Annotated in this window: 117 protein-coding genes, 1 riboswitch and 2 other annotated features (1 of these 120 running past the window's edge); of the genes, 46 read left to right on the top strand and 71 right to left on the bottom strand. The window is 39.0% G+C overall.

Translation table 11 applies throughout. The features are described from left to right. Positions 1–1,995, top strand: partial view of an MMPL family transporter gene (locus AC5WOE_RS15810; protein WP_496052980.1) — the 3' portion only. The gene continues 1,137 nt to the left of window position 1, outside the view; the window shows 1,995 of its 3,132 coding nt (coding positions 1,138–3,132); its start codon lies off the left edge, out of view; its stop codon occupies positions 1,993–1,995. 63 nt (positions 1,996–2,058) lie between these two features. On the opposite strand, the gene AC5WOE_RS15805 is transcribed toward AC5WOE_RS15810, so the two are convergent. Beyond that, positions 2,059–2,697, bottom strand: a complete 639-nt coding sequence (locus AC5WOE_RS15805; RefSeq protein WP_496049314.1) for a GNAT family N-acetyltransferase — start codon at positions 2,695–2,697, stop codon at positions 2,059–2,061. Between the two features lie 329 nt (positions 2,698–3,026). Between AC5WOE_RS15805 and AC5WOE_RS15800 the strand changes: the two genes are divergently transcribed. The 3 genes from AC5WOE_RS15800 to sdhB are packed head-to-tail and all read left to right on the top strand — an operon-like array spanning position 3,027 to position 6,227. Next, positions 3,027–3,683, top strand: a complete 657-nt coding sequence (locus AC5WOE_RS15800; RefSeq protein WP_496049315.1) for a succinate dehydrogenase cytochrome b558 subunit — start codon at positions 3,027–3,029, stop codon at positions 3,681–3,683. A 16-nt stretch (positions 3,684–3,699) separates the two neighbouring features. Next, a complete protein-coding gene (gene sdhA, locus AC5WOE_RS15795) occupies positions 3,700–5,457 on the top strand; it encodes a succinate dehydrogenase flavoprotein subunit (RefSeq protein WP_496049316.1) in 1,758 nt (585 codons plus the stop codon). Beyond that, positions 5,454–6,227: a succinate dehydrogenase iron-sulfur subunit gene (gene sdhB, locus AC5WOE_RS15790; RefSeq protein ID WP_496049317.1), complete on the top strand. Its 774-nt coding sequence runs from the start codon at positions 5,454–5,456 to the stop codon at positions 6,225–6,227. Before sdhA ends, sdhB begins: the two co-directional genes overlap by 4 nt. 92 nt (positions 6,228–6,319) lie before the next feature. Here sdhB and AC5WOE_RS15785 read toward each other — a convergent pair whose 3' ends face one another. Next, entirely contained in the window at positions 6,320–7,093 is a 774-nt protein-coding gene (locus AC5WOE_RS15785) for an HAD family hydrolase (protein ID WP_496049318.1), read from the bottom strand. Between the two features lie 206 nt (positions 7,094–7,299). After that, positions 7,300–8,070: a hypothetical protein gene (locus tag AC5WOE_RS15780; RefSeq protein WP_496052979.1), complete on the bottom strand. Its 771-nt coding sequence runs from the start codon at positions 8,068–8,070 to the stop codon at positions 7,300–7,302. Between the two features lie 306 nt (positions 8,071–8,376). Here AC5WOE_RS15780 and AC5WOE_RS15775 point away from each other — a divergent pair, with 306 nt between their 5' ends. The 5 genes from AC5WOE_RS15775 to AC5WOE_RS15755 all read left to right on the top strand — a co-directional run bounded on the left by AC5WOE_RS15775 (position 8,377) and on the right by AC5WOE_RS15755 (position 10,956). Further along, positions 8,377–8,685, top strand: coding sequence for a hypothetical protein (locus AC5WOE_RS15775; protein WP_496049320.1), 309 nt, complete (start codon positions 8,377–8,379; stop codon positions 8,683–8,685). A gap of 80 nt (positions 8,686–8,765) precedes the next feature. Further along, positions 8,766–9,323 (top strand): hypothetical protein, encoded by a 558-nt coding sequence (locus tag AC5WOE_RS15770; protein WP_496049321.1) that lies wholly within the window; start codon positions 8,766–8,768, stop codon positions 9,321–9,323. Positions 9,324–9,535: 212 nt separating this feature from the next. Beyond that, positions 9,536–9,844, top strand: a complete 309-nt coding sequence (locus AC5WOE_RS15765) for a hypothetical protein (protein ID WP_496049322.1) — start codon at positions 9,536–9,538, stop codon at positions 9,842–9,844. A 515-nt stretch (positions 9,845–10,359) separates the two neighbouring features. Beyond that, complete coding sequence (locus tag AC5WOE_RS15760) at positions 10,360–10,518, top strand: hypothetical protein (RefSeq protein WP_496049323.1); 159 nt, start codon at positions 10,360–10,362, stop codon at positions 10,516–10,518. A 78-nt stretch (positions 10,519–10,596) separates the two neighbouring features. Further along, a complete protein-coding gene (locus AC5WOE_RS15755; RefSeq protein WP_496049324.1) occupies positions 10,597–10,956 on the top strand; it encodes a hypothetical protein in 360 nt (119 codons plus the stop codon). Positions 10,957–10,960: 4 nt separating this feature from the next. Here AC5WOE_RS15755 and AC5WOE_RS15750 read toward each other — a convergent pair whose 3' ends face one another. After that, positions 10,961–11,971, bottom strand: coding sequence for a LacI family DNA-binding transcriptional regulator (locus tag AC5WOE_RS15750; RefSeq protein ID WP_496049325.1), 1,011 nt, complete (start codon positions 11,969–11,971; stop codon positions 10,961–10,963). 313 nt (positions 11,972–12,284) lie between these two features. On the opposite strand from AC5WOE_RS15750, the gene AC5WOE_RS15745 reads away from it, so the two are divergent. The 5 genes from AC5WOE_RS15745 to AC5WOE_RS15725 all read left to right on the top strand — a co-directional run bounded on the left by AC5WOE_RS15745 (position 12,285) and on the right by AC5WOE_RS15725 (position 17,787). Beyond that, the gene (locus AC5WOE_RS15745; RefSeq protein ID WP_496049326.1) at positions 12,285–13,253 is read left to right on the top strand and encodes a sugar phosphate isomerase/epimerase family protein; all 969 of its coding nucleotides are present in this window, start codon (positions 12,285–12,287) and stop codon (positions 13,251–13,253) included. Positions 13,254–13,264: 11 nt separating this feature from the next. Beyond that, entirely contained in the window at positions 13,265–14,287 is a 1,023-nt protein-coding gene (locus AC5WOE_RS15740; RefSeq protein ID WP_496049327.1) for a Gfo/Idh/MocA family protein, read from the top strand. A 17-nt stretch (positions 14,288–14,304) separates the two neighbouring features. Next, a complete protein-coding gene (locus AC5WOE_RS15735) occupies positions 14,305–15,579 on the top strand; it encodes an ABC transporter substrate-binding protein (RefSeq protein ID WP_496049328.1) in 1,275 nt (424 codons plus the stop codon). A 65-nt stretch (positions 15,580–15,644) separates the two neighbouring features. Then, entirely contained in the window at positions 15,645–16,946 is a 1,302-nt protein-coding gene (locus AC5WOE_RS15730) for a carbohydrate ABC transporter permease (RefSeq protein WP_496052978.1), read from the top strand. Between the two features lie 13 nt (positions 16,947–16,959). Continuing rightward, positions 16,960–17,787, top strand: a complete 828-nt coding sequence (locus AC5WOE_RS15725; RefSeq protein WP_496052977.1) for a carbohydrate ABC transporter permease — start codon at positions 16,960–16,962, stop codon at positions 17,785–17,787. A 165-nt stretch (positions 17,788–17,952) separates the two neighbouring features. Here the strand turns inward: AC5WOE_RS15725 and AC5WOE_RS15720 are convergent, their stop codons facing one another. The 3 genes from AC5WOE_RS15720 to AC5WOE_RS15710 all read right to left on the bottom strand — a co-directional run bounded on the left by AC5WOE_RS15720 (position 17,953) and on the right by AC5WOE_RS15710 (position 20,113). Beyond that, positions 17,953–18,765, bottom strand: coding sequence for an SDR family NAD(P)-dependent oxidoreductase (locus AC5WOE_RS15720; protein WP_496052976.1), 813 nt, complete (start codon positions 18,763–18,765; stop codon positions 17,953–17,955). A gap of 69 nt (positions 18,766–18,834) precedes the next feature. Next, complete coding sequence (locus tag AC5WOE_RS15715; protein WP_496052975.1) at positions 18,835–19,257, bottom strand: MarR family winged helix-turn-helix transcriptional regulator; 423 nt, start codon at positions 19,255–19,257, stop codon at positions 18,835–18,837. A 301-nt stretch (positions 19,258–19,558) separates the two neighbouring features. Beyond that, the gene (locus AC5WOE_RS15710; RefSeq protein ID WP_496049333.1) at positions 19,559–20,113 is read right to left on the bottom strand and encodes a helix-turn-helix domain-containing protein; all 555 of its coding nucleotides are present in this window, start codon (positions 20,111–20,113) and stop codon (positions 19,559–19,561) included. A 111-nt stretch (positions 20,114–20,224) separates the two neighbouring features. On the opposite strand from AC5WOE_RS15710, the gene AC5WOE_RS15705 reads away from it, so the two are divergent. Beyond that, a complete protein-coding gene (locus tag AC5WOE_RS15705; protein ID WP_496052974.1) occupies positions 20,225–20,809 on the top strand; it encodes a LysE family transporter in 585 nt (194 codons plus the stop codon). Between the two features lie 35 nt (positions 20,810–20,844). Here AC5WOE_RS15705 and AC5WOE_RS15700 read toward each other — a convergent pair whose 3' ends face one another. The 6 genes from AC5WOE_RS15700 to AC5WOE_RS15675 form a co-directional block, all read right to left on the bottom strand. Continuing rightward, on the bottom strand, positions 20,845–21,588 hold the full coding sequence (locus AC5WOE_RS15700) for an SDR family oxidoreductase (RefSeq protein WP_496052973.1): 744 nt from the start codon (positions 21,586–21,588) through the stop codon (positions 20,845–20,847). A gap of 2 nt (positions 21,589–21,590) precedes the next feature. Then, complete coding sequence (locus AC5WOE_RS15695; RefSeq protein ID WP_496052972.1) at positions 21,591–22,001, bottom strand: MerR family transcriptional regulator; 411 nt, start codon at positions 21,999–22,001, stop codon at positions 21,591–21,593. A 23-nt stretch (positions 22,002–22,024) separates the two neighbouring features. Then, positions 22,025–22,195, bottom strand: coding sequence for a carboxymuconolactone decarboxylase family protein (locus tag AC5WOE_RS15690; RefSeq protein WP_496052971.1), 171 nt, complete (start codon positions 22,193–22,195; stop codon positions 22,025–22,027). A 12-nt stretch (positions 22,196–22,207) separates the two neighbouring features. Then, the gene (locus tag AC5WOE_RS15685; protein WP_496052970.1) at positions 22,208–22,411 is read right to left on the bottom strand and encodes a hypothetical protein; all 204 of its coding nucleotides are present in this window, start codon (positions 22,409–22,411) and stop codon (positions 22,208–22,210) included. A 164-nt stretch (positions 22,412–22,575) separates the two neighbouring features. Further along, complete coding sequence (locus AC5WOE_RS15680; protein WP_496052969.1) at positions 22,576–23,685, bottom strand: ABC transporter ATP-binding protein; 1,110 nt, start codon at positions 23,683–23,685, stop codon at positions 22,576–22,578. A 242-nt stretch (positions 23,686–23,927) separates the two neighbouring features. Beyond that, the gene (locus AC5WOE_RS15675; RefSeq protein ID WP_496052968.1) at positions 23,928–24,341 is read right to left on the bottom strand and encodes a hypothetical protein; all 414 of its coding nucleotides are present in this window, start codon (positions 24,339–24,341) and stop codon (positions 23,928–23,930) included. 1,014 nt (positions 24,342–25,355) lie between these two features. Between AC5WOE_RS15675 and AC5WOE_RS15670 the strand changes: the two genes are divergently transcribed. After that, positions 25,356–26,168: a DUF4238 domain-containing protein gene (locus tag AC5WOE_RS15670; RefSeq protein ID WP_496049341.1), complete on the top strand. Its 813-nt coding sequence runs from the start codon at positions 25,356–25,358 to the stop codon at positions 26,166–26,168. A gap of 226 nt (positions 26,169–26,394) precedes the next feature. Next, on the top strand, positions 26,395–27,111 hold the full coding sequence (locus tag AC5WOE_RS15665) for a hypothetical protein (RefSeq protein WP_496052967.1): 717 nt from the start codon (positions 26,395–26,397) through the stop codon (positions 27,109–27,111). Here the strand turns inward: AC5WOE_RS15665 and AC5WOE_RS15660 are convergent. Continuing rightward, positions 27,089–27,289: a hypothetical protein gene (locus tag AC5WOE_RS15660; RefSeq protein WP_496052966.1), complete on the bottom strand. Its 201-nt coding sequence runs from the start codon at positions 27,287–27,289 to the stop codon at positions 27,089–27,091. The two genes, AC5WOE_RS15665 and AC5WOE_RS15660, sit on opposite strands and share 23 nt — an antisense overlap. A gap of 350 nt (positions 27,290–27,639) precedes the next feature. Then, on the bottom strand, positions 27,640–28,983 hold the full coding sequence (locus AC5WOE_RS15655) for a hypothetical protein (protein WP_496052965.1): 1,344 nt from the start codon (positions 28,981–28,983) through the stop codon (positions 27,640–27,642). 178 nt (positions 28,984–29,161) lie between these two features. On the opposite strand from AC5WOE_RS15655, the gene AC5WOE_RS15650 reads away from it, so the two are divergent. From AC5WOE_RS15650 to AC5WOE_RS15620, 7 genes are all read left to right on the top strand, one after another. Next, on the top strand, positions 29,162–29,326 hold the full coding sequence (locus tag AC5WOE_RS15650) for a hypothetical protein (protein ID WP_496052964.1): 165 nt from the start codon (positions 29,162–29,164) through the stop codon (positions 29,324–29,326). Positions 29,327–29,363: 37 nt separating this feature from the next. Next, the gene (locus AC5WOE_RS15645; protein ID WP_496052963.1) at positions 29,364–29,603 is read left to right on the top strand and encodes a hypothetical protein; all 240 of its coding nucleotides are present in this window, start codon (positions 29,364–29,366) and stop codon (positions 29,601–29,603) included. Positions 29,604–29,999: 396 nt separating this feature from the next. Beyond that, positions 30,000–30,656: a pyrophosphatase PpaX gene (ppaX, locus tag AC5WOE_RS15640; RefSeq protein WP_496049343.1), complete on the top strand. Its 657-nt coding sequence runs from the start codon at positions 30,000–30,002 to the stop codon at positions 30,654–30,656. Between the two features lie 33 nt (positions 30,657–30,689). Beyond that, positions 30,690–31,070: a globin domain-containing protein gene (locus tag AC5WOE_RS15635; RefSeq protein ID WP_496052962.1), complete on the top strand. Its 381-nt coding sequence runs from the start codon at positions 30,690–30,692 to the stop codon at positions 31,068–31,070. A 35-nt stretch (positions 31,071–31,105) separates the two neighbouring features. Beyond that, entirely contained in the window at positions 31,106–32,137 is a 1,032-nt protein-coding gene (gene fni, locus AC5WOE_RS15630) for a type 2 isopentenyl-diphosphate Delta-isomerase (RefSeq protein WP_496052961.1), read from the top strand. Between the two features lie 302 nt (positions 32,138–32,439). Continuing rightward, positions 32,440–33,552, top strand: coding sequence for a hypothetical protein (locus AC5WOE_RS15625; RefSeq protein ID WP_496049346.1), 1,113 nt, complete (start codon positions 32,440–32,442; stop codon positions 33,550–33,552). A gap of 57 nt (positions 33,553–33,609) precedes the next feature. Beyond that, positions 33,610–33,795, top strand: coding sequence for a hypothetical protein (locus AC5WOE_RS15620; RefSeq protein ID WP_496049347.1), 186 nt, complete (start codon positions 33,610–33,612; stop codon positions 33,793–33,795). A gap of 45 nt (positions 33,796–33,840) precedes the next feature. Here the strand turns inward: AC5WOE_RS15620 and AC5WOE_RS15615 are convergent, their stop codons facing one another. Beyond that, entirely contained in the window at positions 33,841–34,413 is a 573-nt protein-coding gene (locus AC5WOE_RS15615) for an acetylglutamate kinase (protein WP_496052960.1), read from the bottom strand. 252 nt (positions 34,414–34,665) lie between these two features. On the opposite strand from AC5WOE_RS15615, the gene AC5WOE_RS15610 reads away from it, so the two are divergent. After that, positions 34,666–35,499 carry a lipase family protein gene (locus AC5WOE_RS15610; RefSeq protein WP_496049349.1) on the top strand — a complete coding sequence of 278 codons (834 nt, stop codon included), beginning with the start codon at positions 34,666–34,668 and terminating at the stop codon, positions 35,497–35,499. A 12-nt stretch (positions 35,500–35,511) separates the two neighbouring features. Here AC5WOE_RS15610 and AC5WOE_RS15605 read toward each other — a convergent pair whose 3' ends face one another. Then, the gene (locus AC5WOE_RS15605; protein ID WP_496049350.1) at positions 35,512–36,744 is read right to left on the bottom strand and encodes an aspartate kinase; all 1,233 of its coding nucleotides are present in this window, start codon (positions 36,742–36,744) and stop codon (positions 35,512–35,514) included. A gap of 162 nt (positions 36,745–36,906) precedes the next feature. Beyond that, positions 36,907–37,089: riboswitch (Lysine riboswitch) on the bottom strand. Positions 37,090–37,483: 394 nt separating this feature from the next. After that, positions 37,484–38,122: a helix-turn-helix transcriptional regulator gene (locus tag AC5WOE_RS15600; RefSeq protein WP_496049351.1), complete on the bottom strand. Its 639-nt coding sequence runs from the start codon at positions 38,120–38,122 to the stop codon at positions 37,484–37,486. A 227-nt stretch (positions 38,123–38,349) separates the two neighbouring features. Between AC5WOE_RS15600 and AC5WOE_RS15595 the strand changes: the two genes are divergently transcribed. Further along, positions 38,350–38,964: a superoxide dismutase gene (locus AC5WOE_RS15595; protein ID WP_496049352.1), complete on the top strand. Its 615-nt coding sequence runs from the start codon at positions 38,350–38,352 to the stop codon at positions 38,962–38,964. A gap of 62 nt (positions 38,965–39,026) precedes the next feature. After that, entirely contained in the window at positions 39,027–39,650 is a 624-nt protein-coding gene (locus tag AC5WOE_RS15590; protein WP_496052959.1) for an FMN-dependent NADH-azoreductase, read from the top strand. Positions 39,651–39,700: 50 nt separating this feature from the next. Here the strand turns inward: AC5WOE_RS15590 and AC5WOE_RS15585 are convergent, their stop codons facing one another. The 12 genes from AC5WOE_RS15585 to AC5WOE_RS15530 form a co-directional block, all read right to left on the bottom strand. Then, complete coding sequence (locus AC5WOE_RS15585; RefSeq protein WP_496049354.1) at positions 39,701–41,191, bottom strand: phytoene desaturase family protein; 1,491 nt, start codon at positions 41,189–41,191, stop codon at positions 39,701–39,703. 29 nt (positions 41,192–41,220) lie between these two features. Further along, on the bottom strand, positions 41,221–41,877 hold the full coding sequence (locus AC5WOE_RS15580) for a TetR/AcrR family transcriptional regulator (protein WP_496049355.1): 657 nt from the start codon (positions 41,875–41,877) through the stop codon (positions 41,221–41,223). A gap of 242 nt (positions 41,878–42,119) precedes the next feature. Next, on the bottom strand, positions 42,120–43,892 hold the full coding sequence (uvrC, locus tag AC5WOE_RS15575) for an excinuclease ABC subunit UvrC (protein WP_496049356.1): 1,773 nt from the start codon (positions 43,890–43,892) through the stop codon (positions 42,120–42,122). Positions 43,893–43,958: 66 nt separating this feature from the next. Beyond that, positions 43,959–44,384, bottom strand: a complete 426-nt coding sequence (locus AC5WOE_RS15570) for a GTP pyrophosphokinase (RefSeq protein ID WP_496052958.1) — start codon at positions 44,382–44,384, stop codon at positions 43,959–43,961. 53 nt (positions 44,385–44,437) lie between these two features. Next, positions 44,438–44,758 (bottom strand): thioredoxin, encoded by a 321-nt coding sequence (trxA, locus tag AC5WOE_RS15565; RefSeq protein WP_496049358.1) that lies wholly within the window; start codon positions 44,756–44,758, stop codon positions 44,438–44,440. A 129-nt stretch (positions 44,759–44,887) separates the two neighbouring features. Continuing rightward, on the bottom strand, positions 44,888–45,211 hold the full coding sequence (gene trxA / locus AC5WOE_RS15560) for a thioredoxin (RefSeq protein WP_240874681.1): 324 nt from the start codon (positions 45,209–45,211) through the stop codon (positions 44,888–44,890). Between the two features lie 89 nt (positions 45,212–45,300). Next, positions 45,301–46,284 carry an electron transfer flavoprotein subunit alpha/FixB family protein gene (locus AC5WOE_RS15555; protein WP_496049359.1) on the bottom strand — a complete coding sequence of 328 codons (984 nt, stop codon included), beginning with the start codon at positions 46,282–46,284 and terminating at the stop codon, positions 45,301–45,303. Positions 46,285–46,297: 13 nt separating this feature from the next. After that, entirely contained in the window at positions 46,298–47,077 is a 780-nt protein-coding gene (locus AC5WOE_RS15550) for an electron transfer flavoprotein subunit beta/FixA family protein (RefSeq protein WP_496052957.1), read from the bottom strand. 1 nt (position 47,078) lies between these two features. After that, complete coding sequence (fadR, locus tag AC5WOE_RS15545; protein WP_496049361.1) at positions 47,079–47,675, bottom strand: fatty acid metabolism transcriptional regulator FadR; 597 nt, start codon at positions 47,673–47,675, stop codon at positions 47,079–47,081. A gap of 212 nt (positions 47,676–47,887) precedes the next feature. Then, positions 47,888–49,708 (bottom strand): ABC transporter ATP-binding protein, encoded by a 1,821-nt coding sequence (locus AC5WOE_RS15540; RefSeq protein WP_496049362.1) that lies wholly within the window; start codon positions 49,706–49,708, stop codon positions 47,888–47,890. A gap of 1 nt (position 49,709) precedes the next feature. Continuing rightward, positions 49,710–51,464, bottom strand: coding sequence for an ABC transporter ATP-binding protein (locus tag AC5WOE_RS15535; RefSeq protein ID WP_496052956.1), 1,755 nt, complete (start codon positions 51,462–51,464; stop codon positions 49,710–49,712). A gap of 132 nt (positions 51,465–51,596) precedes the next feature. Next, positions 51,597–52,427, bottom strand: a complete 831-nt coding sequence (locus AC5WOE_RS15530) for a metallophosphoesterase (RefSeq protein WP_496052955.1) — start codon at positions 52,425–52,427, stop codon at positions 51,597–51,599. 229 nt (positions 52,428–52,656) lie between these two features. On the opposite strand from AC5WOE_RS15530, the gene AC5WOE_RS15525 reads away from it, so the two are divergent. Beyond that, the gene (locus AC5WOE_RS15525) at positions 52,657–52,929 is read left to right on the top strand and encodes a hypothetical protein (RefSeq protein WP_496052954.1); all 273 of its coding nucleotides are present in this window, start codon (positions 52,657–52,659) and stop codon (positions 52,927–52,929) included. A 101-nt stretch (positions 52,930–53,030) separates the two neighbouring features. Here the strand turns inward: AC5WOE_RS15525 and AC5WOE_RS15520 are convergent, their stop codons facing one another. Next, positions 53,031–54,701 (bottom strand): AMP-binding protein, encoded by a 1,671-nt coding sequence (locus tag AC5WOE_RS15520; protein ID WP_496049366.1) that lies wholly within the window; start codon positions 54,699–54,701, stop codon positions 53,031–53,033. Positions 54,702–54,828: 127 nt separating this feature from the next. Continuing rightward, a complete protein-coding gene (locus tag AC5WOE_RS15515; RefSeq protein ID WP_496049367.1) occupies positions 54,829–56,088 on the bottom strand; it encodes a purine/pyrimidine permease in 1,260 nt (419 codons plus the stop codon). 63 nt (positions 56,089–56,151) lie between these two features. Here AC5WOE_RS15515 and AC5WOE_RS15510 point away from each other — a divergent pair, with 63 nt between their 5' ends. Both AC5WOE_RS15510 and AC5WOE_RS15505 read left to right on the top strand, forming a co-directional pair. Continuing rightward, a complete protein-coding gene (locus tag AC5WOE_RS15510; protein ID WP_496052953.1) occupies positions 56,152–57,534 on the top strand; it encodes an RsmF rRNA methyltransferase first C-terminal domain-containing protein in 1,383 nt (460 codons plus the stop codon). Positions 57,535–57,619: 85 nt separating this feature from the next. Next, entirely contained in the window at positions 57,620–57,790 is a 171-nt protein-coding gene (locus AC5WOE_RS15505) for a hypothetical protein (RefSeq protein ID WP_496049369.1), read from the top strand. A 43-nt stretch (positions 57,791–57,833) separates the two neighbouring features. Here AC5WOE_RS15505 and AC5WOE_RS15500 read toward each other — a convergent pair whose 3' ends face one another. Further along, positions 57,834–58,124: a YciI family protein gene (locus AC5WOE_RS15500; RefSeq protein WP_496052952.1), complete on the bottom strand. Its 291-nt coding sequence runs from the start codon at positions 58,122–58,124 to the stop codon at positions 57,834–57,836. A 158-nt stretch (positions 58,125–58,282) separates the two neighbouring features. Here AC5WOE_RS15500 and AC5WOE_RS15495 point away from each other — a divergent pair, with 158 nt between their 5' ends. Continuing rightward, the gene (locus AC5WOE_RS15495) at positions 58,283–58,852 is read left to right on the top strand and encodes a UbiX family flavin prenyltransferase (RefSeq protein WP_496049371.1); all 570 of its coding nucleotides are present in this window, start codon (positions 58,283–58,285) and stop codon (positions 58,850–58,852) included. 14 nt (positions 58,853–58,866) lie between these two features. On the opposite strand, the gene AC5WOE_RS15490 is transcribed toward AC5WOE_RS15495, so the two are convergent. The 7 genes from AC5WOE_RS15490 to AC5WOE_RS15460 all read right to left on the bottom strand — a co-directional run bounded on the left by AC5WOE_RS15490 (position 58,867) and on the right by AC5WOE_RS15460 (position 69,747). Then, positions 58,867–60,150, bottom strand: coding sequence for a phytoene desaturase family protein (locus tag AC5WOE_RS15490; protein WP_496052951.1), 1,284 nt, complete (start codon positions 60,148–60,150; stop codon positions 58,867–58,869). Positions 60,151–60,520: 370 nt separating this feature from the next. After that, a complete protein-coding gene (nrdJ, locus tag AC5WOE_RS15485; RefSeq protein ID WP_496052950.1) occupies positions 60,521–62,785 on the bottom strand; it encodes a ribonucleoside-triphosphate reductase, adenosylcobalamin-dependent in 2,265 nt (754 codons plus the stop codon). A gap of 316 nt (positions 62,786–63,101) precedes the next feature. After that, complete coding sequence (locus tag AC5WOE_RS15480; RefSeq protein WP_496052949.1) at positions 63,102–63,536, bottom strand: DoxX family protein; 435 nt, start codon at positions 63,534–63,536, stop codon at positions 63,102–63,104. Positions 63,537–63,556: 20 nt separating this feature from the next. Further along, a complete protein-coding gene (locus AC5WOE_RS15475) occupies positions 63,557–64,147 on the bottom strand; it encodes a TetR/AcrR family transcriptional regulator (protein WP_496049377.1) in 591 nt (196 codons plus the stop codon). Positions 64,148–64,696: 549 nt separating this feature from the next. Then, positions 64,697–66,265 carry a M2 family metallopeptidase gene (locus AC5WOE_RS15470; RefSeq protein ID WP_496052948.1) on the bottom strand — a complete coding sequence of 523 codons (1,569 nt, stop codon included), beginning with the start codon at positions 66,263–66,265 and terminating at the stop codon, positions 64,697–64,699. 49 nt (positions 66,266–66,314) lie between these two features. Then, the gene (locus AC5WOE_RS15465) at positions 66,315–67,256 is read right to left on the bottom strand and encodes an aromatic acid exporter family protein (protein WP_496049380.1); all 942 of its coding nucleotides are present in this window, start codon (positions 67,254–67,256) and stop codon (positions 66,315–66,317) included. Positions 67,257–67,395: 139 nt separating this feature from the next. Beyond that, on the bottom strand, positions 67,396–69,747 hold the full coding sequence (locus AC5WOE_RS15460) for an endonuclease MutS2 (protein WP_496052947.1): 2,352 nt from the start codon (positions 69,745–69,747) through the stop codon (positions 67,396–67,398). 97 nt (positions 69,748–69,844) lie between these two features. Between AC5WOE_RS15460 and AC5WOE_RS15455 the strand changes: the two genes are divergently transcribed. After that, on the top strand, positions 69,845–70,180 hold the full coding sequence (locus AC5WOE_RS15455; protein WP_496049382.1) for a phage holin family protein: 336 nt from the start codon (positions 69,845–69,847) through the stop codon (positions 70,178–70,180). A gap of 35 nt (positions 70,181–70,215) precedes the next feature. Here AC5WOE_RS15455 and sleB read toward each other — a convergent pair whose 3' ends face one another. The 5 genes from sleB to AC5WOE_RS15430 form a co-directional block, all read right to left on the bottom strand. Beyond that, positions 70,216–70,935, bottom strand: a complete 720-nt coding sequence (sleB, locus tag AC5WOE_RS15450; protein ID WP_496052946.1) for a spore cortex-lytic enzyme — start codon at positions 70,933–70,935, stop codon at positions 70,216–70,218. Between the two features lie 427 nt (positions 70,936–71,362). Continuing rightward, positions 71,363–71,614, bottom strand: a complete 252-nt coding sequence (zapA, locus tag AC5WOE_RS15445; RefSeq protein ID WP_240874653.1) for a cell division protein ZapA — start codon at positions 71,612–71,614, stop codon at positions 71,363–71,365. Positions 71,615–71,626: 12 nt separating this feature from the next. After that, complete coding sequence (gene pheT, locus AC5WOE_RS15440) at positions 71,627–74,053, bottom strand: phenylalanine--tRNA ligase subunit beta (RefSeq protein WP_496049384.1); 2,427 nt, start codon at positions 74,051–74,053, stop codon at positions 71,627–71,629. A gap of 15 nt (positions 74,054–74,068) precedes the next feature. Further along, a complete protein-coding gene (gene pheS, locus AC5WOE_RS15435; protein ID WP_496049385.1) occupies positions 74,069–75,070 on the bottom strand; it encodes a phenylalanine--tRNA ligase subunit alpha in 1,002 nt (333 codons plus the stop codon). A 37-nt stretch (positions 75,071–75,107) separates the two neighbouring features. Next, positions 75,108–75,323, bottom strand: a binding site (T-box leader). A 105-nt stretch (positions 75,324–75,428) separates the two neighbouring features. Continuing rightward, positions 75,429–76,238, bottom strand: a complete 810-nt coding sequence (locus tag AC5WOE_RS15430) for a TrmH family RNA methyltransferase (RefSeq protein ID WP_496052945.1) — start codon at positions 76,236–76,238, stop codon at positions 75,429–75,431. Positions 76,239–76,285: 47 nt separating this feature from the next. On the opposite strand from AC5WOE_RS15430, the gene sspI reads away from it, so the two are divergent. Beyond that, positions 76,286–76,495: a small acid-soluble spore protein SspI gene (gene sspI / locus AC5WOE_RS15425; protein WP_496049387.1), complete on the top strand. Its 210-nt coding sequence runs from the start codon at positions 76,286–76,288 to the stop codon at positions 76,493–76,495. 201 nt (positions 76,496–76,696) lie between these two features. Here sspI and AC5WOE_RS15420 read toward each other — a convergent pair whose 3' ends face one another. From AC5WOE_RS15420 to AC5WOE_RS15405, 4 genes are all read right to left on the bottom strand, one after another. Continuing rightward, complete coding sequence (locus AC5WOE_RS15420) at positions 76,697–77,788, bottom strand: M42 family metallopeptidase (RefSeq protein WP_496049388.1); 1,092 nt, start codon at positions 77,786–77,788, stop codon at positions 76,697–76,699. 162 nt (positions 77,789–77,950) lie between these two features. Then, positions 77,951–78,118 carry a hypothetical protein gene (locus tag AC5WOE_RS15415; RefSeq protein ID WP_496049389.1) on the bottom strand — a complete coding sequence of 56 codons (168 nt, stop codon included), beginning with the start codon at positions 78,116–78,118 and terminating at the stop codon, positions 77,951–77,953. Between the two features lie 95 nt (positions 78,119–78,213). Beyond that, a complete protein-coding gene (locus AC5WOE_RS15410; RefSeq protein WP_496049390.1) occupies positions 78,214–78,627 on the bottom strand; it encodes a disulfide oxidoreductase in 414 nt (137 codons plus the stop codon). Continuing rightward, complete coding sequence (locus tag AC5WOE_RS15405) at positions 78,624–79,307, bottom strand: DsbA family protein (RefSeq protein ID WP_496049391.1); 684 nt, start codon at positions 79,305–79,307, stop codon at positions 78,624–78,626. The genes AC5WOE_RS15410 and AC5WOE_RS15405 overlap by 4 nt, the downstream gene beginning before the upstream one ends. Before the next feature lie 226 nt (positions 79,308–79,533). Here AC5WOE_RS15405 and AC5WOE_RS15400 point away from each other — a divergent pair, with 226 nt between their 5' ends. After that, the gene (locus tag AC5WOE_RS15400; protein WP_496049392.1) at positions 79,534–80,574 is read left to right on the top strand and encodes an aldo/keto reductase; all 1,041 of its coding nucleotides are present in this window, start codon (positions 79,534–79,536) and stop codon (positions 80,572–80,574) included. Between the two features lie 279 nt (positions 80,575–80,853). After that, positions 80,854–82,062 carry a PhoH family protein gene (locus AC5WOE_RS15395; protein WP_496049393.1) on the top strand — a complete coding sequence of 403 codons (1,209 nt, stop codon included), beginning with the start codon at positions 80,854–80,856 and terminating at the stop codon, positions 82,060–82,062. Between the two features lie 174 nt (positions 82,063–82,236). On the opposite strand, the gene AC5WOE_RS15390 is transcribed toward AC5WOE_RS15395, so the two are convergent. The 9 genes from AC5WOE_RS15390 to ilvB all read right to left on the bottom strand — a co-directional run bounded on the left by AC5WOE_RS15390 (position 82,237) and on the right by ilvB (position 90,984). Further along, complete coding sequence (locus tag AC5WOE_RS15390) at positions 82,237–82,578, bottom strand: hypothetical protein (protein WP_496052944.1); 342 nt, start codon at positions 82,576–82,578, stop codon at positions 82,237–82,239. A 1,023-nt stretch (positions 82,579–83,601) separates the two neighbouring features. Beyond that, complete coding sequence (locus tag AC5WOE_RS15385; protein WP_496049395.1) at positions 83,602–83,784, bottom strand: hypothetical protein; 183 nt, start codon at positions 83,782–83,784, stop codon at positions 83,602–83,604. Between the two features lie 291 nt (positions 83,785–84,075). Next, complete coding sequence (locus tag AC5WOE_RS15380) at positions 84,076–84,330, bottom strand: hypothetical protein (protein WP_496049396.1); 255 nt, start codon at positions 84,328–84,330, stop codon at positions 84,076–84,078. 103 nt (positions 84,331–84,433) lie between these two features. Further along, the gene (locus AC5WOE_RS15375; protein ID WP_496049397.1) at positions 84,434–84,589 is read right to left on the bottom strand and encodes a hypothetical protein; all 156 of its coding nucleotides are present in this window, start codon (positions 84,587–84,589) and stop codon (positions 84,434–84,436) included. Positions 84,590–85,035: 446 nt separating this feature from the next. Continuing rightward, on the bottom strand, positions 85,036–86,112 hold the full coding sequence (leuB, locus tag AC5WOE_RS15370) for a 3-isopropylmalate dehydrogenase (RefSeq protein WP_496052943.1): 1,077 nt from the start codon (positions 86,110–86,112) through the stop codon (positions 85,036–85,038). A gap of 3 nt (positions 86,113–86,115) precedes the next feature. Continuing rightward, entirely contained in the window at positions 86,116–87,678 is a 1,563-nt protein-coding gene (locus AC5WOE_RS15365) for a 2-isopropylmalate synthase (protein WP_496052942.1), read from the bottom strand. A gap of 31 nt (positions 87,679–87,709) precedes the next feature. Beyond that, the gene (ilvC, locus tag AC5WOE_RS15360) at positions 87,710–88,720 is read right to left on the bottom strand and encodes a ketol-acid reductoisomerase (protein ID WP_496052941.1); all 1,011 of its coding nucleotides are present in this window, start codon (positions 88,718–88,720) and stop codon (positions 87,710–87,712) included. 30 nt (positions 88,721–88,750) lie between these two features. Then, positions 88,751–89,254: an acetolactate synthase small subunit gene (gene ilvN, locus AC5WOE_RS15355; protein WP_496049401.1), complete on the bottom strand. Its 504-nt coding sequence runs from the start codon at positions 89,252–89,254 to the stop codon at positions 88,751–88,753. Next, on the bottom strand, positions 89,251–90,984 hold the full coding sequence (gene ilvB / locus AC5WOE_RS15350) for a biosynthetic-type acetolactate synthase large subunit (RefSeq protein ID WP_496049402.1): 1,734 nt from the start codon (positions 90,982–90,984) through the stop codon (positions 89,251–89,253). Before ilvB ends, ilvN begins: the two co-directional genes overlap by 4 nt. A 712-nt stretch (positions 90,985–91,696) precedes the next feature. On the opposite strand from ilvB, the gene AC5WOE_RS15345 reads away from it, so the two are divergent. From AC5WOE_RS15345 to AC5WOE_RS15330, 4 genes are all read left to right on the top strand, one after another. Then, complete coding sequence (locus AC5WOE_RS15345) at positions 91,697–91,987, top strand: heterocycloanthracin/sonorensin family bacteriocin (protein ID WP_496049403.1); 291 nt, start codon at positions 91,697–91,699, stop codon at positions 91,985–91,987. A 117-nt stretch (positions 91,988–92,104) separates the two neighbouring features. Next, entirely contained in the window at positions 92,105–93,871 is a 1,767-nt protein-coding gene (locus AC5WOE_RS15340) for a hypothetical protein (protein WP_496052940.1), read from the top strand. Beyond that, a complete protein-coding gene (locus tag AC5WOE_RS15335; protein WP_496049405.1) occupies positions 93,868–95,811 on the top strand; it encodes a TOMM precursor leader peptide-binding protein in 1,944 nt (647 codons plus the stop codon). Before AC5WOE_RS15340 ends, AC5WOE_RS15335 begins: the two co-directional genes overlap by 4 nt. Positions 95,812–95,825: 14 nt before the next feature. After that, entirely contained in the window at positions 95,826–97,388 is a 1,563-nt protein-coding gene (locus AC5WOE_RS15330) for a SagB family peptide dehydrogenase (RefSeq protein ID WP_496049406.1), read from the top strand. Between the two features lie 41 nt (positions 97,389–97,429). Here AC5WOE_RS15330 and ilvD read toward each other — a convergent pair whose 3' ends face one another. The 7 genes from ilvD to AC5WOE_RS15295 all read right to left on the bottom strand — a co-directional run bounded on the left by ilvD (position 97,430) and on the right by AC5WOE_RS15295 (position 103,692). Further along, entirely contained in the window at positions 97,430–99,100 is a 1,671-nt protein-coding gene (ilvD, locus tag AC5WOE_RS15325) for a dihydroxy-acid dehydratase (RefSeq protein ID WP_496049407.1), read from the bottom strand. 155 nt (positions 99,101–99,255) lie between these two features. Then, on the bottom strand, positions 99,256–99,663 hold the full coding sequence (locus AC5WOE_RS15320) for a hypothetical protein (RefSeq protein ID WP_496049408.1): 408 nt from the start codon (positions 99,661–99,663) through the stop codon (positions 99,256–99,258). Between the two features lie 238 nt (positions 99,664–99,901). Continuing rightward, positions 99,902–100,255 carry a 50S ribosomal protein L20 gene (gene rplT / locus AC5WOE_RS15315; protein WP_496049409.1) on the bottom strand — a complete coding sequence of 118 codons (354 nt, stop codon included), beginning with the start codon at positions 100,253–100,255 and terminating at the stop codon, positions 99,902–99,904. Positions 100,256–100,276: 21 nt separating this feature from the next. Continuing rightward, positions 100,277–100,474: a 50S ribosomal protein L35 gene (rpmI, locus tag AC5WOE_RS15310; protein WP_496049410.1), complete on the bottom strand. Its 198-nt coding sequence runs from the start codon at positions 100,472–100,474 to the stop codon at positions 100,277–100,279. A 20-nt stretch (positions 100,475–100,494) separates the two neighbouring features. Continuing rightward, entirely contained in the window at positions 100,495–101,016 is a 522-nt protein-coding gene (gene infC / locus AC5WOE_RS15305) for a translation initiation factor IF-3 (RefSeq protein WP_496049445.1), read from the bottom strand. 24 nt (positions 101,017–101,040) lie between these two features. Next, positions 101,041–101,161: a sequence feature (ribosomal protein L20 leader region), on the bottom strand. A 44-nt stretch (positions 101,162–101,205) separates the two neighbouring features. Then, entirely contained in the window at positions 101,206–102,894 is a 1,689-nt protein-coding gene (gene argS / locus AC5WOE_RS15300; protein ID WP_496049411.1) for an arginine--tRNA ligase, read from the bottom strand. A gap of 279 nt (positions 102,895–103,173) precedes the next feature. After that, on the bottom strand, positions 103,174–103,692 hold the full coding sequence (locus AC5WOE_RS15295; RefSeq protein WP_496049412.1) for a hypothetical protein: 519 nt from the start codon (positions 103,690–103,692) through the stop codon (positions 103,174–103,176). A 172-nt stretch (positions 103,693–103,864) separates the two neighbouring features. On the opposite strand from AC5WOE_RS15295, the gene AC5WOE_RS15290 reads away from it, so the two are divergent. The 5 genes from AC5WOE_RS15290 (at position 103,865) to AC5WOE_RS15270 (ending at position 109,398) form a co-directional block, all read left to right on the top strand. Beyond that, on the top strand, positions 103,865–105,052 hold the full coding sequence (locus AC5WOE_RS15290) for a glycosyl hydrolase family 18 protein (RefSeq protein WP_496049413.1): 1,188 nt from the start codon (positions 103,865–103,867) through the stop codon (positions 105,050–105,052). 203 nt (positions 105,053–105,255) lie between these two features. Beyond that, positions 105,256–106,845, top strand: a complete 1,590-nt coding sequence (locus AC5WOE_RS15285) for a spore germination protein (protein WP_496049414.1) — start codon at positions 105,256–105,258, stop codon at positions 106,843–106,845. Then, entirely contained in the window at positions 106,838–108,055 is a 1,218-nt protein-coding gene (locus AC5WOE_RS15280) for a Ger(x)C family spore germination protein (RefSeq protein ID WP_496049415.1), read from the top strand. The genes AC5WOE_RS15285 and AC5WOE_RS15280 overlap by 8 nt, the downstream gene beginning before the upstream one ends. 6 nt (positions 108,056–108,061) lie before the next feature. Beyond that, on the top strand, positions 108,062–108,265 hold the full coding sequence (locus tag AC5WOE_RS15275) for a hypothetical protein (protein WP_496049416.1): 204 nt from the start codon (positions 108,062–108,064) through the stop codon (positions 108,263–108,265). Positions 108,266–108,291: 26 nt separating this feature from the next. Further along, on the top strand, positions 108,292–109,398 hold the full coding sequence (locus AC5WOE_RS15270; protein ID WP_496049417.1) for a GerAB/ArcD/ProY family transporter: 1,107 nt from the start codon (positions 108,292–108,294) through the stop codon (positions 109,396–109,398). Positions 109,399–109,619: 221 nt separating this feature from the next. On the opposite strand, the gene AC5WOE_RS15265 is transcribed toward AC5WOE_RS15270, so the two are convergent. Beyond that, positions 109,620–109,784, bottom strand: coding sequence for a hypothetical protein (locus AC5WOE_RS15265; protein ID WP_496049418.1), 165 nt, complete (start codon positions 109,782–109,784; stop codon positions 109,620–109,622). A gap of 180 nt (positions 109,785–109,964) precedes the next feature. Here AC5WOE_RS15265 and AC5WOE_RS15260 point away from each other — a divergent pair, with 180 nt between their 5' ends. Continuing rightward, positions 109,965–111,314, top strand: coding sequence for a tetratricopeptide repeat protein (locus AC5WOE_RS15260; protein WP_496049419.1), 1,350 nt, complete (start codon positions 109,965–109,967; stop codon positions 111,312–111,314). A gap of 192 nt (positions 111,315–111,506) precedes the next feature. Here the strand turns inward: AC5WOE_RS15260 and AC5WOE_RS15255 are convergent, their stop codons facing one another. The 5 genes from AC5WOE_RS15255 to AC5WOE_RS15235 all read right to left on the bottom strand — a co-directional run bounded on the left by AC5WOE_RS15255 (position 111,507) and on the right by AC5WOE_RS15235 (position 113,826). Then, a complete protein-coding gene (locus tag AC5WOE_RS15255; protein WP_496049420.1) occupies positions 111,507–111,761 on the bottom strand; it encodes an Rpn/YhgA-type helix-turn-helix domain-containing protein in 255 nt (84 codons plus the stop codon). Positions 111,762–111,783: 22 nt separating this feature from the next. Continuing rightward, complete coding sequence (locus AC5WOE_RS15250) at positions 111,784–112,050, bottom strand: Rpn/YhgA-type helix-turn-helix domain-containing protein (RefSeq protein ID WP_496049421.1); 267 nt, start codon at positions 112,048–112,050, stop codon at positions 111,784–111,786. 26 nt (positions 112,051–112,076) lie between these two features. Further along, positions 112,077–112,952: an Rpn family recombination-promoting nuclease/putative transposase gene (locus AC5WOE_RS15245; protein ID WP_496049422.1), complete on the bottom strand. Its 876-nt coding sequence runs from the start codon at positions 112,950–112,952 to the stop codon at positions 112,077–112,079. A 264-nt stretch (positions 112,953–113,216) separates the two neighbouring features. Then, the gene (locus AC5WOE_RS15240; protein ID WP_496049423.1) at positions 113,217–113,537 is read right to left on the bottom strand and encodes a hypothetical protein; all 321 of its coding nucleotides are present in this window, start codon (positions 113,535–113,537) and stop codon (positions 113,217–113,219) included. 22 nt (positions 113,538–113,559) lie between these two features. Then, positions 113,560–113,826, bottom strand: coding sequence for a hypothetical protein (locus AC5WOE_RS15235; protein ID WP_496049424.1), 267 nt, complete (start codon positions 113,824–113,826; stop codon positions 113,560–113,562). Positions 113,827–114,139: 313 nt separating this feature from the next. Between AC5WOE_RS15235 and AC5WOE_RS15230 the strand changes: the two genes are divergently transcribed. Beyond that, positions 114,140–115,343: helix-turn-helix domain-containing protein (locus tag AC5WOE_RS15230; RefSeq protein ID WP_496049425.1), on the top strand; the 1,204-nt coding region annotated here is incomplete at its 3' end.

Genomic DNA, 115,343 nt, shown 5'->3' with positions numbered 1-115,343 from the left:
TTATTTTATAAAAATCAACTTTCATTCGATAATTTAAAAGAAATTGGCCCAGATTCTCCTTCTGTGAAAGGATTTAATATTGTGGCTCAATCGTTTGGATCAGGTCAAACCCTGCCTACCACTTTGGTAATTAAATCTAAAACACCAATGGATACGGCTGATGGTCTTGCTTTTTTAGATCAATTACATGAGCGATTAACCCAAATAAAAGGGGTAAAAGATGTATATGGCCCAACTAGACCAAATGGAGAATATATCAACGACCTATACCTCAACAAACAAACGAAAGGGGTAAGTTCGGGGATTGATCAGTCTAGTAATGGACTGGGGAAAATATCTCAAGGTTTATCTACTGCATCGGATAAAATTAAAACTTCAACATCTGGTGATTTAACTGATATCAACAAACTAATTGAGGGAACTGTTACTGTTCGTTCCGGTCTAGGGCAAGTACAAACTGCGTTATCCCAAATTAACTCAGGTATCAAACAAGGGGCTGGAGGAGCTGGACAAATCAAATCTGGTTTAGCCAGCTTAGAGAGTTCCTTAGAGAAGTTGAATACTTCTACCAAACAGTTACTGACTGGATATGCAAAAATTAGCACTAGTATTGGAAAATTATCTACTGGATATCAAGGGATTGCTTCAGGAATCTCGAGCTTGAGTACTCTAAATAGTACAATGCAAACAGCAATAGAAGCGTTGGGCACTAGCCATCCAGAACTTGCAGATGATGAGAACTATACAACCATAAAAAATACAAGTGATAATATGGCCAAAACACTGCCTACTATGCAGCAAACGATCACACAATTAAATAGCTCTTTAGCTACATTAAACAGCAGTCTTTCCTCTGCTAACAAAGGCCTGTCTCAAATATCAAATGCACAGACGCAAATAGCAACAGGTACGACCAAGTTAAAAATAGGAGCAGGTCAGTTAGAAAAAGGATTGCAACAAGGGGCATCCGGTCAATCAGAAGTAATTTCGTCTATCCCTTCGATGAATGATGGACTTTCAGCTATTACCAATGGTCAAAGACAAGTATTAGCTGGATTAAATGACTTTGAGTCCAAGATGAAAGAGCTGCAACAAGGATTGTCGCAAAGTGCTACGGGTCTAAATAAGATCAATAATGGCTTATCAACTGCAAATAATTACTTAACAGAAGTCACAGGGGAAGGATCGCCATATGGTACTTTCTTTGTTCCTAAAGAAGTGAGAAACAGCAAGCCGTTTCAAACTGCTCTGAATCTTTACATGTCCAAAGATCGTAAGATTGTAACATGGACAATACCTTTATCTGTGGACCCTTATTCCAAAGATGCGATGAAGATCGCTCATGAGATCGACACAACGATTCGGGAAACAATTTCCCATACGCCATATAACAATTTGCAAATCGGTACTGGTGGTGTATCTTCTGCCAACTATGACCTCCAACATATTTCAGATAAAGATTTCTCTCTTACTATCATCCTTATGTTGGCTGGAATCGGTGTCCTATTACTGATCTTGTATCGATCTGTATGGATTACCGTTACGATACTTGGAATTTTGATCCTCGCTTATTATTTCTCACTCACGATATCAGAGAACATTTTTATCGGGTATTTTGATGTTACTGGCTTGTCTTGGACCATTCCATTTTTCTCGTTTATCATGGTCATCGCTCTAGGAGTAGACTACAGTATATTTGTCATGATGCGATACAAAGAGTACAAACACCTAGGAATGGTCGTAGCAATTTTAAAAGCTGTTGAACGAACAGGGAGTGTCGTAATATCTGCGGCGATCATTTTAGCCGGTACTTTTGCTGCTATGTATCCCTCAGGGGTTACTACCTTAGTACAAATTGCTACAGTAGTGATTATTGCATTGCTATTGTTAGCTTTTGTCCTGCTGCCGATGGTTCTACCTGCTTCGATATCGTTACTCCACCGCATTACGAAAAGCGAACGGGAAACGGTTGTTCCGGAGAGACAAAATCTATAAATTTCTTAATACCTTTAAACGTCAGTCAGGTCAGGCATGAAATGCCTGACCTAATTTACATTCTCAGTTGAGAACGTAGGAAATGAGATATTCCCTGAGAATTTCATACCAAGGTGGTCGCTTATTCCAAGTCTGCTGAGTGACTTGATAATTCACCAGTGTATTTTTCCGACCACAAACATCCAAATAAAAGTCATCTGTTTCTCCTGCGTATCGGAAATTACACCTCCGAAATACCTTGCGACTCGGCTCGTTCCCTTTTGCAATTTGTACCAAAAGAATGTCAAATCCTATGGTACTCATTGCCCAACCCACCAAAAGCCGGACTGCTTGTGGTGCAATACCCTGACCTTGAAATTCAGGATCAATAACCAATCCCTCAATGGTAGCACGACTATCAATGAGGTCTACTCCCCCAAGTTGAACAACTCCTCTAAGATGACCGTCAACGAAAATTACGAAAGGAATTTTCTCTTTTTTTGTTATACCTTCTAGTGAATTCTCAACGCGACTGCGAACATCAGCCTCTTCTGACAGCTTAGCTCTCACTCCATTGAAAGGGAAAGTAGGTTCTTCTCCCCTTTCTTGAAGTACCTTTGTGATTTCTGGAAGATATTCAAGAGAGTAGACCTTCAACACAATTCTGCCATTGTCTGATGAGAGATGGAGATTATGCAGATTGTCCGGAAAATCACGGGTCATGATGTCCTCACATATGAAATAGGGCGAATTTATCTTTCTTTTATTATATCAGATCTAAAGGAAAATCCATCGATCGTAATTCATACACTTTTTCTGTATATTCCTTTCATTTTTTAATTTTACTTATCTTTTTTAAAAAACCGAATTACGGTACTCACAGGTGAAGCATTCCAGCCTATCTATCAAAATATTTTTAGCAAATCACTCTCTTATATGCATAAGTAACTCTGTCGATTTCTTGACGCTCCATAGTTATGAGAGTACAATAAGAAACGTTAAAGACCCTGTGAAAACATTCAATAACGGTAATGAGAAATGGAGGCTTAGTTGTGAGCAATCAGACTGATTTTCTCAACCGGCGGCTTCACTCCCTACTAGGTGTGATACCGGTTGGCTTTTTTTTGCTCGAACACTTTTATACGAACTATCATGCAACCCAAGGCGCAGACGCATTTGTAGAAGCAGTAAATTTTCTATGGGGTATCCCTATTTTGCCTGTCCTTGAAATCTTTTTTATCTTTATTCCTCTGCTGTACCACGCATTTTATGGCCTATACATTGTTTTTCGTGCGAAAAATAATGTCAGTCAATTTGGTACCTTCCGGAACTACATGTTTGTAATTCAACGAATTACAGGCGTTATTACACTTATTTTTATTCTTTGGCATGTATGGGAAACTCGAGTACAAGTATTATTTGATCCTACACCAACAGCAAATGAGTTAGCTGCTCATACCGCTAGTCTCCTATCAAATGATGTAACAGCTATTTTATATGGAATTGGTGTTATTTCCACCGTATTCCACTTCTGTAATGGTATGTGGTCATTCCTCGTCAGTTGGGGTGTCACAATCGGACCACGAGCTCAACTTGTCTCAACATGGGTATGGATTGTAGCTTTTGTTGTCATTTCCTACTTTGGCATCAGTTCTATTGTTGCATTCCACGATCCAAACTTTGCAAATAACGTGTCAGCGTTGCAATAGAAGGGAGCTATACCGAATGAACGAAAAAATAATTATCGTTGGGGGCGGTTTGGCAGGACTTGCTGCTGCACTGCGTTCTGCTGAAGCAGGAGCTACGGTAGAACTTTTCTCCATCGTACCTGTAAAACGCTCCCACTCCGTATGTGCACAAGGCGGGATCAATGGAGCAGTAAATACCAAAGGAGAAGGAGATTCTCCTTGGGAACACTTTGATGACACCATCTATGGAGGAGACTTCCTCGCAAACCAACCTCCAGTAAAAGCAATGTGTGAAGCAGCTCCTGGAATCATTTATTTGATGGACCGTATGGGAGTACCATTCAACCGTACACCAGAAGGTTTGATTGATTTCCGCCGCTTTGGCGGAACCAAACACCACCGTACTGCGTTCGCTGGTGCTACCACCGGACAGCAGCTTCTTTATGCTTTAGATGAACAAGTTCGTCGCTATGAAGTAGAAGGAAAAGTAGTCAAGTATGAACAATGGGAATTCCTTTCCATCGTGCAAGATGATGAAGGAAAATGCCGTGGTATCGTAGCACAAGATATGCGCAGTACAGAAATTAAAGCTTTTTCTGCTGATGCTGTTATTTTAGCTACTGGTGGTCCTGGTATTATATTTGGTAAATCTACCAACTCTATGATCAACACGGGTACTGCTGCAAGTGCGGTTTATCAGCAAGGAGCTTACTATGCAAATGGTGAATTTATTCAAGTTCACCCAACTGCGATTCCTGGAGACGATAAACTTCGACTCATGTCCGAATCTGCACGTGGTGAAGGTGGACGAGTTTGGACATACAAAGATGGAAAACCTTGGTATTTCTTAGAAGAAAAATATCCTGCATACGGAAACCTCGTTCCTCGTGACATCGCAACTCGTGAGATTTTCAAAGTATGTGTAGACTTAAAACTTGGGGTTAACGGAGAAAACATGGTTTACCTTGATCTATCTCATAAAGACCCCAAAGAATTGGACATCAAACTTGGTGGAATCATCGAGATATATGAGAAATTTATCGGCGAAGACCCACGCAAAGTTCCAATGAAAATCTTCCCTGCTGTGCACTATTCGATGGGTGGACTATGGGTAGACTTTGATCAAATGACAAATATTCCTGGATTATTTGCTGCTGGAGAATGTGAGTATCAATATCATGGCGCCAATCGACTCGGTGCTAATTCTCTGCTTTCCTGTATTTATGGTGGATTGATCACAGGACCAAAAGCAATTGAATATATTCGTGGATTAGATAAATCTGTAGTAGATTTTGATCCTGACTTCACTGAATCCCAACGAAAAGTACAAGAAGACAAATATGAAAACACGCTCAAAATGGAGGGGACAGAAAATGCTTATGTCATCCATCGTGAGCTTGGGGAATGGATGACCGATAACGTAACAGTTGTACGTTACAACGATCGTCTCCAACAAACAGATGAAAAAATCCAAGAACTAATAGAACGCTACAAAAAAATCGACATGGTAGACACCAGCAGATGGAGTAACTCTGCTGCACCATTTACTCGCCATTTGTGGAACATGCTGCAACTGGCTCGTGTCATCACTTTAGGAGCGTTAAATCGTAATGAAAGCCGTGGAGCCCACTACAAGCCAGAGTTTCCTGATCGTAACGATGAAGATTTCCTAAAAACAACAAAAGCTCGCTTTACCCCAGAAGGACCAGAATTATCCTATGAAGATGTCGATACTTCATTAATCAAACCACGCCCTCGTCGTTATGATGTCGCGAAAGGAAGTGACAAGAAATGAGTGAACAAACAGCTACAACGGAACAACAAAAAACGGTTCACTTGATTTTTACTCGACAAGATGGTCCAGATAGCAAGCCATACAATGAAGAATTCCATGTCCCTTATCGGAAAAACATGAACGTCATCTCTGCAATGATGGAAATTCAGCGTAATCCAGTAAATGCAAAAGGGGAAAAAGTTGCACCAATCCAGTGGGAATCCAACTGTCTAGAAGAAGTTTGCGGAGCTTGCTCAATGGTTATCAATGGAAAGCCACGACAAGCATGTACTGCTCTAGTTGACAAACTTGAACAACCTATTCGTATCGGTCCCATGAGCACTTTCCCTGTTATACGTGACCTTGTCGTCAATCGCGGTCGGATGTTCGATGCTTTGAAGAAAGTAAAAGCATGGATTCCTGTAGATGGTACTCACGACCTAGGTCCTGCACCTCGCCAATCTGCTACCGAGCAACAATGGCGTTATGAGCTTTCCAAATGTATGACTTGTGGTGTCTGCCTAGAAGCTTGTCCAAACGTAAATGATAACTCTGCCTTCATAGGTCCATTTGCAGTAGGACAAGTAACCTTATTTAATGCTCACCCAACTGGTTCTCTCAATAAAGGAGAACGTACAGAAGCATTGATCTCTGATGGTGGATTGCAACAATGCGGAAACTCCCAAAACTGTGTTCAAGCTTGTCCAAAAGGTATTCCTTTAACCACAGCGATCGCAACGATGAATCGTGAAGCAACAAAACATATGTTTAAAAAATGGTTGTCCTTTTAATCCTGAAAGCATATCTCTCTTTAGAGGTATGCTTTTTTGTAACCAAAAATGAATTGGACACCATTTTATTTTCAAATGGTGTCCAATCAACCCTAGTAATACTTCTCGACATCATCCAAAATTAGCATACTTGGATATGACATGCCAAGCGCTTGGAACACCCAAGCATAGCTAGGAATGATGACTGGAGCCCCTGCTTCCTTCAGGTCTACATACTCCGTATCTGTTTGTGCATACCCGAGAAAAGCAGTTCCCGCCCTTTGCGCAGCCTGAAAGTCTGTTACCGCATTCCCGATCATCAGTGTATCTTTTGGAGCCACATTGAGAGCCTCCAATGCGATCTTTAGAATACACGGATCGGGTTTCATCCTATCGAATGTCTCTTCTGTTCGACCAAAAATCCTCTGCTCAAACAGATGGTAGCTGTTCTCATCTGGTCTCCTAAGAAATGTTTCTACTGCTCTAGGAGAGTTATTTGTAGTGATTGCGACTGGAATTTCTCTCTTAAGCCAAAAATCTACCAAAAACCGATACAGATGAGTTCGTTCTGCTGTGAGGGCAGCCAAACATTCTGTCCTTATCAGCAAATCTTCTAGCTCTTCAAAGACTGGATGATTTCGCCAAGAAACCGCAGCATGCCGGTAGATCACATGCGGATCTTTTTCTCTCCAGTCTACGGACAAACCATGGCGACGGATAACACTCTTCATGGCATCGGCAATCTCTTCAGCAGGGTATCCTTTGAAGAGTTTTACAACAGGACCATCAAAGTCGAAGCACACTGCCCTAGCAGAACTTATCAGTTTTCGTAGGTGATATGCCATAGCACTACTGTTCCAGTTTGCAAAGGGATCTATGAGATTCATTGTACCTCTCTGGGTAAAAGGGTCGATTTACCCCTCTATTATATCAAATTATTATCTTTCTATTTTCCGTACGATTGCATTCTTTACTTCCTGTATTTGAATATTCAATCTACTACTTTCGTTCATTTTTTTAAAAAATTCTCCTTAAAATTCTTCACCCCATTCCCTTGTTAAAGGAATGGGGTGTGCTTGTGGCATTCAGGGATTTAGCTAAATGCCTTTTCTAGAACCTGAGGCAATGGCGACCACATCTTTTGCCCAAGATGAAGTACTTCCCTGACCTTGTCTTCCGGAATAAACACAAGTGACTTCATCTCTTTATCGTGATCTTGCCGGAAAGGAAAACGGAGCCGACAGATCCACTTGGCAGGTGCATCAAAGACGCCCACCAAAATAACCGATTTCTCGACACGAATCATTCCGACAATTCGCAAGTTCTTTGCACGAAATCCTGCCTCTTCGAAAACTTCTCTTTCTGCATGAGCGAAGAGATCGGGGAAATCGAGTATCCCCCCGAAAGCAGAAATACCTACACGGGGATCGTAACCCAAGACTGCTAGTCTCTTATTCTTTCTACTTCGGCATACGCCCACAGTAGTAATGTTGACAGTCTGGAAACGGATTACTACATGCAGGTCATTTCCAACTATCTCTGCCTTCAACTTGATGGAGGCATCCAGTTCTGTCTCATTTAGCTGCCTAACAGCCTCACCAAGTGCCAGTAGGGACATATGTCGGAAAAATCTGTTGATCCGAAGCTTGAGCATCTTGTCCCTGTTTATCAGGACTGCAAATGTTGTAGGAAAGAGCCTGATATTCCGAGCATCTTCACTGACGATAGCAGCATAGATGGTACCGTTGTATCCTGGACCATGCCAAGTACTGTCAATCGCAACCTGCAACCATTCAGGAAGCAAAGGTTCTTCCAGATGAATGGCCGGAACCACTCCATCCATTTCTTTGAGCTCAGCACACACTATAACTCCTAAATCCTAGGGAATTCCACAGTTTCTTTTTCTATTTGTAATTGTAGCATGTTAAAAAAACAGATGATACTATTCCAATACTCCATTTTGGTTGTATTTTTTCATGATTAAAATTGTATGCGCTTTAAAAACTATTTTGGAACCAAAAATAAATATATCCGCAAGTAGGAATATGAAGATATTCTAGCGAATTGAAGTCTATTAAATATTCTTTTATCTAAAATAAGAAAGGTTGTTCTCATGTATATCATAACACTTATATTGGAATTAACCCCAGAGACCAATCATGAAGAGATTATGGAATTTTATGAAGAAAAAATCGCATCTTCTTCCCTCCTCATACCTGAAATTGAAAAAATTAATTGCCTTCAACTTAGGTCTACTCCATTTAACCAATATGACCAAACTCCCCTGCGCAATCTTTTTTATCAAGTTCAAATCTTTTTTTCCTCTGAAGAAGCAGTAGATCAAGCCTTGCAGCGCCCTAATACTTTGAAGCTCTTGCAAAGATTTATGATTTTTAGCAAATGTAAATTCCATTGGTTTGTCGGGCATGAAAAGACATTTGTGGCAAAAGATTTTAAAATCCAAGCCGAAAGTTCATAATGTTGCACCATAAAAATAAAAATTATAATATAATGATTAGGAATTATCGGTTCTAAGAAAGGAATGACTTGAAGAGGAACATGAGCACGGTCGAGCAGGGTCAGCAAGTTATGCTTGCTGCTGCACTCCGAGTTCTTCGAACGAATCCGGATTCTCCTGAAGGACAGCAGGAAGCCTTCCAAGCTGCAGATAATGCTGCTCGGGAGTTCACCACCAATCGTAAGGGCACCCGACAGGCACTGGAGTTGGAGCTCGCGGAGTACTTGACTCGTGATCTCATCAACGACGCTCTGGAAGTCATCAATAAAGCTGAGGACGGCGACACTGATGCCCAAAAGTTGATGGCATCCGTGGATGACATTGCCACCCTCGAAGCCACCTTCTCTACGGAGAAGATCGAAAACGGTGTTCTCGCGATGAAGATTGCTGCCCAGCTGATCTTCAAGCAGAAAGGCAAGCATGCACGCTCTGCAGCCAGTCAGGCTGCTCGGGAGGCTTGCAAACAATTTGTCGACCGTGATGAACAACTGGAGACTGTGCTTCTTACAAAGCTCACCGATGCAGTCAGGGCTGCTCGGGAAGATTTCATGTTCAATGTAGACGTCAAGGCTGCTCGTCGGTCACGACCCAAAGCCTAATCACTCTTAGAACCACCCGGCAGAGAATTGCAACTCCTCTCTGCCGGGGGGCCGAAATAATAGACTTATATATACAAAAAAGTCCACGCTAAAGGTGTGGATTTTTAATTTTTATACCAAATCAATCTCAATCATTGCTAATAATAAATAAAAATTATAGTATGTAAAATAAGAATTGGAAGTTCTGAGTTAACTGAGCGAGAAAACGAAATATGCCCCAGACTGATTTTCAGGACATGATCGCACAGCTCCTCAAGGAGTGTGAGTCTATTGTCCCCATTGCAAAGATATCCGAGGGTGTGCGCCTGATGAAGGATGCCGCTCTCGATGTCTTTCGCAATAACGGAACGAAGCAGAATGCTTTTGCAGCTGCCATCGAAACTCGGGATGACTTCACCAAGGGAGACTGTGATCTTCAGTTGATCCTGTCCAATCTTCAGCCTGCGACGGTCGATGTTGCGGAAGAAGACTTCCAGTCTTCTAGGCTGACGAACATCATCAAGCGTCTTTCCGAACGCTGATCGTCTTACGGCTACTTCGTCTCAGAACAAACTGACAGAGTGAGCAGCTCCGCTTTCTCTGTCAGGCCGCAAAAATACACCATAAAAATAGATTGGAAAAGCCGCACCCAAATGGACGCGGCTTTTTATATGATGAACTGTTTCCGAGAAACAAAGAAACTTCTCTTTTACCTTGCATGGAAAACCTAAAACGACAAAAGCCCTACCTCTCTTTCATCTTTGCGGCTCCGAAGACCGCGCCAAATGAATTGGGCTTCCAACAATAGAACTTTCTCTGTTTACACCTTGCATATTTCAACACGGTGGATATTTTACCATAATAACAATTAAAACGCAAATATTTTCATTAATCGATGAATACTTTATCTATTCCATCCCTGCTAAATTCCATTTTAAATAAAGTATGGTTGTATAATGACATCTCACCACAATCACCATCTTTACACCAATGCCTTTCACTTACTCCATTTATTTCGCATAAATTAATAAAGGATGAAAAGAGAAGAGGTTTAACTATGAGTATTGTTGAAAACTGTATTCGCGCAATAGATGATCACTATACTTTGGAAATTACCATCACAATGAATGATAATGCATCTGGACCCGTAGTTGTTCCTATTACCAAAACACAAGCTACTCTGCTAGAGCAAGCAGGTATACCAAAGTGCACCTAATTTAGAAAAGATCGCACCAAAAGGTGTGATCTTTCTGTTAAGCTAAGAAGACTAGATTTCTTTGAGGAGATGTAAGATATGAATGTAATCGACGATTTTTGTTTACATATGGAAAAACAAAAAGGGATATGGGATCAATCTTTTCCTCAGGACTCTACTGGTTATCTAGGAATTGTAGAAGTACCTCACGCTTTCCTCTATGCCACAATTACCTCTAATAAAAGTTTGGAGCATTTCAAAAAAGAAATATCCGCCTTCCCCTATCACTATGCATGGGAGGTTGATCAGCTCAAAAAGGTAACCACTTTTGTAGATGTTATTTTAGCATATATCGACAAGATAGAAGTCCACGATTTTGAACTGGAAAATAAAATGTTCGATCTCCTCATATCTGAAATCAAACCATATCTTATTCACGAAATAGACCCTTACAACTAAGTCTCTATTTCGTTGATTCTCGAACAACCAACCGATGAGGTACGATTACTTTTGATGAGTGGTCTTCTCCAGCCAATTTACGAATTAATTGTTGTATCGTTTGATAGCCTAATTGGTAGATCCCTACATCAATGGTAGTAAGTGATGGATTACTCATTTCTGACATATAAATATTATTAAAGCCGACAACGGAGACATCTTCAGGTACCCCAAAACCAATTTCTGCAAGTTCGCGAATCAAACTAATTGCAATTACATCGTCGATTACCAAAATCGCGGTTGGACGATTGCCTGCATTCATCAACATAGAAATGGTATGATAAGCATTTTTCTCCAGCATCTCCGCGCTGATCATCCAATCTGGATTTAACGAAAGGCCTGCTTGTCTCAATGCTCGCTGGAAGCCAGATAAACGATCCTCTGATACTACTAACTCTGGTTTTCCAGTCACAATCCCAATCTTTTGATGTCCTTGAGCTATTAGATAGTTGGTTAGATCAAAAGAAGCTTTTATGTTATCGTTATTAACGGATAAAACATCCGGATATTCCAAAGACCTTCCTAATAATACAAATGGAAAATCATACTCCATTAATTTTTTTACAATTACATCGTCCCGGCTTGGACTCATTAATACTACACCATCTATACGTTTTCCTAATACCATTCGATTGATCGCTTCTAACTCTTCACTCTGATTTCTAGCAGATGATAGGAGCAGGTCATAATTTTTATTATTTGCATATGCTAACATTCCTCTTAAAACTTCAGAGAAAAAAGGGTTAATAAACAAATTATCTGAAGAGTATGGAAGGACAAGACCAATTGTATTTGTATTCTTTGATACTAAACTTTTAGCCATGATATTTGGATGATAATCTAACTGATGCATTGCATCTCGCACTTTTTTTCTTGTAGCTTGGCTTATCTTTGGATGATTCGATATCACCCGAGATACAGTCGAAGGCGAAACACCTGCTAACTGAGCTACATCTTTAATTGTTACAGCAGTCATATTCCACCTCCAGTGCAAACGTTTCCACTACCATATTAACAGATAAGAAAACATATGCAAAGCACGTATAGAATTTTATATATTTCGATATAATTTCTTCAACATTGCCTAAAATTGCATAAAAAAAACTGTTTCCATATCGTTTTTTTTATTGTAGGATAGAGGCAAACGTTAGTCTGGTAATTTGCCATATATGAAAGCGGTTACTTTTTGTTTTTTTTGTGTCAAGTTGTCAGACATCTTCGCACGATGGATTGCATAATTTATCCATTTAGTGCAAACGTTTTCCAGTATTTTATAAAGGATGGTTTACATGAAACTCGGTACTTTTACAGTACTATTTAGCAAAATGAATTTCGAAGACATGCTAGATCATGTCAAAGCAAAAGGCATTGAAGCAGTGGAGATTGGCACAGGTTGCTATCCTGGCAACGCACATTGTAATCCAGAGGAGCTCCTAGCGGATGAGTCCAAATTACGGGCTTTCAAAAAAGCAATTGATGATAGAGGATTAACGATTAGTGCTTTTAGTTGTCATGGGAATCCACTAACTCCAGATCGTGCTTATGCTGAGGAATCACACCATTTATTTCTCCAAACAGTACGATTAGCAGAAAAGTTAGATGTTCCAGTAATTAATTGTTTTTCTGGTACCCCTGGGGACCAAGAAAATGCAAAATATCCAAACTGGCCTGTCGTTACTTGGCCTACCGAGTATCGCGACGTCTTAAAATGGCAGTGGGAAGAGAAAATTATTCCTTATTGGAAAGGAGCAGGAAAATTCGCCGGAGAACACAATGTGAAAATCGCTTTGGAACTTCACGGCGGCTTCTCTGTTCACACTCCAGCGACCTTGTTGAAATTACGGGAGGCTGTAGGGGAGGTGATTGGTGCCAATTTCGATCCAAGTCATATGTGGTGGCAAGGAATTGATCCAGTTGCAGCAATCAAAATCTTAGGAAGAGAAAATGCAATCTATCATTTCCATGCGAAAGACACCATCATCGATCAAGAACATGTAAATATGTATGGTGTGACAGATATGCAACCATTTGAAAACTTACAAACTCGTGCTTGGCAGTTCCGTACAGTTGGATTTGGCCACGATTTGAAAACTTGGGCTGACATTCTCAGTACACTCCGCGTTGTTGGTTACGATTATGTAGTGAGTATCGAGCATGAAGATGCATTCTTCTCAGCTGATGAAGGTTTCCAAAAAGCAGTAGACAATCTAAAACAAGTTATCCCACAAGAGCCATTACCAAGTTTATGGTGGAATTAGGAGTGAATACCATGGAACCTTTACGTATCGGAGTGATTGGCTGTGGTAGCATTGCCAAGCATCGCCATATTCCAGAATACGCCCAAAACCCAAATGTTAAACTGGTCGCTTTTTCAGATGATGTATTAGAACGAGCTCAAGAGTTCTCTACACTTTACGGCGGCAATGCCTATAATGACTGTTATGAACTACTAGCAAACGAACAATTGGATGCAGTTAGTGTCTGTACACCAAACGCTTTTCATGCACCTATCTCGATTGCAGCAATGAAACATGGTTTACATGTTCTCTGTGAAAAACCAATGTCTATTACATTGGAAGAAGCAGAAGCGATGATTCAGACTGCTGAAGAAAATAATGTGCAATTGATGATTGGATACAATCAACGCTATTTCTCACCTCATGTTATTGCAAAAGAGATCATTCAAAGCGGCAAACTCGGAAAAGTACTAACTTTCCGTACTACCTTTGCCCACGGTGGTCCTGAGCAATGGAGCGTAGAAAAAGAAAATTCTTGGTTCTTTTCCAAAAAGAAAGCATTCATCGGTTCCCTTGGAGATCTTGGCGTCCATAAAATCGACCTCATCACATGGTTATTAGATGAAAAAATCGAAGAAGTGAGTGCACTTATTGCTACATTACAAAAACCAGGTGACGTCGATGATAATGCTGCTATCGTAGCCAAAACCTCTTCTGGGGCAATCGGTACGATCACTACCAGCTGGACACTTGTACCTGGAGAAGATAATAGCACCACCATCCATTTTGAAAATGGCACAATGAAACTATTAGTGGATCCTGAATACCCACTAGTCGTTGAATATCGTGACAGCTTTGTGGAAAAACATGCAGCAGAAGCAGTTTCCACAAACGAAGTACAATTGAATAGTGGAGTTATCGATGCTTTTGTAGAAGCATTGATCAACAAACAACCTGTCCCCATTACAGGCCAGGATGGATTAAACTCCATTAAAGTAGTTATAGCTGCCTTGCAATCAAGTGAAGAAAGAAAGACTATTCCTATCGCATACTAGAACATGGAGGAAACATGATGAAATTGGGGAAAAAGCTTCTATCGCTTGGTATTATTGCTAGTTTGGTTGTCGGTGTAACTGCTTGTTCCACTCCCGCCGCAAATGATACGAAAAAATCGGAAGTCGTAAACCTAACATTCGCTCGTGGAAAAGATGTAAATGGTAGTACAACAAAATTGATCGAAGCATTTGAAAAAACTCATCCAAATATTAAAGTACACTTCAAAGAAATGCCTGCAGATTCTGGACAAAACCATGATCAACTCGTTACCATGCTCAGCAGCAAATCTAGTGAGATTGATGTTATTGACCTAGATGTAATCTGGCCTGCTGAATTCGGACAAGCTGGATATCTTCAACCTTTAGACCGCTATATTCAAAGTGACAACATCCCAATGGATAAATACGTCCAAGGTGCTGTTGAAGCAGGTAATGTCAACGGTCAGCAATATGCAATGCCTCGTTTTATTGATGCTGGTCTCTTGTTTTATCGCACGGATTTAGTAAAAAATCCTCCTAAAACATGGGATGAACTGCTAGCACAAGCAAAACAATTGAAGGGGCAAGGCGGTACGCAGTTTGGATACCTCATGCAAGCAAAGCAATATGAAGGTCTTGTATGTAATTTCATCGAGTTTGCTGGTTCATACGGTGGAAGAATTTTAGATAGCAAAGGAAATATTGTGGTAAACAGCCCTCAAACAATCAAAGGGTTGAAAAAAATGATGGAGATTGCCCAATCGGATGTAGTACCTAAAAATATTTCAACTTTCACAGAGTTAGAATCTCATACTGCTTTCATTCAAGGTCAATCTCCATTCATTCGTAACTGGCCATATCAATATTCTCTTGCAGAAGATAAAACACAATCCAAAATCGTTGGTAAAGTCGGTGTAGCTCCACTACCAGCTGGTGACCAAGGATCAGCTGCCACTCTTGGTGGTTGGATGTCTGGTATTAGCAAATACTCCAAACATAAAAAAGAAGCTTGGGAATTCTTGAAATTTATCACTGGTCCTGAAGGTCAAAAAATCTCTGCTCAGTATGGTTCTACACCAACATATCTACCTGCTTTTGATGATAAAGATGTGCAAAAATCGAATCCACTCTATGCGAATAAAAGCTTCATTGAAGGAATTAGCAAAGCAATTCCACGTCCTGTTTCACCTGTTTACCCAGAAATTTCCGATGCAATGCAAATCGAGCTATCCAAAGCTATTACCGGACAACAAACAGCTGAAGTAACAGTGAAAAACATCGAGACGAAATTGAAAGCTATCCTGAAAAAATGATGAAGGAATAGAACAGATGGGGAGTCGCCTCCATGACTCTCCCTATTCTATAGGTGGTGAATGATTTGGACAAAAAGCGGGGCTTCAGTGAAAAAAATATAGCATACTTATTTATCTTACCTGCGGTTTTGATTATTCTTGTGATAGCCGTATATCCAGTAATTCGTACCTTTTGGTTAAGCATGTACGATGTTCGCCTTAATGACCCTTCAAAAAATGATATTTACTATAGTTATAAATTAGATATGGATGGATTTGTGGAAAAATATCCTATTTTAGTTAGTCTCCTTGATCGTTCTCTCAAAAAGCCGGAAAACAAATCAAGTGAAACGACACTAAAACAAATAGATCAGCTAGTATTGGAAGTAAAAGAGAGTCTAGCGAATGATCCTAACTTTGAAAAACAGTACGACCAAGTAGATTCTATCCAAATGGATGATGGAAATGTACCTGAATCATTAATCACATATCCGTTAAACAAAACATCCGCGACATCTTTACTTGATAAATTGAAAACGCTTCAATTGGAAATTAAAAAATTACACATAAAAGATACAGATAAACAAGGAATGCTGGGACTGTTAAATGGATTGCAAAAAACAGTCATTCAACCAAACTTTGTAGGTTTTAGTCATTATACCGATGTACTCCGTCAACCTCGTTTTTGGATGTCACTCTGGAATACTTCTGTTTTCACCATAATTTCGGTTGCTATTGAATTAGTGCTCGGTCTAGCCATTGCGCTTCTTATCAACAGACAGTTTAAAGGTCGTGGTATTGTTCGAGCATCTGTCCTAGTTCCATGGGCAATTCCAACCGTCGTTTCCGCCCTAATGTGGAAGTTTATGTTCGATGGACAAAATGGGATTATGGCAAAATTTTTTCATTTCATTGGACTTATACCAGACATGGGCACATTGCTCACATCAAAGTTCTGGTCCATGTTCGCCGTGATCTTCGCTGATGTTTGGAAAACAACACCTTTCATGACGCTGCTACTGCTTGCCGGACTACAAACGATATCAGGTTCTTTATACGAAGCTGCACATGTTGATGGTGCATCACGTACACAGCAGTTCTTTAAGATAACGCTTCCTTTGTTAAAGCCAACCATACTGGTAACGCTTTTATTCCGTACTTTGGATGCATTTAAAATTTTTGATCTTGTATATGTATTGACAGGTGGTGGACCTGCAAACGCAACGGAGACCATTTCGATCTATACGTATAAAACAATGTTTGCACAATTGAATTTTGGTGAAGGTTCTGCCCTTTCTGTAATCGGTTTCATTTGTATCGCGATTATCAGCATTTTCTACATTCGCTTTCTAGGTGCCAATATCATGAGTAATAATCAATCGAATTAAAGGAGGGGCAGTCATGCGTAAGAAAATAATATTTTATCTATTTGTATGCTTGTTTCTCTTCGCTGTTCTGTTCCCATTCTTTTGGCAATTTATAACGTCTATCAAACCGCCATCGGACCTGTTTGGTGAGCGGGCATTCTCTTTTTATACTACCAACCCTAGCCTACAGAGTTATATCAATGTATTTACAGACGAAAAACGACCATTTCTTCGTTATTTATGGAACAGTACAGTTGTAGCTTCGATCACCACAGCTTTTAGCTTGATCATTGCTTCCTTTACGTCTTATGCGATTGCACGATTGCATTTTAGAGGTAAAAATATTTTGCTCGGTGTGATTCTCGCCGTGTCGATGTTTCCACAAATCGCAACGATAGCACCTGTATATTTGTTCTTGCAACAATTTGATTTAACCAATAGTTATTTTGGTTTGATTCTGCCATATACTACTTTTTCCCTACCGCTAGCCATCTGGAATTTGACAACTTACTACAAGCAAATACCATTGGAATTAGAAGAATCAGCGAAAGTAGATGGAGCCTCAGCCTTTCAGAGATTTTATCGAATCATTGTACCTCTCGTATTACCAGGTACTTTTACAACTGCCATTTTGGTCTTCATCGCTGCTTGGAACGAGTTTTTATTTGCTCTTACCATCAATACAGAAGAACTCTACAAAACAATCCCAGTAGGTATTGCTTTGTTCCAAGGTCAATTTATCATCCCTTGGGGAGATATCGCAGCAGCATCTGTTATCGTGACTGTTCCACTTGTTATCTTGGTCTTATTTTTCCAACGCTGGATCGTCGCAGGACTTACTTCTGGCGCAGTGAAAGAGTAGGCTATATTAATTAATTAAATGTGTTGTATAAAATACCAAAAACAGTGATATGAGTTAATCACTGTTTTTTCTATGTTGATTTTTTTAGTGTAGTATAGAAAACAATCTATTTCACTTTCTGCTTTGATCGTTTTTGAGCGATTCTTTGTTAACACAATGAGACAATTAAATGATAAAATTACCGCCATCCACAGTGAGATAGGCACCAGTAACAAAAGAGGCTTGATCTGAGGCGAGGTAGGTAATAGCAGAAGCCATATCTTCTGGTTGGCCATTTCTCCGCAAAGGAGTCTGTTGGGCCATCTGATCTTTTACTACCTGTGGAGCTCCGGCGTTAAGATCTGTAAGAATCATTCCTCCACCCACCGTATTAACTCGAATCCCGATGGGACCTAGCTCCTCTGCCATATGTTGTATCATTGCCTCCACGCCAGCCTTAGCTACTGCCACTGATACTGCAATTCCCCCTGTATTTGGTCGGCGAGCATGGGTGGCACTTACAAAGATTATGCTTCCTCGCTGTTGTTTCACCATATCAGGAAGAACTGCTTGACTTGGATAATAAGCAGCTTGCAGTTGGCCTCGAACAAATGAATCCAAAATGTCCCAACGGCTCCCTTGAAAAGAGGCAAGAATCGCCTGAAGTTGTTCGTGGGCAGGAATCTCAGAAGAAGTACTGTTTGAAGCTGGGGCATTGAGAACCAGCGTATCAATAAGTCCGAGACTCTCTCGAACGCGCAATACCATTCGTTCAACCTCATCCTGTTTCGTGACATCCGCTTGAAAGGCAAGTGCTTTGCCTCCAGCTCTTTCAATGGTCTTTACGACCTCTTGGGCAGCTGCTTCATTTCGGTAATAGTTGACAGCCACATGAGCCCCATGTATTCCAAGCTGAATTGCGGTTGCTGCACCAATACCACGACTTCCTCCTGTTACTAAAGCAATTCGATCTTTCATCAATGGTACTTCCATATTCATCTTATATCCTTCCTTCTTAATATAGTTTGCCGGCTATTTATTTTTTCAAAAAAAGGGGAAGCTCCTCCTCTAAGAAAAATTAACAAGAGATTGTTGAAGCAGACGACGCAGCAAAACCTGTTCTATTTCAGTCATTTGAAGACAAATACGAGCATCGAGATCTTTCCATACCTGCATTGCTGGCTCATAGAGCGCGCGCCCGGCTTCGGTAAGATAGACACGTGAAATACGTGTATCCTGTTCATCAACATGGCGCTTTACCAAACCAGCACGCTCCATACGTTGCACTGATCTAGTAATCGTTGGCAACTCTAAATTAAGGTGGGCAGCTAGTTGGGATTGTGATAAACCATCTTCTTCCCAAAGAAGGAAAAGTACAAACTCTTGCGATGCATGTAATCCAAGCTGTCTGAGTGCTTCATCGCTTTGCCTGCGGTGCTCTTTGATCAATTGAATAAGAGAGAAGCTTATATCCTCTTTAAATGAATGCATGTAATCCCCTCTTTTACTTTGCCGGCTAATATTTCTACCACATAATAACACCATAAATTTAAGTTGTCAAGCAAAAGGAAATTGGGGTTTAAGGATCGATGGAAACCACAAAAATGAAAGCCAGTCCATCGATTAGACAGATTGGCTTCACAGTAAAATAGTAACTATTTTGAAATTAGTAATTAAATGAAAAGCATCGAATTAGATTTTTTGTTTTCCATATAGGCTAAGTTAACGTTCTCAGCCATCACTTACACTCTGCCCAAGATTCACTCATCTCATACACGTCTAACTATTATAATTAGGAAGGATAATAAAGAATCATACTTAAATTCGTCTGCACTTGTCCATTATTGATGTAATCATGTGGTCGATCTGCTTTAAAACGGATGGAATCTCCTGAATGAACGACAAATTCCTCATCGCCTATGCTCACTGTTAATTCCCCATCAAAAACAGTGATATATTCTTCCGTGCCTTCTGAATGTGCTTCTGATTGAACAAATGCCCCTGATTCAATTTCAACTGTATAAATTTCAAATCTCCTTCCATCCTCAAAAGGAAAGTTCGAATAAACTCGATATTTCCCATCGCATTCGGTCAACGTTTGCAATTCATTTTTTGGAATTACTTTTGTATCTGGAAGAGGAGTATTTATTAAGGAACTAAACGAAATTTTAAGTCCACTTGCTATCTTCCAAATTGTTTTGATAGTAGGACTCGATTCTCCTCTTTCAATCTGACCTATCATCGTTTTGCTTACACCCGTTAGTTCTGCCACTCTTTCTAAACTCAGTTTTCTCTCTTCTCGCAATGCCTTTAAATTTTTCGCAATAATAAGGTTTATTTCTTCCATCTTAAACTCCTTTTAATAAAACATTATAACGTACGATATGTACAATAAAACGTTCTGTATGTTATAGTGTCTGTATCAGTCATTATAACATACCACAAGGAGCGATTTGGCATGCCTGTCTTTTCTTTTTTGCTATATGTCTTTGTAACCAGCTTTACTCCAGGACCAAATAACATCATGGGCATGATTTTCGGAAACAAATATGGGATCAAAAAATCCATTCGCTTTTGTTTAGGAGTCGGAACGGGTTATTTCTTTGTTATGTTAGCCTGTAGCTACTTGAACCTTTTCCTGCAAGACATCATGCCAGATATTCAATTTGCGATGACTATTTTAGGCGGAATCTATATGCTTTATCTCGCCTATAAAATCATTACGAGTAAAGGGATAGTTGAGAAGAATGATAAAAAACAAGATCATATTTACTTTACCGCTATCTTGTTGCAGTTTATCAATCCAAAAGGTATACTATCTGGTATTACGTTGATCACAACCTTCATCTTACCTTATTATCATACAAATATGTCTCTCATCTGGTTTTCCGCTCTTATCGCTCTATTTGGCTTTTTAGCGACATTGACTTGGAGTTTATTTGGCTCTGTGTTTAAGACTTTTTTAACCAAATACCGAAAACCTTTTAATATCGTGATGGCTTTATCATTGGTTTACATTTCGATTACCATCTTCATGGAATAGACAAAGCTGACCTTTCTACAGTCAGCTTTTTACTATTAAATGAAACCGCCATTTACTCGAATGGTTTGCCCTGTGACCCATTCAGATTCATTGCTTGCTAAAAACAATACAACTTTCGAAATATCTTCTGGCTCACCTAATCTCCCAAACGCATTTGCCCCACCTATTGTTTGAATTTGTTTTTCTGTTTTTCCAACTGTAAACAGCTCAGTATTTACTGGCCCTGGAGCAATCGCATTGATCGTAATTCCTTTTGAACCCAGCTCCTTAGCTAACTGGCGGGTGAACTGCTCAACAGCTCCTTTTGTACCTGCATAGGCACTATAGTTTGGAAACATTTGTCCTACTACGGATGTAGATAAATTGATAATACGTCCATTTTCTTTCATAAACATCGCAGCTTGCTGGATAGCAAAATACGTCCCTTTTACATTAATCGAAAACTGATTATCGAATTCTTCTTCTGTCATCAGTACCAATGGTTTGGTTATCATCGTACCAGCATTATTGATAAGGATATCTAAGCTGCCAAAAGCAGTCAGCGTTTGATAAAACAGATCTTTGATCTCGGTCAATTTACTTATATCTGCTTTTACCGCAATTGCCTCAGACCCAATTGATTTAATTTGAGCAGCTACTTCCTCTGCTTGAGCTGTACTACTGGCGTAATTGATCACTACTTTTGCTCCATGTGATGCCAAGTCCAACGCAATTTGTTTTCCTATCCCTTTTGATGCACCAGTTACTAATGCTACTTTCCCTGTTAATTTTTTCTCCATTTTTAACTTCCTTCTTTTAATCTGTTCTTACCTTTCGACCTCTCATATTCTTCTTCCATTTTCCGATACAGTTTAATCTTATCTTGGATTGCGATTAAATTTTGCTTCACGTCGAATAGTTGCTGCTGTACTTGTTGATTGTAATCCTCTAGCATTTTACGTCTTTGTGTTATCGTCTTGTCACCTTTCATACGTAGTGCAGCGTATTCCTGCATTTGCTGAATAGGCATTCCGATCGCTCTTAAGCGATTTAGAAACTCCACCCATACAATATCTGCTTCAGAATATAGACGATAACCATTTTCCTTGCGACGAACAGAAGAGATAAGCCCAATCTTCTCGTAATACCTTAAGGTATGGGTACTCAAGCCAGTGACTTGTGACATCTTTTGTATCGTTAGCATTTTTTCCATATTCCAAGTATACACCTTTAAGTTCACTCTAATGTATGAGTTTTATCGCTTTTTGCTTTCATTATTTGTTTTAACGTATGGAGTGCATTAATAGCTGTAGGAAAACCAGAATAAGGCACGGTTTGGATAATGACTTCTTCTATCTCGTCTGGAGTAAGACCGACGTTCAATCCTGCCCCGATGTGTACTTTCAATTGCGGCTCTCTTCATGCTAATACCGTTAGCATCGCAATGGCTGCAATTTCTCTCTCCCTTAGAGTCAATCCTTCACGGCTATAAATATCTCCAAAGGCAAACTCTACAATATATTTCCCCAAATCTCCTAAGGGACTTACTACATCATTCCCTGCTTGTCCATCTACCTCCGCTAATTTTGCTAGTCCACGTTCAAATCTTGTTTCTTCTGCCATTTCGATCGTCTCCTTTTATGCTTTTCTGTGTTGTTTTCTCTTACTCTTGCTTATGGAGTGACTATACACCTTAGAGTTAACTCCAATGCAAGTATCCAGATAAAAGAAAGTATATTTTATATATTCTGATATCAGAAAACAAAAAATCCCTTCTAAAGAAGGGATTAGATAACACGTTCTTCCGTTTCTTGATCAAATATATGAGTTTTATTCATATCAATTGCTAACTGGATAGAGCTGTTTGGAGCAAACGGTGTACGAGCACTTACCCTTGCGGTCAATGTGTCATCTCCGAAACCAGTTACATAGAGAAACATTTCAGAGCCCATGTTTTCTACCACATCGATATTCGCTTGGAATAAACTATCTTTTAGTGTATCCATCACAACTGGTTCATCATGTAATACCTCAGGACGGATACCTAAAACTACTTCTTTTCCAACATATCCTTTCTGTCGTAGGATAGATGACCGTCCCTCTGGAAACTTTACTTCTCCATTAACTGTATCAAAGAAAAGTTCTTGACCCTCTTCCCGAAGTTTCCCTTTTACAAAATTCATTGCTGGAGAACCGATAAAACTTGCCACAAATTGATTTGCTGGACGCTGGTAGATTTCTGTTGGAGTATCAACTTGCTGAATCACTCCATCTTTCATGACCACAATCCGTGTCCCCATCGTCATTGCTTCCGTTTGATCATGAGTAACGTAAATGACAGTAGTCTGGAGACGTTGATGCAATTTACTAATTTCGGTACGCATTTGTACACGTAACTTTGCATCTAAGTTAGATAATGGTTCATCCATTAAAAACACCGCAGGCTCGCGGACAATCGCACGACCTAAAGCAACACGTTGACGTTGACCACCTGAAAGCGCTTTCGGCTTGCGGTCTAATAAATGCTCAATATCGAGAATTTTCGCAGCCTCTCTTACTCTTTCATCAATCTCTTTCTTAGAGGTCTTCTTCAATCTCAAGGCAAAAGACATATTTTCATAACAAGTCATATGAGGGTAAAGAGCATAGCTTTGAAAAACCATAGCAATATCCCGGTCTTTTGGATGAACATCATTGACGAGACGATCACCGATGTACAGTTCCCCATCTGAAATCTCTTCTAATCCCGCGATCATTCGCAGTGTTGTTGTTTTTCCACATCCAGAAGGACCAACTAATACAAGAAATTCTTTATCTTTTATCTCCAAATCCAAATTATCAATGGTGGTAGTATCTCCATAACGTTTGTAAATGTTATTTAAACGCACTCCAGTCATAGATGAAGACCTCTTTTCACTTTTCATTATTAATAGCGTAGATTTGGCTACTTATCTAATAACAGACCTACTTATATGATAATCAAAAAAGCCTTATATCTCAAGAATTATTTATTCCACATTAAATATTTTACAGCTAATAACACCTATAATAAAAGTTTCTTTATTACTACATGGTACATATTCTCTTTCAAAATTTATCCATAAAAATTACCACTCAAAAAAGAGTGGCTGAATTTTTGTTAATTATGAAGACACATAGAAGTAATATGGAGTGTTTTGTTCCCTCCGTTTGAAAAATAAAGGGTATATTTCCCTGCACCCAACTTTTTATTTGATAACACCAATGTCTTGGTTTGTTTTCTGGTACTATAATGATCTCCTGTCCCCCCTGCAACCATTTTACCTTTATCATTCTCCAGAGTAGGAATGTAGTCACCATTTGCATCGCCATATAAGGTAATATCAAGTTTTGGTGTGAATTTACTCGAAGCATGAAATGTAAAACCTTTTGAAAATTTCCATGATGCTATGTTTGTACTGCCGCTGACCAAACACTTTGGTTTTGCATTTGATTCATGAGGAAAACTAAGCCCACCTAATAACAAAGCACCAGTTAAAGCAAGAACACCAATAAATTTCGAATAATTTTTCACCTTACATTCTTTCCTTTTCAAATTTGTAATTTTCCGAATTAAATTTGCTTAATTCTGTTTTATATTAACAACTAGTTATCTTTTTTGTTATCGATCCAACTTAAATATAACTTACAATTTTGTAAGATAATACATCTTAAAGATCAGTATTTCCCACATCAACACCAGAACCTTGGCGATCCGAGTGGAAAGATTGACACTCATGAGAAAACTCCAGCGTTCGACGGTTATTACTGGATAATTCTATTTTAGGTGTTTTTTCTATCAAAGCAATAATCATTCTCCCATATGTCACAATATGAAAGGCAATAGGGTCTTAACAACAAAAAAATCCTGTTAGGCACAACTTTACCAAGAAATACATTTTGTATTATACTGTTTATAAAGTAATTATTAATTATTACATCCTTTCTGAAATCATATCTTAAACAAATTAATAAAGCTGATTTTTAACCATCATTAGAACAAACAAAACTTGCAATACAACAAATGGAAGAAGCTTAGGAAGAGAGAGTTAGAGGCTTTAAAACCAAAATTAAATATAATTGTTCACCGAATGCATATTTAGTAAATCCGTATCGCCTAACGACATAGTCTGCAACGATATCCTTTCCACTTTCTCATCTTGCCAAGTAAAGCTATACCTCTTAACCGTCCATCAAGCTCTTCCACATTCTCAAAATTACTTAATATCTCTTTCACTATGTTTTTGTAATCCAGCATACATATCCCTACTATAAAATATTGCAGGTTCTGTAGTAGCCAAAAGGTACAACTCCCTTTTTAGACATAAATAATCCACTTAGATATCTAAGTGGTATGCAAAAAGACCCGAAAGTAGCATCAAATGTATATAGTTTTGAAGCTTGAAAAACTCAGCAGAAATAACTTAAGGCTTCGGGGTCTTTATTTATATATTGTTTTATTACAGAAGCGTTGCTAGTTCTATAATCTAATGTTAGAATTTTCTAACCTAAACACTTCCATTTTGTAGAGTTTTATGAGGGGTGAATTATGAACGAACCAAAAAAACATCACACCGTTCCTGTTGTTCATCAAAAGAACTTTGCTGATCAAAATAAGTATGTCCATGTCTATTTTAAAGAGAAAAAAGAATTCAAAAGAAAATCAGCCAAAAAAATTCTTTGGGAAAATCAAATTCATAGTTCTATTGATGTGAATGGCAACTTAAATAATGATTTCGAAAAAAACCTATCAAAATATATAGAAACTTCCTATGGGGATAGTCTAAATAAGGGTTTATTCACTGACATAAAAAGAAACAAATTTTTATCCAAAGAACAAAGAGATGTTTTAATTGATTTTGCTGGAGTCCAACATGCTAGGACAGTAAATAAGAAGAATCTATCAGAAACAATGCCGATAGAAATGATCTCACAAATCCTAGAAAAAGATGAGTTAAAGCCAATTTATGAAAAAACAGGGTTACAAGATGTCTTGAATGACCAAATGAATAGGCTAATTGCAGCAAATTATACGAATAATAAACGTCTCTGTGAATTAGCTGATAGAGCGATCGGAAGGATGAGTCAACAGAATATATCTTTTTTACTTGCACCAGAAGGAAGCCAATTCATAACATCAGATGAACCAACATTTATCACAAAAAATAAGAATTTTGTAATGCCTATATCCTCTGAAATCTGCATGATTACTGGTATATCAGGTAAAAACCAAACAGAGGTCATTTCAATGGATTTAGTGATTGATGTTAACAATAGTATTGCACTTAATGCAACCGAACTCTTAGTCGCAAGAGACAAACACATTTTAGAAGAGATTGTTACACGTTTATCATTAAAATAACCTCTTGTTATCATTTACAAGAGGTTTTCTTTATTATGCAGTTGCAATTGCTTTTTGTTTCCTGTGCTCTTGGAGTTTGTTGACAATCACACTCATTCTCTCAAAGTCTCCATATTGTGTTTGCATTATATTCCGAATATTACATCATTACATTTTATTTACATTCTAAAATAATAGATTTTATCTGTTATTATGAATTTATTGAATTTCGTGTAGGAGTGTTTATGTGTTAGAAAATATGTATGATTGGCTTTCAAAAAGAGATTGGACGGATTGGAATATGTGGGCAGCAATCGGACAAATGATAGGTGCATTAGCAACTGTTTGGACTGCAAGAATTGCTCTAAAGCAAGTTAATCAGGCAAATCAGCAAATGGAGGAAGCTAGGAAAAAAGAGAAAGAAGCTACAAAACCGGAATTAAAATTCACCGCGAATCTCATCTATGAAGAAGGCCTTCGTAAAATCTGCTTATATGCTACCAATATAAAAAATGTTCCTGTCAGTCTGCATAACCACTACCTAAGACCTAGAGAAGAATCAGGCACTCATATAATAGGCGATTTCCATCTTGTAAATGGACTTTTGAGCAAATATGATACAGATTCCAATGAAAAAATAGAATATGGTGATGCATTTAAATTCAAAATAATATTAGCAATAATTGTTTCAACAATCCAACCTAGAACCGAAAATGCCCTTTATTCTTATTATCTCATTACGACAACAGGTATAAGGTTTGAATGCAGTTTATTATTTGAATTTGGGCCAAGTGCTTCTCCGGAGGGAGAAATCGAATGGTGGAGATGTTACTTTTCTGATGAAATAAATCCAACAGTTAATGAAATAAAAGAACGTGGAAAACTTATTGATTCAGGTGAAATACGTGATTTGAAAGAAGAAATATTAGACCACAAATTCCTTAAAGCAGAAAACCCAAATTGATTTTTTGATATCCGAATTTTTGCCCCACAATCTGACGGGCATTTTCTCTATCTGTTGAAATACCTGAGTATAAATGAGCGTACTTCTTAAGACCATCACCGAAAACATATTTAGTAAATCCATATCTTCTCACTGCATAGTCTGCAATTGTATCTTTTCCGCTTCTCATCTTGCCCATAAAATCGATTCCTTTTTAGTCTTGAATCTAGGTTTTTCCACATTTTCAAAGTTAGTTAATATTTCTTTCACTATGTTTTTATAATCCATAATACATACCCCATTTCACTTTTTTATGCATAAAAAAAGAACCTGCAATAAATACAGGCTCTTACTTTACAATTCTAATCATTTCCAATTGTATCTTCTGGTCCACGATTACGCATAAAGGACACCCCCTAGCCTCATTGATAGGTCACTTCCAAATCCATCATACTAACTTGAAGCTCATATGTCTTTTCTGAATAATAGTGGAATATAAATCATTTTCCAACTGGTTCAGTAGGCCCTTTTGTTAAAATCCTTTCCACTTCATTCACCCTCCCTTACATCAAAGCCCCATTCTAACATCATTTTATGCTGAAACATTCTCTGTAGATGTTCTGCATACGCCTCGTTATTCCTTATTTTAAAATAACAGTAACACAAATTTGCTGTAATTTCATACTGCCTCTTTAGAAGTCTTTTCTGTTCAGAAAGAGCAGTAGCTTGCGTGTAAGGAGGTATTGCTTCCCTGTATAAACCTTGTTCTAAATAGCAATTGCCCAAAATGACTAGAGACTCAATGCTACTATTAACATCATTGTACTTGCCCGAAATGGATATTGACTCTTCAATGACCTCTTTGACCATTTCATATTTCTTTCGCTTTAAGTATAATAACCCAACTTGAGTAAGGGGGTAAGCAAGCCTTTCTTTATTTTCTACCTTTTCTTTAACAGCCAAAGCCATCAAATAAAATCGTTCCGCTTCCTCTAAATCATCGATGTTATCATAAATAACACCTTTTGTTGTCCAAAGTTGTACAAGTCTGTCAAAACTATGATTAGATGTAGCAATTGAAACCCCTTCATCTACAAATTCTAAGGCTCTTTTATAATGTTTCGCTTTATTCAGTATTACAGCAAACGTTATATACATTTGAAGAACATTATCTGGTTGAAGCATAGACATTACTTCTGCACCAGTGAGTTTTGATAAATACCCCCAAAGTCGTTCCATTGTTTTTAATGCTTCTTCATCTTTATCCAATTGTTCTAAAAAAGTAGCGTGATTTATTAAAAGGAAATATATATATTCCCTTCTTGCTCCCCCTTCTACAAACGATTCTAACCCTTCTCTAGTACAGCTTAATGCTTTTTCTAAACCATCTTTATAATAATAAATACGGCAAAGTTCATTAAATGCAGATGCCTTTAAGTTGGACTTTACATCAGGAATCTTTTCAATTAAAAATAACATTTTTTGAAAATGCTGCTCTGCTAAGTTCTGTGATTTTTTACCAAAATAGCAGCGGCCAACAAGAAAATGATAGAAAGGAGATAACCTACTATCTCTCTTTAAATGTCCAAAATCCTTTTCTAACCTTTTTAGCGAACCTTCCGGATCTGCTGAAATAATATCTTCTAGATATAAAAGTTCTGCCTCGTCTTCATCCTCTTTCTTCTCTGCTTCGTTAATAATCCCAAAAAGTTCTTTTCCCAAACCAAGCTTTTCCGCATAATATTGAATTTTTTCCTCTACTACATTCGGTAAACCGCGTTCAATATTTCCGACTGTTGAAGCTGAAATAAATTCGTCTGAAATACTATCCATGCTTTCCTTTAGTTCTCTTCTTCGCTCTTTCAGTCTTGCTCCTAGCAGTTTTCTATTCACCAGCTGAATCCTCCGTAATATATAGACCTTCTTATATTACTTATTCATGGAATATAAGCTTTTTCCTGCTAAATGAAGCAAAAACACAACATATAGTTTGAAAAATATAAATATTGAATTATTTTACATCGAATCATATAATTTTACTAACAAACCAACCAATAAAGGAGCGTTTTACATGTTAAGCATACTGCAACTATCCTCATTAGATTCAAATCTTCCCACAATAGAACTACATATAGAGCCAATCGAAGGATATGAACCAGTTTCTATCCAGCTCCAAAATGTCACCATTTTCAAAACTCCATCTGGTACAATTTTAATCTATGCCCATGAAAATTAAAGATATTATCTATTTCGTTACTCAGGATTATCCAGAAGTGGAGCTATCTAAGTTTTTACACGATGAGAAAATCAGCAGATATAAGTTACTGATGTTCTTTGAAAAACTTGGAGAATTAGCAGAAACAGACCTATCTGCCTACATGAAATTTGTAAGAACTTGTCCAGATGAAAAACTATTTGAGTTATATGCCTACTTAGGGTATTACATCATGCAGGCTGAACTCGAACGCGCAAAAGATTATATTGAATCTTTACTTCAGAAAGACACTTTTTGAGTGTCTTTTACCAATGTCAAAGTAAGTAGAACACATATACTTTTATTTGAAAATTAAGCATTTATTATGTCCAAAATCCCTCCAATAAACCTACTAACTCCCCTTCTACTAGGCTTCTTTTCCACTCTAAAATACGTTACAAAACGATTCTTTTGTAACCTTGTATTTTTCATTGCCCAAAAACCCTTATAAATCAAGGCTTTTCAACTCAGCAGAATTTCTTATTTACCTCTTGAAAAGGCAATTGAGAAATCCAATACAGATATTTTTAACAATCTCAATTCTACTACCTCTTTCTATCTATCCTGCCCTCTATTTTATTAAAAAAGTAATTGTATCAAAGAAATCTTAAAACCACATGATATTTGTAGTACCATTAGAAAGAGGTGATCTTACATGAAATATTCCACTATACTATTTGATTTAGATGGTACTCTCATTAACACAAATGAACTTATTTTAGCATCTTTTGAACATACCTTTGATATCCACTGCCCCAATAAATTTACAAGAGAAGATGTCATGCCAATCATGGGAGAGCCTCTACCGGATCAGATGTACTTTTTTGATCCTAACCAAGCAGAGGAGATGGTAAAAACATATCGTCTTTTCAATGAAACAGAACATGATCGTTTGGTAGAAGAATTTCCTCATGTCCTCTATTGTTTAGAAAAACTATATCAAAACGGAATTACGATGGGTGTTATTTCCAATAAACGCCGTGCTGCTGTTGAACAAGGTTTGAGACGTTTCGGAATAGATAAATGGATGAAGATTATTATTTGTGCAGATGAAGCTGAGCGAAATAAACCACATCCAGACATGCTGCTCCGTGCGATGGATCAATTAAAAGTCACTCCTCATGAAACTCTCATGGTCGGAGATAGCCGTTATGACATCTTAGCAGCTGAACGTGCGGGGATTGATTCCATCGGTGTAGCTTGGAGTTTACATGTCGAAGACGTTAAAAATCATCAACCTACCTATTGGGTAGAAGATATGCGGGAAATTTTGAAGATTATAGGACTTGAGGACACCAAATATAACAATTAAAAATGAATTGATTCTTAGAGAGGGAACAACGAAATGCAATCTGTTTATGAAAAAATAGGGGGAGAAAAAACAATCTGGGAAATTGTCGAAGCCTTTTACCCTCGTGTTCAACAACATCCCGAGTTAAAGCATTTATTTCCAGAAGACCTCACGGAAACGATGGAGAAACAGTACCTCTTTCTCAGTCAATTTTTTGGCGGACCTCCTCTCTATACCGAAAAAAGAGGCCATCCCCGTTTAAGAGCTAGACACTTACCCTTCCCCATTTATCCTGAAACGGCAAAGGCTTGGTTAGCTTGTATGTCAGCAGCATTAGAGGAAGTCGGCATCGAGGAGAAAATCCGGGAAGAAATGTGGGACAGATTGGTGATGACTGCTTATCACATGGTCAACCAAGGCGAGGAAACGTACTAAACATATTTTAGAATAACGAGGAGAGATGGACGGGAATGACACTGCAAAATGACACCAAGCAGCGCAAAGCTGAGCATGTGCAGATTGTTTTAAATGAAAACGTGTCAGGACAAGGGATAACTACTGGCTTTGAAAAATATCGCCTTGTACATGAAGCACTTCCAGATATTGATTTTGATTCTATCTCTCTTAACACTCGTTTTTTAGATCACACCTTAGCTACACCCCTCCTGATTAGTTCCATGACAGGCGGAACACAAGATACTGGAAACATAAACCGAGTTTTAGCAACAGCTGCCCAAAAGCGAGGTTGGACATTAGCTCTTGGGTCTATGCGTGTTGCTATTGAAAACCCAGAAACTCATTCTACTTTTCAGATGCGCCCCTATGCCCCTGATATACCTATTCTAGTAAACTTAGGAGCCATCCAGTTGAACAAAGGAATGGGGGTAGAACATTGCCAAAAAATTGTGGAGATTGCAGAAGCAGATGGACTGATCCTTCATCTGAACTCCATGCAGGAAGCATTTCAACCTGCTGGGGATACAAATTTTTCAGGACTACTAAAAAAAATAGAAAAGATATGTGCCGAGTTGAATATGCCTGTTGGAGTAAAAGAAGTGGGTTGGGGAATTCATGGGAAGCTAGCAAAAAAGCTGTATGATTGTGGAATACATTTTATTGATGTCGCTGGTGCAGGAGGGACCTCTTGGAGTCAAGTAGAAAGTTTTCGTTCGACTCCTATGCTAAAAGAAGCTGCAAAAGCTTTCCTCGATTGGGGTATTCCAACTGCTGAATGTATCCACGATATCCGAGCAAAAAACCCAGGTGAAACGGTCATAGCTAGTGGAGGCTTACAAAATGGGGTAGATGTTGCAAAATCCATTGCACTCGGTGCTAATTTAGCAGGATTCGGGCGATTTCTACTTCGTGATGCAGTAAACGACCCAACCAAACTAGTGGAAAAGATGACACAAGTGGAATTAGAATTAAAACTGGCTATGTTTGGAGTAGGTGCAGATACGATTGATTCTTTGAGCCAGAAAATGATCCACAAAATAAGTTAAACTTTTTTAGAATTCGTTCCTTTTGGTACGAATTCTTTTTCAACTATGAAATAAATAAAACTTCCCATTTAATCTATATTTTTAAAAAATATTAAATAGAGACAATATAAACACAATCCATTCAAGCTAGAACAAAAGATTTCATATATAAAAAGACTTAAAATCACCAAAGAACATACAAAAACTTGTTAGAACAAACACTTCACAAAATACAAATCCCATCGTACAATGGAACGAACTTGCCATTTAAAAAGAGATTCCCGCAGCAAAATACTTGTTTTCTTATACCTAGGAGAGTGTTTATGACCCTGCAAAAGGTTATACAAGATTATATTGATTTTTTACATAAACCAATTACAAATGGCCAAGATTTAAAGCAAGATCAGACAGCGTTTCAAGAACCTGCGATTAAACAGTTACTGCATTTTGCTATTGAAAATCGCGATAGTTTAGACGAAATACTCACTAGTATTGCAATGGTAATGCCGCTAGATTTAGATATGTACAAGAAAGGACTTACTTGCCTAATTTGTGGAAGTCTCATTGAATTTGGCGGAAACCCAAAAATTGTCGTTGATCACATCATCCAACAACTAGAAAATCATTTAACAGCAACGGAATCTTTCTTATCTTTAGCTGAGCAAGGAGGATGGGAAGGCGGTCCTTTATCACCAAAGGAATTAGAGTTCTTTTTTGCCTATGATTCTGATGCTCTAAAGGCTAGTATTACTTCTTCATATGTTGTTTTGGCAGCGATGACCTCTATATGTCGGTTAAAAGAAGCAAGACAGAGTATCCGAACAAACACCCCTTTGATCCATCAAGTTATCCAGTTAGAAGATGAGGTGGACAATCTCTATTATCTAAAACAAGTTTTGTATAGTGTAGATGATTATGAAATGATCATCCTCCATCCGCAGAGTGACACTGGTTTGAGGATCAAAGCAGATATGATCCAAAACAATTTTCATTTCTTTACATTATTACAGGATTTGTATCTTACTCAATTTGGTAGTCATCCAGATTTTGCAATTTTCAATCGAAACGAAAAAGCAATTCATCTTGCAAAAGGCGGAGATCTTTCGGACACAGAAGAACAAATATATGATCATGCCTTGTTTGGGTTTTACGACTTCCATGCTTTAGATGGGGAAGGTAAAATACCCGCAGCAGTAATGCCCGAAAATTGGCTCTTTGGCGAAGGTACACTCCATCACATCCCTAAGCTAAATGAGGTTCCTGTGGTGATATTAGGAGGAAATACATTAGGAGATCGATCTTGGGATATTACCTTTTGTACCCCTGTTCACGAGGCATTAAAACCAAATCTGGAAGTATTAGAAGTTTTATCAAATGAACAAGTTAAGCAATACATCACTACGATCCAACTTCAAAATAGATTAGTCGATATTTAGGTCAAGGAGGGACTGGCCATTTATACAGGTTTTTGTTACACCGAAAATGGGGAGCGAGTGGAAGAAGAGGAACTCAAATCAGATACAGAAGTTTACCATTACGTAGGTAAGCATCATCTTACCTATCCACGGATATCTATCATAGATATCGAATCGGAGTTTGTCATTTTAGAAGTTCGGGATAGCAAGATAATTTTTCCAGGAGAATTACAAGGCAAAGAACCTTGGAAAGATAGCAAATAACAAAAGGGAACCAGCTTCAATTTGCTGGTTCTTTTTCATTTTATCCTAATCATGAAAAGATGAGTAAAATTGAGTAACAATAGCATCACCTATGGTATCAGCCATTTGCAAAGCTTCTGCCTCGATGGTTTCATACACATCAATACTCGATTGATACTCTTTTTGCAGCATATACACAGCCTCAGACTTTGTAAGGGCTAGATGTTCAAAAAACATTTTCCTCATTTCATTTATTTCAATATATGGATTTATCCGATTCAAAAATACTACAATTTCTTCTCCATTTACGTACCATTTTCTCTCTATTTCGTCTACTTTTTTCTGATCCCCAGCTTTTGCTGCTTTCACCAGATCAGCTGCGATTACTAAATGTTCCCTGATTAATTTTTCATACTTCTCTCCTGTTTCTTTTCCATAAAAAGGTTTAAGAGAGTTTCCCATATCTATAGCATTTCGCAGTAAACGGGCGACTACAAATTTGGTATCCGGTAAATCAAAGACCAAGCTGACAATCGTCAATCTCGTCCATTCTACATGCTGTTCCCATAATAAACGGATGTAATTTTTCCATTCCACTTCTGATCTAGTTATACAAGTATCCATTGAGCTAAAATACATGTTCACTCCCCCCAGCTACTTCTTTCTACAGCCTATTCTCCATCTGTTTTTTGGGTGAATAATTAGTGTAATTAATCTTTTTATTTCTGCCTCTTTTTCGCTGACATCACCATTTCATATTAAAATTCATCTTCCCATTAGAACAAACTATTCGAAAGGCTAAGCATTGCCTTGTCTAGCAAGCAAATAGGAAAACCATTATTTTCTCTTTTGCATAAGATGGTTAAAGTAGTTTCTTTTGGGGGAGAGAAGATGGAATGTAATCCAAATAAACACATTGTGAGAAACGCGCTTTTTATGCTCGCTTGTTGTGGCCAAGCGAGAAACCTAGATAAACGATTTCGTTTTATCGTTCCCAAAAATTTTGGGTATCGTTTGGTACAAGTATTTTGCCTTCCAAAAAAGTATGGCTACGAGGCTTTTGGTTATCTCTTGGAGAGTAAAAAAAATCTCATTCTCGTCTTTAAAGGAACCAGTATCCGGGCTTTTGATCTTTCTATTGATCTAAATTTATATCAGACAAAATACCCTTTTATCTCTAATTCGGGTAAAACCCATGAAGGTTTCACTTATTTATACAATTGTATACGTTCTTCGATTCTCTCTATTTTATGTGCATTTGATAAACACGTGAAAAGAAGCTTATATGTTACTGGATATAGTTTAGGTGGGGCGATTGCAACAATAGCTGCACTCGATATCTCCAAACATACCCCTTTCCGACATCCAAGGGTATACACATTCGGTTCACCACGTGTCGGTGATCCCGCTTTTGCGATGACGTATGATCTAAGAATTAATGAAAACATTCGTGTTGTAAATGTTCATGATTATATCCCTCTTGAACCACAAGCTCATATTAAACCACCCTTTACAAAAAAAGGATTAAACTATCAACATGTGAAAGGTTATTTCCCCATATCATTTCAATGCAAAAAAGGGAACTCTCCACTTAAGTTCCCCTTGTTAAAAAACCATCAATTGGATAGATATTTTTCGGCTCTCTCTCGGTTTGCACCAAAATACACGGAACAAATATGCCAAGCAAATCCACGATTTTGCCCATCTATTCGAAGCGATTTATAAAGAAAACTTCCTTTATACAGAAACTTCAACATCTGCACCAAGTCCAAAATAATCATGCAAACGATTCGCTGCTTCAATCGCTCTGTCACGATCTATGACACAAGATAACTTGATCTCAGACGTAGATACCATCTTTACTGCGATATTTGCTTCACTGAGACATGCGAACATATTAGCTGCTACACCTGGGCGAGTCATCATCCCAACTCCAACAGCAGATACTTTTGCTAGACCACCTTCAAACAACATATCTTGAAATCCAAGGATATTTTGTTTTTCTCGTAATACTTTTTTAGCTGCTTCACCTTCATCTTCGGAGATACTAAAGGCAACATCAATTCGATCTATTTGATGCTCACTTTGCACAATAATATCAACATTGATGTGGGCATCTGCTAACGCAGTAAAAAGCTGAGCTAAACTGTCTGGCTTGTTTGGCAGACCCAATAACTTTATCCTTGCCACATCCAGATCATGAGCTATACCTCTGACTTGTAAACTTTCTTCCATTTGATCTTGCTCCTTTATCCATGTTCCTGGTACCTTTTCAAAACTAGAACGCACAACTAAATTTACTTTATGAGTCAATGCACATTCAACTGAGCGAGGGTGCAGCACACCAGCTCCCAATCGAGCTAATTCCAGCATTTCCTCATAGGATATTTCATCTATTTTTTGTGCTTGACTGACAACCCTTGGGTCAGCGGTATAAACACCTGTAACATCTGTATATATTTCACAGTATTCCGCGTTTAATGCAGCAGCGAGCGTTACAGCTGTTGTATCTGATCCACCTCTACCGAGAGTGGTAATCTCGCCTTTATCTGTAACACCTTGAAATCCTGCTACTACAGCAATTTCTCCTCTTTCCAAAAAAGAAAGCAATTTGTCTGATTTAACCTGATTCACTACCGCTTTGCCATGAACCTCATCTGTTACAATACCAGCTTGCCAACCAGTAAAGGAACGGGCTTCTAAATTTAGTTGATGTAGTGCAACACTCAATAGCGATATACTAATTTGTTCTCCTGTTGTCAGCAGCATATCTAACTCTCGTGGGGAAGGATGTGGATTTAGCTCCTTTGCCATATCAATTAATGTATCCGTTGTTTTTCCCATTGCCGATAATACAACAACGCATTTATATCCTGCTTGAACTTTTTCCTCAACTCTTTTGGCGACTTCGCGGATTCTCTCTGTACTTCCTACCGAAGTTCCACCAAATTTCATTACGATGATCTTCAACAGTATGTCTCTCCCTTTTTTACAGATAAGAATCATATCATTTATCTTATCTGTATAAATGCAACTAAACCACTAAGTAAGTCTCATCGGCAAGATTTCTTTACAAAATAAAAAGACCACAGCAGAGAGAAACACTAGCTGTCGTCTATTCGCGACTTCTCTCTGTGAGATAGTACTCCACAAGAAAAATTCTTGTGACAGTGTCGCATCTATTTGACTACGACCCCAATCGTTTATCCGTTTTAGGCGAATAATCGACTTCGGCGACAAAACCTTTCCTCATCCTTCATAGGACCCAAATCCTCCGTATGAGTACTTATCTTTATCGCAACCTCTACTACACAGGTAAAAATGTGAAATTTTATTTAGTTTAGCATATGATTTACTAGAATGACAATATGTTTTTCAAATGGAGATTACTATCATTTTCATAACAGGAAATACATCATTATATAGAATACCACACGGCTAAAATCGTTGGATTCTTGAGACGATAGCCTTATGACTATTTCATTACCAAGCTAACCCGAGTACCCCACGGCTTTCCGTTTGTTGATTTCTTCTTTGCCGCGAGCAACTTGGGTCTCGTCTGCTGTGACTATACATATATTACCATGCGAATACTTGTTTGTAAACCTGTTTTTTTCATAGGTTGGACTGGTGAAGGAAAAATCCTTCCCTTGTCCAATACTATAATAACAAAAAAATACCCCTTTGCTCGCTGGAAACAAAGAGTTATTTAAGAAGACTTATGAGATTTCATTACATATCGGCACTTATGATCTCCATCAGACATACATGTCGTTCGTTCTATCGAATCTACTCCCAGCACTTCTTTAAACAAGGAAAGTTCGCAATCACATGCTTTTTTATATTTATTGGCTATTTCAAAGATAGGACAATTATACTCAATGAACTCAATTTCCCCATCATTGATTTCTTCACTTTCCACCATATAACCATTTTCCGATTGAATCCTTTTTAATTCTGCTACCTTCTCTTTAAAGGTTGATTTCGATGCTATCCGTTCTGTGTATTTTTGTTTTAACTTTTCTTCTCTTCTCTGAAAAAGCATATCTACTTTTTGTTTTCCATCTAGCACCTCTATATCTTCTAAAAATTCAACAGACAGTGTTCCGTAATTTTGAGGAAATAATGCTTTTCCTGCTTTTGTCAAACGATATAGAGTAGCGGGTCTACCCACTGATTGTTTGCTTTGTAAAGTAGTAATCAATTGATCTTTTTCTAATTTATTTAAATGCTTTCGAACAGCCATATGTGTAATGTTCAGTTCATTAGCAAGAAAGTTAACACAAACTTCGTTTTGGCGTTTTATGAGATCTAAGATCTGTTTCGTGGTAGCATTCATATGCAACATTTCTCCACCTACTTTCTCATACACAGTGATATGGGATACATTTTTTATACCATAAAGTATAAAAAACATACAACCATTATTGGATAAATTTTCTTTACAAGCAAAAAGAATGTGAAAAATTCTTTTTAAAAATCTATTGCCTTTTTCCTGCCTTTACGATTAAATATCAATATATCACTTTTTATACTTATAGGTTTAAAAAGTATAAAAATAAGGAGAGATTGACTATGTCCCGTTTTACTTTACCTGCACTACCATTCTCACCTGAAGCTCTTGAACCCCATATCGATAAAGAAACTATGCTGATTCATCATGGGAAGCATCATCAAACTTATGTAGATAAATTGAACGAAGCGCTCGCAAATCATCCAGAATTAGCAAATAAATCATTAGAAGAACTGTTGCAAAATATCAATGAACTGCCTGTTTCCATTCAAACCGCTGTCCAAAACAATGGTGGAGGACATTACAATCATAGTTTATTCTGGGAAATTCTCACCCCTGGCGTTTCAAAACAACCTGTCCATGAAATTGCGGAAGCAATTGATGATCAATTTACCAACTTCGATTTTTTTCAAAATGAATTTACCAAAGCAGCTCTTGGTCGATTCGGATCTGGGTGGGTATGGTTAGTAGCAGATGAAAACGGTTTAGAGATTGTACATACACCTAACCAAGACAACCCGTTGATGACTGGAAAACAAGTTATATTGGGATTAGACGTTTGGGAACATGCCTATTATTTGCGTTATCAAAACAAAAGACCAGATTATGTTGCTGCCTTTTTCCAAATAATCAATTGGGATATTGTCAATGAAAAGTATAAACAAATTCGGGCTTAAAGCTGAATGCAAAATGAAAAATTGACTAAAAACAATAAATAACTCATTTAAGGAGAAATATCATGTCCAAAATATTATTTATAAAAGCAAACAATCGTCCTAGTGATCAAGCCGTCAGCGTACAAATGTATGATGCATTTGTACAAAGCTATCATGAACAATATCCAAATGATGAATTCATTGAATTAGATTTATTCGAAGAACATCTCCCCTATTATGATAACGTAATGCTCACTGGTATTTTTAAAGCAGGTCAAGGATATGAATTGACTCCAGAAGAACAAACTGCTGTAGAAACAGCGGACAAATATTTAAATCAATTTTTAGCCGCTGAAAAAATCGTATTTGCTTTTCCATTGTGGAATCAAACCATTCCAGGTGTATTGCATACTTACTTTGATTATTTAAATAGAGCTGGAGCGACATTCCGCTTTACTCCTGAAGGAGCAATCGGTCTTGCAACTGATAAAAAAGTTGTCATTCTAAATGCACGTGGTGGAGATTACTCTGGAGAGAGAGCTACTACCGAAATGGCAGTTAATTTGGTTCTTTCGAACTTGCAGCTGTTTGGTGTTACTGACATCACAACTGTCATCACAGAGGGACATAACCAATATCCAGATCGCAAAGAGGAAATTATTCAGCAAGGAATCGAAAAATCAGCTAAGGTCGCAGAAACGTTTTAACAAATAAGAAGAGCAGGTTTGGTTATGCTACCTGCTCCCTTTTTTTGTCTTTAGTATTCCAACAAAGTAGACCATTTTTTATCTTTTTTTGTGAGGTCCTCTTCAACCAATGGAATCGTATTTAATGCATTTATCACAGACATCACAATACTTCCACCGATATGTGTACTACTGTCTGTATAATAAAGTCCTTCAACACTTTTATCCTTTATATTCGGTTGAAAAAAACTACTTGCATTTACTCGATCAATGACAGCATGTTTTGTACCAATCATTGCCTCTAATTCTCTCGGTCCATATACTTTTTGGGTCACGACCGATTTCCCCAAATCAGCTAAGCCTAGCTTTGTTTCTAACCAATGTACAATAAAGTCTCGATAGGAATCATAGTAAGATGCTTGATGCAGACGATGATTTTTATCATAAGAGGGTACGTTGACATAAATCGCTAGGTTACTTCCCTGATTTGCACGTGACGATTCCGAATGCCCTGAAAAAGCAACATGTAATGCAGGGGTCAATGACCACTCTTTTTGTTCAAAGATATCCACATATTGACGACTATGATCTAGTGGATAGAAATAGTTGTGATGATGCAAATGTTTATATTTCTTATCTACTCCGAGCAAGCACAAAAAGCCAGAAGAACTCTGTTCCAAATTCACTTTAGTTTCTTGCTGACGTGCTTTCATCAAATTTTGTAATGTAATAGAATCCACGCTAGAGATAACAAAATCAGCATCCCACAAATATTTTTCCGTTTTCACCTCAAACCGAAAATCATCTTTCACTATAATTTGTTGTACTGGTGTTTCATGGAAAATATGAACATTTAATTCCGATGCCAATCGTTCAAAAGCTTCTACTAAACGGTAGTTGCCGCCTTCCACATAATAAACACCTTGTACCAATTCCAGATAAGCAAAAAAACCTAGTGCTGCTGGTGCACGGTAAGGGGAAGAGCCAACATAAGTCGCATAGCGATTCATCATTGCCAATAAACGTGGATCATCAAAAAATCTTCTATGAAAAGCATCCATTGTCAGATGCGGATATACGGATAGAAACGATTTCAACCAAGGAAAAGATAGAAAATCAGACCAATTAATGTTAGGATTCTCGAAAAATTTCGCATCTGCAATTTCATACAACCTCGCGGATTCCATCAAATAGTCAATAAAACCTTGTCTATTTTCAGGAGAGAACTCTCTCATTTGATCCATCATGTAGTCAGGATCAGATGTAAGATCGATGATCGTCCCACTTTCAAAAAAATTCCGGCTATTTACAGCCAATGGAATAAAACGAAGTTTTGGATCGATTGTCTTACCTGCTTCTCGAAAGACTCTCTCAAAAATCCAAGGCATCGTAATCATCGAAGGTTCAAAGTCAAAATGATAACCATCTAGCTGTAACTCTTGGATTTTCCCACCAAGTTTTGGCTGTTTTTCGAGCAGTACTACGTCATGTCCACGCGCAGATAGGATAGCAGCTGAAACCAGACCGGATAGTCCACCCCCAATTACCACTCCTCTAGCCATTTTCGTTCCCCCTCACAGAAGCTTATGATTTAGGCAACTCCATCTAAAAAGACAGAGACTACCGTCAAACTCAGCCGTGTAAGTGCAGCCTCATCTTGTTTTCTTGCAAATGCTTGTTGGGACAACGAATCAAGCAAACCGAGCCATACATCCGTTAGCAAATCAACACAATCTAACTGATTTTGTAACTCAGCCCTTTTCATCTCCTCTCGAATCATATTGCGGTGAGGTGTGGCGATAGACCGCTCATATGCTAAATGTACTTTACGGATTAGATCAGCGGACAAATGCTCATTAACATCTTTCATCAATGTGGATATGCACATGGAAGCGTATTTAAAAAAACCGTACGCCAAAGAAAACAGCTTTTCTCTCATGCCCAGATTGTTCTCCATACTTTTCATGATTTCTGCACGAACACGCTCTAAGCGTTCACATAGAACCGCTGCATATAAAAGTTCTTTATCTGGAAAATAATGATACAAAGTAGGCTTGGTAATACCTACTTCCCCTGTGATCATACTGATGGAAACAGCTGCATAGCCACTCTTCATAAATAGACGACCAGCATGAAATAAAATGAGTTTTTCTGTATCTTTTAAATCACTATTTGTGTTTCTCTTAGGTCTGCCAGGTGGACGCTTAGAAATTGTTTGAGGAATAATAAGAATCCCTCCTTTGCTCATAAAATCTTAATACTATTAATTATAATTGATAGCTTTAAGGCTAGCAAACAACAGAAAACATATACTCATGGTTAGGTTAATTACATCTCTTATGTATTTTCATCTCCGAAATAAAAATGTTTATCTCACTTCATACATAATCTCATTTGCAAATTACAAAGAGTCCGTTAAAATAAAATCAATATCAAAGTGCCATCCCCCTTGGTTCGCTCCAATCAGAATCAGATCGAGGGGGATGTCTTTTACCTCTCCTTTGTCACTAGGTGCTGTTTAATCGCTTCTGCCAACTTCGCTGGGATTCCTGCTTCTTGTAAAGCTTCTATACTCGCTGCTTGTATCTTATCCATCGAACCAAAATGCCGATAAAGTTGCTGTTTACGTTTCTCTCCAACACCCGGAATCCCATCGAGCTTGGATTGGAGAAAGCTTTTGCTTCTCGTCTGCCGATGAAAGGACAGGGCAAAACGGTGAACTTCATCTTGAATGCGTTGCAATAAGTAAAATCCATCCGTTCCCCGTTTCAATGGAACTTCCGAAGGTGGCTCTCCCATAATCAAAGTTGCCGTTTGGTGTTTCTCATTTTTTGCCATACCTCCAACTGGGATAGCAAGTCCTAATTCATTTTCCAATACATCTAAGGCTGCTGCTAACTGACCTTTTCCACCGTCAATGAGAATCAGATCAGGCAGAGGTAAGTTTTCTTTTAAAACTCTTGTGTAACGACGTCGGACTACTTCACGCATTGTTTCGTAATCATCTGGACCTTCTACGGTACGAACTTTGTATTTACGGTATTCTTTTTTGGCTGGCTTCCCATCGATAAATACGACCATCGCTGATACTGGATCTGTTCCTTGAATATTGGAATTGTCAAATGCTTCTATTCGTTTCGGCAAGTCCATCCCAATTGCATCGGCTAATTGAGTAAGAGATAAAGTGGTTTTACTCTCATCGCGTTCCATCAAACGGAGCCTCTCCAAAAGGGCAATCTTTGCATTTTCTGTTGCCATTTCCACTAATTTTCGTTTGGTGCCTCTTTGAGGGATCACAATTTTTCCCTCTGGGATGAGTCCAGATACTAAGTTTTCATCTATTCCATTTGGTAAGACAATCTCTTTTGGTAAAGCAGGGGCATCGTAGTAAAACTGCCCAACAAAGCTGAGAAAATCTTCCTCTGGCTCTTGGAAATGCGGAGAAATAGAGACATTTCTCTCCAAGAGTTTTCCTTGCCGGATAAAAAATACTTGGACACTCAAATAGCCTTTTTCCACATAATAACCAAACACATCTCGATCTACTTGATCCGCAAGGGAAACATGTTGTTTTTCCATTAAAGTATCGATATCGTTAATCAAATCACGTAGTTCTTTTGCTTTTTCAAATTGTAGAGACTCGGCAGCTTCATGCATTTGTTGACTTAATTCTTTCTTTAATTCTGGATGATTTCCTCCTAGAAAACGAGTGATCTTCTGTGTCCATTCCTCATATTGTTCTTCCGATACTTCATATTCACAAGGAGCTAAGCATTGTCCCAAATGGTAATAGAGACAAACACGTTTAGGTAATGTCGTACATTTTCGGAGTGGAAAAAGCCTATCGAGTAACCTTTTCGTCTGCTGTGCAGCACCAGCATTGGGATAAGGACCAAAATATTTAGAGCCGTCTTTGACCAATTTTCGTGTAACAAGCAGCCGCGGATGCCTCTCTTTGGTCAACTGTATATAAGGATAAGACTTGTCATCTTTTAGCATGATGTTGTAATGCGGATGATGTTTTTTGATCAAATTGGATTCGAGTATCAATGCCTCAAGATCACTTGATGTTACGATATATTCAAAATCGACAATATCCATCACTAGTCGAGTTGTCTTCGCATCATGGGAACCAGAAAAATAAGAACGAACACGATTGCGTAAGTTCTTCGCCTTCCCCACATATATGATTTCCGCTTGGTTATTCTTCATCAGATAACAACCGGGTTGATTTGGCAGTAAACTCAATTTTTCTTTTAACATGTGTTTCTCCCTCACTTGTTCTCCTTTCTATTTTACGACATCTATACAAATCCCACCAATAGGCAGCTAAATCAAGCTTTTTAGGCGGTTATATGCTTGCTGATACTTAAAAAAGCGCTCTTTATCTTTTGAAGTAACCTGTGGAATACGATCTAAGTTCATATTCTCTTCTAAATCCGCCAACTTTACTTCTACCGCTAAACTATTTTGAGCAATTCGCTCTATAAAGGCTTCATATGTTTCCTTTTCTTGCTTCGTTACTGCCAAAATAGCTTCTCTTATATGGACAGGAAAACCCTCTTTCTGCAAAATTTCAATGGTGATGGGTGTATCTTCGATCACATCATGTAGTACTGCTACTATCTTTGCATCAGTAGAAAGAACACGTGACATAACGGCTAAAGGATGAAGGATATACGCCTGTCCTCCCTTATCTTCTTGTCCTGCATGTGCTTTCGTAGCAATCAAAATTGCTTTTTCTAGCAAATTCATGTCCTCACCTCTTTTTAGCATAAAAAAGTGCCCACAAGGACACTTTTTCGTTTTCACATCTCATCTAGCCATTGAATCAACTGCTCTTTTGGCTGAAGTCCAACCAATTTGGATTTCATCTCTCCATTTTGAAAACCGATCAATGTTGGAATACTCATTACTTCAAAATTACCAGCTGATTCAGGATTGTCATCGACGTTTATTTTTACAATCTTTAACTTATCGCCAATTTCCTCATCTATTTCCTTTATGATTGGACCTAGGACTTTACATGGAGGACACCATGGAGCCCAAAAATAAACCAAAACCTTTCGATCCTTTTCCCCTTCTACATCTATTGCAAAAGTTTGATCTGTTCCTTCTATTAGAGCCATTTCTTCTTCCTCCCGAGTATATGTATACTGCAATAAGTAGTATATCATTATTGAAGAATAAAGAATTGCCTCAAAATAGAAAATCATGCATACAAAAAGAGTGCCCGTTACCCGGACACTTCTCTCCTTTTACATATATTCACCCAGCCATTGAATCAACTGTTCTTTTGGCTGAAGTCCAACCAATTTGGATTTCATCTCTCCATTTTGAAAAACCATCAGAGTAGGGATACTCATCACACCAAATCTGCTAGCTGATTCTGGGTTGTTATCTACATTTAATTTTGCGATGGTCACTTTCTCGCCAATCTCTTCGTTTACTTCTTCTAAAATAGGAGCAATGATTTTACATGGACCACACCATGGAGCCCAGAAATCAACTAGAACGGTTCCGCTTTCTGCACCTTCAACACTTGTGCCAAAATCTTTATCTGTTACTTCAACGATTGCCATTGGTAATTCCTCCTAAATGGTACTTACATTTCATAAGTTAGTATATCACTTTTATACGAAATATCAACTATTTCGCGATCCGAAGCAGTTTATGCAGGAGGAAGGAGTTTTTTTAACTCTTTGGTTAACAATGGAACCACTTCAAATAAATCGCCTACAATCCCATAATCAGCGATCTGAAAGATAGGAGCATCGGAGTCTTTGTTTATAGCCACGATTACTTTGGAACTAGACATCCCTGCTACATGTTGGATAGCTCCTGAAATACCACAAGCAATATACAGATCAGGAGTAACAACTTTTCCCGTTTGACCAATTTGCAGCGCATAATCACAGTAGCCAGCATCGCATGCTCCTCTCGATGCTCCTACGGCAGCGTTTAAGACTTCTGCTAATTCTTGCAATGGCTTAAAACCTTCTGCACTTTTTACTCCTCTTCCACCAGAAACGACGATTCTAGCTTCCGATAAATCGATACCCGCCGTAGCTTTTTTCACCACATTTGTCACAATTGTACGCAACAAATCAGATTTTATGGGAACAGTATGTTCTTCTATCTGTGCAGAGCGTGATGGATCGACAGAGAGAAGGGGTATATTATTTGGGCGAATAGTAACAAATTGTACGCCAGCTCGAAAACTCTTTTTGACAAAAGCTTTCCCTGCATAAATGGGACGCGTATATAGAACTTCATCCCCAATCCGTTCAATAGATATACAATCTGATATCAATCCAAAAGAAGAACGGGCAGCAATCCGAGGAGACACATCTTTCCCTACTGTTGTGTGACCTGTTACAATAAAGTCTGGTTTTTCTCCATCAATGACTTGCTGCCATGCAAAAAAATATGCATCAGTTATATACGTATCGAATTGGCTGTCTTCAATTAGAAGAACACGATCAGCTCCATGATGTGCAAGAGTATCTACTTCTTTTCTCGCATCTGAGCCAAGTAAGGCTACCACCACTTCACCATCATTTACAATCGTGCGTGCAGCTGAAATACTTTCCAGTGTAACTTGACGCAACTGCCCTTCTTTTCGATCCGCAAAGACAAGCACTTTCTTGCTCATCTGATCCCCTCCTTCATAAAACCTTTGCTTCTTTATTCAATTTCTCTATTAAAGAAGTAACCTGTTCCTCTATACTTCCAGTCAAAATCAGGCCAGCGGTCTTTTTGGATGGTAAAAATATTTCCTTTTGAATTGTTTTGGATTGGATTGTTTCTTCTGAAAGGGATAAATCATCGAGTTCATAGCGGGTTAATGGTTTTCTTTTGGCTTTCATAATGCCGGGAATGGTAGGATATCTGGGGTCATTTAATCCTTGTTGAGTGGTTACTAATAAGGGTAATGTTGTCTGAATATGTTCTGTATCACCTTCCACATCTTTTTCCATGACAACATTTTTTCCATTCAGCGAAATGCTAGTAATGGTAGATACATGAGGAATTTGCAACAATTGCGCAAGTCGTGGTCCTACTTGTGCAGAACCATCATCTACTGCCATATAACCACACAATATCAAGTCAAACTCATCGTCTTGTTCCTGTAATACAGCATAAATAACTTGGGAGATACTATGTTCATCTAATTCTACTTCCAGCTCTTCCGTTTCTACTAATATCGCTTTATCCGCTCCCATTGCTAAAGCTGAACGCAGAGCTTGTTCCGCTCGGTCTGGACCTATTGTAAGTACTGTTATTTCTCCACCATGCTTCTCCTTTAAGCGAATTGCTTCTTCTATGGCATATTCATCATACGGATTAATAATAAATTCAACAGCCTCTTCACTTATCTGTCCATTTTTTAACACGATTTTCTCTTCTGTATCAAAGGTTTGTTTTAAGCAGACTAGAAAATTCATGTTAATCCCCCTTTTTCGCAGTAATCCCGTCTACAAACATCTGGTAAACTGGTTTTGCTAATGCTTGTAAGGAATATTTTTGTTGATGGATAACCCATGAAGTTACAAGATCATCTAATGTTCCAAAGATCATCTTTCGTGCCAAACGCACATCCAAATCAGAACGAAAAACACCTGAATTCTTGCCTTGTTCCATTACATGCTCAATAAGGTTTAAGTATGCTTGCATCAATTCAGCAATCTCTTTGCGAACATAGGGATCAGACTGGCGTATTTCCATCTGAACTACTACAGCTAGCAATGGATTTGTTTCTAAGTAACCCAAATGCAAAGCAATAATGTGAAATAACTGTTCTTTTACATCTTTTGCAGTAGAAATTTTCCGTTTGACTAAACAAATAAAATTACCAATTTTTTCCCTGAAAATCGAAATCAATAAATCCTCTTTATTTTCAAAATATAAATAAATGGTTCCATCTGCCACACATGCTTCTTTTGCAATTTTAGACACTTGCGCTCGATGATAGCCATACTTAGCAATAACACGAATAGATGCTTCTAAGATGGCATCATATTTCTGACTAGTCCGTTTTGCCATCTCCCCTATTCCTTTCTTTGCTGAATGGTGATTCATTTTCTATCTCAATTTTATAAACACATGTTTTCATTGTCAAACAAAAAAAGAAAACAATGTAAATTGTATTTTTTCCTTAGCAACTTGGTCAAACCCTTGATAAACACCAAAGCAAAAGGAACAGGAAAATACATTTAGCTCAGCTCCCAAAAAAAGGAACTGAGCTAAAATTTTTCTCAGATTTCAAACTGTGTAGTATATAACTCTTGATAAAATCCTCTTTTATTCAATAATTCCTCATGGGTTCCTTGTTCGATTACTTCCCCTTGATGAATCACTAAAATCTCATCGGCATTCTCGATTGTTTTTAAGCGGTGAGCAATGACAAAGCTGGTACGACCTGCCATAAGATTTTTTAATCCACGCTGAATGTGAAGTTCAGTTCGGGTATCGATGTTAGAAGTAGCCTCATCCAAAATAAGGATATCCGAATTCATGAGTATTGCTCTAGCGATGGCGATCAATTGACGTTGTCCTTGGCTGAGATTGGTTCCTCCTGATACGATTTCAGACTGATATTGTTTTGGCAGATGCTTGATAAAGTAATGCGCCCAAGCCATCTTTGCAGCATTTTTTACTTCTTCCTCAGTGGCGTCTTGCCGGCCATAACGAATATTTTCAAGGATTGTACCAGAAAACAGATAGGTATCTTGCAACACGATACTGATTCTTTTTCGTAAATCATCGATTCGATAGTCTTTAATGTTTTTACCGTCAATGGAAATTTGACCAGTTTGAATATCATAAAATCTTGTCAATAAATTCACAATCGTAGTTTTCCCCGAACCAGTCGGGCCAACAAGTGCGATCATTTCTCCAGTTTTTGCTTGCAAATTGATATCCTTTAAAACAAATTGATCCGATTGATAGCCAAAGGAAACATGCTGAAAGTTAACCTCCCCCCGAAATTTCTCTACGGTTAACGCATTTTCTTTATCTTTCATTTCAGGCACTTCATCCATGATTTCAAAAACACGTTCACCACCAGCAATGGCGGATTGAATCGTATTTAATAATGTTGCAATCTGACTGATTGGTCGAGAAAACTGTCTGGAATAGCTCACAAACGATGCGATAATCCCAATCGTTATGCTTTCATGCAATACGAGTAGTGCACCTGCCCCAATCACCAGCCCTAGACCTAAGTTATTGATAAAATTGATAATCGGATTGATAAATCCTGAAAAAGTGTCTGCCTGTCTGCCAGATTCACGCAATCTGTCATTAATCTCACGAAATTGTTCGATGGTTTGAGCTTCTTTTCCATAGAGTGTGACTACTTCTGCACCTTGGATCTTTTCTTCTACAAAACCATTTAACTCACCAATATCTCTTTGCCTTTTAATAAAACTGCTGCTGCTATACTCATATATTTTCTTTGTAGAAAGAATCATTAAAGGCACAATCAGTAATGTGATGATTGCCAATATCCAATTCAACGAAAACATGGCAATCATTACCCCGACAATAGAGATAATGGAGGATAGCACTTGCGTAACACTTTGCGAAAGAGCACTATTGAGATTATCTATATCATTTGTCACTCTACTCATCAGATCACCATGCGGACGGCTATCAAAAAAACGCAGTGATAGAGTTTGCAGCTTTACAAATAGATCATATCGCAACTGATTAATGCTTTTCTGAGAAATATTGATCATAATATAAGTTTGCAGCCATGTTAGAGCAGTAGTAAGCAAGTAAATCCCCGCCAAAAAGAGAATCATTCGTACAGAGCCATTAACATCTTGAGGGATGATATACTTATCAATAATTACTCCTATATAATAAGGTCCGAGCAAACCGAGTAAGGATGTGAGTAAAACTAGAACAATAGCAGCAAATAAGCCTATACTTTGTTCTCCCAAATACTTCCATATGCGTTTTACAGTATTTCGTGCATCTTTTGGCTTTTCCATTTGCACGCCAAATCGACCACCACCACGAAATCCAAAACGCTGGTTTGAAGCGGATCGTGTTCCTGTTGTTTCGCTCATCTTAGCTCTTCCCTCCTGTCTCTGCTAGAAAATCAATCTGACCACCTTGAGATTGATAAATTTCACGGTACACCTCACAAGTAGCTATTAAATCAGTGTGACTTCCTAAACCAACTAATTCACCGTCTTCCAGTACTAAAATTTTATCTGCATCCATAAGGGAAGAAATTTTCGATGCGATTAAAAAAATAGTCTGCTTGGTAGACTTACGCAGGGCAGCCTGAATGGTTTCTTCCGATTTTGCATCTACAGCAGATGTTGAATCATCGAGAATTAAGATAGAAGCAGAACGGACAAAAGCCCTCGCTAAGGATAGCCGTTGTTTTTGACCTCCAGACAAATTCGTAGCTCCTTGAGTAAGCGTGTATTCATAGCCATCTTCCAATCGATTGATGAATTCTGAAGCACATGCATCATCAGCAGCAGCTTGTAGTTCAGACTGCTCTACTTCTTCATTTCCAAACTGAATATTTTCCAGAATAGAACCAGAAAACAACGTAGCTTTTTGGGTTACGAAACCAATAGAAGACCGCAAGGCATGAAGATTATACTGTTTGATATTGATTCCATCGAGTAAAATTTCACCAGAATCAACATCATACAACCTCGCGATAAGCTTTACTAGTGTTGACTTTCCACTTCCAGTAGAACCGATAATGCCAACTGTTTCGCCAGCTTGCACGGAAAAAGAAATATTTTTTAATACTTGCTCTTCATTTTTACTGTAGCTAAAGGAAACATTTCGAAACTCTACTTGGCCCTTTACCCTACTTGGCTCATAATTATCTGACTTGTCGGTGATCGTTATTTTTGTATCCAATACCTCTTGTACCCTTGCTGCTGAAGGAACAGCACGTGTGATGAGAATCGAAACCATACTGACTTGCATAAGTGCCATCAAAATTAACATCAAATAATTGATAAAAGCGAGTATTGCTCCAACTTCTATACTGTTATCAGCAACTTTATAAGTACCTAGCCATAAAGTTCCTATTATTCCTCCGTTAATGACAAGCATGATCACAGGCATCATGATAGAGATCACTTGTACTGCCGAACGGTTTGCTTTCGTCAGTTTATTATTGACTCCAGCAAACCGCTGTATTTCTTGCTTTTGCTGCACATATGCTTTAATTACTCTCATACCAGCTAAATTCTCTTGTAACTTCGTATTCACTTTATCAATCGCTTCTTGTACTTTTTGAAACATTCGACTTGACCTATTAGCAATAAAAAAGACTGTAATCAACAATACAGGTACAACCACAAATAAAACAGGTGAAAGCCCCTTGGAAGAAAACAAAACGATTACCATACTTCCAAGAAACAAAAATGGTCCCCTGACAAGTACACGCAATGTCATCGTAAGTGCAGTTTGAATGGTAACAATATCATTGGTGACATTCGTTATTAATTTGCCTGCACCAAACCGTTCACGATTTTCCCCAGAAAAATTGATAATTTTACTTAATACCGCAAGGCGCACATCTCCCGAGAAATTTACAGCAGTTTTCGTCGCGAAAAAAATACACCCTAAACCGCCAACCAGTCCGATCAATGCAGCTACAATCATCAAAATACCCATACGAATCACATAACCCGTATCTTGATTTGCGATACCATTATCAATAATATGTTGCATAATAGTAGGTTGAAGTAAATCCATGGCAACTTCTAATACCATCAGCAGCGGTCCGAGTATCGCAATCCCTCTATAAGGTTTCATAAACTTGCCTAAAGCACGAATGGACCCCATTATCTTTCTCCTCCTTGCAATCCGGCCATTTACACTAATTAGAATTTTATTCTATCCTCATATATTTAGCAATCCGAAGTAATTTCACAGCAAAATTCATCCTTGTCGATACAGAAGTTTGATTTGGTAAAGTTATGTACGAGATAAATGTAAGATTGAAATCTGCGGTCGACAATTAAACCGAAAGGGTAATATGGTAGTGCCAATCCCTCTGTTCACATATACATTCGTATTTTCTAACGAATAAAAGCCATCAATATAATTTTTCCCGCCTGGAGGGGTAATCATAGCGCCGAGAAATGGAAATCGTATTTGCCCACCATGACTATGACCAGATATTTGTAAATCCACTTTATTTGTTGTGATATTGGATACAAAATCGGGACAATGTGAGAGCAGTAACGTACATGTGTCAGGTGCTCCTTCGATTGATTGATATAAAGAGGGCTTCCCCATCAACATATCCTCTACACCTGCGATCACTAACGTATCCTGTCCTTTTTTGATCAAATGATGCCTATTTCGGAGAACATGGAAACCAATGTGTTCAAGATTTGGTGCAACTAGGTCCCCTTGATAATCATGGTTTCCAAGAACAGCAAATTTTCCAAATGGGGCATGTAACTTTTGAAGATGAGAGAGGATTGGAAAAAGAACGTCTTGTTCGTCGTCTACCAAATCACCAGTAAATAACAATAAATCAGGTTTTAAAGCATTTACTTTGGCAACTACGTCAGACACATCGTTTGCGTTCATATGAAATCCAACATGCAAATCACCAAATACTACAACCCGCATCCCTTCAAACGCTGAAGCTAACCGCGGAAGACATATGGATTTCTCTGCGACTTCTAACCACCTAGGTTCTATTCCATAACTATACCCAGCTGTCAAAGGAATAAGACTGAGCAAACCAAGCAACGACCGCTTTAAAAACGATCGACGACTGAGATGTTGATTCATTGTTGCCCCTTAAAAGAAAAGTATTTGTGAAATTAGTTATAAGTTTTGTTAATAAACAACTTTACCATGCTTTATTTACAATTTTAGGTATAATTATATATTCCATGTAAGATAACTATATCCCTGCTACTCCAATAATAGCCCCTTGAAATTATATAATATTTTTGACCTTGAAGCTTACAATTAATTTATGATATTTATAAAACTATTTATAAAAAATAGGATGAAAATGGCTAATCTACCACCACTAGTAGGACTTATGTATAATTTACGACATGATACAAGCGTTTGGAATTGGTTCAAAGGCAATGAAGAAGCAGGCGTTGGACCATCTGAGTTGTCAAAAGAAGATCAGGAATTTGTAGAGCACTACAAGCTAGGAACTTATGTTTATGAGTGGGACAAAACAATGATTACGAACGAGGCAGCAACAAGATTAGAAGAAATTGAGAAGTATTATTTGGCAGCAGTTAAAACGATTCATGACAAAAAAATTTCTTAAAACTAGATAACAAAAGCCCTTCCATTATTTAGAAAGGCTTTGTTTTTAATTGTCCAGCTTCTCCCAATATCGAAGATAAAAAATCCCAGTATTTCGCTGGACTAATTCTTCTTCTCTGCTTTTATTTCATCTTGTAATACTCGTCTTAAAATCTTACCTATGGAAGACTTTGGCAGTTCATCTCGGAACTCATAGAGTCTAGGAACTTTGAAACTTGCTAGATTAGTCCGGCAATGCTTATCGAGTTCCGAAGATGTAATAGACATTCCTTTTTTGACTACGATATAAGCTTTTGTTGTTTCTCCCCGATAAGCATCAGGGACTCCAATTACGACCGCCTCATCTACAGCAGGATGTTCGTACAATATTTCTTCTACTTCTCTCGGGTATATATTAAATCCACCTGCGATGATGAGGTCTTTTCGTCGATCTACTATATAAAAATAACCCTCTTCGTCCATTTTCGCCATATCTCCAGTGAATAGCCAACCATCTTTGATCACCTGGGCAGTCTCTTCTGGTCGGTTCCAGTAGCCTTTCATCACTTGTGGTCCGCGTATTTGAAGTTCTCCAATAAGCCCAGGAGCTAATTCTTCCCCTGTTTCCATCGAAACGATTCGACATTCCGTGTCTGGCCAAGGTAAGCCGATCGTAGAACTTTTTTTTCGATCCCAAATTAAATTGGTGTGCGTAACTGGTGATGTTTCCGTCAATCCATATCCTTCTACCAATCGACCTCCTGTGAGTTGCTCAAATTTGTCCTGTACTTCAATTGGCAATGGTGCAGAACCACTGATACATGCGTCGATGGAGTTTAATTGGTACTTATGAATTCGAGGATGATTGATCAATGAAACATACATCGTCGGTGCGCCAGGAAAAATAGTCGGTTTCTCTTTGGCAATGGTCTTGAGAATTTGATCACGATCAAATTTCGGAAGTAAGATCATGGTCGCAGCAAGTTTAATCGCCAAATTCATCACAGCTGTCATCCCATAAACGTGAAAAAACGGCAAAACACCAAGGATCTTTTCTTGTCCTTCTCTTGTCTTATACATCCAAGCTGATGCTTGATGAGCATTTGCGACCAAATTCCGATGTGTTAACATAGAGCCTTTTGCTAAACCAGTGGTTCCACCGGTGTATTGCAATAAAGCTAAATCATCGGCTTGTTTAGATGTTTGAACGGGATTTGCAAAAGGAACCAAGTGGAGCAAATTTTGAAAAAGATATACGTGATCTTCTCGAGGAATTTTTGGCAATGATGTTTGGGTAAGCGGATAGAGTAATTTTTTGCGAAGTGGCAAATATTCAGCGACACTTGTTACAATGATTCGCTGTAAATTTGTCTGCAAGTAAATTTTTTCGACTCTATCAAAGTGAATATCGAGACAGATGAGCGAAGTTGCTCCTGAATCAGTCAATATGTGGAGCAATTCACGCTCTGTATACATCGGATTTACTTGAACGACAACTGTATCTAAAAACAAACTAGCATAATACGAAATAACTGCTTGTGGGATATTAGGCAGCATGATAGCAACTCGATCATCTGCTTTTACTCCTATTTCTTTCAAAACTTCCGCAAAACGATAAGTTTCATCCAATAAAGTCCGATAAGAAATTTTCTTACCTAAAAAATGTATGGCTTCTCTGTCCGGATATTGCGTTACAGCATCAGTCAACAATGCGGTCAGGGCTACATCTGGATAAGATAATGTTTTAGGGATTTGAGGCGGATATTGGTGTAGCCATGGTTTTGACACCGTCATCCAGGCTCCCTCCTAGAGGTGAATGAAATCCACCAAGTGGAAATAATCTTGCTACCTATATTGTATCCAACTATACCTAAAGTTTGCATCTTTTCTTTTTGACTTTTCACTCATCTTGTGCTTTCTTTCACATGGTTTTCTTCTTCCACAATTGATCAAGCAAAATTACAATTATCACACCTACTAACAATCCATTTCCAAAAATGTATTGAACCACCGAAGGAAATTTTTGAAAGACCGGAAGAGGTAAAAACATAATCCCGACCCCTAACGATACGGATAAACTAAAGATGGTGACTCTACGATCATCCAATTTTTCATTCACTAGTGTTCGTATGCCAATTGCAAACATCTGCGCAAATGATGGTAAAATAGCAGCATACGCAATTTGACTGGGTAACTGGGATAAAAGAGACATGATAGGAGGAAAACAAGACAAAATGACTAAGGCAATGCAAGCTATTTTTAATACATTTGTTTTCGTTTGATTTGTTGTCTTTACAAAGCCTGCTGTAACCGTTAAGGATACCATTCCTATAGTAGAAAAAAGTGTAGACACAAGATGAGAAATCCCCCCAATCCAACCTGACTGGTTCAATTCTTTTTTATCAGCTCTTTGTTCTTTTGGGACAACTTGATTCAAGGCCGCAATACTTGCCACTGTATTGGACATGAGAACAATACCGATCAGGACTCCAGAAACGATTCCTCCTAAATCAAATTGAGGAATACCCCATGCAAAAACTTGCGGAATAGAAAATAAAGCATGTGTACCCATCGCTTTGCTTGGAGCACCAATGATCAAAAAACAAATCCACCCAAATGCAATACCAATCAGTACGTTATAGGTTTTCATCCAACCTTTTCCCCACATCGATAAAACAAATACCAAAACAAAAATAAAGATGGCTACTGCTGCTTCTTTTAGCGGAAAATAAGTAATATCAGAAGTAATTCCAAGCATTCCCTTTAAAAATACACCACTTAATTGCAGAGAAAGCAAAACCAAAAACGTACTTGTCACTATAGAAGTAAAAATGACTAACATTTTACTGAGTAAACCAGTGAATCCAAATATCATCAGTACAACACCTGCTACGGCAAGCATACCTGTCAAGGAATTCAACGTATTTTTGTTCGCTGCGATTTGCCCCATAACGACAAATATTCCAAGCCATATTCCTGCTGGTCCATCGATTAAAGGAAGTCGATGTCCAAAAGCAACTTGAAGAAAAGTACTGATACCAATAACAAAAAATGTTCGCTGAATGAATTCTGCTACTTCTGTAGGAGATAAATGATATAATTGTCCAATTACAATAGGTACAGCGAGCCCATTGGCAATTAAAAAAATAAACCATTGAAGAGAACGTAAAGAATAACTCATTTTTATTGCCTCCACGATTTTAAGTAATAATATTTTCAGATAAAAAAACAGGAGTTATCAATGATGAATGTACTGCCTACAGACTTCTTAACAGAAATAAAAAAAGAACTAAACGATACATTTGACGACTTTCTAGCTACTTATGAGCAACCTGCTGTCAAAGGTCTAAGAACCAACATAATGAAAGTTTCACCAAAAACGCTTGAAAACATGATCCCTTTTCACTTGGAACCGATCCCATGGTGCTCAAATGGGTTTTATTTTCCTGTAAGTACTCGACCTGGAAAACATGTCTATCACGCAGCAGGTCTTTATTACATTCAAGAACCAAGTGCAATGGCACCTGTTGAAGCTCTGCAACCAAAACCGGGTGAAAAAATTCTCGACATGTGTGCTGCTCCAGGAGGAAAAACGACCCAGATCGCTGCTAAGATGAATGGAGAGGGCATTCTTGTTGCAAATGAAGTAGATGGAAAACGATGTAAAGTACTCATCAGCAATCTAGAACGTTTTGGAGTGACAAACGCTGTCGTTTTAAATGAACAACCGCATCGATTCAGTGAGCGGTTCACTGCTTATTTCGACCGTATTCTGGTTGACGCACCGTGCTCAGGTGAAGGAATGTTTCGAAAAGACCCAGAGGCGTGTGAACATTGGAGTATCAAAAACAGTGAGAAATGTGCTGACCTACAACAATATATCCTAACAGAAGCTGCTAAAATGTTAAAACCCGGCGGTCGACTAGTCTACTCCACTTGTACTTTTAATCGCCGAGAAAATGAATACACTTTGGAGAATTTCCTTCAAAACCATCCTGAGTTTGAATTAATGGAAGTTCCTAGCCACCAACATTTTCAAAATGGATTAACAGCTGCCACTGCTAGGACGAGTCGCTTATGGCCCCATTTGCTGCGGGGAGAGGGACATTTTTTAGCAGTACTACAAAAAAAGCAGGGTGTAGAAGAGGATAAAGTCGAAAAAAAATCAAAGAAAGGCGCAAAAAATACACGTATTCCCAAACAAATTTCTTCTATTCTTAAAGCATTTACAGAAGATACATTTGTAGAGACAGTCTCTTTTTCAGGGAATATGGTACTCTATGGAGATCATCTGTATGAGGCGCCACTTGATCTCCCCAATCTGGATAAGTGTAAAGTTGCACAACCAGGCAGATACTTGGGGGAAATACGAAAAAATCGCTTTCTTCCTTCTCATGCTTGGGCTATGTCACTCCAGCCCAATTCGGTAAAACAAGTTCAATCGTATCACACTAGGGATAGCGAATTATATCGTTTTTTACAAGGAGAAACAGTCCAAACAGCTCACAAAGCTTGGACACTTGTAACCATCGATGGATATGCTCTAGGATGGGGGAAAGGTGCCGGAGGAATATTAAAAAATCATTATCCCAAGTGGTTGCGCTTCTCCTATGATCAATCAAATTAACTCTGCATCTGCCCAAGCTCCCTTACATATACTGTAATTGCATTCATGTAGATTTCTACAAAAACATATGTAAGGAAAATAAAAAATGACGCTTAAAGAGCCTGCTGCAAATAAATACTGGATTGCCCTTGGAATGATTCAGCCTGAATGGATATATATGAGCCATTTCTTAGAAGAAGAGGAAACGGAAGAAGAAATAGCTCCTCTCCCTGTAGTTTCAGAAATGCGGATTGTCTTTCATCCACGACTCGATTGAAGAAAACACATTGTGCATACGACAATGTGTTTTCTTCATTTTACTAAAAGCAGAATATTATTTGTATTATCATGGGTTTGTAAAGAATGAATTTACATTTTGGAAACCGCACTGGCATCTGTAACGCCCATTTTAAAGCCTCTTTCTCTGTTTCAACATCAATTATGATATATTCCGTCATCCACGATGTCCTATCTAAGGAGAAAGAACCTACTTGAACTTTTGGTTCATCGAGATGAGAAGAATACGATACTCTCATGCCAGTAGCACTAGGTTGAAAGGAATCTGTCGCTAGCAGTACACCCTCTTTCACTAATTTTCTCTTATATGTCATCCTTGCCTCTCAAATGACAAAATCGATATACCTAAAAATATTTTTTAAAATAATTTTCATAGAGAAAAAGAAAACTTACTAATGTGAGTTTAGGTCCCAGTAAAGAAATGTTGCTATAATAACAATATCTTGACATACAAACGAAAGAGGATTCAAATATGACGACACATAAACGACTAATTGTTGGAATCAGTGGAGCAACCGGTGTTATTTATGGGATACGCATACTAGAAGTTTTAAAGAAACTAGAGATTGAGAGCCACTTAGTTTTGTCCAAAGCAGCTGAGATGACCCTGCATTATGAAACAGATATGAGTGTAAAAGAATTACGCAGCTTAGCAGATGTGAACTATGGGATTCAAGATGTAGGGGCTGCTATCTCCAGTGGGTCTTTTCATAATATGGGCATGATCGTAGCACCATGTTCGATCAAAACAATGTCTGCTATCGCTCATACCATAACTGATAATTTATTAACTCGTGCTGCTGATGTAGCACTGAAAGAACGGAGAAAATTAGTTCTTCTGCTTCGAGAAACACCACTTACTGCTGCCCATATTAAAAACATGTTGGCCATAACAGAGAGCGGCGGCATCATCGCACCACCTGTCCCTGCTTTTTATATTCGCCCCAATACGCTAGAAGATATTGTAAACCATACCGTTGGACGTGCACTTGACCTTTTTGGAATCGATACAGGCACAGTCGAACGATGGGGAGAAAAATAAAAGCAAGAATCCTCTTAAGCAATAGAGGATTCTTGCTTTTTAGATTGTAAAATATGTTGTGCTGCTAGTTTTGCACTTGCCATCGAACTGTCTGCTAATCGGCCTTCTTTCCCAACCCAATCACCAGCGACATACAAACCTTTTATTTCAGGTACGGATGGATCAGGTGCAGAACCAGCTCCATGATGGGAAACCGTATGCGTATCATTTGCAACTAGTATTTTCGGCAAATACCTTGTTGCAACAACTTCTTCTTCCCATCCTGGTTGCAGCAACTCCAAAATCTCCATCAATTCTTGCTTATCTGCTTTTGGATCTGTCTGTGTATTATTATCGTTGTACTTTAAAACATGTAAAACATGAGCACCATTATTGCTCAGGGAGACAGATAAGGAATGCACACCGAAATAAATGGATTGATCTAATCCAATAGCAAACACTCGATCAGGATGAGGCAGTTTTTTCAATGCAACATCCAGCGTCGCAGCATACAGCGGACGGGAATTGGCATTCCAAGCTCCCATACTAATATTTTGTGACTCAGGAACAAGACGACTTGCCTCCATAGGTCCTAGGGCAGTTATGACATTTTGAGTGAGTACTTTTGTTCCATCTGCAAATAGCACACCTGTAACAGCATTATTTTGGATATCTATTTTATTTACTTTACTATTGGTATGAATTTCCACGCCTAATAGCAAGGATTTTGCCTCTAATATGTTTACTACCGTTTGCCAACCTTTTTCTACATAGCGCACACCATTTCCAGCGAGCTGTCCTTGACGCAGGACATAACCTGCACTTAACACTTCTGGACTGTCGCAATACGACCACTGGCGGCATAAAGCATAGAAAAAATGTTTTACTTGGTTATGTTGTACGTTTTCTTCCACCCATTGTTTTAAATTTACATTATTTATTTCTTCTACGCTTATATCTTTTAAACTTCCCATTAACTGTGTCCATTCTAAATTCTCTTCTTCCGTCAAATCAATTGGCATATGTACAATCCTTCCTTCTTTTATGCCAATAAGACCGCTGTTTGTCTTCTTCGCATACCCACCTGCTGGTACACAGTCCAATTCCGTCAAAATTTGAAGTGCAGCGCCTCCTTCATACATGGCATGAGGACCAAAGTTAAACAATGCACCATTTTTTTCAGTCGTCTGCGCGTAGCCACCTAATCTTGCTGCTTTTTCAAAGAGAACCACAGATTTGTTTTCTTTTGCTAGATAAATAGCCGCAGTTAAACCAGCCAATCCTCCACCAATCACTGCTGCTTCGTATTGTTTACTCATGATACATAACCTCCACATCTATAAAGGATATTATAGACATCATTTATCGCTGATTAAAACAAAAAAAAGCAAAAAACACCGTATTGTATTGCATGATTTTAACTACATCATAGATAACTAATATCTTTAATATATGTTATATTGCAAGTATTGTCAACAAAAAACTTTCTTTAAATGCGCGGCGGTGAGAACATGATGTTCTCACCGCCTTCCCCCTCGGAAAAAGGGGGGCGCAACTCACACTTCGATGGGCATGAAGATCTTGTTGGATCCCTAGACCTGCCCCTTCTCGATGAGCTTGACTTCGTGACGGTCACAGCCGCTGAGCGCCTCGGGGATCATATCACAAAACGTAGGCTTCTTACTAAAATCATCTTATTGGACAAACGCCACCTTTACATTCTCCGATGACATCCGCATCGTCCTCTTCTTCCATTCTCACTTCCCCAAGCATTTCCCAAGGTTTTGCGGTTATTTTTGCTTTCTTTTTCTCATACTCTTCTTTCGTAATAGCTTCCAATGGCATTTGAGGATACGTATTGGAGTCATGTGGTAGTAGAGAGGTAGATTTTAGTACTTGTGTAGATTGTTCGAGCACTGCTGCGATTTCTGCAATAGTATTTTCTTCTCTGCCCTCTTCTTTATTAAAGGTGAGTGTTGCAGAGACTGCGTTATCCGACCAGTAAGACTGCAGCAATGCTTGCACTGCTGCTTGCTCCGCTAGTGGAACATCATTTTCCGCTTGGAATTTTGGATGTTCGGCGGTAGGTGCTTTTGTTGGAAATTCTACGACAAGGGTATGTTGATCAATTTTAGGACTGCCGTCTTTTTGGAAACCTGAAATCACGGGTTCCACATAATATCCGCAATCGATCAAAGCTGGAATCAGCGGTGAATTTGCTGAAAATCGCACCCGGCGAATCATATATTTCGACCAGTGCCAATGCATACCAGGGCTAACACCCATGAGTAGGGACATCGAGCCTGAAGGTTTCACTGTTGTAAGTTTGATAGATGGTTTTGCTTCTAACTCCTCCGCATGAGTCAAGTTGGTTTCTTTGACTGCTTGGTACAGTCTATCCAATGCTGTTTCCACATCTTCATTGAAAATAGGTTGATGTTGTTCGTCAAATCCGAGCACTGCTCGATCTCCAAACTTCATCAGTACCCAATCGGCGATACCTGTTACTCCAACTCCTAATCGACGATGTTTTTCGATGATATTTCTCGTCACTTCCCATTCATAGTTTCGGAAAGTGATGCGGTATGCGTATCGAGTAGCCAACCAACTTGCTTCATTATACAGGTTACTGTCTTCTTTTCCCGCATCGATCAATTCATGTATTTTGGGTAAGTTGATCTCAAATAAATTGCATGGTGAGGCATTTGGTAATGTAATTTCACCACAAGGGTTAAATCCTTCGACTTCTCCATCGATATTTTCTTGCAGTCCTTCGGCAATTCTTCCATGGTGCTTGGAAAGCTCAATATTGACGATCCCTGGTTCCCCATTGTAGTAAATATTTTTCGCCATTTCTTCTAAATCTGCTGGTGTGACATCTTCGTCAATCGCAACACTGTTGTTGCTCGCCCAACGCCATTGACTTGCCTCTTGATTTTTCTCTAGGCTGTAGTTTTTTGATTCAATAAAGTCCTTGTCTTCTTTGTCCCCAATCAAGATAAGAGCAGTCCGGCGGACATTGCCAGCAACGACACAACAACCGATATTTTGAATGATGTCTCCCCACTCTACAGAAGGAACTTGCTCTCCCACTCTTTTATTGAGAATTTCATTTACTTTTCCCAGCATTTGCACGAGAGGTGCAGGGCCACTAGCGACACCGCCAAAGCCTTTTATTTCGGAACCACGAGGGCGAACTTCTGAGATGTCTATAACAAGATACTTATTTTCTTCAATAAAATGAGAATCAATTACCAATTGGAGTGCTTCTGCCCATCCTTCTCGACTGTCTTTTACTCGATAAATCGAAGCATCATCTTTGGCAACCACAGGAGCTACTCCTAAAGCATTGAGTTCCCCAAAATAATCGTCATGGTTTGGATCACTGATAAAATAAAGGGAAATCTCATTTTTTACTTTTGGCATCCTATTTGTATTTTTCCGTTGCAAATTTACGCCAACGCCTCCACCTTTCATCGCTTGATCAAATGTAAAGACGGCAGGCATGGAAGGCAGTAGCTCATCAATGGAGCCGATTGCTGGTTTAATCTTACTGACTCCATATTTTTGTGGACGCATGGAGATGAACCAACAATTGTTTTCTGCATCCCCTATTTTCTCTGCATAAGCCGTTCCAGACATCCATAGTCCGCGTCCTGGTGGTGTTAACACAAGATTAAACATCAGATGGTAAAATCGTTCCATCTCTTCTCGTAAGTTCGCTTCTTTCCCATAGTCCCATTTACCAATCTCTTTAAGACGCTTCTCTTCCAGTGAAAAGTTACCTTCGGTTACTCTCTTTACCGTTTCCCACCAAGCTTCTTGTGTCCCATCTGCTTTTTTTCGGGAATATGTGCGTAAGTAAACCATATATCCGAGACCTTCAAAGCCCCATTTTGGATTTTTGCCTATATATTGCTCTAAAAAATTATCGGATAAGTGCATTTGTCTCATTTCCTTTTCTCTCTAATTTATGGATAGGTATCGATATCGATATGTTTTAAGTTTGGATGCAGGTATGACTGCTAATAATCAATATGTAGCCCTATTTGAGTATAACTCATACTATATATTGAGAAAAGGGGGTAAACGGAAGTGAAAAGAATCTAATTTTTCGTGCAATAATGGAACAATAGAGAAGTACTTCCTGCTTTCATTTTGTTAGTATCAATCGAAAAATCTTCCTTTATTCCTTGGAAAAATCAAAAAAGAAACCGTTTTCCTCTATTTTCTGAAAAGGTTTCTTTTTCTTTCTTATAACGTTCTCCATTTACCCTGCCAACAAGACAGCAGCTAGGAAAATGATTTGCAAGATTGTGCGAACCACGATTTTAGGAGTCGATTGTCCAGCTATCGTCAATCCTTCTCGCGCTGCTTTTATATTTGCAGGAAACATTGCGACTAGCATAATTGCTAATCCCAACGAAGCGTATACAGACGTTTGGGGGATAACGATACCAATAGCCCCTATGATCTCTAACCATCCTGTAACAGTTACCAATAAATCAGGACTTGGAAAAGAACTCGGTACCATTCGAATTAAATCTTCCCGACGTTTTCCCCAGTGAGCAGACGCTGTGAGTAAAAACATCATCGCTACTGCCCCCTGTAAAGGAGTATACCATTCATCAAAATAAGAAACTCCTGCAAATCCAATCAAACGAAAAATGACAAATGAAACAAGTAACGCAATCAAAGGTGCCATATTCGTTCCTCCTCATCATATTATTTTTTTATTAGCTGTTGGTTGATGAACGAAATAAAGTCTGAAACCCCAAATGATGCTTCTACATTAGGGATAGCAGAACGTAATCGAATCCCATAAGATATCAAAACAAACATTTCGGCTGTTTTTTTAATATCGAGCTCTTTGGGAATAACACCATGGATTTGACCTTGTTCAATCCAAGCTTTGGAGTAAGAATAGGATTGATCATAAAAACGGGTGAGCACTTCTCCCACAACTGGTTGATCTGATTTACTGAGAAGATACATCCATACTTGATTGGTGATATCATTTTTATCTTCTAACTCCCATAAACTATCAGCTATTTGCTTCATAGGCTGTTCAAAGTTTGGATTTTTAGCCACTTGTTGCATAAATCTTTCGTTGACTTGTTCTAAGCGATCTTGCAAAACCCAAGTAAACAGTTCGTCTTTGCTTTTGATATAGTGAAAAATGGCTCCTTTGGATAAACCGGAAGTGTTGACGATATCAGCCATTGTAATTGCTTCGCATCCCTTTGATTGAATGAGGGATATTACCGTATCGAGTAATAATTTTTTGGTTTGAAAACGACGTTCTTCTTGTTTCATGTTTTACCTCCATACCTGATAATTTTATTATATATACCGGACGTTGGTTTGTAGATGGTTTTAAAAAACCTAGGTTATTATTTTCCTAGGTTGTGTTTCGGGACTCCTGAGTGGCACTTGCGCACCACTCAGGATCGGAATCATGCAGGCGTCAGCCTGCGTTCAACGGCTTGACCGTCAGCGTGGCTCCCACACGACCAGTGAAGCTGCGCTGGCCGCTCTCATCGACTAGTACTACAGGGCCGCCAGACGTGAGTGTGAAGAGGTTGTTTTCTTTGTCCTCCACTCCACAAAACGTGAGATTGCCTCCGTTCTTTCCGGAGCGAAGCGGAATGGGGATGCCATCCGCCAAGAGCTCCATATCAGAGCTGACAGTCAACTGATGGACACGAGTTTCTCTGGCGTTCTCAGTCATGATTCCCTTTTGAGTAAAGGTTGATGTACACCTTCTGTGGCATTATAACATAAAGCATTGGAATTCGATCCAAAAATATAAATCTTCTTTGTAATGTTTATATGAAATCCAATAATTTTAAAATAAGCATCTCATCATAATACAAATTGTTTCACAAAATACGCTGGGTTTAACGCTTCACCTGTCGCCCCTTTGATCAATCCACGCCAATCGGTGCGATCCCCTGGTTGGAATACTTTTTGAATAAAGAACTGTCCTGTTTGCTCTGTAAAGATTTCCGATGAAACATGCTCTTGAATATAATAATGCATTTGTGAGGCCATCAATTCCCCTAACAAATAGTTTTGATAATAAACTGGTGCGATCGTGAAGTGAATTTTTGCTGCCCAATGTGGGTAATCTTGATTCTTTGGAGGCTCTACTCCTTGAATATCTTTCACCAGTTTCCACCATAATGCATTTAAGTCTTGATCTGGATTCCGATATAACTCTCTTTCAAAAAAGACAAATGTAATAATCCACCGAGCCATGATTAGCATTTTTCGTTGCTGCATTTTGTGTTGCAGAGGCATCCAGGATATAAGCTCCTCTTTGGATAAGCCCATAAATTTATGTAACCATTCTTCTTCTTTTGCCATTCTCCCAAAAAACATGGCGACAGCTTCTGTTGTAAAAATATGTGAATGAGTACGCAGGGCAAATGGCAGATCACGATCTACGTATTTATCATAGACAGCATGCCCAAATTCATGAAGCATCGTCTCCAGCCAATATTGATTCGATTGAATATTGCACAGTACCCTTACATCACCTTGACGATCTATATCTAAGCAAAACGCATGTTGATTTTTATTTGGCCGTTCATATAGATCACTTTTTGCTAGTAAATCACGAATTTCCATACCGAGCGAAGAAAAAGTATCAATTGTAAGCTGTTCGATATTTTTTCCTTTTAAATAGGGAGTTAAATCTGTTCCTGGAATGGACGGAGCCTCTTGGAAAAACGGATCATGATAGTGCCATGGATATAACACTTTATCCGTAATACCATATTGGTTTCTCAACTCGTCATCCAACTCTGTCTTAACGCGTTTAAATGGTTCATCAGTTTGACGGACAAGGTCTTCAAAAACGGAAAAAACTTCCTCTAAGTTTAATTCTGCTAACTCAAATGACATTTCATAGTGGTCTTTGTAACCAAGTGATTGAGCTGCTTTGTTTCGCAGTTTTACCAATTGAAGTAACCCAGTTTCTACTTCTTTTCCGATCTGCTTACTCGCATGCCATATTTTTTCTCGTTGTTCCATATCTGTGCTTGTCAGGAGCGTTTCTCGAATGATATTTTCGGTTACTTCTTTTCCATCCACTTTCGCCCGGAATGTATTAAATTGATTACTCAAAGTAGAGGAAAGCTGCACCAACTCATGAATAATTTCTGAAGAAAGCTGGTTGGAGAATGCATCTTGATACAGACGCTCTACTTGTCTCGCCTCTAAGCTATCTTTTTTGACTTCTTGTCGCAGTGCTTTCAGCTTTTCAAAACGTTCTTTGTCAGAGACATATTGACGGTACGCTTTTTCCGCTTCCATCTCCGCTTTTTGCCATTTTTCTTCTCCTGTCGTATTCACATTCCACATTGCTTCACTTAAAGTCCCTAGCATGGAACTCAACTTTTTATTTTCATCACGAAGAAAACGATCCATTTGAGGTTCCCCCTATTTATCATCCCTAAATCAATCAATGAAAATACTTTTATTTTGCCAATCTTTTTTTGATCTTTAAATATCTCTTTATCTCATTCATAATCAGGAAAAGCGTAGCTCTCATATTAAATTCTTCTTCTGTACTAGGCAGCGGCAATTTACGATACTCTTGTGTCATTTCCATTAGCTGTTCTAGATAAATATCTGCGGTATTTCCCGGGTGAACCCCTTCTGCCAATTGATCTAAAAAATCTGCTAGTTTTTCACCTTGATCTGAGTAGGGGTGGAAAGAAACCAAATGAGGAATCAAATGATCGATGAGATCGAATTGTTTATCTCTCATTTGAAAGTAACGATAAAACTTCAACTCCTCATCATCAAAACGATTTTCTACATTGTGTACGGATCGTTCTTTTGCTTCTTTTAATAGTCTATTTGTCTCGACGATCTCCATTCCACTCCAATCATGATCTCCTTCACGTAGATATCGAGCCATCTCATGGAAAATAATCCGAAAATTTTCTTCAATTTTTTGTTGATACCTGCGCAGCTCTTGGTCTGCGCTAGGCATAAATAAATTCAGCAACAAACCAACCGTAATCCCGATTATCATCAGAGCGAGTTCATTAATGACAAGTTGCCAAGTAATATGCTTCATTACATATAAATGAAAGATAAACACGGAACTTGCAATAACACTCTCTTTAGCTTTAAAACGGATCATCAATGGAATACTGATGAGCAAGATAACGATAATTGCCCATGGGTTATAGCCTAAAACAGTAAATATGGCGGCTGCCACACTCAAACCGATCAAGCAAGCTAAAAAACGCTGCCATGCAATCTCGTATGATTTTTTTCTCGTTCGTTGGATGCACAGCATAGTAACGGTACCAGCGGATGCGTAAAAAGTAAGCTGAAATGCTTGGGCAATCGCAATGGATATACCCGCTCCAATAGCTGTTTTTAGGATTCTAGAACCAATTTTCACTATGTGTCACCTTCGATTGCTGTATCGAGTAGAATTTATGTTTTATGTTGCATGATAATAGAACCATAGAATACCAATTACCAAAAAGAGCAGGGATACCCCGCCCAAAATCGGAGGTAAATATTTCATTCCAATTCCCTCACTTTAATTCTACTACAGTAACTCCAAGACCGCCTTCACTGTATTCTCCATTTCGAAACGCAGCAACTCGACGGTGTTTCGCGAGATAGGCATGGACTCCTTTACGAAGGGCTCCTGTGCCTTTTCCATGAATAAGATGTACTTGCTTAAATCCAGCAAGGATCGCATCATCTAAGTATTTTTCAATATCGACAAGTGCCTCTTCCACCAATTTTCCTCTAAGGTCTATTTCTGATTTTACAAAAGACCGACTGCGGACAGAAGTTATTGGCTTTGTAGCAGTTGCAGTTGATTTTAGTTTGGTAAGTCCTGAGCGATCTAATACCAACTTTAGAGAGCCAACTTGCACCCGGTATTGATCATCAGCCAGCACCTCGACAATCGTACCTTTTTGCCCAAAGCTCTTCGCCTTTACTTCATCTCCAACAATCAATTGTTCCTTTTCAGGAGCAAAGATTTCCGTCTGTGCTACTAAAGTAACGCCTGGATTAGCTTGTTGTAACCTGCTGCGTGCTTCTGTCAGCTTATGTTCTTTTACATCTTGCGGACGTTCTTTGGCCCATTGACGAAGCTCTGACAGCACTTCATCTGCTTCACGTGTTGCAATATTTACAATCGAGCGAGCTTCTTGTCTTGCCTTCTCTTGCAATTGAAACTTTTCTTCTTCCCATAATTGCCATTTCTCGCGTATTTCTTGATATAATCTCTCTGCATCTTCCCTGAGTGACAGGGCTTTTATGCCTTCTTCTTCTGCTTCTCGTTTCGCTTTAGCCAAAGAGGTAATTACTTCTTCTAGTCTGCTCTCTTCTTGCGATATCTCTTTTTTGGCTGCTTCGATAATTTCATCGGACAATCCTAACCGCTTTGCAATCGAAAAAGCATTGGACTCACCAGGTACCCCGACTTCTAACTTATAAGTCGGGCGAAGGGTTTCCACATCAAACTGCACACTTGCATTCACTGCTTTTGGATGGGTATGGGCAAATACTTTTAGTTCACTGTAATGAGTGGTAGCTACAATCGAACAACCAATTTGAAGCACATGATTTAAAATAGCTACTGCCATGGCAGCCCCTTCGGTTGGATCTGTACCAGCGCCAAGTTCATCGAATAAAACCAAACTACGCCCATCTATCTCGTGTAATATTCGAATAATTTTTGTCATGTGGCTAGAAAATGTACTCAAACTTTGCTCGATGCTCTGTTCATCGCCAATATCTGCATATACCCCACTGTATACAGGCATTACGGTTCCATCTAACGCAGGAATGGGAAATCCACTCTGCGTCATTAGCGCTAACAAACCAACGGTTTTTAATGTAACTGTCTTACCACCCGTATTGGGACCAGTAATGATAATGGCATGGGTTTCACTCCCTAATTCAAGATCGATAGGAACAGCTAATTCTCGATCGAGAAGAGGATGACGAGCTTCGTTTAGCTTAAGTGGCCCCTTTTGGGTTATCTTTGGAACAATGGCTCGCTCTACCCTTGCATACTCTGCTTTAGCAAATAAACCATCCAGTTCTCCTAAGATTGCTACATTTTCGGTTAATTCGTTGGTTACTTCTGCTACTAAGTTAGATAGAGCAGCTAAAATTTTATCTATCTCTCGAGATTCTTCTAATTCCCATGTTCGCAGTTGATTATTGAGAGCCACTATAGATTGAGGTTCGATATACAAGGTAGCACCGGATGCAGACTGATCATGAATAATACCAGCAAGAGAACCTCGATACTCTGCTTTGATCGGAATGACATATCGTTCATTTCGAATCGTAATTAATGATTCTTGGAGCATTTTTTGAATTTGGGAAGAACGAAGCATCTGCTGTAATGTTTCTTGTATCCGTTGTCTTCCTGTAATCAGCTTTTGTCGAATTGCTCGAAGCTCTTCGCTCGCTGTACTCTTTACTTCTAAATCTTCACTAATACATCGTTTTATTTCAGTTTCAAGATCATCCAAGCTAGCAATTTGCTCACAGTTCTTCCGCAAATAAGGGAGCGTTGCACTTTCTTCTGGAAGTTGACGCATTGCCGATTTTACTTGACGACCAGCGTGAATCGTTGTAGATACTGCCCAGCATTCTTCTATCAGCAAAATACTGCCTTTTGTTACGCGTTTTAACGCTACTCGAATATCTTCTAATCCATAAAGCGAGACTTCTCCTTTAAGACGTAAAAAATCCATCGCTTCCTGGGTAATTCGAAGTTGTTGTTCCACATGGAAATAATCAGAGGATGGCTTCATCGCTTCTATTACCTCTTGTCCAAGTGAAGTCATTGCTAAATTTTTAATCCTATTTTTTATCGTCGGATATTCCAATGTATTCCATGATGAATCTTCCACTTTCCTACACCTCCGTGCCAGCAAACATTTTTATTATAACACTATAGGAGTAAAAAACAGCAATGGATACAGACTAGAGATAGGGAGGTGTTATATTTTGCGCCATGTCATTCGCTTTATTGTGTCTGCAATCGTTTTAGGTGTGGTTGCCTTTTTGGTTCCCGGATTTCGAATTGCTGGTTTTGGCTCTGTATTGCTAGCTGCTTTAGCTATTATGGTAGTCGGCTGGTTGATCGAAAGCCTCACTGGACATAAAATAACTCCCTATGGCAGAGGAATTGTCGGATTTTTAGTGAGCGCAGCCATCTTATATGTGATTCAATTTATCGTGCCGGGATATCGGATTGGTTTCTTGTCTGCACTAATTGCATCGCTTTTGATCGGGATAATCGATATTTTTGTTCCTACTACAAGATCGAAAGCAGCCGAGTAGAAAAAGGGTTACTGGATTTCGTCCAGTAACCCTTTTTATTTACAGAATATGTGTTTTCCTATTTTTTTAATTTGCGGTCTGCTCCAAATCCATTTTGATGTCGCCGTATCTGGATTAAAGTAATAAGTCGCTCCACCTGAGGGGTCCCATCCATTGATAGCATCTGAAACTGCATTTCGAGCTGTACCATTGGGGGTTAACCAAATTTGACCATCTGCTACGGATGTAAAGGCAAGAGGTTCAAATATAATCCCTGAGACCGTATTGGGAAAGTTTGAGTCTTCTAACCGATTTAAGATAACAGCTGCAACTGCAACTTGTCCAGTATATGGTTCTCCCCGGGCTTCTCCATATACAGCTTGAGCGAGCAGTTTGAGGTCTTGAGCTGAAAATCCACTGGAAGACTGCACGGGTTTACTTGTGCTTGTAGTTCCGCTTGGCTTCCAAGCCTTCGTGGCTTGCCACAACTTTAACTTTGTCTCTGCCCCTACAAGTCCATCTGATTTCAAGCCAAACTTCCATTGAAACCATGTTACCGCATTTTTTGTTTTTACTCCAAAGGAACCATCTATTTTACCAGCATAGTATCCTAAATGCTTTAATCTTCCTTGTAATTCATAGACATCCCCGCCACTGGCGCCATAACGAAGCGTTGTTTTCCCAAAAGGCTTAGCTTCCACGACTTGATTACTGACCAAAAATGGTACAAATAAGATACAAATAAGGGTTACGACAACAACCCACTTCTTTCTCAACTGCCAAACACAACCTTTCTCTAGGTTGAAATCTAACAGTATTATTCCTCTTACGAATTTCCCTATACATCCATAATTTTGTGAAAAAAGTAAGATATATTATTTTTTAATATTGAATAATGGAAATATAATGTTTAAACTGAACTCGAGGTCTCGTGAGGGAAACTCCCTTCCGCCACCTCAGGAGCTCCAATGCCACTTACCATCTCCCCAAATGGGTCAAGTGACCTGCCATTCGCAATCGTCGCGATTGTGCTGGGTGCAGTCTGTGTTCTTGTTTGTGGGATCAACAGGTTCCGCAACAGAAACAGAAGAGACGCGAAGCAGTGAGCTCTGCGCAGTCGGGACCCTTGGGACCCGGCTGCGCACCCAAAAAATTCATTTACATATAAAAAATCCACTCCGTTAAGAAGTGGATTTCAAAATTTTAAATTGATTCATCTTCAACCAAATGCATGAGCTCATCAAACTCTTGTTTTAGTCGCAAAAATTCATCAGCTATGTTACAAGCAGATAGAACAGCTAATTTGGTGGTGTCTAACCGTGGGTTCATCTCCGCAAGTTCTCGCATCTTGTTGTCCACAAGACTAGCCACCTCACGCATATGCGCAGGGTTTGCTTTGCTGACTATGGGGTAAGATTGACCATATATTTCGACAGACATTTTATTTTTGCTCATAGGACCACCACATTATTGTCTCAATTTTGCCCCAAATGTCTCCTCTAAATATGCCACTACTCCACTGTGTGCGTGTTGCACTTCATCATCTGTTAGCGTGCGATCATCAGATCGATAGACGAGATTAAAGGCAATACTCTTCTTACCATCCTCTACTTGTTCCCCCGTAAAGACATCAAATAAAGTCACTGTTTTGAGTAATTCTCCAGCAACAGCTCGAATCCCTGCTTCAATCTGACTCACTGGAACAGATTCTTCTACGATCAATGCCAAGTCTCGTGTTATCCCAGGATATCTTGGTATTGGCTGATAATTGAGTTCATCAAAGGACGCGTCTAGCAGCAGTTCTTGATCAAGTTGACATACTACCGTATCATCTAAATCATATTTTTTACTCAAAGCTGGATGAAGTTGACCTAATATCCCTATCACTTGATTATCACGTTTGATAATCGCGGTACGGCCTGGATGGAATCCTTCCACTTGAATTGCTTCATAATCCACATCAGTAATATGAAGACGTTCCAATAAAGTAGTAAGTACACCTTTTGCTGTAAAGAAATCTCCGCCTTTTTGAGCTGCGTTTGCCCAATTTGCCTGGTGATAGTTTCCCGTCAGCAAAAATGCAAGTTGAAAACGTTCCTCTGGAAGAGTATGTTGGTTATCTTCGCTAGCAAGATACACTTTTGCTAACTCAAAGATAGAAACATCTGTAACACCATGGTTTCGATTATGAGCTGCAACTTGCACCAATTGCGGTAGCAAATTAGTACGCAAAATTGCATGTTCATTACTCATTGGCATCGCAATCGGAATAGGAATATACGGAACTGTTAATGGGTACGCAATTTCTTGCTCTTGTGCTTCCGAAGTCAAACTATAGGTAATAACTTCATTCAAGCCAAGATCACGCAAAGTATGGCGAATTACTTGTCTTTTCTTCTGTTCCCATGTTCTTTCTCCAGGTTGCTGTTGTCCCCACAGTAAAGATGTAGGTATGCGATCATATCCATATAGACGAGCTACTTCTTCAATCAGATCCACTTCTAGATTTATATCAGGTCGACGAATTGGAACTCTTACAACATATACCCCTTCATCTGCGATTGCTGGAAACTGTAAACGTTCAAAGATATTTAAGACTTCTGATTGTTCCAACTGTACACCCATGACAGTAGTGAGACGATCATGTCGAAGTGTTAAGTCTATGGCATCCACTTCCCCAAAACCTTCTACTACCATCTCTGATGCTACTTCCCCATAAGCTATCTCACGCAAAAGTTGCACAGCACGGGCTAAAGCAGGCTGTACTCGTTCCGGATTCACACCGCGCTCAAATCGATGATTTGCCTCTGAACGAAGTCCGAGTTTACGAGAGGTTTTACGAACCACTTGTGGATCAAAATAAGCTGATTCCAATAAAATAGTAGAAGTCACAGAAGTTACTTCACTTGATTCCCCACCCATAATCCCCGCTAAACCTAAAATTTCATGACCATCTGTAATGAGTAACGTCTCATCGTCACAGGTACGAGTAACACCATCCAATGTCACCACTTGTTCCCCTTCGACTGCGCGACGCACAACAATCTGACCAGCCCGTACTTGTTCGTAATCAAAAGCATGTAAAGGTTGACCTGTTTCTATCATGACATAGTTGGTGATGTCTACAATATTATTGATTGGACGTATACCAGCTGTTATCAATCTATTTTGCATCCATTGTGGGGAAGGACCGATACGCAAGTTGTGAACAACTTGTGCAGAATAGATCGGACAATCTCCTTCACTTTGGATGGTAATGGTCAGGGGAGCGATTTGCTCAGGTGACTCCTCCACTTCCACTTCCGGTAAACGAAGCTCACGATCAAAAATAGCTGCTATTTCATAGGCTACACCGAACATACTTAAGCAATCGGATCGATTTGGAGTAAGTTGCAATTCGATCGCTTGATCATTCATACCCAGATATTGTTTGATATCTTGACCGATACGAGCATCTTTACCAAGAACTAAAATACCGTCTTGTTGTTCTTTCATCAAAACCTTATCTGGAAGACCTAATTCTTTTGCAGAACAGATCATACCGTTTGACTCGACACCGCGAAGTTTTGTTCTTTTTATTTTTATCTCCCCAGGCAGTGTTGCCCCCTCCAACGCTACAGGGACCAACTGACCAGCAGCAACATTTTTTGCTCCACATACAATTTGCAAAGGAGTAGCATGACCCACATGCACGGAACAAATATTCAATCGATCTGCCTCAGGATGAGGAGTACAGTTGAGTACTTTTCCCACTACAACACGGGATACACCTGCATCTCTTGTATAAATAACTTCCACTTCTATTCCTGTACGATTTAGCTCTTCCGCAATATCTTCAGGTGAAATCCCTTTTAAATCTACATATTCCGATAACCATTCATATGAAACTAACATGTTTTACCCTCCTTCTTAAACCGACTTAAATTGTTTAATAAAACGTAAATCATTTTGATAAAAATTGCGAATATCATCTATATCGTATTTTAAAATAGCGATTCGCTCTGCCCCGATACCAAAAGCGAATCCAGTATATTTTTCTGAATCATATCCTGCTTTCTCTAAAACAGTCGGGTGTACCATACCAGCACCAAGGATCTCGATCCAACCTTTTTCAGGATGGAAGATATCTACTTCGACACTAGGCTCTGTAAACGGGAAATAACTTGGACGTAGTCGAACTTCTGTCTCTTCTCCAAACAATTGGTGAATAAGGTGAAGAAGCACACCATGAAGTTCACTCATGGATACACCACTATCTACTACTAATCCCTCAATTTGTGTAAATTGATGAGAGTGAGTAGAATCATCATCATCCCGACGATATACTTTTCCTGGGCTAATAATCCGAACAGGAACTTCCCCTTTTTTATCGATCATCGATCTTACTTGTACAGCAGAAGTATGAGTTCGAAGCAGCGTTTCAGGTGAAATATAAAAAGAATCCTGCATATCACGGGCTGGATGATTCTTCGGCAAATTTAACATTTCAAAATTGAAATAATCCGTTTCTACTTCGGGTCCTTCGGCAATATGAAAACCCATACCGATAAAAATATCTTCCACTTGTTCAAGCACTGCATTGATCGGATGTAAAGATCCGATAGAAATAGCCTTACCAGGAAGCGTAACATCCACATTTTCATGTGCTAATTTCTCTGCCAATTTTGCTTCTTCCAGCTTTGATTCAGCTTCATCAATCAAAGTACTGAGAGTTGCACGTACATCATTTACTAATGCTCCGATAATAGGACGTTCTTCAGCTGATAACTTTCCCATGCCTCTTAAGACACCAGTAATTTCACCTTTTTTTCCAAGGTATTTTACTTTTACTTCTCTTAGCGTTTCCAGGTCTTGTGCATCCACAATTACCCCGGACGCTTCTTCTTGCAGTGCTAATAATCGATCACGCATCGCACGCTCCCCTTTAAAAAAGAAAAATCTCCCATCCCTAAGGGACGAGAGTTCGCGGTACCACCCTTGTTGAGGAGAAATATCTCCCCCACTTTTTGCTGATAACGGCAGCAGCTTGCCGGTCCCCCCTACTGAAGTTTCAAGGGGCAGCTCGAGAGTGAATAACACAAGTAGCGCTATGGAAAAGTTTCCAGTCAAGACTTTTCCTCCCTGTAATAGATACATTGTGCCCTGTCTCTGTCATTGCCAAAAATATAATGAATAAAGATCGCAACCATTATATCGGATCAGAGAAAAACTTGCAATTCCTAAAGTTAATATTCATGATATCTTTGATGATTTGTTGAAAACATTAAAATCATATCTTTTGTTCATTCATTTTTATGTGATGATGTTGTCTGAGGTGTTCATATAAAAGCATTCCTGCTGTGATGGATACATTATAGGATTCTGCCCTTCCTATCATGGGAACCATCAATGCTTGATCAATTTGTTGTAAAACAGCTTCTTGTATTCCCCTTCCCTCATTTCCAAGTACAATCGCCACTTTTGTTGGAAACGAATAATTAAATGTATAAATACCATTATGAGGCGAAGTTCCTACTACTGTTATATTTTTCTGCCTTAACATAGGAATCACTTCCAGTAAATCTGCCTCTGCGATTGGTAAGTGAAAGACAGCTCCCATCGTCGAACGAATTACCTTGCTATTGTATGGATCAACGGTTCCCTTTCCTAGTACCACTAAATCAACACCAGCGGCAGACGCCGTTCGCAAGATTGTGCCGAGGTTACCTGGGTCTTGTATTTCATCCAGCAAAAGTATTAAATTACTTTTCTCCAACTGGTTTTCGATATTCCAGTGAGGTATAGTGACTTCTGTAATAACACCTTGTGATTGCTCTGTATCAATCAAAGTTGAAAAAATAGGAGCACTTAGCTGATACACTGGAATATGTGCTTGATTTGCTTCTATCAATTTTTCCGAGTCTACAAATCCTTCTCGAATGATAATGGATCTTATTTCCCCTTTTACTATCAAGGCTTCTTGCAATAAATGGACGCCTTCTGCTAAATAAGCTCCTCCTGATTGGCGACCTTTTTTGGACAGCAATTTTTTCCAACGTTTAACTTGTTGGTTTTGGGGAGAAGTTATGGAATAGTACATAAAAAATTCTCCTTCATTCACATAGGAGATCTATGAGGTGATAGTATATGAATTTTAACATACGAGGAGCAGTTATCCAAAATATTCAACATATGAATAACAATGAGTTAGTTGGTTTAATCGAAGATTCGATCACCCAAGGTGAAGAAAAACTACTTCCTGGTCTTGGGGTGTTGTTTGAAGTAATTTGGAAAAATAGCGATGAGGCAGAACAACAAACCATGATCCAGACATTACATGATAGAATCCAAAATTAAGCAAAAGCTTTCTTCCCTTGTTTTCTTTCTTTTTTCATTCACCCCAAACTTTTGTTCTGCTTATTTATTTCGTAGTTTATAACAAGAGTGGGAATGATTGCAACTCAAAGTTTGAAAACATAACAAAAAAGCCGATTCACCCCTACCTACCCACTGGGCTTCTCGGCTAAATGATAAAAGCCACCATTGGTGGCTTTTATGTTATCTCGTTAATTTTTCAATCGTTCTGCGATCGAGGCGAGATGTCAGTGCTACTAACCAATTAACCAAATGATCAACATCTCGTTGATCGATAACAGAAGTATGACTATGAATATAGCGAGAGGGTACTCCCAAAGTGAGAGTTGGCACTCCATGATGATGCACATGTATATGACTAGCATCTGTACCGCCACGCGTAACAACCTCATATTGGTAAGGAATTCCTTCTTCCTCTGCTACCTCTCGTACTAATTGTAATAAAGGTTGATGAGCAATATGCCCAGCATCATAAAGTGCGAGTACGGGACCTTTTCCAAGATGAAGAGAAGTTGGCGTAAAACCGATCTTCGGCGTATCTGTAGCAATTCCTACATCAATCGCAAAAGCCACATCCGGCTTTACAACTGCTGTAGCAGTTTTAGCTCCTCTCCGACCAACTTCCTCCATTACCGTTCCCACAGCAAATACTTGATTGGGATGACGTACTCCTTGAGATAAGCGATATAGTACCTCCGTTACAACAGCACAGCCAATACGATTATCCATCGCTTTTCCAACTGCACGATTTGGGTTGCTCATTTGGGTGTAAGGAGAATAAGGGATAACCGTATCTCCGGGTCGAATTCCTAATGCTTCCACTTCCGCGAGCGACTCTAAACCTAAATCAATAAATAAATCATCTATGTTTATCCCCTTTTTCCGCTCGTCTGGCGACATAAGGTGGGGAGGTTTGGAGCCTATAATCCCTAAAAACTTATCATTTCGTGAATGAACCTCAACACGCTGGGCTGGTAGTACTTGACTCCACCAGCCTCCTAATGTTTGAAACCGAAGATAGCCTTCCTCTGTAATACGTGTAACCATGAAACCGATTTCATCCAGATGAGCCGCTAGCATTACTTTTGGACCCGATAATCCTTTTCGAGCAATCAAGCTGCCAAGTCGATCTGTCATGATCTCATCTGAATATGGTTTTAACCACTTTTGCATCACTTGCCGCACTGCACGCTCATGACCTGGAGGACCAGCAACATCAACCAATTCTTGTAGCATAGTGGCAAACGAATGCCGTGTCGTTGTTGTCTGCAACATAAAACACCACTTTACCTTTCTGAATTCCTTTTTACCCCATAAAAATTTAATGTATTTAAAACCAATGAGGATTATTGTTACTTCATATCCAATCATTATGCTACAAAAGATTTGGTTGGTCAAAATATTTTTAACAAACAAAAAAACCCTCCAAAGGAGGATTTAAAAACATCCAAAACCACCAAAGCCAGGTCCAAAGCCACCAAAGCCACCAAAACCACCCAAGCTAAACCAGCCAAAGATAAGGGCTAGCACGACAATGATGATAATGATAGCGATAAGAACTCCGATACCAGTTCCTAAAAACCCAAAAGATCCACATCCACTCATGTCGTTATCCTCCTTTTGTAACACTTTCTCTATATTCATACCTTATGTTCAAAAGGAAGATTCGCAATGGACATACACACACTTTTTTACCTATTTTATGATTTACGCATGAGCAGCATACTAATACTGATCAACAGGAAAGCTGTGCCTGCCAACATTGGAATGGTAATAAAACCAAATAGATGAAGAGAATCGACGGTACATGGAACACCAGCTTTGCAAGTTGCTTCTGAAGCTAGGTTTGGAAAAGTTTGAATAAGAATATGATATGCCGAAATAACCAACCCGATCAAAGATAAAGGTAACACATAAGTGGATATTTTTTTATCTTGTCGATATGTGGCAATTCCCAAAAGAATCACTAAAGGATACATGAGAATGCGTTGATACCAGCAAAGAACACAGGGAACAAGTCCTAAAACTTCACTAAAATAAAGACTCCCACCCATGGCTACAATCGATACCAACCAAGCGAAATACAGACCAAAACGATCCGCTAATGATCTCATTTGGCTTTCAACTCTTTCTCAATCGCAGCTTTAATATCGCTGTATGATAAACCATTTTGAATATACTTACCATTCACAAAGATAGCTGGTACCCCTGTGATCCCTGTATTATTGAATTTTGTATTATCTTCTTGTGTTTGTTTTTGGAATGTTTTCTTTGATAAATCATCTGAAACTTTTTTTGCATCTACTTCTGGTATATTCTTCTTAATCAAATCAACGAGAAATGCAGGTGTTGCCCACTCTACAGTTTCATTTCCTTGATTGCTGTAAACTGTGTCATAATATTTCCAAAAAGCTTGAGGATTTTGTTTAAATACAGCTTCTCCAGCTTCACCAGCTGTCAACGAATCAGGGCCGATTACTTGCGTATTCGTAAAATAGAAAGAAACTTTACCCGTATCGATAAAATCCTTTTTCAATTGTGGAAATATGGATTCATGGAACTGCTTACAAACTGGACATTTAAAATCGCCAAATTCCATAATTTTAACAGGCGCATTTTCTTTCCCTAAGAAAGGTTGTCCTTTATAATCAATCGGAGTTACTTTGTCCGTAGCCTCTTGTTTGCTTCCTGTAAATTGATTGATTACCCCATAAACTCCAAGTGCCAGTACTAATACGAGAATAGTAACTACCACTAAACCTTGCATGTCTCGGGATTTTTTCTTATTCGCCACCGACTTCACCTCTATTGTTTGTTTGTATCAAGTTTATTTGAGTATACAAAGAAAATAATATCAGGGATAGTGAAAAATTTCACCTTCTAATCTGTAGGAAAATAATTGGAGTAGTTCATCTTGTTATTGTGCATGATAAAGTGTTAGGCTATGCAATGTGATACAATGAATTTGTTAAAAATGCTAAATTACATACTTGTGTTTGTTAGAACAAGGAGGATATTTGATGAAATATCGTTCAATGAAAAACGTAGATAAAAAAGTTTCAGAAGTAGGCTTTGGCGTTTGGTCTGTCGCTACACCTTGGTGGGGAGTGAAAGATGAAACATTAGCAAAAAAATTACTTAGATCGGCTTATGAAAATTATGGAATTACTTTTTTTGATACAGCTGATGTATATGGACAAGGCAAAGGGGAAACTTTGCTTGCAGAAGCACTCGAAGGTTTACTCGATAAAGTTGTCATCGCAACTAAATTTGGATATGACATTTTTGCAAAACGGGGAGATCGTCATGGCGGGCATAGCGAACTACCTCAATACTGGGACAAAGAATCCATTCGCAAATCATGTGAAGCAAGCCTGAAACGCTTAAATATCGAGACTATTGATGTGTACCAACTGCACAATGCTCGTATGGAAGCTATCATCAGTGATGAAGTGATGGAAACGTTAGAACGCTTGAAAGAAGAAGGAAAAATTAGAAGTTACGGAGTTGCTCTAGGACCAGATATCGGCTGGAGAGAAGAAGGGCTTGCTACCATTTTGAAACAAAAAATGGACATGGCTCAGATCATCAATAACTTAATCGAGCAAGACCCTGCAAGAGACTTGATTAAAGCAGCGGAAGAAGCTGGCACTTCTTTGATCGCACGTGTTCCACACGCTTCTGGACTGCTCGATGGTTCTTATGATCCTGACAAACACTTTGATAAATCAGACCATCGTAACCATAGACCGGTAAAATGGATGCAAGCTGGTGTACAAGCAGTTCGCGATTGGAGCTTCCTCTACAAAGAAACAGACCGCACAATCGGACAAGCTGCTATTCTTTATTCGCTTGCTAGTTCTGCAATCAAATCGGTATTACCAAACATTACAAGTGAAGCAAATTTAAAAGAGTTTGCAGAAGCAAGTGAAAAAACAGCCTTTACTGCTGAAGAATTAGCCAAAGTAGAAGAATTATGGGAAAACGGACAAAAAGAAGCCCTTAAACAACCTTTTTCCAACAGCACATCCAAACCCACACCAGTAGTTGTAAAACAATAAGAAGAGAGGAATCGATGGATTCCTCTTTTTCGCTAAAATTTAGATAAAAGAACTGGTTCCAACTCTCTCTTTTGTCATAAAATAAAAGATATTGAAAGCTATCACTACCTACCTCCACTGTTTCTTTCTATTAATTTCTTGCCTGATTCATAGAAGCTCAATCTGCACAAGATGAAGTAAATAAAGTTTCCTTTTATCTACCAAAAAATGCATAAACAGTTTTTTGTGAAATGGGAGAAACTGAAAATAATAATCTAAGAACGGGGGATACTCGCCTCCATGAGATATGTAGTCGATACCAATGTATTATTAAACAGTATGGAAAAACTCGATCATGAGCATATTGTCATTCCCTCTATGGTTTTACGAGAGTTAGAAAAACACAAACTATCGCAGAATCAAGCGCTTGCCTTCCACGCACGTGCTGCTACTCGCTATTTGGAACATCATCATGCTGACATCTTATTCGATGTAAAAGATTATACCGTTGAGCTTGGAAGTGACTTCGATGCTCATTATGCTGATAATAAAATTTTGCAGTGTTGTATCGACAATCAATATGGATTAATCACGTATGATTTGCTCCTTAAACAAAAAGCAAGAGGGTTTAAAATTCCTTTGTTGGAACTTGTATCACAAGAAGAACGATACGAGGGCTACTTAGAATGTGATGTAGAAGATGAAAGATATACTGCACTATGCCACAATCTCGATCAGAATCATTTCGGACTTTTGAACAATCAATACTTGGTAGTTAAAGATGGGGAAAACTATGCTGATCTATTAAAGTGGACAGGGGAAACACATGTCTATGTGCGGCCAAGAGGGTTTGATACTACCTATTTTGGCAAATTTTCTCCAAAAGATGCCTATCAACGCTGTGCGCTCGATAGTTTACGTTCTAACACCATCACCATGATCAAAGGAAAAGCAGGTTCAGGGAAATCATTAATTGCTCTGAGTTATGCCATGCGGGAAATCGAAAAAGGCAAGTATGACCGCTTGATTTGTTTTGTAAATCCGATGGCTTCTCGAAACAGCGCCAAACTTGGCTTTTATCCGGGAACAAGAGATGAAAAGATCATGGATTCTGCGATCGGTTCGATGTTATGCAGCAAATTTGGAGATAAAATGATCGTTGAAGAATTGTTAAAGGGCAAAGAAAAAGAACCGCCCAAACTGTTACTCTTGCCATTTAGTGATATTCGCGGCTTTGATACAACTGGACTTCGAGCAATCGTCTATATCATCGAAGCCCAAAACTTAGATGTAGATTTAATGAAACTGGCTGTACAGCGGATTGGTGAAGATTCCAAACTCATCATCGATGGAGACTTCGATACCCAAGTAGACCATAGTAGTTACGAAGGCCACAATAATGGGATGCGTCGTCTATCCGAAGTTTTCCGCGGTGAAGACTACTATGGAGAAGTAGAACTTCCCTATATTTATCGAAGTGAAATTGCTAGAAAAGCAGATCAGATGTAAAACAAAAGCTGCCATCTCATTTGAGTATGGCAGCTTTTGTATCTATTTATTCAAACATTTTATACAGGGTCCGGGGCGGAGTCCACGATTTCTCGTGTCCTCCGTCCCGGGGTGGGGCGGCGGGTTGATACGGTTAGTCCGCATCAACCCGCCGGCCCCATTCCCACGCCGGCGTCAGCCGGAGATGGTGGCCGCGGCGGCCGTCGGGTCGGCGACGATGCCGGTCGTGTACGACGTCGTGTTGGCGGTGCCGGCGGTCGTCTCGAACTGGTCGGTCGGATCGGTGGCGGTGCCGGCGGTCGTCTCGAACTGGTCGGTCGGATCGGTGGCGGTGCCGGCGGTCGTCTCGAACTGGTCGGTCGGATCGGTGGCGGTGCCGACGGTCGTCTCGAACTGGTCGGTCGGATCGGTGGCGGTGCCGGCGGTCGTCTCGAACTGGTCGGTCGGGTCGGCGGCGGTCCCGGCGGTCGTCTCGGACTTCATCTCGGTCGGCTCCATCTGCGCGGTCGTGGTCATGTTGAACCTTTCTCAAGTTGAGAGGCTTTTTGTGTCTGATTTGATTATATTGCAGTCTTTGTTTTTTGTAAATATAAAAATGTCAAATTAGCAAAATTTAATGATAAATCACTTTCATCTAATTCCTTAAATGTAGATTTAATAACATTGACCACACAACGAATTGAAGAAGATTTCAATCTCATCATCGATAAGGGCTTTGGTGCCCAAGTAAACTATAGTAGTTACGAAGGCACAATAATGGGATGCACCGTCTATTTGAAATTTTCCCATTGAGAAGGCTACTATGAGAAGTAGAACTTCCCTATATCTACAAAGTGAAATTTCTAGAAAAAAGATCAGATGTAAACAAACAAAAAGCTACCATATCATTTGATTATGGCAGCTTTCGTATTTATGTGCTGAATCATATTATCGGGTGCCCTCGATGATATAGCTCTGCTAACCATCGGGGGCTTGACCGGCGGGTGTATAAGGTTCTCTCATACTATCTATCGACGATAGTCGATGATCCCACCGGCCACACGCCGGCGACGTGGTCTCAGGCGCTGATGGTGTCCGCGGCGACCGCGGTCAAAAAAAGGTTCTGATCCTGGTTGAGCCGGTGACCCATCAGGTCGACTCGTCGCTCTCGAGCGTGGTCATTGTGGTGTTCCCTTCTGTCTCGCAATGAGACATTGGAGTTACAAGGTAATTAAATTATAGGACATTCATTGATTTATGTAAATATTAAAATGTCAAAATAGAAGAAATATAATACATTCCACTTCTACCAGTGGATTCTTTTATACTTAGCGATCACCACATTTTTCTAATGTACCAATATTAGATGTATATATCCAAAAATACTATTGTGCTTCCCATCTTTCTTCCTTTTCATATATTCACACACAAAAATATGTATGCAAAAAAGCTACCTTCTCTATTGAAATGGCAGCTTTATCTATCTAAGTCTTCCTATCATATGCGGTTCCCGGAGCGGAGCACACACGCTGCTCCACTCCGGGTGACTGATCAGGTTTGTCAGACGACGACACCGACCTTCTGGTCAGTGAGCACCGCCAGTCCTTCATCGATCTCAATGAACAGATGACGCTTGTCCATCGGGATGACAGGCGTGTGGACGTTGTAACGCCTTCGCAGCTCCTGCTCACGATCGATCAAGTTGTCGAGCACCTTGTTCTGGCGGTTGTCGGTGTATAGCATATCAGTCCTTTCTCTCATCTAAACGATAAGAGAAGTCGGAATTACTTACAATCAAAAGTATAAGACTACCATGTCAATTTGTAAACATTTAAAGTATAGAAAATAAAAACTAACCATATTATATGACCAATATATAACTCAAATTTTGGTCATATCACAAATAAAATAAACAACTGCCACATATTTAGCAGTTTTTGTATCTATATTACTTTCGATTGCTTTCCAGCTCCGAGATGGAGCACCACGCTTATCGCATGGACTCTCATCCCGGAGTGACAGAACCAGCTCAGATCAACTGGCATGCCAGCCAAGGGCTGCCGCCTGCACGTCGAGCACGAAATTCCTGAGAAGGATGTGGCTGTTCTCGCCGAACTCCTCATCAAGGGTTCCACAAAGCTCAGCCATCTTCCGAACCGCCTTGTATCGCTTCTTGAGGTGGCTCAACTCCTCTTCCGGAGCGAGCTCAGCGTGGGATTCGAGGATGTTCCATGCCTCGTTGAGCTTCTTCTCGCTGGTCTCCATGGCAGTGGTGCCCTGAGTGGTCATGTCCTTGTCCTTCCCTAGTAGGGGACTTACGTTTATTTTATGAAAACACCGCATGCTTGTAAATAAAGATATGTACTATCTTCTCCATACAAAAAAGGAAAGCTTAAACGCTTTCCTTTTTCTTCTTCCGATGTTGATAGTAATGAACAGCTTTCTTCGCCAACCAGCCAATCACTACAACAGCTGTCTCTGCGATCATGGCTTTGCGTTCCGTCGGGAGCTTTTTAAATTGTGATAGCAAGTTATCTTTTTTATCCACAGCGTATCCCACCTTTTCAGGTTTCCACATCATGAATACAACATTTTATCCGAATAGAAATAAAATCCATTCCATAGCTGATTTCTATTACCTTATATGAATTATACCACATAGGTAAAAAATACTTCTTCTCCCAAACTCTTACCCAATATAAATCAGCTGATTAATTTTGGGTAATTCCAGAAGAATAAATCCTGCACCTTTCAAAAACTATCCAGCCGAAATTCCAGAAGAATATTCTGATAATAAATTTTCCCATTATTCTTTTTTATTGTTTCCCGCTTTGATATAATAATAGAAAATCATTTCCTTTTTGCAAAGGAGGTGCTTTGAATGCGTTATTGTAACGAACCAGATTGCAACCACTAAAAATTGCAGCCGATTTTGATGTATTTACATTTTTATATACGAAAAAATCCAGCCTTCATGAGGGCTGGATTTTTATTTTATAACAAACTAGCTACTTTTTCTGCAAACTGCATCGTAGTCAGGGTTTTATCCTGATCAGTCTTCGTATCTTGTGTACGATAACCCATATGTAGAACTTGCTCTACCGCTTTTTCTACATCAGCAGCTGCCAGTTCATCTTGGAAAGAGTAGCGAAGCATCATCGCCATCGATAGGATCATTGCCGTTGGATTTGCGATACCAAGACCAGCGATATCCGGAGCTGAGCCATGAACAGGTTCGTAAAACCCAAGTGAGCCTTCTCCTAAGCTAGCAGAAGGCAACATCCCAATCGATCCAGTGAGTATTGCTGCTTCATCGCTCAAAATGTCTCCAAACATATTCTCTGTTACAATGACATCAAAGGAAGCTGGACGGCGAACGAGCTGCATTGCACAGTTATCCACTAACATATGCTCCACATTTACATCTGGATAATCTGCCTTCACCCGGTCTACTACCGTTCTCCATAGTCGTGAACTTTCGAGTACATTCGCTTTATCTACAGAAGTGAGCTGTTTTTGGCGATTTTGAGCCATTTGGAAGGCGAGGCGTACGATTCTCTCAATCTCATCCTCATGGTAGAGAAGAAGATCAGAAGCATATTCTTTTCCCTCACTGTCTTTGGCTCTTCGTTTGTCACCAAAGTATATACCACCAGTCAACTCACGGACGACAACAAAATCGACACCTTGGATGACTTCGGCTTTTAAGGTCGAACTTTCTTCTAATCCCGGGAAGAGGACAATCGGTCGTAAATTGGAGTAAAGTCCTAATTCTTTGCGCAATCCAAGTAATGCTTGTTCAGGTCGCAGATGAGGGGGATGGTTATCCCATTTTGGCCCGCCTACAGCTCCAAACAAAATCGCATCTGCTCTTTTTGCTCTTTCTAGTGTTTCCTCTGGTAAAGGAACCCCTACTGTATCGGTAGCAATACCACCAGCAAGTGCCTCATGGTAGGTAAAGTCATAGTTATACTTTTTTTGTACCACATCCAATACAGCAAGTGCCGCTGTCATTACTTCTGTTCCTACTCCATCACCGGGTATCACTACTATATCTTTATTTGTTCCCAATCCTCACACCCCCTTTGACAGAGCAGCAGTTTCTAATACACCCTCTGGTTCTCGATCCGTTCTTCTGGCTACTATGCGGTTTACTGCATCAATATAAGCCCGAGCACTTGCTTCCAAAATATCTGTGCTCACACCGCGACCTCGAACGGTAAGATTCCCTTGTTTGAGTTGTATGGATACTTCTCCTTGTGCATCTTTACCATGTGTAACCGAATGAATCCGATAGTCAGCTAGTTCCACTTCTTCATTCGTAATTCGATCTACCGTTTTGAAAATGGCATCGACCGAACCATTTCCACAAGCAGCCTCTTCTTTGACTTCACCAGACGCTTCTTCTATACGCAAGGTAGCAGTAGGTACTGCATGACTGCCATAAGATAGTTGGAAAGAAAGCAGCCGGAAATATTCTGACCTCTCTCCAATTTTTTCTTCTATTAAAGCAATGATATCTTCATCTAAAACTTCTTTTTTGCGATCAGCTAAGTTTTTAAACCGTTCAAACAAATGATTGATTTGTTGTTCGTCTTGAGGATAACCCAATTGAATTAGTTTATCTTTAAATGCATGTCGACCTGAATGCTTGCCCAATACCAAACGGCTCTCTTCCAAACCTACGGTTTTTGGTGTCATGATCTCATAGGTTTCAGGGTGTTTTAACATACCGTCTTGGTGAATTCCCGATTCATGAGCAAATGCATTCGCCCCAACAATTGCTTTATTTCCCGGAACGACCATACCTGTCAACTTGCTAACCAAACGGCTGGTACGACTGATCTCTTGATGATTGATAGTGGTCTGTGCTTGATAGTGTGCAGCCCTTGTTTTCAAAGCCATCACAACTTCTTCAATCGCTGCGTTCCCTGCGCGTTCTCCAATACCATTGATCGTTCCTTCTATTTGTCCAGCCCCGCCTTCAATCGCACCTAAACTATTGGCGACAGCCATCCCTAAATCATCATGACAGTGCGCACTTAAAATGACACTTTCTGTCTCAGGAACTCGTTCTTTTATCGTACGAAAGATGTTTCCGTACTCCATCGGAGCCAAATAACCGACAGTATCTGGGATATTGACAATATTCGCGCCAGCTGCGACCACAGCTCTTGTCATTTGCGTCAAAAAGTCGATCTCTGTTCTTCCTCCATCTTCAAAGGAAAACTCGATCATAGAAAAATAACGTTTTGCATAGCGAATTGCAGCTAGAGCTTGCTCCATCACCTGCTCTTTGCTCATCTTAAGCTTAAACTCACGATGTATGGGGGAAGTAGCGATAAACAAATGAATCGCGGGAGCATTAGCTTCTCGCAAAACTTCCCAAGAATGATCGATATCCCGTTCCACACAACGTGCCAAACTTAGAACAGTTGCATTTTTTACTGCTTTCCCAACTGCTGTGATTGCTTGCCGGTCTCCAGGTGAAGAAGCAGCGAATCCTGCTTCAATAAGATTCACACCAAGTCGCTCGAGTTGGAGGGCGATCTCCACCTTCTCTCCCTTTGTTAGCGTAACACCAGGTGACTGCTCTCCATCACGCAAAGTGGTATCAAAAATCTGAATCATCCGCATTTTTCGTTGCTCCTCCTTTTCTACTTATTTTTTAGTTTTTGGAACCAATTGGCTCTTTGTTTACCCAAACCATCATTTGGCGAAGTTTGCTTCCTACCTGCTCGATAGCATGTTCCTTTTCACTAGCTGCGATTTTGTTGAATTCTGGACGACCATTTTGGTTTTCTGCGATCCAATTGTTAGCGAAAGTTCCATCTTGGATTTCTTTCAAAACTTGTTCCATCGCTTGGCGAGAAGGAGCTCCTACTACGCGTTTTCCACTTACATAATCTCCATATTCAGCAGTATCACTGATAGAATAGCGCATTCCGCTTAGACCTTTTTCATACATGAGGTCGACAATCAACTTCAGCTCGTGCAGACACTCAAAATATGCGATTTCTGGCTGGTAACCTGCATTGACTAGTGTTTCAAACCCATTTTTCACGAGTTCAGTCACCCCGCCACAAAGTACGGCTTGCTCTCCAAATAGGTCTGTTTCAGTCTCTTCTTTGAATGTCGTTTCGATAACACCTGCGCGGGTACTTCCAATTCCTTTACAATAAGCAAGAGCCACATCTTTTGCAGTTCCACTCGCATCTTGGTGAACAGCGATCAAGGATGGAACTCCAAACCCTTCTTGATAGACACGGCGAACCAAATGTCCAGGTGATTTTGGTGCAACTAGGATAACATCCACATCATTTGGAGCTACAATTTGTCCGAAATGAATGTTAAATCCATGAGAGAACATCAATACATTTCCAGCTTCCAAATTCTCTTTGATCTGTGTTTCATATACCTTTTTCTGATGCTCATCTGGCAACAAAATTTGGATTACATCTGCTTGCTTAGCTGCCTCATCAACTGGAAAAACTTGAAAACCATCGTTTTCCGCTTGCTCCCATGAATTTCCAGGGCGCAGTCCGATTACAACCTTTACACCACTATCACGCAAGTTTTGTGCTTGTGCATGTCCTTGACTGCCATATCCAACTACTGCTACTGTTTTGCCACTGAAAAGATGTAGATTTGCATCGCCTTCATAATACATTTTACTCATGTTTTTTATTCCCCCAGATTTTTAAATTCTTTAGATAACAGTTGTAAGTGAAATTTTATCTATTTCCCGACTAAGTGCAATTACACCAGTACGGGCAATTTCCAAAATATTATATGGCCGAAGCAGCTCTGTCAAAGTGTCTAATTTCGCTCTATCTCCTGTAGCTTGCAGCATGATAGAATCATGTCCCACATCTACAACATTTGCCCGAAACGGATCAACAATCCCTTGAATTTCCATTCGTACATTTGGTTCAGCTGCTACTCGAATGAGCATCAATTCACGCTCTACACTAGTTGTTTCTGTGATGGTTTTCACTTCAATAACATCAATTAATTTGGACAATTGTTTGGACAATTGATTGAGGGTTCGCTCATCACCGCCGGTGACGATGATCATCCGAGATAAATTTTTCTCTTCTGATTTCCCTACACTGATGCTTTCAATATTAAAGTTACGTTGTCCCAGAAGACTGGAGACACGAGCTAAGACGCGTGGGCGATTATTCACTAATACAGAGAAAATATGCCTCATTGCTCTTCATCTCCCATCATCATCTCATCTAATCCTGTTCCTGGAGCAACCATTGGATATACATTTTCATTTGGATTTACCCAGAAATCAAGTACTGCTGGTCCTGGATGTTCCAATGCTTCTTTCCAAGCTTGTATCGCTTCTTCTTTGTTCTTCGCACGCCAAGCTTTCACACCATAAGCATCTGCAAGTTTTACAAAATCAGGGCTTCCAGATAAGTCTACTTCACTGTAACGCTCTTTATAAAATACTTCTTGCCACTGACGTACCATACCCAAACATTGATTGTTGATGATCACTATTTTTACAGGGATTTTTTCTAATGCGATAACAGCCAACTCTTGGGCTGTCATTTGAAAACCACCATCACCAGTTACAGCGATAACCGTACGATCTGGATATGCTAGTTGTGCTCCGATAGCAGCTGGAAAACCAAAGCCCATCGTTCCAAGTCCTCCAGAGGAAAGCAACGAGCGGGGTTCAGAAAATTGATAATACTGAGCTACCCACATTTGATGTTGTCCAACATCTGTTGCTACAATGGCCTTTCCTTCTGTTGTCTCATCTAAATGTTCAATTACCCATTGAGGTTTTAAGCCATTTTCATCTGAATCGTTATACTGCAATGGATATTCCTTTTTCCAAGAATCACAGAGGCTCAACCAGTTACTCGAGTCAGCAGAAGGTAATTGATTGTTTGCAGCAGCTAATACTTCTTTGACATCACCAACAATTGGCACATAAGTGTGTACGTTTTTATCAATTTCTGCTGGATCAATGTCGATATGAATAATTTTAGCACCAGTAGCAAATTTATCGATTCTCCCCATCGTCACACGGTCATCAAACCGGGCTCCGATTCCAATCAACAGATCACACTCTAGCAATGCGTGGTTGGCGGCATAAGTCCCATGCATTCCTGGCATCCCTAGCCAAAGCGGGTTTCTGCTAGGAAATCCACCCAATCCCATTAACGTTGTGGTTACAGGTATGTTGGATTTTTCAGCAAATTCAATCAGTTCTGCTTGTGCATTTGCTCGAACTACTCCACCGCCAGCTAAAATCACAGGACGCTCAGCTTGCTGAATTACTTGATGAAGGCGGGAGATTTGAACTTGACTCGGTTTCTCTGGAGCATGTAACCCTCTAATCTCCGCTTTTTCTGGATAAGAAAAGGTGCTGACAGCCTGAGATACATCTTTTGGAATATCAATTAGAACTGGTCCTGGTCTTCCTGTTACAGCAATTGTAAAAGCTTCTTTTACGACTATCGGAATCTCATCAACACTTCTGACGAGATAGTTATGTTTCGTAATCGGCATCGTTATACCTGTAATGTCAGCTTCTTGAAATGCATCTGTTCCCAATAGACTAAGTGGCACATTCCCCGTAATACAAACTAGAGGAATAGAATCCATCATCGCTGTAGCGATCCCTGTTACCAAGTTGGTAGCACCTGGACCTGAAGTAGCCATTACAACACCTGGTTTACCTGTAGCTCTCGCATAACCATCTGCTGCATGGATTGCACCTTGTTCATGTCTTGCCAACATATGACGAACATGACCATCATACAGCGAATCATAAATAGGAAGGACTGCACCCCCAGGATAACCAAAAATCATGTCTACTCCTTCTTCTACTAGAGAACGAAGCAAAATTTCAGACCCTGTGTACTTTTTTTCATCCAAATCAATAGAACTTGTCTTTGATTCCAATTGGGGAGCCAAAGTAATTCCTCCTTTTTTCCAAATAAAAAAAACCGTACGATCCCAAGTGAAGAATATCACCAATTGGGACGAACAGTTCGTGGTACCACCCAAGTTCACTGATGCTTCACAGCATACAGTCTCATCAAGTACATGTGTACTCGGTCGATAACGGTGACAACCGATCATGATCTACTCAAGTAAGCCTTTACTCTTTCGACATGTAACTCAGAGGTGAGAAGCAAAATACTTACGGTTTTGGGTCTCAGCAAATCCCAAATTCTCTGTAACGCGTATTGGCAAATCACTTATATCCTCGTCATTGTTTTTATAAATTCCATTTAATTTGTTTTTAAGTTTTGAGAAATACAGTTATTTTTTATTATTTAGGTGTTATTATATCGATCACACTTTTCGATTGTCAACCCACTATTCCGATATTTTATATTACAAAAATGACAGCGCTGTCATTGTAATTTCATAAATTTTTATGTGATCACTTATTAAAAGTGATTTACTTTTAAGATGGTTATGAATGAAATGATAACAAAGACAATATTAAATCAATTTACATAAATATACCATAGAGAGACCAAATTGAACACTTTTTGTGAATAACAATTATTCATTTTGTTTAGTCACCTAATTCTTTTCTCATCATACATATATCTTGTCGAGGAGGGCTATTATCACGACTTACCTCCCGAAAACATGCTTGTTGGAGGTTGGACAAATGAGCGAATTTCAAAAGGAAATTCAAGAACTTAGTGTTGACGAATATAGCAAAGGCGAAGTGACACCCTGGCATGAGTACATGGAACAATATGAACAATATGAGCAACTTGAGCAATATGGGCAGCATGAAGATTTAGAATTAGCACAACGCTGTGGATTCCGATGTGGCGGTTGTGGTGGATGTGGCGGTTTCCGACGTTGTGGTGGCTGTGGTGGTTGTGGCGGTTGTGGCGGTTGCGGAGGTTGTGCACCTCTATTTCCATTCTTTCCCTTCTTCCCATTTTTCTAAAGAGTTTTCAACATTATCGGCGCCCTGTTATTCAGGGCTATTTTTTATAGGGCAAGTAGACAAATATCTCTACATAATATAAAGAAATAGTTGCTTTTTAGGGGTGAGGATAAATCAATGTTCACTATGCTTCCAACTGCACGATTAAAAGCAAATCAAGATACCTACTATGTTCCTGATTCAGAAGGCGGTATATATTTTCGCAACCACAGACATTCCTTCCGAATGCAAGGTTCCAATGTATACCAATGGATGGAAAGACTAATCCCCATGCTGGATGGTACCCATACCTTGCAAGAAATAACAGAGGGATTACCTGATACTCACCAGCAGAGAGTTTATGAACTTTCAAACCTATTGCTACAAGAAGGATTTATTCGAGATATCAGCAAAGATAAACCGCATACCTTAAGTGAAAAGCTAATGAAATGCTATCAGTCACAAATTGTTTACTTAGATCATCATGTCGGCTCTGGTGCTCATCACTTTGAAAAATATCGACATGCAAATCTACTAGTTATTGGGCATGGTTCCTTTCTCACTTCGCTGATATCTTCCCTGATTGAATCCGGACTCCAAAAGATTGCTCTTTTTCTTACTAATAAATCGAACACAAATATGGAACGTATGAGATATCTAGAAACAGACTCCGCGGTAAAGATCACTGATATCACACAAGATGATATACATCCTTGGGCAAAAATAATACAGCCCTATGACTCTGTTTTATTTGTAGGAACAGAGTCAGATGCAGAGCAAATAATAGACCTAGCAACACTTTGTGAGCAAGAAAACAAACATTTTATACCTGCTATCACCTATCAAAACACAGGAATGGTAGGACCGATAATAGATTGGGAATCTGCATGGCGTAGACTGGCGAAAACATCAGACAGCATTAACAAAGAAATCAATCATACTGCAATATCTATCCTTGCAAACCTCCTATCCTTCCGCTGGTTTCAACTAGTCAATGGAGTGATTCCATTAGAAAACCGCCAAGTTTTCTTGCTTGATATGCAGACTCTAGAAGGCAAATGGCATTCTTTTTTATCTCATCCACTCACACATAAGACCAATGAAACAATAAAACCATTAGCTTCAACTGAATGGTTGTCTTCTTCTCAAACAACTCATATACAAAGTATCTTTGCTCCTATCACCTCTGAGGAAACAGGAATATTTCGATCTCTTGGACCAGAAAATTTGTTGCAGTTACCCTTATCGCAATGTCTTGTAGAAATAGCTGATCCACTTGATAAACAGCAGACCACCCCAATTATTTGTTCAGCATTAACACATTTAGAAGCACGTCGTGAAGCAGGGTTAAGCGGCTTAGAAGCATACGCTTCTCTGTTTCCAGAAATCGCACACGATCTAAAAGGAAAAGTAGCAATTGGAGTCGGGGAAAATCGTCAAGAAGCAATTTGCCGTGCTTTTCTCAAGCACTTGGAAGCAGGTAGAAAAAACAGACCTACTCATCCGCAAAAAATACAACGGAAGGGAGAGACCAGCAAGTATTTTGCAGAGTGCCTCAGCCTATTGGGTGCACATCCTACCTTATACTTAGAGGATCACATCTATGGCTTTCCTATTGGCTGGGTAGAAGTAAATAATTCTTGGTTTGGCAGTGTGGGATTGCATACTGACATGGCCTTGCAAACTGCATTGCACAGAGCGTTACACTCTGTACAAAATAAATCTATTGATCATCATCTTCATCAGCATATCCCATTGGAATCAATCGAAAAAACGCTAGAAACTATTACTCATCGTTTGAAATTACAAAATAAACAATTACAAGTATTCGATATAAAACTGGAAGATATCATCTCCCAAAACCTCTCTGTTGTTGCGGTGACAACTCAGGAGGAAAAATCATGACAAAACCGATCATAGGAATTATAGGAGAAGGACATTTAGCAGCGGTTACTGCTAAAGCATTTGAAATGTTCTATACCATTCTCCCTCTTGGATCAACTTGGAAGGACAAAACGTGGAAAGATGCAGATTTACTGCTTGTACTAAGTGACAATTGGAATGCTCGTCTCCATCGGGAAGTTCAGCATGTCGTCTCTTCTACTTCTATTCCGTGGTTACGCTGTTTTGTCCAGTTTGGTGAAGGTATTATTGGTCCGTTCGTTCAATCTGAGGGAGTTTGTTTTCATTGTGCGGACCGTCGATTGCTAATGAGTGCGAAAGATCGCAAAGCAATGTGGCAACTATATCATCAATTATCGCTAGAGCCACCTGCTTTTGCTGATCCCAAAATTTCTTCCTTCTCAATCCATCACTTGAAACACCTTCTCTTACAAGAAGTATCCCAAATCTTTGAACAGCAGTCGAACCTCCAAGATACGATGATATTTGTAAACCTGCACACCCTTCAAACAAGTAAACATACCATCATTGCAGATCCACTTTGTAACATTTGTAATACCCTTCCAGATGACACCCCTGTTAGAGCTGCAATTCATTTGCAATCCAATCCTAAGGTAAAGGAAGATAGTTTTCGGGTTACATCATTAGATTCATGGAAAAATACTTTAAAACAAACCTATTACGAAAATCGAACAGGCGTTTTAATGGGAAATGTTCACGATCTCCTATCTCCCTTCGCTTCGGCAAGTGTATATTTGCCTCTTGCTATTGGCCAAGAAGCAACTGCTGGCCGAACACACCGCTTCGGTGATAGTGAAATTACAGCTATATTTGAAGGGCTGGAACGTTCCTGTGGCATTGCGCCAAGAGGAAGCCGTATTGTTGTTCACGATCATTATTACCATTTGCAGGAAAAGGCCCTTGACCCACTATCAGTAGGCACGCATTCCAAAGAACAATATGCTTTTCCAGATTTCCCTTTCCAAGCATTTGATCCTGAGAAAAAAATGAATTGGGTCTGGAGTTACTGTATCACAAGACAAAAACCAATCCTCGTTCCAGAGCTTTTGGCTTACTACAGCCTTGGGGGCGGCAAAGGATTTGTCTATGAAACTTCCAATGGATGCGCATTAGGAGGAAGTCTAGAAGAAGCCATCTTTCACGGGATCATGGAAGTTTTAGAACGAGATGCTTTTTTGCTGACATGGTATGCTAGGCTGCCGCTGCCTCGAATTGATCCTTTTTCTTCTGGAAACACAGAATTAGATTTGATGCTTCATCGTATCCATGAAATAGCAGGTTATGAAATACATCTGTTTAACGCGACAATGGAGCATGGAATTCCTAGTATTTGGGCAGTAGCTAGAAACAAGAAGAACAGAGGATTTCATTTGATCTGTGCAGCAGGGACTCACTTTGATCCTGTTAAAGCGACGAAAAATGCCCTCCATGAACTCGCTGGTATGATGCTGACGTTAGATGCAAAAGCGGAAAACCAGCGAGCAAAGTATGTAAACATGATCGATAAACCCCATCTGGTAAAAGAAATGCCCGATCATTCGATGTTGTACAGTATACCAGAGACGGAACACCGGCTTGATTTTTTACTCCAGCAAAAGGAAAACACTCAGATATTTCAAGACATCCATTGCCCGCCTGTATCAAAAACTGATTTAAAAGAGGATCTTGAACATGTCATCCAGATTCTCCACCGACAAAATAGGGAAATATTTGTTGTCAATCAAACTACAAGTGAATTACAAAAACAAAATTTACACTGTGTGAAAGTGATTATTCCAGGTATGCTTCCCATGACATTTGGTCATCACTTAACTCGGCTTACTGGATTATCAAGAGTACTTGAAATCCCTAAGAAACTTGGCTTTACAAAAAACACACTAACAATGGAGGAGCTAAATCCTCATCCCCATCCATTCCCATAATAGAGGAGGAAAGCATGGATAGCGATACATTTTTCTCTCATCTTCATGATCATCCTGAGAAATTAAAACCGGCGGATTGGGAAGTGGATTGGAATGATGCTCCACTACCGTATAAACAGTATCAGCAAAATCCATTTATCCATTTATCTCGTGAAATACCAGAAAATTTTCATCCAACCGCCCAAACTCCTACCATCCAAGACATTGGCCATTTATTGTGGTATGTCTATGGAATGACAAAAATTGTCCAGTGCCCTTTTCCAACACATTCAGCAAATCATGAGCTCCAGCATTCCACTGTATGTAGAAAATTTGTCCCTTCTGGTGGTGCCCTTTATCCAAATGAAATATATCTGTATCTACAAATCAAAGATGTACCAAAAGGAGTCTATCACTATGATGTTGCCAAACATGCCTTAGTCCTATTACGAGAAGGAGATTTTGCAGCGTCTATCACCAATTTATTAGGCAGACGAGGTACAATCACAAACTGCTTTGCCACCATTTTTTTATCCACTCTTTTTTGGAAAAACTTTTTTAAATACCATAACTTTGCCTACCGCCTGCAAGGATTAGACAGTGGTATTGTTATTGGGCAATTATTAGAATGTACAAAACAAGTCCCTTATCAAAAAACAGTTTACTACCAATTTCTCGATAAAGCAGCCAATCATTTGCTAGGTATCACTACAGAACAGGAAAGTGTTTATGCCGTCATAACTCTGTCAACTGATAAGCAGAAAGTACATTTCCAGCAAAGAAGCAATGATGTATTAACAAGTGAAACCTTGTGTAAACAAATACCAGCTATCCATCACCCTTACCGACTGAACGCCAAAAATATACTGCCTTATCCGCTAATTGAAAAAATACATACGCAATCTTTGCAAAACACGACAAAGGATTTCTGTCGCGTATCATCGCAAAAAAGTGCTTTACCAAAAACAGACAAATCCATCCCACTATCTCCTAATCGAGAATCGGCGCCATCCTTCTATACCATTTGTAAAAAAAGAACTTCTCCCGGAATGAACTTCACTTTAAAAGGCGTAACGAAGAAGCAACTCACCACCATTCTACAAACGGCAACGGAACATATTGATTATGCTAATGACTTGTACGAAATCGCTGATTCAAATGAACGAATACTAGCAGGATACTTTCATCACATAGAAGCTGTCCCAAATGGGCTTTATGTATATGATCCAGATAGAAATGCTTTAAATCTCCTACGGGAAGGTGATTTTCGCTCGTATTTGCAACAATCTACACTCGAAACTCATATCAATATTTTTCAAGTTCCCATCTGTTTACACATTTTCGGCAAACCAATCTACCACAAAGAAACATTGGGTGTAAGAGGCTATCGCATCCAGCAGATGCAAACAGGTATACTCGTACAGCGACTGGCACTCGCCGCATCTAGTATTGGATTCGGTGCTCATCCTCTGCTTGGATTTGATACAAAGATGATTGACTCCTTATATCCCTTTGATCAACGCTCTTATAAGAGTTTGATACAAATCCCAATCGGTCCATTCCAATCGTATAGTAAATGGGAAGGAATCTTAACATAAAAAGCATCTACCTTTTTTTGGTAGATGCTTTTTATTAATGATTAACTATCTCTTAAAACTGCTCCCGTATTTGCAGAGGTAACCAAACTCGCATAACGGCGCAGGAATCGTCCGCCAACTTCGATTTTTGGAGGTGTCCAGTTCTCTCTTCTCCTTGCTAGTTCATCATCAGGTACTTCTAGCTCTATCGTTCTATTGATCAGATCAATATGAATGATATCCCCTTGTTCCACAAATGCGATAGGGCCGCCGTCAGCAGCTTCTGGAGAAACGTGGCCGATACTTATCCCGCGAGTTGCGCCGGAAAATCTGCCATCGGTGATCAAAGCAACTTCTTTTCCTAACCCTCGACCCATGATTGCAGAAGTAGGAGAAAGCATTTCTGGCATTCCTGGCCCGCCTTTTGGTCCCTCGGAGCGAATAACGACTACATCTCCAGATTTCACTTTCCCAAACGAGATACCAGCGATAGCATCATCTTGGGATTCAAAGATAACGGCTGGTCCACTAAATGTTTTGATCGAAGGATCGACTGCACCAGTCTTGATTACCGCACCATCTGGAGCAATATTTCCATATAGGACACACAATCCGCCTGTCTCACTATAGGCATTGGTAATTGGGTGGATGACTTCCTCATCTAAAATTTCATGCTCTTTAATATTTTCTCCTAATGTTTTTAAAGTTACCGTTTTACAATCCACGTTAAGAATGCCTTCTTTTTTGGATAACTCATTAAGGATAGCATGGATTCCTCCAGCACGATCGATATCTTCCATGTGCCACTTGCCAGCAGGACTTACTTTACATAGATTTGGTACTTTTGCCGCAATTTCGTTGATTCTCGTCAGTGGATACTCCACTCCGATTTCATGAGCGATAGCCAATGTATGTAAAACTGTATTGGTAGAACCACCCATTGCCATATCAAGCGCAAACGCGTTATCGATGGAATCTTGTGTCACAATATCACTCGGTTTCAAATCTGCGTCGATCAGCTTCAAGATCTGAGCAGCAGCTTTTTGTGCCAACACTTTTCTTTCTGGTGTATCTGCCAAAATGCTGCCATTACCTGGCAAAGCTACACCCAACGCCTCTGCTAAGCAGTTCATCGAATTAGCTGTAAACATCCCCGAACAAGAACCACAACTCGGACATGCAAATTGTTCTAATTCATATAGCTCTTTATCATCTATTTTACCGGCTTGGTGAGCTCCTACTCCTTCAAACACAGATACCAAGTCGATTGATTTCCCTGATGGTGTCATGCCGGCTTTCATCGGTCCACCACTGATAAAGATAGTAGGAATATTAACCCGCATTGCTCCCATCAACATCCCTGGCGTAATTTTGTCACAATTCGGGATACAGATAAGACCATCAAACCAGTGTGCGAGGGCTACTGTTTCTACCGCATCTGCGATGACTTCTCTACTGGGAAGAGAATAACGCATACCGATGTGTCCCATCGCTATACCATCATCCACGCCTATGGTATTAAATTCAAAAGGTACCCCACCGGCTGCACGAACGGCATCTTTTACTACTTCAGCAAATTTATTTAAATGCATATGGCCAGGTACGATTTCTACAAATGAATTGCAAATTCCGATAAATGGTTTCCCAAAATCTTCTTCTTTCACACCAGCAGCCCTGAGCAAACTTCTATGGGGTGCTCGATCAACGCCTTTTTTGATTTTGTCACTTCTCACTATAGCTCACCTACTCTATAAAATAATAAAAAAACTTACCAATATGGCAAGCCTCAAAAGGCTTTGTAGAAAAATAAAACTTTGATCTACTAAATTAGATTATATACTATCATATCTGCATGAAAAAAAGCAGGGCTTTTCTTGCGCCTGCTCTCTCAAAAATTACCACTAGCATAACTAGAACCATCTTCAAGACTATCGTGTTCATTTGTGATTTTTTGCATCAACCATTCGTACTCTTCCATTAAATAAGGGATAAAATATTCCGTTCCTTCTTTACTGCCTTCTTGCACAATGACATTCCATACAATTTGATTACAATAATCTACTAATTGATTCCAATCTGCAAAACTCCAAATGATCTCACTACAGTCAAGGCTAGTTATATGATAATAATTGTCATCTTCTGCCCTAAAAATAAAGTCTACACCTATAAGTGCAATATTGTGTTGAAAGCAAATACGGACAAAGTCCTCTGCATACTCAAGGGGTAAACACAAATTGCCTTGTGCATCTAAATGCCCGTACTGTTCATACTCAAGTTTGATCCAATTAACCAGCATTCAGCCCCTACTCCTTTGAATATGGATTAGAGAAACAGAGGGCTATTCCTCTCTTTTTATAAGTCATCACTAATCTATTATATACTACACATAGAACATCCAATGTTTAAATTGTTATCAATATTTGTCAAAATAGTACTTAGTACTAAATGACTTACTCTTATATCCAACTTAGACTTTAAACCAATCAAAAAATCTCATAGATAATATCTATGAGATTTAAAAAGAGAATAAGAGCCTATTGTGCTTTTTTCGCAACTTGCACGAGTTCGCTAAAAGCTTTTTCATCGAAAATAGCTAATTCAGCAAGCATTTTACGGTTGATATCAACACCAGCAACTTTTAATCCGTGCATCAATTTATTGTATGACAAACCATTGGTACGAGCAGCTGCATTAATACGTGTAATCCAAAGACGACGGAAATCACGTTTGCGCTGACGACGGTCACGATATGCATACATAAGAGATTTCATTACTTGCTGCTTCGCAGTACGGAATAAACGGTGTTTGGAACCGAAGTATCCACGAGCTAGTTTCAGCACGCGTTTACGACGGCGACGGGTAACAGTACCACCCTTAACTCTTGCCATAAAAATTCCCTCCTAAACATTCTATTTATAAGCGATTAATTGTTCGATACGTTTGGTATCACCTTTAGCCATGATGGCACTTTTACGTAATTTGCGTTTTTGTTTCGCAGATTTGCCTTCTAGTAAGTGGCTAGTAAATGCATGATTACGCTTCACTTTACCAGTACCTGTTTTATTGAAACGTTTGGTAGCTGATTTTTTAGACTTCATTTTTGGCATCGTATATACTCCCTTCGATGTCAGTTTGACGATTTTGGAGTTAAGATCATAATCATTTGACGTCCTTCTAACTTAGGATGTCTTTCAATTTCAGAGATTTCTTTGACTTCTTGAGCCATCCGTACGAGCACCCGACGACCAAGGTCTTGGTGCGTGATTTCCCGTCCGCGGAAACGAATACTCAACTTCACTTTGTCACCTTGCTCTAAAAACTTCACTACATTTTTGAGCTTAGTCTGAACGTCATGATCCTCAATAGAAGGACTGAGACGTACTTCTTTTAATTGAACGATTTTTTGGTTCCGACGTGCTTCTTTCTCACGTTTGCTTTGCTCATAACGGTATTTGCCATAGTCCATAATTCTACAAACGGGTGGTTTCGCCTGTGGAGCTACATTGACAAGGTCGAGATTTTGTTCTCCCGCCAAACGCAGTGCTTCTCTGAGTGGTTGAATTCCAAGTTGCTCACCATTTGCCCCTATAAGTCGCACTTCACGAGCGCGGATCGCTTCGTTGACCTGTTGCTGTTCTTTGCTAATAATTACACCTCCAGTATTGGGAATTGCCAATGCAAATAAGTGTGGACGAAAGTCGCCCACACGTAAAAGATTACGGTATTCCTCAACTAACCTAGCAACAACCTAATTGCGTCGACCAGGTGAGAAGCGGGCGCTTCTGCTTACACAATGTTGTTATTCTAGCATGTCTTTGGCATCCCTGTCAAACTTCGATTACATTTCTGTTGGAGCATGGAGCCCAAGTATGCGAAGGGCTTCTTTTAACACTGTTGCCGTTGCAAAAATGAGATTTAGCCTGGCATCTTTATTCTTCTCATCTGATAAAATATGAACATGCGCATAATACTGATTGAGTGTGCGAGCTAAGTCCAAAGCAAATCTTGCGATCTTAGATGGATCATATTCACGCCAAGCCAATTTTACTACTTGATCAAAATCTTTTAACAAAGACAGAATTGGCCATGCTTCTTCATCTTCCACCTCTAATGCTTCTGTGCTAGGTGTATATGCCCCTTTTCTGAGCAACGAATGACAGCGGGCATGTGTATACTGTAGATAGGGACCAGTCTCACCTTCAAAATTAAGCATCTGTTCCATGGAAAACTCTACATCGTTCGTACGGAAATGTTTGAGATCATGAAAAATAACTGCACCAATCCCCACGTCATGAGACACTTTTTCTTTTTCTACTAAAGCAGGATTCTTCTCTTCAATGATTTTTCGTATCCGGTCAATAGCACTTGTCAAAGCATCTTCTAGTAAAACGACATGGCCTTTACGTGTGGACATTTTTTTGCCGTCACGCAACATCATCCCAAAAGAAACATGCTCCATATCTTTTGCCCATTTAAAGCCTGCTTTTTGTAATACTAATTTTAGCTGTTGGAAATGTAAGCTCTGTTCACTGCCAACAACATAAAGAGACTTTACAAAGTTATATTCCTTTTTCCGATAGATCGCTGTAGCTAAATCCCTTGTGGCATAAAGTGTTGCTCCATCTGATTTTTGAACCAAACAAGGCGGTAAACCTTCCTCTTCCAAAGAAACTACTTTTGCCCCTTCACTTTCCACCAACAAACCATTTTCCTCTAAAAGTTTTACAACTGCTTCCATTTTATCGTTATAGAATGCTTCTCCAGCGAAGGAATCAAATTGAACATCTAAAAGATCATAGATTCGCATAAACTCTTGAAGAGATTCCTCACGGAACCACTCCCACAAAGTAAAGTTTTCTGCATCTCCCTCTTCCAGCAGTTTGAATGCTTCTCTACCCGCTTCTTCTAAAGATGGATCATCTACTACTTCCTCATGGAAACGCAAATATAACTTCATTAATTCAGAAATCGGCTTTTTACGAACGGCCTCTTCATCTCCCCATTTGCGATAAGCGACAATCAGTTTCCCAAATTGGGTACCCCAATCTCCTAAGTGGTTAATCCGAACAGGACGATAACCGTTTTTTTCAGCGATGTTGGCTATGCTGTTGCCAATTACGGTTGAACGCAGATGTCCCATGGAAAAAGCTTTTGCGATATTCGGTGACGACAAATCGATTGTCACTGTCTCCCCTTTTCCATTCTTATTTGCTCCATACTGATCACCCAATCGCAAGATTCCATCTAAAATCTGCTTACTTGCTCGCTTCTGATCAAGAAAAACATTGACGTACGGCCCTGCTGCTTCTACTTTTTGAAACAAATCGTGTACGACTTTCGGTGCTAATTCGCTCGCTATCATATTTGGGGCCTTCTTCCAATGCTTTGCTAGGACAAAACACGGAAAAGCGAAATCCCCTAGATTTTGTTTTTTGGGTTTCTCGATTACTTTTTCGATTTCCTCTATCGGCAGAATATCTCCAAGGCAAGTTGATAATTGCTCTGCAAAAATGCGTTTGTAATCCATTTTCATTCCTCCTAAAATAAATAAAAAACACCCATCTCCAAAAAAGGAGACGAGCGTTCTGCCCGCGGTACCACTCCGCTTGTGCCCAAAGCACCACTTTACCCTTGTTAACGGGGTGTTCCCCGATCAGTAGCTTACAAGAATGCGTTTCGGAAAATACTCATACTGAGCTCTCACTATCCTCAGTTCGCTTCGATGATCGATATTTCCCTACTCTTTCTTTACCGATATATGATAATCACTATATTTACCAAAAAAGCGCCTTGTGGTCAAGCCTGCTTAACCTTTTGAATTGATGGTGAAATACTGTTCCATATCTCCGGGTTCATTGATCGATTGAATCGGACCACTGAAATATGCCTTTTGTCCATATTCCAATTTTATTTTTCCACTCTTGATTCCGTTTATTTTCAATTGCTGGATAGCAGACCAAATTTGTTCTTTTAATTGATTGATTTCATAGGCTTCAAATGGTTCATTCAATTTCACATGCACCACTAACAACGGGTCCAAATCACCATTTACAGTTTCTTTGGCATGCTGTAAACCATATTTGTAATTAGGGAGCTTATCTTCCGGGACATCCCAGCTGGAATCTGAGTAAAAGATAAGCTCCGAAGTTACTTTCGAAGAAACAGGAGCAAATACATCCTTCATCCATGGTGTTACTTCTTGATCCACTTGTTTTGTCCAAAGCGGTTCAAGTACATCTGTGGAAACTCCACTATTTCCGCAACCGGCTAATACTAAAAGCAATAATAAACTACCAATTAACCATCCAAACTTTCTCGCAGCCAATATGTTCATTTTCCTTTCGCGATAAGACTGTGCACATAAATAAAATTATACTTTTTGCAAAGATTCAGGACAATCATTTTCTGATGGATAATAGATGACAAACCTAATAGAGCATAAAAAATTCAAAAATACCAAAACCTATATTAACTACCGAATACAAAGGAATTATATAATGAAAAAGATCTATTTCTTACTATTGACCCTTATACTTACTGCTTGTACCGCTTCAAAACAACAAAGTGATCCAAAACGAAATAACGCGATACAACCCAAACAGACACAAGTAGTCAAAAAATCAAATACTGTCGAAACTCATCGCAATCATGCACCACCGATCAATGACAACGAAATCTATCAACCGATTTCGACAACTAACAAGCAAACGGTAGAAATCCTTGGTTTCCTTGATCCCTCTAACGTCAAAAGAGCGACCGAAAATATTAAACGATTTTCTCCTCAATTGACCTATATAGCCTTCTTTAGTTACAACGCGAAAGCAAATGGACAATTAGTCTCTGTAAAGGATGATACTCCTCTAAAAGCAACTCATAAACAACATACAACTCCAATGATGGTCATCACGAATCTTGGGGAACAGAACTATTCTGCTTCTATTGCTCATACCCTGTTTACCAATCCCACAGCAAAAAAAAGGTTCATGCACAACATCCTATCCACAATGAAACAAAAGGGGTTTCGTGCTCTAAATATTGACTTTGAACATATCGATGAAAAAGATAAAGTACTTTACAATCGATTTTTAGAAACATTCATCCCCATCGTCAAACAAAATGGCTTTATCGTCTCTACCGACTTAGCACCCAAATCAAGTGATAAGCAAGATGGTCCTTGGGCAGGCGCACATGATTATGCTTTCCATGGAAAAATAGCAGACTTTGTGGTGTTAATGACATATGACTGGGCGTATAGTGAAGGCCCCCCAAATCCTATTGCCCCAACTCCAGAAATCAGCAAAGTTTTAGACTATGCCATTACGAAAATTCCCAGTAGCAAAATTATGATGGGATTTCCTTTGTATGGATATGATTGGATCGTTCCTTATAAGAAAGACAATAAACCTGCAAAGCTGGTGTCTCCTCAAGAGGCCAGTAGGATCGCTCTGTCTACTGGAGCTAATATTTACTATGATAACCGAGCTCAAGTACCTTCTTTCTCCTATCAAGATGACAGCGGAAACAAGCACGAAGTTTGGTATGAAAACGAACAGAGTGCACAAGCCAAGTTTAACTTGGTCAAAAAATATAAGCTTCGCGGCATTGGATATTGGGCCATCAGCCATCGAGACTTTCCCCGCAATTGGACATTGCTAGAAGAAAACTTCCATATTCATAAGTACTGATAAACAGGCTGCTAGGTACGTTTTTTGTCAGGAGAAGTGATCTTTTGTTTATAAAATTATCTTTTATCCCACACATCAATAGTGATTGCTTATCGGTTGATTACAGGTATTGTCCAGACTCCTCCATTTTCTAAAATATGTATATCATTATTAACGAAAAGGGAAAACTGGATAGTACGTTATACCTAGGAGTCGGATCATATATGAAAGCCAAATCATTTACCAAAACCAAGCGTTCTCCGATCACCAATACGAAAAAGAAAGCTGAAAATGAGGAAGCACTTTGTCTAAAAACAGAACTCCAAGAAAATATCCAGCAGATCATAAAATCTTTGGGTAATAGCCCAGATATCATAGTAAGAGAATGGCACTTCAGCCAAACCAAAGTGGCAATTATTTATACTTCCGGCCTAGCCGATGTTAAACTAGTCAATCAATTTATCATGGAACCTTTAATGTCACATCACGATGACGATCATTCTTTTTTGATACCTTCATCGGACGAGGATTTGCTGGGAGCAATAAAAAAATTATTACTCCCAGTTGGTGGTATCCAAGATACGGAGAACTTTGACACTCTGTTAACGGCAATTTTATCTGGAGATACTGTTCTTTTATGTCAAGGGTATGATCGCTGTTTATTGCTCACTTCTAAAGGCTGGGAACAGCGTGCAATTGAGGAACCAACTTCTCAAACAGTTATACGAGGTCCAAAAGAAGGATTCACCGAAAATATTGCCACGAATATCGCCTTAGTACGTCGAAAGATCAAAGATCCCAACCTATGGCTCGAAAATTTCCAAGTAGGCCGTGTTACAAAGACCCCTGTCTCTATTATGTATATTAATGGCATTGTCCAGGAAGACGTAGTGAAAGAAGTCCGAGATCGAATCAGTCGTATTGATATCGATGGCATACTTGAAAGCGGATATATTGAAGAGTTAATCCAAGATAAAACATTTACGCTTTTTCCCACGATCTATAATACCGAAAGACCGGATGTAATTGCTGGAGGGCTCTTGGAAGGACGGATTGCTATTTTGGTTGATGGAACACCATTTGTGCTTTTGGTTCCAGCTATTTTTTCCCAATTCTTCCAAACGGCGGAGGACTATTACCAACGTGCTGATATTTCCACCCTTCTGCGTGTGCTTCGCTATCTTGGTTTGTTTATATCCATGTTAGGACCATCTATGTATATTGCAATCACAACCTTTCATCCAGATATGCTGCCACCTCAACTTCTGATCAGTTTATCTGCACAACGAGAGGGAATACCATTTCCCGCTTTCATTGAAGCATTTTTGATGGAACTAACATTTGAACTTTTACGCGAAGCAGGAACCCGTTTACCAAGAGCAGTAGGACAAGCGATTTCTATTGTAGGCGCGTTGGTCATTGGCCAAGCATCCATTCAAGCTGGAATCGTATCACCAGCAATGGTGATTGTTGTTTCCATAACGGCGATTGCTAGTTTCACGATTCCTTCTTATAACATGGCGATCGCCTTTCGAATTTTACGTTTTGGGTTTATGGTTCTCGCAGCTACTTTTGGTTTATTTGGTATTGTCGCTGGTTTCATTTTACATATCCAAGAAAGCTGTAATTTGCGGTCTTTTGGAGTTCCCTTCTTATATCCATTTGCTCCTACCCATACAAAGGATAAAAAAGATTCCTTGTATCTGCGTGTTCCTTGGTCAAAAATGACAAAACGTCCTAAAATCGCCAAGGAACAAAATATAATTCGAGAAAATAGTTCTGCCTCGAAACCCGAGCCAGAAGGAAGTGGTTAATACGAAGAAATTCATCAGGGTACTTATTTTTATCATTTGTACAATACTTATCGTCGGATGCTGGAATCGCCGCGAGCTAAATGATCTAGCAGTTGCGGTGGCAATTGGAATAGATAAAGCAGGTAAGAAAATTTTATTGACGGATCAGATTCTTATTCCAGAAGCCATCTCGGGACAAAAGGGTGGTGGTGCTAACGTTGCTCCTGTCACTCTGTATCAATCAAAAGGAGAAGGAATACAAGAGGCTGCTAGAAAAATGACAAATCGAGGTACAAGAAAAATATATGTTGGGCAACTACAAATACTCGTTTTTGGAGAGGAATTCGCCAAACAGGGCGTAAGTAAGATTCTAGATCATATCATACGAGACCATGAATATCGAAAAGATTTTTATGTTGCAATTGCTCATAATCAAGAAGCACAAGATGTTCTAAAAGTGTTCACTTCTCTGGAAAAAACACCTGCAACGAAACTGAGAGCTGCTCTTGAATTTTCATCTAAAGCATGGGGAGAAACCACAGCAGTTAAAATTGACGACTTTATTTCTTCTATCATCAGCAAAGGAAGAGAACCAGTATTATCAGGAATTAAGATGACTGGTGATCAAAAGTTTCTAAATGAGAAAGAAAATGCAGAGAAAATCTCTACTCCCCTCAGACTAGCTTACGGAGAGCTGGCTGTTTTTAAAAAAGATAAACTACTCGGTTGGTTAAATCAGAAAGAAAGTATTGGATACAATTATACCCAGGGAAACATAAAAAGTACTTCAGTCCTTCTAACTTGTCCAAAAGATAGCTACAAAAACATAACCGTAGAACTACTCCACACAAAAAATGATATTAAAGTGATCATGAAACAACATGATAAACCGGTAATTCATCTCAAATTAAAAACAGAAGGTGTCATCAGTGATGCACAATGTGATATGGATTTTACAACACCATCTGACATCACACTAGTAGAACAACTTACGGAAAAGCAAATTAAAAACTCTATCGTCTCAGCGGTAAATACCGTACAACAAACATATAAATCAGACATTTTTGGCTTTGGAGAAGAAGTTGAGAGAAGTTCCCCTGAATATTGGGAACGAGTGAAAAAGAAGTGGAGTCAAGTATTCCCCGGTATCGAAGTAAAGGTTGAAGTAGAATCAAAAATTAGGCGTATGTATAAAACCTCAAAATCTTTAACAGAAAGAATGGGGGAATAAAATACAGTGTGGTTTGTCATCATCAGTCTAGTCGTTGGAATCATCATCGCAGTCATCGAAGTTCCATCTCTGGTCAAACAAAAAAAACGAAAAGAATTATATACTTTTTCTATTTTGCTGCTTGTAGGTATTTCACTAAATATAGTCATAAGTATCGGAATCGAAGTCCCAACTCCCCTAGAATGGATTAGGATCATTTACGGATATTAGCAAGGGATGAAAGAGGAATAACACTAATGGTGAAAAAAGAAAAAATCAAAGCCGAACAATTTCAAAAACTGATTAGTATGTACATCATTGGTACCTCCATCCTATTGATTCCGTCCTTACTCGCTGCTGGTGCCAAACAGAATGCTTGGATTTCCGCAATTATTGGAATGGGTGCTGGATTTTTATTAGTATGGCTCTATAATGTATTAGGCAGTTTCTTTCCTGACAAAACCTTAATAGAATCTAGCAAAGAAATCTTGGGGAAATGGCTTGGTACACTCCTTTCCATTCTATTTTTTTCGTTTTTCCTCATTTTAAATACGCTTGTCCTGCGAGATCTCGGTGACTTTCTTGCTTCAACCATGCTGCCGGAAACACCAATTGAAGCAATTCATATTGTATACTTATGTATAGTGGTAATCGGAGTTCGCTATGGACTTTCCAATATTGCTCGAACTTCGGATCTCTTTTTTCCATGGATTGTTTCGCTTTTTTTCATATTCGTCCTATTGCTAATCCCTAAATTCGAATGGAAATACCTTCAACCGGTACTAGCAAAAGGAGTAACCCCTGTCCTACAATCTTCATTCCCCTATATTGGGTTTCCATTTCTAGAATTAATCTTAATACTAATGATCTTCCCAAACGTAGGAAATCCAAAAAAAGCAGGAAAAGCATTTTATATGGGAGTGTTGATTGGTGGACTTGTCTTATTTACCATTACATTGATAAGTATATTAGTTTTAGGTGCGGAGAGCTCTGCTAATGATATCTATGCAAGTTTTGAATTAGCGAAGAAAATTGAAATAGGTGAATTTATTCAAAGGATAGAAGCTATCATTGCACTCATTTGGTTTATCACCATCTTCTTTAAGATAGCCATTTGTTTTTATATAACAGTGGTTTGTCTTGCCCAGACGTTAAATCTCTCCGATTATCGACCACTCACACTGCCATTGGCTATGATTTTATTTGCATTATCTATCATCATTACTCCAAATTTAAGTTATCTTCTTTCCTTTAATATCACTGTTTGGCCCCTCTATGCCTTGACATTTGGATTTATTTTTCCCTTACTTTTGTTAGGAGTGGCACTAATCAAGAAGAAATTTGCTAAAAAGAAATCGTCTTGACAAAAAAACTAGATTGGCGACTCTCTCAGGACGCTTTGAACATAAAAATATCCTTCACTGAATTCCGTTTGACTGCAAAAAAAATCAACTTTCCAGCCAGAAAGTTGGAAGTAAAAATAGCAGTTACTAACTGGTACACCATTTACAATCATTTTTTATTCCGATTGTCGTATTTACCTTCACAAATTAGGTAGATTCTTTCTGTTGAAAAAATTATATTTTTAATCTTCATAGCTAAATATTATAGATATACCTGACGGAGAACGGAAAAAAGTAACATTTTGAAGATGAATAAAGCCAGACTCAAACCCTTCCTCACCTTCAATAAATAGCGTTAAATCTGATGAGTGAGGTTTCGTTCTCGATATATCTTGTACGTTTAGCATCTAAAAGACTCCCTCTAATCGATTTGGTATATATTAGAATTATAAATCCAAAATCTAAATATTTCAATATTTATATTTAACGGGATATTTATTATGTTTTTCTCTCCTTTTAGAGGAAATTGCAATTCCCTTGCGAATCTATAATAAAAAATACATTCTCTATTATGGGAGATGTGACAAATGAATAGAAAAATACTAGGGGCAAAACTAAAAGAACGAAGAAAGGAAATAAAAGAGAGCATGGAAAGTTTAGCAGATGAATTTATATCTGCTGCTACGATCGGCAATATTGAACGCGGACTACCAAATGTCACAGAAGAAAAAATGGAGTATTATGCGAAAAAAATAGGCATGGGCGGTGAACTCTTCGGCATTATCAGCGCAGCGGAGAAAAAAGATAAAGAATTAGAAGCGGAGCTATTATATTTAGAAGATATCATTTCTGCTGATATCGATAATTCTCTCCATAGATTAGAGGGAGAATGGAGCTTTTTAAAAAGAGACAGCAGACTTTCTGCTTTATATCACTTTTTATTAGGAAGCTGTTATTTTGGAAAGAGAAAGAAAAATAATGATATCATGCTGCGAAAAGCAGAAAAACATTACAGTGAAGTTCTTCGTCTGGTAGAAAAAAGTCCAGAATTAAGTGATTCTAACCTGCAAGCAGCCTCTTTAAATGAACAAGGAAGAATTTATTATCATCTACTCGACATCGAAAAAGCTTTGGAACTCACGGAAAATGGGATAAAAGCATTTCGCGAGAATGGACAACGACAAGAAAATATCTATTTTTTACTCTTAAATAAAGCAAACTATCTTGAACAATTGAACAGAGATGAGCTATCTTTAAAAACACTGGAAGAACTATGGGAAAGACTTTCTGCTATAGACGGAACAAAGGTTTTGACGCTCATCGGACTTAATTCCATCTTACAGATGTATGTCATTTTTGCTGGAGTACTCACGAAATCCAAGCATTATAAAAGCGCTCTTGAATTTGCTGATGAAGGAGTAAGAATAGCTAGAATCAATGGTAAGTTTGATAAATTAGTGTCGCTTTGGATTACGATCGGAGAGATATACGAAAGCATGAACGACACAATAGAAGCTGAAAAATATTATTTTCAAGCATTGTCCATCAGAGAAAAAGTAGAAGATCAAGATATTTTTTACGCATTGACAAACTTAGGCAAACTATATATCGCTAAACAAGAATATGAAAAGTCGCATTCCTTTATATCTGAAGCATTTTTGATTTCCGAAAATAATCGAGATGAATTAGCTATGTTAGATTCCTTAATATTGTTAGGAAATTGCTATCATGAGCAAAAACAGTACCAAAAAGCGATAAATCCCCTACAAAAAGCATTCGAATTAGCAAAAAAATACAAATTAATAAAAAAACAACATGAAGTAATTTTAGGTTTATGCTATGGTTATAAAAAAACAGAAGACCACACTTCCTATATGCAATGTCTCGAAAAAATGTTTGAACTTCAAGCCAATATGAAGTGGGGGATTCATGTATAGGGGGTGTCTCTATGACCTATTTTGGACGCAAAGACCCTATTGGCAAATAATACATATTTAAGAGAAGTTTAATTTTTTGGAATTATAATCTACTAAGACAGCAGAGATGCTGTCTTTTTTCATTTTGAAAAACAAAAAAAGCCTTAAAATATCCATTTGGATACTTTAAAGCATTACATTGCAAAGATCACACTAACTTTTGTTTCTCCACTTCAAAACGACATCTTCTGCTAGACCAGTTAACTTCGATATCAGTTGAATGTCCATTTTTTCTTGTAGCATCATCTTTGCTACCTCTACTTTCCCTTCTTTTATCCCCTCTTCTTTCGCTCCAGCAATGGAAGAGGCTTCATCATGAAGGGCTTTTTGACGAATTTCATACAGTCTGCGCGCTTCTTCCTCTTCACTCAGCAATTGTCTTTCTGTCATTGTCCGTCCTATTTGCATTATTCAGCCTCTCCTGAAACCTTTATTCATTCGATTTGGAACTTGAGATATTTGATTTTAACTGCAAGATAACATCCTCTGTTAAACCAGTTAGCTTTGATATTAGCCCAACATCCATGTTTTCTTGTAGCATCATTTTCGCTACCTTTTCCGTTCCTTTCTTTATCCCTTTCTTCTCACCTTCTTTTAGCCCTTCCTCTTTCGCTCCTGCTATAGAAGATGCCTCATCATGAAGTACTTTTTGGCGCATTTCATACAATCTGCGCGCTTCTTCGTTATGTTGTATCATTTTTCTGGCCTGTTCTTCTTGAAGATTCATGCTTTCGTATTAGAAGTTGAAATATTTGATTTCATTTTTAAGATAACCTCTTTTTCTATCCCAGTTAATTTCGATATCAGTTGAATATCCATTTTTTCTTGTAGCATCATCTTCACTATCTTTTCTTTCAACTTCTCTTCCCCTTCTTTTATTCCCTCTTCTTTCGCTCCTGCTATAGAAGATGCCTCATCATGAAGTGCTTTTTGGCGCATTTCATACAGTCTGCGTGCTTCTTCATCTTGACTTAAATATTCCAATTCCTTCATCGCTTTCCCAAGAATTGGCTCATTCATTTTCAACACCTCCCAATATCGTTTGTCTTTGGTTTTCAAAAACAATAACCAATTGAGTAAACCGCTTGTTTTAGGGGCACTTTTCCCTACCAGCTTGGATAATTCCAAGATGTGAATCTCTTCATCCTCTGAAAAAAGAATCCGTTCGCTGTCTTCCCATAAACGAAATACGTTGTGATACCTGTCGTTTGAGATAATCGAAAAATTCAAGATGTTAATCACAACGCATTTTTTTAGCTGTTTGTAGGGATCGCCTTCCTTTAGTTGTTCCGTATATTGTTTACCCCAATAATACAATGCTCGTTTTTCATTATCATACCGGTTAAACAACTGCATTTCCACATTTACGATGGAACCGTCCGCTCTTTTTGCTTTTATATCAAAAATGGACTGCTTATCACTTGGTGAGTCCTTATCCGTGTACGGATTTAACAAAACAATCTCCGTGAGCATTGGTTCCTCCACATCTTTATGCAAGATGCTGTTAAGAAAAGCCAATAAAATTTGGGTATTTTTCTCACTGCCAAAAATACGTTTAAACACAAAATCATTCTTCGGATCGAGCAAATCATAAGTCACGCAAAGTCAGCCCCTATGCTTAATATTAGTATATCACGAAGCCTTTATCTGTTTATATCGTATGTATGTTCGGATCGTTGCGGATATCATAAAGGATTTATTTTCAAAAATCAAGTATTTTTTGGAATATTATTTTTAATTTATACCATCAGCTATGCAAATCACCTCGAAGATGAAAAGTATTTATTTTTTAAAAGTAAAAGGCAAATCTAAGTATCAGTACTTTGTAGTACCATAAGATTTACCTGTCTTAAACCTAGTCAATTACTTATCTGCAAAAATATCAAAATTTCTACCTTGAACAAAAGTAGTTCCATTCCCCATATCTGTCACTTCTGCATCTAATAGATCGATTTCAATTTTTTGATCGTCGATACTCGTAATCGTTAACCTTGACGTTTTTCTCGTTTGTAAAGAAGGTTTCTCATAAGGCTTTTTATCAAAGTAGTATTCCATCTTCAGTTCGTCTGCTCCAATCGTCACCTTTGATCCGCTGTAAAACCGCCACTGAGGAATCATTCGGATCGACTCCACAAAATCTCTCACTTTATCTCTGCTGCCCTCCACGCACAATTTCAATGCCATTTTTGACCACAGCCTTTTCCTTTTATTTTTGCAAACGCCTTATTTCCATTCGGATCAATGCATGAATAAAGCGTTCCTCGTCCTTGATGCTATTTGGAAACAGAAACTTTACGATGTACCCCTTTCCTCTTGCTTGGAGTTCATCCACGATACCTTGTCTCTGTTGATACATCTGATCAGCAGAATATCCATATTCATCTGCTACCTGTTGAAGAACATCAGTGACTTCCAGCGGGATGGTGCGATTCTCGATGATCCAGTCGAGACTTACTGATCTTCTGAACCCCATCCTCATCCCTCCCGCAAAACTACTGACATTCCAAAAAATATATAAAAATAACTATCCCTATGAATCAATTTAATTTCGATCACCCATAGGATACACCTCCTATTTATTTATAAAAGAGAAGAAGAAAGCAGCTAGGACAACCTTCCTCTCTTTGGTAAGGTGTACTAAAATCATAAAATAATTACCAATTATTTTCAAAATTATATTAATAAGTATTATTTTTATAATAAAAAATAGTTTGACTATTTATGCCGTGTATTGTACTGTATTTTGAAAATCAAATTTCCGTTTTTTATAAAAAGGAGTTTTGGCTGTGAACTTGCAAAAAATCGGCATGATTCTACGCATCGAAAGGAATAATCGAGAGCTTAGACTTGAAGATTTAGCAAATGAAAATCTATCGGTAACAACACTAAGCAATATCGAACGAGGATTGCCCAATGTCATTAAGGACAAATATGTGATGTATGCAGAATTATTAGGACTTGCAGAAAAACTGTTTGGGATTGTCAGCGAATCAGAGTTAGAGGAACGGAAAATAAAAAAGAGGTTATTTGACATTGAAGAAATGCTTAATTCTGATCCAGATAAAGCACTTTCTTCTCTAAATGACTTAAACAAAGAGAACAACATATTAAAAATGAGCACTTTTGCACCTGTTGCCCACTACCTATATGGAAAATGCTATCTGGAAAATCGAAAAAAAAATAAAGTCTCTCCCAAAGCAAAAGAGAACTTTTCGATTGCGGTGAAAACCATTGATTCGGTGCCTTCGTTAGAAAGCACCAATTACAAAGCAATTACCTTAAATGAATTAAGCAGAATCGCCTATCTTGAGAACGATTATAAACAAGCATTAATTTACGCAGAAGCTGGCTTACAAGCGTTTATTCCCGATGAAGGGAAACCAGATCGCAAATATTCGCTACTCCTTAATAAAACAATCTACCTTGATGAACTTGGTCATTATGAAAAATCATTACGTGGGTTAGAAAAAATGCAGGAAGAAATTTTACAATTAAAGCAAGAAAATTACGATCTGTTCCAAAGAGTCGAATTAGAGACACTCATCCAAATGTATTCGATGTTTGCGAATGTTTTAACAAAAATGAACCGACCTGAAATTGCCTTGGAATTTGCAGAGGAAGGAATTAACATTGCACGTATTAATCGTAGATATAGACGTCTTTTTGTATTATGGACAATCGTGGGTACTGCATACTCAAAACTGGGAAATAACGAGGAGGCAGAAAGATACTATGTGAAAGCATTAGATATTCGCAAAAAAGCCCCTACATCCCAAAAATTTCCTTTTTGTTACATGAATTATGGGAATCTATTAATAAAACTTAATCGATTACACGAAGCAAAAGAATACATTGAAGAAGCCATCAAGATCAGTCAATCCGTCAACAATCAAAGTTATTACACTCGTTCATTACTTGTTTTAGGAAAATGGTATTTGCACAATAAGATGTACGATGAAGCAATCAGCATTTATACTGAGGCGGAACAAC

The sequence above is a fragment of the Shimazuella sp. NTD248 genome, assembly GCF_059510395.1.
This window is presented reverse-complemented; position numbering and strand designations above follow the sequence as displayed.

Excerpts from the sequence above, each read along its gene's own strand:
- AC5WOE_RS15805 (WP_496049314.1), bottom strand. The coding sequence starts at position 2,697 with ATGACCCGTGATTTTCCGGACAATCTGCATAATCTCCATCTCTCATCA.
- sdhA (WP_496049316.1), top strand. The coding sequence starts at position 3,700 with ATGAACGAAAAAATAATTATCGTTGGGGGCGGTTTGGCAGGACTTGCT.
- sdhB (WP_496049317.1), top strand. The coding sequence starts at position 5,454 with ATGAGTGAACAAACAGCTACAACGGAACAACAAAAAACGGTTCACTTG.
- AC5WOE_RS15785 (WP_496049318.1), bottom strand. The coding sequence starts at position 7,093 with ATGAATCTCATAGATCCCTTTGCAAACTGGAACAGTAGTGCTATGGCA.
- AC5WOE_RS15775 (WP_496049320.1), top strand. The coding sequence starts at position 8,377 with ATGGAATTTTATGAAGAAAAAATCGCATCTTCTTCCCTCCTCATACCT.
- AC5WOE_RS15770 (WP_496049321.1), top strand. The coding sequence starts at position 8,766 with ATGAGCACGGTCGAGCAGGGTCAGCAAGTTATGCTTGCTGCTGCACTC.
- AC5WOE_RS15765 (WP_496049322.1), top strand. The coding sequence starts at position 9,536 with ATGCCCCAGACTGATTTTCAGGACATGATCGCACAGCTCCTCAAGGAG.
- AC5WOE_RS15760 (WP_496049323.1), top strand. The coding sequence starts at position 10,360 with ATGAGTATTGTTGAAAACTGTATTCGCGCAATAGATGATCACTATACT.
- AC5WOE_RS15755 (WP_496049324.1), top strand. The coding sequence starts at position 10,597 with ATGAATGTAATCGACGATTTTTGTTTACATATGGAAAAACAAAAAGGG.
- AC5WOE_RS15750 (WP_496049325.1), bottom strand. The coding sequence starts at position 11,971 with ATGACTGCTGTAACAATTAAAGATGTAGCTCAGTTAGCAGGTGTTTCG.
- AC5WOE_RS15745 (WP_496049326.1), top strand. The coding sequence starts at position 12,285 with ATGAAACTCGGTACTTTTACAGTACTATTTAGCAAAATGAATTTCGAA.
- AC5WOE_RS15740 (WP_496049327.1), top strand. The coding sequence starts at position 13,265 with ATGGAACCTTTACGTATCGGAGTGATTGGCTGTGGTAGCATTGCCAAG.
- AC5WOE_RS15735 (WP_496049328.1), top strand. The coding sequence starts at position 14,305 with ATGAAATTGGGGAAAAAGCTTCTATCGCTTGGTATTATTGCTAGTTTG.
- AC5WOE_RS15725 (WP_496052977.1), top strand. The coding sequence starts at position 16,960 with ATGCGTAAGAAAATAATATTTTATCTATTTGTATGCTTGTTTCTCTTC.
- AC5WOE_RS15720 (WP_496052976.1), bottom strand. The coding sequence starts at position 18,765 with ATGAATATGGAAGTACCATTGATGAAAGATCGAATTGCTTTAGTAACA.
- AC5WOE_RS15715 (WP_496052975.1), bottom strand. The coding sequence starts at position 19,257 with ATGCATTCATTTAAAGAGGATATAAGCTTCTCTCTTATTCAATTGATC.
- AC5WOE_RS15710 (WP_496049333.1), bottom strand. The coding sequence starts at position 20,113 with ATGGAAGAAATAAACCTTATTATTGCGAAAAATTTAAAGGCATTGCGA.
- AC5WOE_RS15705 (WP_496052974.1), top strand. The coding sequence starts at position 20,225 with ATGCCTGTCTTTTCTTTTTTGCTATATGTCTTTGTAACCAGCTTTACT.
- AC5WOE_RS15700 (WP_496052973.1), bottom strand. The coding sequence starts at position 21,588 with ATGGAGAAAAAATTAACAGGGAAAGTAGCATTAGTAACTGGTGCATCA.
- AC5WOE_RS15695 (WP_496052972.1), bottom strand. The coding sequence starts at position 22,001 with ATGGAAAAAATGCTAACGATACAAAAGATGTCACAAGTCACTGGCTTG.
- AC5WOE_RS15685 (WP_496052970.1), bottom strand. The coding sequence starts at position 22,411 with ATGGCAGAAGAAACAAGATTTGAACGTGGACTAGCAAAATTAGCGGAG.
- AC5WOE_RS15680 (WP_496052969.1), bottom strand. The coding sequence starts at position 23,685 with ATGACTGGAGTGCGTTTAAATAACATTTACAAACGTTATGGAGATACT.
- AC5WOE_RS15670 (WP_496049341.1), top strand. The coding sequence starts at position 25,356 with ATGAACGAACCAAAAAAACATCACACCGTTCCTGTTGTTCATCAAAAG.
- AC5WOE_RS15660 (WP_496052966.1), bottom strand. The coding sequence starts at position 27,289 with ATGGGCAAGATGAGAAGCGGAAAAGATACAATTGCAGACTATGCAGTG.
- AC5WOE_RS15650 (WP_496052964.1), top strand. The coding sequence starts at position 29,162 with ATGTTAAGCATACTGCAACTATCCTCATTAGATTCAAATCTTCCCACA.
- ppaX (WP_496049343.1), top strand. The coding sequence starts at position 30,000 with ATGAAATATTCCACTATACTATTTGATTTAGATGGTACTCTCATTAAC.
- AC5WOE_RS15635 (WP_496052962.1), top strand. The coding sequence starts at position 30,690 with ATGCAATCTGTTTATGAAAAAATAGGGGGAGAAAAAACAATCTGGGAA.
- fni (WP_496052961.1), top strand. The coding sequence starts at position 31,106 with ATGACACTGCAAAATGACACCAAGCAGCGCAAAGCTGAGCATGTGCAG.
- AC5WOE_RS15625 (WP_496049346.1), top strand. The coding sequence starts at position 32,440 with ATGACCCTGCAAAAGGTTATACAAGATTATATTGATTTTTTACATAAA.
- AC5WOE_RS15615 (WP_496052960.1), bottom strand. The coding sequence starts at position 34,413 with ATGTATTTTAGCTCAATGGATACTTGTATAACTAGATCAGAAGTGGAA.
- AC5WOE_RS15610 (WP_496049349.1), top strand. The coding sequence starts at position 34,666 with ATGGAATGTAATCCAAATAAACACATTGTGAGAAACGCGCTTTTTATG.
- AC5WOE_RS15600 (WP_496049351.1), bottom strand. The coding sequence starts at position 38,122 with ATGTTGCATATGAATGCTACCACGAAACAGATCTTAGATCTCATAAAA.
- AC5WOE_RS15595 (WP_496049352.1), top strand. The coding sequence starts at position 38,350 with ATGTCCCGTTTTACTTTACCTGCACTACCATTCTCACCTGAAGCTCTT.
- AC5WOE_RS15590 (WP_496052959.1), top strand. The coding sequence starts at position 39,027 with ATGTCCAAAATATTATTTATAAAAGCAAACAATCGTCCTAGTGATCAA.
- AC5WOE_RS15585 (WP_496049354.1), bottom strand. The coding sequence starts at position 41,191 with ATGGCTAGAGGAGTGGTAATTGGGGGTGGACTATCCGGTCTGGTTTCA.
- AC5WOE_RS15580 (WP_496049355.1), bottom strand. The coding sequence starts at position 41,877 with ATGAGCAAAGGAGGGATTCTTATTATTCCTCAAACAATTTCTAAGCGT.
- uvrC (WP_496049356.1), bottom strand. The coding sequence starts at position 43,892 with ATGTTAAAAGAAAAATTGAGTTTACTGCCAAATCAACCCGGTTGTTAT.
- AC5WOE_RS15570 (WP_496052958.1), bottom strand. The coding sequence starts at position 44,384 with ATGAATTTGCTAGAAAAAGCAATTTTGATTGCTACGAAAGCACATGCA.
- trxA (WP_496049358.1), bottom strand. The coding sequence starts at position 44,758 with ATGGCTCTAATAGAAGGAACAGATCAAACTTTTGCAATAGATGTAGAA.
- trxA (WP_240874681.1), bottom strand. The coding sequence starts at position 45,211 with ATGGCAATCGTTGAAGTAACAGATAAAGATTTTGGCACAAGTGTTGAA.
- AC5WOE_RS15555 (WP_496049359.1), bottom strand. The coding sequence starts at position 46,284 with ATGAGCAAGAAAGTGCTTGTCTTTGCGGATCGAAAAGAAGGGCAGTTG.
- AC5WOE_RS15550 (WP_496052957.1), bottom strand. The coding sequence starts at position 47,077 with ATGAATTTTCTAGTCTGCTTAAAACAAACCTTTGATACAGAAGAGAAA.
- fadR (WP_496049361.1), bottom strand. The coding sequence starts at position 47,675 with ATGGCAAAACGGACTAGTCAGAAATATGATGCCATCTTAGAAGCATCT.
- AC5WOE_RS15540 (WP_496049362.1), bottom strand. The coding sequence starts at position 49,708 with ATGAGCGAAACAACAGGAACACGATCCGCTTCAAACCAGCGTTTTGGA.
- AC5WOE_RS15535 (WP_496052956.1), bottom strand. The coding sequence starts at position 51,464 with ATGGGGTCCATTCGTGCTTTAGGCAAGTTTATGAAACCTTATAGAGGG.
- AC5WOE_RS15530 (WP_496052955.1), bottom strand. The coding sequence starts at position 52,427 with ATGAATCAACATCTCAGTCGTCGATCGTTTTTAAAGCGGTCGTTGCTT.
- AC5WOE_RS15525 (WP_496052954.1), top strand. The coding sequence starts at position 52,657 with ATGGCTAATCTACCACCACTAGTAGGACTTATGTATAATTTACGACAT.
- AC5WOE_RS15520 (WP_496049366.1), bottom strand. The coding sequence starts at position 54,701 with ATGACGGTGTCAAAACCATGGCTACACCAATATCCGCCTCAAATCCCT.
- AC5WOE_RS15515 (WP_496049367.1), bottom strand. The coding sequence starts at position 56,088 with ATGAGTTATTCTTTACGTTCTCTTCAATGGTTTATTTTTTTAATTGCC.
- AC5WOE_RS15510 (WP_496052953.1), top strand. The coding sequence starts at position 56,152 with ATGAATGTACTGCCTACAGACTTCTTAACAGAAATAAAAAAAGAACTA.
- AC5WOE_RS15505 (WP_496049369.1), top strand. The coding sequence starts at position 57,620 with ATGACGCTTAAAGAGCCTGCTGCAAATAAATACTGGATTGCCCTTGGA.
- AC5WOE_RS15500 (WP_496052952.1), bottom strand. The coding sequence starts at position 58,124 with ATGACATATAAGAGAAAATTAGTGAAAGAGGGTGTACTGCTAGCGACA.
- AC5WOE_RS15495 (WP_496049371.1), top strand. The coding sequence starts at position 58,283 with ATGACGACACATAAACGACTAATTGTTGGAATCAGTGGAGCAACCGGT.
- AC5WOE_RS15490 (WP_496052951.1), bottom strand. The coding sequence starts at position 60,150 with ATGAGTAAACAATACGAAGCAGCAGTGATTGGTGGAGGATTGGCTGGT.
- nrdJ (WP_496052950.1), bottom strand. The coding sequence starts at position 62,785 with ATGAGACAAATGCACTTATCCGATAATTTTTTAGAGCAATATATAGGC.
- AC5WOE_RS15480 (WP_496052949.1), bottom strand. The coding sequence starts at position 63,536 with ATGGCACCTTTGATTGCGTTACTTGTTTCATTTGTCATTTTTCGTTTG.
- AC5WOE_RS15475 (WP_496049377.1), bottom strand. The coding sequence starts at position 64,147 with ATGAAACAAGAAGAACGTCGTTTTCAAACCAAAAAATTATTACTCGAT.
- AC5WOE_RS15470 (WP_496052948.1), bottom strand. The coding sequence starts at position 66,265 with ATGGATCGTTTTCTTCGTGATGAAAATAAAAAGTTGAGTTCCATGCTA.
- zapA (WP_240874653.1), bottom strand. The coding sequence starts at position 71,614 with ATGAGCAAAAATAAAATGTCTGTCGAAATATATGGTCAATCTTACCCC.
- pheT (WP_496049384.1), bottom strand. The coding sequence starts at position 74,053 with ATGTTAGTTTCATATGAATGGTTATCGGAATATGTAGATTTAAAAGGG.
- pheS (WP_496049385.1), bottom strand. The coding sequence starts at position 75,070 with ATGCGTGATCGATTATTAGCACTGCAAGAAGAAGCGTCCGGGGTAATT.
- AC5WOE_RS15430 (WP_496052945.1), bottom strand. The coding sequence starts at position 76,238 with ATGTACTATTCCATAACTTCTCCCCAAAACCAACAAGTTAAACGTTGG.
- sspI (WP_496049387.1), top strand. The coding sequence starts at position 76,286 with ATGAATTTTAACATACGAGGAGCAGTTATCCAAAATATTCAACATATG.
- AC5WOE_RS15420 (WP_496049388.1), bottom strand. The coding sequence starts at position 77,788 with ATGTTGCAGACAACAACGACACGGCATTCGTTTGCCACTATGCTACAA.
- AC5WOE_RS15415 (WP_496049389.1), bottom strand. The coding sequence starts at position 78,118 with ATGAGTGGATGTGGATCTTTTGGGTTTTTAGGAACTGGTATCGGAGTT.
- AC5WOE_RS15410 (WP_496049390.1), bottom strand. The coding sequence starts at position 78,627 with ATGAGATCATTAGCGGATCGTTTTGGTCTGTATTTCGCTTGGTTGGTA.
- AC5WOE_RS15400 (WP_496049392.1), top strand. The coding sequence starts at position 79,534 with ATGAAATATCGTTCAATGAAAAACGTAGATAAAAAAGTTTCAGAAGTA.
- AC5WOE_RS15395 (WP_496049393.1), top strand. The coding sequence starts at position 80,854 with ATGAGATATGTAGTCGATACCAATGTATTATTAAACAGTATGGAAAAA.
- AC5WOE_RS15390 (WP_496052944.1), bottom strand. The coding sequence starts at position 82,578 with ATGACCACGACCGCGCAGATGGAGCCGACCGAGATGAAGTCCGAGACG.
- AC5WOE_RS15385 (WP_496049395.1), bottom strand. The coding sequence starts at position 83,784 with ATGCTATACACCGACAACCGCCAGAACAAGGTGCTCGACAACTTGATC.
- AC5WOE_RS15380 (WP_496049396.1), bottom strand. The coding sequence starts at position 84,330 with ATGACCACTCAGGGCACCACTGCCATGGAGACCAGCGAGAAGAAGCTC.
- AC5WOE_RS15365 (WP_496052942.1), bottom strand. The coding sequence starts at position 87,678 with ATGCGGATGATTCAGATTTTTGATACCACTTTGCGTGATGGAGAGCAG.
- ilvC (WP_496052941.1), bottom strand. The coding sequence starts at position 88,720 with ATGAGTAAAATGTATTATGAAGGCGATGCAAATCTACATCTTTTCAGT.
- ilvN (WP_496049401.1), bottom strand. The coding sequence starts at position 89,254 with ATGAGGCATATTTTCTCTGTATTAGTGAATAATCGCCCACGCGTCTTA.
- AC5WOE_RS15345 (WP_496049403.1), top strand. The coding sequence starts at position 91,697 with ATGAGCGAATTTCAAAAGGAAATTCAAGAACTTAGTGTTGACGAATAT.
- AC5WOE_RS15340 (WP_496052940.1), top strand. The coding sequence starts at position 92,105 with ATGTTCACTATGCTTCCAACTGCACGATTAAAAGCAAATCAAGATACC.
- AC5WOE_RS15335 (WP_496049405.1), top strand. The coding sequence starts at position 93,868 with ATGACAAAACCGATCATAGGAATTATAGGAGAAGGACATTTAGCAGCG.
- AC5WOE_RS15330 (WP_496049406.1), top strand. The coding sequence starts at position 95,826 with ATGGATAGCGATACATTTTTCTCTCATCTTCATGATCATCCTGAGAAA.
- AC5WOE_RS15320 (WP_496049408.1), bottom strand. The coding sequence starts at position 99,663 with ATGCTGGTTAATTGGATCAAACTTGAGTATGAACAGTACGGGCATTTA.
- rplT (WP_496049409.1), bottom strand. The coding sequence starts at position 100,255 with ATGGCAAGAGTTAAGGGTGGTACTGTTACCCGTCGCCGTCGTAAACGC.
- rpmI (WP_496049410.1), bottom strand. The coding sequence starts at position 100,474 with ATGCCAAAAATGAAGTCTAAAAAATCAGCTACCAAACGTTTCAATAAA.
- argS (WP_496049411.1), bottom strand. The coding sequence starts at position 102,894 with ATGGATTACAAACGCATTTTTGCAGAGCAATTATCAACTTGCCTTGGA.
- AC5WOE_RS15290 (WP_496049413.1), top strand. The coding sequence starts at position 103,865 with ATGAAAAAGATCTATTTCTTACTATTGACCCTTATACTTACTGCTTGT.
- AC5WOE_RS15285 (WP_496049414.1), top strand. The coding sequence starts at position 105,256 with ATGAAAGCCAAATCATTTACCAAAACCAAGCGTTCTCCGATCACCAAT.
- AC5WOE_RS15270 (WP_496049417.1), top strand. The coding sequence starts at position 108,292 with ATGGTGAAAAAAGAAAAAATCAAAGCCGAACAATTTCAAAAACTGATT.
- AC5WOE_RS15265 (WP_496049418.1), bottom strand. The coding sequence starts at position 109,784 with ATGCTAAACGTACAAGATATATCGAGAACGAAACCTCACTCATCAGAT.
- AC5WOE_RS15260 (WP_496049419.1), top strand. The coding sequence starts at position 109,965 with ATGAATAGAAAAATACTAGGGGCAAAACTAAAAGAACGAAGAAAGGAA.
- AC5WOE_RS15255 (WP_496049420.1), bottom strand. The coding sequence starts at position 111,761 with ATGCAAATAGGACGGACAATGACAGAAAGACAATTGCTGAGTGAAGAG.
- AC5WOE_RS15250 (WP_496049421.1), bottom strand. The coding sequence starts at position 112,050 with ATGATACAACATAACGAAGAAGCGCGCAGATTGTATGAAATGCGCCAA.
- AC5WOE_RS15240 (WP_496049423.1), bottom strand. The coding sequence starts at position 113,537 with ATGGCATTGAAATTGTGCGTGGAGGGCAGCAGAGATAAAGTGAGAGAT.
- AC5WOE_RS15235 (WP_496049424.1), bottom strand. The coding sequence starts at position 113,826 with ATGGGGTTCAGAAGATCAGTAAGTCTCGACTGGATCATCGAGAATCGC.